The 112,280-nt window shown below is 66.2% G+C and carries 108 protein-coding genes, 1 tRNA gene and 1 riboswitch (1 of these 110 running past the window's edge); of the genes, 46 read left to right on the plus strand and 63 right to left on the minus strand.

Going from position 1 to position 112,280, the window contains the following annotated elements; all coding sequences use genetic code 11:
- The 3 genes from dnaA to gyrB all read left to right on the plus strand — a co-directional run bounded on the left by dnaA (position 1) and on the right by gyrB (position 5,212).
- Positions 1-1,557, plus strand: coding sequence for a chromosomal replication initiator protein DnaA (gene dnaA / locus CAL13_RS00005; protein WP_086071139.1), 1,557 nt, complete (start codon positions 1-3; stop codon positions 1,555-1,557).
- Between the two features lie 2 nt (positions 1,558-1,559).
- Positions 1,560-2,669: a DNA polymerase III subunit beta gene (gene dnaN / locus CAL13_RS00010; protein WP_198297690.1), complete on the plus strand. Its 1,110-nt coding sequence runs from the start codon at positions 1,560-1,562 to the stop codon at positions 2,667-2,669.
- 89 nt (positions 2,670-2,758) lie between these two features.
- On the plus strand, positions 2,759-5,212 hold the full coding sequence (gene gyrB / locus CAL13_RS00015; RefSeq protein ID WP_086055678.1) for a DNA topoisomerase (ATP-hydrolyzing) subunit B: 2,454 nt from the start codon (positions 2,759-2,761) through the stop codon (positions 5,210-5,212).
- Between the two features lie 1,090 nt (positions 5,213-6,302).
- On the opposite strand, the gene CAL13_RS00020 is transcribed toward gyrB, so the two are convergent.
- Positions 6,303-7,208, minus strand: coding sequence for a LysR family transcriptional regulator (locus CAL13_RS00020; RefSeq protein WP_086071140.1), 906 nt, complete (start codon positions 7,206-7,208; stop codon positions 6,303-6,305).
- Positions 7,209-7,326: 118 nt separating this feature from the next.
- Between CAL13_RS00020 and CAL13_RS00025 the strand changes: the two genes are divergently transcribed.
- The 7 genes from CAL13_RS00025 to CAL13_RS00055 all read left to right on the plus strand — a co-directional run bounded on the left by CAL13_RS00025 (position 7,327) and on the right by CAL13_RS00055 (position 13,911).
- Positions 7,327-8,463, plus strand: a complete 1,137-nt coding sequence (locus tag CAL13_RS00025) for an iron-containing alcohol dehydrogenase family protein (protein WP_086071141.1) — start codon at positions 7,327-7,329, stop codon at positions 8,461-8,463.
- A gap of 16 nt (positions 8,464-8,479) precedes the next feature.
- A complete protein-coding gene (locus CAL13_RS00030) occupies positions 8,480-9,355 on the plus strand; it encodes a TauD/TfdA dioxygenase family protein (RefSeq protein WP_086071142.1) in 876 nt (291 codons plus the stop codon).
- 46 nt (positions 9,356-9,401) lie between these two features.
- A complete protein-coding gene (locus CAL13_RS00035) occupies positions 9,402-10,400 on the plus strand; it encodes a Bug family tripartite tricarboxylate transporter substrate binding protein (RefSeq protein ID WP_086055682.1) in 999 nt (332 codons plus the stop codon).
- A gap of 20 nt (positions 10,401-10,420) precedes the next feature.
- A complete protein-coding gene (locus CAL13_RS00040; RefSeq protein WP_232467720.1) occupies positions 10,421-11,602 on the plus strand; it encodes an alpha-hydroxy acid oxidase in 1,182 nt (393 codons plus the stop codon).
- Positions 11,595-12,020: a nuclear transport factor 2 family protein gene (locus tag CAL13_RS00045; protein ID WP_086071143.1), complete on the plus strand. Its 426-nt coding sequence runs from the start codon at positions 11,595-11,597 to the stop codon at positions 12,018-12,020. The genes CAL13_RS00040 and CAL13_RS00045 overlap by 8 nt, the downstream gene beginning before the upstream one ends.
- A gap of 48 nt (positions 12,021-12,068) precedes the next feature.
- A complete protein-coding gene (locus CAL13_RS00050) occupies positions 12,069-12,830 on the plus strand; it encodes a fumarylacetoacetate hydrolase family protein (protein WP_086071144.1) in 762 nt (253 codons plus the stop codon).
- A gap of 94 nt (positions 12,831-12,924) precedes the next feature.
- Positions 12,925-13,911 carry an NADPH:quinone reductase gene (locus CAL13_RS00055; protein ID WP_232467721.1) on the plus strand — a complete coding sequence of 329 codons (987 nt, stop codon included), beginning with the start codon at positions 12,925-12,927 and terminating at the stop codon, positions 13,909-13,911.
- Positions 13,912-13,923: 12 nt separating this feature from the next.
- On the opposite strand, the gene CAL13_RS00060 is transcribed toward CAL13_RS00055, so the two are convergent.
- From CAL13_RS00060 to CAL13_RS00070, 3 genes are all read right to left on the minus strand, one after another.
- Positions 13,924-14,490, minus strand: a complete 567-nt coding sequence (locus CAL13_RS00060) for a PAS and helix-turn-helix domain-containing protein (protein WP_086055685.1) — start codon at positions 14,488-14,490, stop codon at positions 13,924-13,926.
- A 155-nt stretch (positions 14,491-14,645) separates the two neighbouring features.
- The gene (locus tag CAL13_RS00065; protein WP_086071146.1) at positions 14,646-14,843 is read right to left on the minus strand and encodes a hypothetical protein; all 198 of its coding nucleotides are present in this window, start codon (positions 14,841-14,843) and stop codon (positions 14,646-14,648) included.
- Positions 14,844-14,892: 49 nt separating this feature from the next.
- Positions 14,893-15,153, minus strand: coding sequence for a hypothetical protein (locus tag CAL13_RS00070; protein ID WP_086055687.1), 261 nt, complete (start codon positions 15,151-15,153; stop codon positions 14,893-14,895).
- Positions 15,154-15,391: 238 nt separating this feature from the next.
- Here CAL13_RS00070 and CAL13_RS00075 point away from each other — a divergent pair, with 238 nt between their 5' ends.
- Positions 15,392-16,102: a UdgX family uracil-DNA binding protein gene (locus tag CAL13_RS00075; RefSeq protein WP_086073440.1), complete on the plus strand. Its 711-nt coding sequence runs from the start codon at positions 15,392-15,394 to the stop codon at positions 16,100-16,102.
- Between the two features lie 148 nt (positions 16,103-16,250).
- Here CAL13_RS00075 and CAL13_RS00080 read toward each other — a convergent pair whose 3' ends face one another.
- The gene (locus tag CAL13_RS00080; protein ID WP_086055688.1) at positions 16,251-16,577 is read right to left on the minus strand and encodes a DUF4148 domain-containing protein; all 327 of its coding nucleotides are present in this window, start codon (positions 16,575-16,577) and stop codon (positions 16,251-16,253) included.
- Between the two features lie 441 nt (positions 16,578-17,018).
- Between CAL13_RS00080 and CAL13_RS00085 the strand changes: the two genes are divergently transcribed.
- Positions 17,019-18,008, plus strand: coding sequence for an XdhC family protein (locus CAL13_RS00085; RefSeq protein WP_086071147.1), 990 nt, complete (start codon positions 17,019-17,021; stop codon positions 18,006-18,008).
- 19 nt (positions 18,009-18,027) lie between these two features.
- On the opposite strand, the gene CAL13_RS00090 is transcribed toward CAL13_RS00085, so the two are convergent.
- Both CAL13_RS00090 and CAL13_RS00095 read right to left on the minus strand, forming a co-directional pair.
- Entirely contained in the window at positions 18,028-18,984 is a 957-nt protein-coding gene (locus CAL13_RS00090; RefSeq protein WP_086071148.1) for an SMP-30/gluconolactonase/LRE family protein, read from the minus strand.
- Positions 18,985-19,028: 44 nt separating this feature from the next.
- The gene (locus CAL13_RS00095; protein WP_086055691.1) at positions 19,029-19,316 is read right to left on the minus strand and encodes an acylphosphatase; all 288 of its coding nucleotides are present in this window, start codon (positions 19,314-19,316) and stop codon (positions 19,029-19,031) included.
- A gap of 193 nt (positions 19,317-19,509) precedes the next feature.
- On the opposite strand from CAL13_RS00095, the gene CAL13_RS00100 reads away from it, so the two are divergent.
- From CAL13_RS00100 to CAL13_RS00125, 6 genes are all read left to right on the plus strand, one after another.
- Entirely contained in the window at positions 19,510-20,385 is an 876-nt protein-coding gene (locus tag CAL13_RS00100) for an alpha/beta hydrolase (RefSeq protein ID WP_086059128.1), read from the plus strand.
- A gap of 181 nt (positions 20,386-20,566) precedes the next feature.
- Positions 20,567-21,469, plus strand: a complete 903-nt coding sequence (locus CAL13_RS00105; RefSeq protein WP_086071149.1) for a phytanoyl-CoA dioxygenase family protein — start codon at positions 20,567-20,569, stop codon at positions 21,467-21,469.
- A 74-nt stretch (positions 21,470-21,543) separates the two neighbouring features.
- Positions 21,544-21,834: a TFIIB-type zinc ribbon-containing protein gene (locus tag CAL13_RS00110; RefSeq protein WP_086071150.1), complete on the plus strand. Its 291-nt coding sequence runs from the start codon at positions 21,544-21,546 to the stop codon at positions 21,832-21,834.
- Positions 21,835-21,976: 142 nt separating this feature from the next.
- Positions 21,977-22,909, plus strand: coding sequence for a 2-dehydropantoate 2-reductase (gene panE, locus CAL13_RS00115; RefSeq protein ID WP_086071151.1), 933 nt, complete (start codon positions 21,977-21,979; stop codon positions 22,907-22,909).
- 81 nt (positions 22,910-22,990) lie between these two features.
- Complete coding sequence (locus tag CAL13_RS00120) at positions 22,991-23,449, plus strand: nuclear transport factor 2 family protein (RefSeq protein ID WP_086055694.1); 459 nt, start codon at positions 22,991-22,993, stop codon at positions 23,447-23,449.
- A gap of 14 nt (positions 23,450-23,463) precedes the next feature.
- Positions 23,464-23,988: a nucleoside 2-deoxyribosyltransferase gene (locus CAL13_RS00125; protein WP_086071152.1), complete on the plus strand. Its 525-nt coding sequence runs from the start codon at positions 23,464-23,466 to the stop codon at positions 23,986-23,988.
- Positions 23,989-24,004: 16 nt separating this feature from the next.
- Here the strand turns inward: CAL13_RS00125 and ribB are convergent, their stop codons facing one another.
- From ribB to CAL13_RS00140, 3 genes are all read right to left on the minus strand, one after another.
- Positions 24,005-24,736: a 3,4-dihydroxy-2-butanone-4-phosphate synthase gene (gene ribB, locus CAL13_RS00130; RefSeq protein WP_086071153.1), complete on the minus strand. Its 732-nt coding sequence runs from the start codon at positions 24,734-24,736 to the stop codon at positions 24,005-24,007.
- Positions 24,737-24,841: 105 nt separating this feature from the next.
- Positions 24,842-24,997, minus strand: a riboswitch (FMN riboswitch).
- A 117-nt stretch (positions 24,998-25,114) separates the two neighbouring features.
- Entirely contained in the window at positions 25,115-25,609 is a 495-nt protein-coding gene (locus CAL13_RS00135) for an SET domain-containing protein (protein ID WP_086055697.1), read from the minus strand.
- A 74-nt stretch (positions 25,610-25,683) separates the two neighbouring features.
- Positions 25,684-26,157 (minus strand): Lrp/AsnC family transcriptional regulator, encoded by a 474-nt coding sequence (locus CAL13_RS00140; protein WP_086055698.1) that lies wholly within the window; start codon positions 26,155-26,157, stop codon positions 25,684-25,686.
- A 94-nt stretch (positions 26,158-26,251) separates the two neighbouring features.
- Between CAL13_RS00140 and ilvB the strand changes: the two genes are divergently transcribed.
- Positions 26,252-28,069, plus strand: coding sequence for a biosynthetic-type acetolactate synthase large subunit (gene ilvB, locus CAL13_RS00145; protein ID WP_086071154.1), 1,818 nt, complete (start codon positions 26,252-26,254; stop codon positions 28,067-28,069).
- Positions 28,070-28,160: 91 nt separating this feature from the next.
- Here ilvB and CAL13_RS00150 read toward each other — a convergent pair whose 3' ends face one another.
- Positions 28,161-29,594, minus strand: a complete 1,434-nt coding sequence (locus CAL13_RS00150; protein ID WP_086071155.1) for an aldehyde dehydrogenase family protein — start codon at positions 29,592-29,594, stop codon at positions 28,161-28,163.
- 327 nt (positions 29,595-29,921) lie between these two features.
- A complete protein-coding gene (locus CAL13_RS00155) occupies positions 29,922-32,600 on the minus strand; it encodes a DNA topoisomerase III (RefSeq protein ID WP_086071156.1) in 2,679 nt (892 codons plus the stop codon).
- Between the two features lie 61 nt (positions 32,601-32,661).
- Between CAL13_RS00155 and CAL13_RS00160 the strand changes: the two genes are divergently transcribed.
- Positions 32,662-35,295: a GDYXXLXY domain-containing protein gene (locus CAL13_RS00160; protein ID WP_086071157.1), complete on the plus strand. Its 2,634-nt coding sequence runs from the start codon at positions 32,662-32,664 to the stop codon at positions 35,293-35,295.
- Here the strand turns inward: CAL13_RS00160 and gluQRS are convergent.
- Both gluQRS and CAL13_RS00170 read right to left on the minus strand, forming a co-directional pair.
- Complete coding sequence (gene gluQRS, locus CAL13_RS00165) at positions 35,283-36,176, minus strand: tRNA glutamyl-Q(34) synthetase GluQRS (protein ID WP_086071158.1); 894 nt, start codon at positions 36,174-36,176, stop codon at positions 35,283-35,285. The genes CAL13_RS00160 and gluQRS overlap by 13 nt on opposite strands.
- A 184-nt stretch (positions 36,177-36,360) precedes the next feature.
- The gene (locus CAL13_RS00170; RefSeq protein WP_066652533.1) at positions 36,361-36,822 is read right to left on the minus strand and encodes a DUF494 family protein; all 462 of its coding nucleotides are present in this window, start codon (positions 36,820-36,822) and stop codon (positions 36,361-36,363) included.
- Positions 36,823-37,183: 361 nt separating this feature from the next.
- Between CAL13_RS00170 and CAL13_RS00175 the strand changes: the two genes are divergently transcribed.
- From CAL13_RS00175 to CAL13_RS00185, 3 genes are all read left to right on the plus strand, one after another.
- Positions 37,184-38,197, plus strand: coding sequence for a DSD1 family PLP-dependent enzyme (locus CAL13_RS00175; protein WP_332459905.1), 1,014 nt, complete (start codon positions 37,184-37,186; stop codon positions 38,195-38,197).
- Between the two features lie 102 nt (positions 38,198-38,299).
- Positions 38,300-39,490, plus strand: a complete 1,191-nt coding sequence (locus CAL13_RS00180; RefSeq protein WP_086071160.1) for an acetylornithine transaminase — start codon at positions 38,300-38,302, stop codon at positions 39,488-39,490.
- 401 nt (positions 39,491-39,891) lie between these two features.
- The gene (locus tag CAL13_RS00185) at positions 39,892-40,230 is read left to right on the plus strand and encodes a DUF4148 domain-containing protein (protein WP_086055706.1); all 339 of its coding nucleotides are present in this window, start codon (positions 39,892-39,894) and stop codon (positions 40,228-40,230) included.
- Between the two features lie 252 nt (positions 40,231-40,482).
- On the opposite strand, the gene CAL13_RS00190 is transcribed toward CAL13_RS00185, so the two are convergent.
- The 5 genes from CAL13_RS00190 to CAL13_RS00210 all read right to left on the minus strand — a co-directional run bounded on the left by CAL13_RS00190 (position 40,483) and on the right by CAL13_RS00210 (position 47,166).
- Positions 40,483-42,510, minus strand: coding sequence for an acetyl/propionyl/methylcrotonyl-CoA carboxylase subunit alpha (locus CAL13_RS00190; RefSeq protein ID WP_086071161.1), 2,028 nt, complete (start codon positions 42,508-42,510; stop codon positions 40,483-40,485).
- A gap of 12 nt (positions 42,511-42,522) precedes the next feature.
- Entirely contained in the window at positions 42,523-44,130 is a 1,608-nt protein-coding gene (locus CAL13_RS00195) for a carboxyl transferase domain-containing protein (protein WP_086055708.1), read from the minus strand.
- A 14-nt stretch (positions 44,131-44,144) separates the two neighbouring features.
- Positions 44,145-45,326, minus strand: a complete 1,182-nt coding sequence (locus CAL13_RS00200; protein ID WP_086055709.1) for an acetyl-CoA C-acyltransferase — start codon at positions 45,324-45,326, stop codon at positions 44,145-44,147.
- A 73-nt stretch (positions 45,327-45,399) separates the two neighbouring features.
- On the minus strand, positions 45,400-46,578 hold the full coding sequence (locus tag CAL13_RS00205) for an isovaleryl-CoA dehydrogenase (RefSeq protein ID WP_086055710.1): 1,179 nt from the start codon (positions 46,576-46,578) through the stop codon (positions 45,400-45,402).
- Between the two features lie 207 nt (positions 46,579-46,785).
- Positions 46,786-47,166 (minus strand): MerR family transcriptional regulator, encoded by a 381-nt coding sequence (locus CAL13_RS00210; RefSeq protein ID WP_086055711.1) that lies wholly within the window; start codon positions 47,164-47,166, stop codon positions 46,786-46,788.
- Between the two features lie 68 nt (positions 47,167-47,234).
- On the opposite strand from CAL13_RS00210, the gene CAL13_RS00215 reads away from it, so the two are divergent.
- A complete protein-coding gene (locus CAL13_RS00215; RefSeq protein ID WP_086071162.1) occupies positions 47,235-48,308 on the plus strand; it encodes an MBL fold metallo-hydrolase in 1,074 nt (357 codons plus the stop codon).
- Between the two features lie 40 nt (positions 48,309-48,348).
- Here the strand turns inward: CAL13_RS00215 and CAL13_RS00220 are convergent, their stop codons facing one another.
- Entirely contained in the window at positions 48,349-48,975 is a 627-nt protein-coding gene (locus CAL13_RS00220) for a LysE family translocator (RefSeq protein WP_086071163.1), read from the minus strand.
- 96 nt (positions 48,976-49,071) lie between these two features.
- Here CAL13_RS00220 and metC point away from each other — a divergent pair, with 96 nt between their 5' ends.
- Positions 49,072-50,271: a cystathionine beta-lyase gene (metC, locus tag CAL13_RS00225; protein ID WP_086055714.1), complete on the plus strand. Its 1,200-nt coding sequence runs from the start codon at positions 49,072-49,074 to the stop codon at positions 50,269-50,271.
- A gap of 57 nt (positions 50,272-50,328) precedes the next feature.
- Here the strand turns inward: metC and CAL13_RS00230 are convergent, their stop codons facing one another.
- From CAL13_RS00230 to CAL13_RS00245, 4 genes are all read right to left on the minus strand, one after another.
- A complete protein-coding gene (locus tag CAL13_RS00230; RefSeq protein ID WP_086071164.1) occupies positions 50,329-50,973 on the minus strand; it encodes a thiol:disulfide interchange protein DsbA/DsbL in 645 nt (214 codons plus the stop codon).
- 306 nt (positions 50,974-51,279) lie between these two features.
- The gene (locus CAL13_RS00235; protein WP_086071165.1) at positions 51,280-52,023 is read right to left on the minus strand and encodes an SPOR domain-containing protein; all 744 of its coding nucleotides are present in this window, start codon (positions 52,021-52,023) and stop codon (positions 51,280-51,282) included.
- A gap of 6 nt (positions 52,024-52,029) precedes the next feature.
- Entirely contained in the window at positions 52,030-53,715 is a 1,686-nt protein-coding gene (argS, locus tag CAL13_RS00240) for an arginine--tRNA ligase (protein ID WP_086055717.1), read from the minus strand.
- A gap of 112 nt (positions 53,716-53,827) precedes the next feature.
- A complete protein-coding gene (locus CAL13_RS00245; protein WP_198297878.1) occupies positions 53,828-57,502 on the minus strand; it encodes a DUF6531 domain-containing protein in 3,675 nt (1,224 codons plus the stop codon).
- Positions 57,503-57,749: 247 nt separating this feature from the next.
- On the opposite strand from CAL13_RS00245, the gene CAL13_RS00250 reads away from it, so the two are divergent.
- Both CAL13_RS00250 and CAL13_RS00255 read left to right on the plus strand, forming a co-directional pair.
- Positions 57,750-58,094 (plus strand): DUF1840 domain-containing protein, encoded by a 345-nt coding sequence (locus CAL13_RS00250; protein WP_086059130.1) that lies wholly within the window; start codon positions 57,750-57,752, stop codon positions 58,092-58,094.
- 101 nt (positions 58,095-58,195) lie between these two features.
- The gene (locus CAL13_RS00255) at positions 58,196-58,513 is read left to right on the plus strand and encodes a hypothetical protein (protein WP_086055719.1); all 318 of its coding nucleotides are present in this window, start codon (positions 58,196-58,198) and stop codon (positions 58,511-58,513) included.
- Here the strand turns inward: CAL13_RS00255 and CAL13_RS00260 are convergent.
- Positions 58,507-59,793 carry an amidase gene (locus CAL13_RS00260; RefSeq protein WP_086071167.1) on the minus strand — a complete coding sequence of 429 codons (1,287 nt, stop codon included), beginning with the start codon at positions 59,791-59,793 and terminating at the stop codon, positions 58,507-58,509. The two genes, CAL13_RS00255 and CAL13_RS00260, sit on opposite strands and share 7 nt — an antisense overlap.
- 312 nt (positions 59,794-60,105) lie before the next feature.
- Between CAL13_RS00260 and CAL13_RS00265 the strand changes: the two genes are divergently transcribed.
- From CAL13_RS00265 to CAL13_RS00310, 10 genes are all read left to right on the plus strand, one after another.
- Positions 60,106-61,131 carry a LacI family DNA-binding transcriptional regulator gene (locus tag CAL13_RS00265; RefSeq protein ID WP_086055721.1) on the plus strand — a complete coding sequence of 342 codons (1,026 nt, stop codon included), beginning with the start codon at positions 60,106-60,108 and terminating at the stop codon, positions 61,129-61,131.
- A 56-nt stretch (positions 61,132-61,187) separates the two neighbouring features.
- Positions 61,188-62,153, plus strand: coding sequence for an ABC transporter substrate-binding protein (locus CAL13_RS00270; protein WP_420042428.1), 966 nt, complete (start codon positions 61,188-61,190; stop codon positions 62,151-62,153).
- Between the two features lies 1 nt (position 62,154).
- Positions 62,155-62,970: an ABC transporter permease gene (locus CAL13_RS00275; RefSeq protein ID WP_086071169.1), complete on the plus strand. Its 816-nt coding sequence runs from the start codon at positions 62,155-62,157 to the stop codon at positions 62,968-62,970.
- A gap of 4 nt (positions 62,971-62,974) precedes the next feature.
- Positions 62,975-63,826: an ABC transporter permease gene (locus tag CAL13_RS00280; protein WP_086071170.1), complete on the plus strand. Its 852-nt coding sequence runs from the start codon at positions 62,975-62,977 to the stop codon at positions 63,824-63,826.
- Positions 63,823-64,824 (plus strand): ABC transporter ATP-binding protein, encoded by a 1,002-nt coding sequence (locus tag CAL13_RS00285; RefSeq protein ID WP_086071171.1) that lies wholly within the window; start codon positions 63,823-63,825, stop codon positions 64,822-64,824. The genes CAL13_RS00280 and CAL13_RS00285 overlap by 4 nt, the downstream gene beginning before the upstream one ends.
- Positions 64,825-64,939: 115 nt before the next feature.
- Complete coding sequence (locus CAL13_RS00290) at positions 64,940-65,761, plus strand: phosphodiesterase (RefSeq protein ID WP_086073441.1); 822 nt, start codon at positions 64,940-64,942, stop codon at positions 65,759-65,761.
- Positions 65,762-65,862: 101 nt separating this feature from the next.
- On the plus strand, positions 65,863-66,915 hold the full coding sequence (locus CAL13_RS00295) for an ABC transporter ATP-binding protein (RefSeq protein ID WP_086071172.1): 1,053 nt from the start codon (positions 65,863-65,865) through the stop codon (positions 66,913-66,915).
- A gap of 54 nt (positions 66,916-66,969) precedes the next feature.
- On the plus strand, positions 66,970-68,262 hold the full coding sequence (locus tag CAL13_RS00300; RefSeq protein WP_086071173.1) for an ABC transporter substrate-binding protein: 1,293 nt from the start codon (positions 66,970-66,972) through the stop codon (positions 68,260-68,262).
- Positions 68,263-68,308: 46 nt separating this feature from the next.
- Positions 68,309-69,172 carry a carbohydrate ABC transporter permease gene (locus CAL13_RS00305; RefSeq protein WP_420042429.1) on the plus strand — a complete coding sequence of 288 codons (864 nt, stop codon included), beginning with the start codon at positions 68,309-68,311 and terminating at the stop codon, positions 69,170-69,172.
- Complete coding sequence (locus CAL13_RS00310; RefSeq protein ID WP_086071174.1) at positions 69,169-70,059, plus strand: carbohydrate ABC transporter permease; 891 nt, start codon at positions 69,169-69,171, stop codon at positions 70,057-70,059. Before CAL13_RS00305 ends, CAL13_RS00310 begins: the two co-directional genes overlap by 4 nt.
- Before the next feature lie 72 nt (positions 70,060-70,131).
- On the opposite strand, the gene leuA is transcribed toward CAL13_RS00310, so the two are convergent.
- The gene (leuA, locus tag CAL13_RS00315) at positions 70,132-71,841 is read right to left on the minus strand and encodes a 2-isopropylmalate synthase (protein ID WP_086055729.1); all 1,710 of its coding nucleotides are present in this window, start codon (positions 71,839-71,841) and stop codon (positions 70,132-70,134) included.
- Between the two features lie 380 nt (positions 71,842-72,221).
- On the minus strand, positions 72,222-72,953 hold the full coding sequence (locus CAL13_RS00320) for a hypothetical protein (RefSeq protein ID WP_086055730.1): 732 nt from the start codon (positions 72,951-72,953) through the stop codon (positions 72,222-72,224).
- Between the two features lie 16 nt (positions 72,954-72,969).
- Between CAL13_RS00320 and rpoN the strand changes: the two genes are divergently transcribed.
- From rpoN to bfr, 4 genes are all read left to right on the plus strand, one after another.
- The gene (gene rpoN / locus CAL13_RS00325; protein WP_442857348.1) at positions 72,970-74,391 is read left to right on the plus strand and encodes an RNA polymerase factor sigma-54; all 1,422 of its coding nucleotides are present in this window, start codon (positions 72,970-72,972) and stop codon (positions 74,389-74,391) included.
- Between the two features lie 103 nt (positions 74,392-74,494).
- Positions 74,495-74,767, plus strand: a complete 273-nt coding sequence (locus tag CAL13_RS00330; RefSeq protein ID WP_086071177.1) for a (2Fe-2S)-binding protein — start codon at positions 74,495-74,497, stop codon at positions 74,765-74,767.
- 365 nt (positions 74,768-75,132) lie between these two features.
- Positions 75,133-76,050, plus strand: a complete 918-nt coding sequence (locus CAL13_RS00335; RefSeq protein WP_086071178.1) for a DMT family transporter — start codon at positions 75,133-75,135, stop codon at positions 76,048-76,050.
- A gap of 197 nt (positions 76,051-76,247) precedes the next feature.
- Positions 76,248-76,724, plus strand: a complete 477-nt coding sequence (gene bfr / locus CAL13_RS00340; RefSeq protein WP_086055734.1) for a bacterioferritin — start codon at positions 76,248-76,250, stop codon at positions 76,722-76,724.
- Between the two features lie 118 nt (positions 76,725-76,842).
- Here the strand turns inward: bfr and CAL13_RS00345 are convergent, their stop codons facing one another.
- The 4 genes from CAL13_RS00345 to CAL13_RS00360 all read right to left on the minus strand — a co-directional run bounded on the left by CAL13_RS00345 (position 76,843) and on the right by CAL13_RS00360 (position 81,585).
- Positions 76,843-77,532, minus strand: coding sequence for a hypothetical protein (locus CAL13_RS00345; RefSeq protein WP_086055735.1), 690 nt, complete (start codon positions 77,530-77,532; stop codon positions 76,843-76,845).
- A 192-nt stretch (positions 77,533-77,724) separates the two neighbouring features.
- Positions 77,725-79,332, minus strand: coding sequence for a peptide chain release factor 3 (locus tag CAL13_RS00350; RefSeq protein WP_086071179.1), 1,608 nt, complete (start codon positions 79,330-79,332; stop codon positions 77,725-77,727).
- Between the two features lie 39 nt (positions 79,333-79,371).
- Positions 79,372-80,001 (minus strand): LysE family transporter, encoded by a 630-nt coding sequence (locus tag CAL13_RS00355; RefSeq protein ID WP_086071180.1) that lies wholly within the window; start codon positions 79,999-80,001, stop codon positions 79,372-79,374.
- Positions 80,002-80,058: 57 nt separating this feature from the next.
- Positions 80,059-81,585: a DEAD/DEAH box helicase gene (locus tag CAL13_RS00360; protein ID WP_198297880.1), complete on the minus strand. Its 1,527-nt coding sequence runs from the start codon at positions 81,583-81,585 to the stop codon at positions 80,059-80,061.
- Between the two features lie 288 nt (positions 81,586-81,873).
- Here CAL13_RS00360 and CAL13_RS00365 point away from each other — a divergent pair, with 288 nt between their 5' ends.
- Positions 81,874-83,460, plus strand: a complete 1,587-nt coding sequence (locus CAL13_RS00365) for a YdgA family protein (RefSeq protein ID WP_086071181.1) — start codon at positions 81,874-81,876, stop codon at positions 83,458-83,460.
- A 42-nt stretch (positions 83,461-83,502) separates the two neighbouring features.
- Here CAL13_RS00365 and CAL13_RS00370 read toward each other — a convergent pair whose 3' ends face one another.
- The 3 genes from CAL13_RS00370 to CAL13_RS00380 form a co-directional block, all read right to left on the minus strand.
- Positions 83,503-84,861, minus strand: coding sequence for a GTPase/DUF3482 domain-containing protein (locus CAL13_RS00370; RefSeq protein ID WP_086071182.1), 1,359 nt, complete (start codon positions 84,859-84,861; stop codon positions 83,503-83,505).
- A gap of 136 nt (positions 84,862-84,997) precedes the next feature.
- The gene (locus CAL13_RS00375; protein WP_086071183.1) at positions 84,998-86,380 is read right to left on the minus strand and encodes a DUF2868 domain-containing protein; all 1,383 of its coding nucleotides are present in this window, start codon (positions 86,378-86,380) and stop codon (positions 84,998-85,000) included.
- 1 nt (position 86,381) lies between these two features.
- Complete coding sequence (locus CAL13_RS00380) at positions 86,382-86,759, minus strand: YkvA family protein (RefSeq protein ID WP_086073443.1); 378 nt, start codon at positions 86,757-86,759, stop codon at positions 86,382-86,384.
- A gap of 943 nt (positions 86,760-87,702) precedes the next feature.
- Here CAL13_RS00380 and CAL13_RS00390 point away from each other — a divergent pair.
- Both CAL13_RS00390 and CAL13_RS21075 read left to right on the plus strand, forming a co-directional pair.
- Positions 87,703-88,002: a hypothetical protein gene (locus CAL13_RS00390; RefSeq protein WP_086055741.1), complete on the plus strand. Its 300-nt coding sequence runs from the start codon at positions 87,703-87,705 to the stop codon at positions 88,000-88,002.
- Positions 88,003-88,936: 934 nt separating this feature from the next.
- On the plus strand, positions 88,937-89,560 hold the full coding sequence (locus CAL13_RS21075) for a hypothetical protein (RefSeq protein WP_157664764.1): 624 nt from the start codon (positions 88,937-88,939) through the stop codon (positions 89,558-89,560).
- 33 nt (positions 89,561-89,593) lie between these two features.
- Here the strand turns inward: CAL13_RS21075 and CAL13_RS00400 are convergent.
- From CAL13_RS00400 to petA, 6 genes are all read right to left on the minus strand, one after another.
- Positions 89,594-89,669 (minus strand) — tRNA-Thr (locus CAL13_RS00400).
- 124 nt (positions 89,670-89,793) lie between these two features.
- A complete protein-coding gene (locus CAL13_RS00405) occupies positions 89,794-90,249 on the minus strand; it encodes a ClpXP protease specificity-enhancing factor (protein ID WP_086055743.1) in 456 nt (151 codons plus the stop codon).
- 10 nt (positions 90,250-90,259) lie between these two features.
- Entirely contained in the window at positions 90,260-90,871 is a 612-nt protein-coding gene (locus CAL13_RS00410) for a glutathione S-transferase N-terminal domain-containing protein (protein WP_066342981.1), read from the minus strand.
- Positions 90,872-90,999: 128 nt separating this feature from the next.
- Positions 91,000-91,854 (minus strand): cytochrome c1, encoded by an 855-nt coding sequence (locus CAL13_RS00415; protein ID WP_198297693.1) that lies wholly within the window; start codon positions 91,852-91,854, stop codon positions 91,000-91,002.
- Between the two features lie 19 nt (positions 91,855-91,873).
- Positions 91,874-93,262, minus strand: a complete 1,389-nt coding sequence (locus tag CAL13_RS00420) for a cytochrome b (RefSeq protein WP_086055744.1) — start codon at positions 93,260-93,262, stop codon at positions 91,874-91,876.
- A 58-nt stretch (positions 93,263-93,320) separates the two neighbouring features.
- Positions 93,321-93,941, minus strand: coding sequence for a ubiquinol-cytochrome c reductase iron-sulfur subunit (gene petA / locus CAL13_RS00425; protein WP_086055745.1), 621 nt, complete (start codon positions 93,939-93,941; stop codon positions 93,321-93,323).
- Between the two features lie 210 nt (positions 93,942-94,151).
- On the opposite strand from petA, the gene mscL reads away from it, so the two are divergent.
- A complete protein-coding gene (mscL, locus tag CAL13_RS00430; RefSeq protein WP_086055746.1) occupies positions 94,152-94,613 on the plus strand; it encodes a large conductance mechanosensitive channel protein MscL in 462 nt (153 codons plus the stop codon).
- A gap of 2 nt (positions 94,614-94,615) precedes the next feature.
- On the opposite strand, the gene CAL13_RS00435 is transcribed toward mscL, so the two are convergent.
- Entirely contained in the window at positions 94,616-95,392 is a 777-nt protein-coding gene (locus CAL13_RS00435; RefSeq protein WP_086071186.1) for a Nif3-like dinuclear metal center hexameric protein, read from the minus strand.
- Between the two features lie 18 nt (positions 95,393-95,410).
- Here CAL13_RS00435 and CAL13_RS00440 point away from each other — a divergent pair, with 18 nt between their 5' ends.
- Complete coding sequence (locus tag CAL13_RS00440; protein ID WP_086071187.1) at positions 95,411-96,586, plus strand: S1C family serine protease; 1,176 nt, start codon at positions 95,411-95,413, stop codon at positions 96,584-96,586.
- Here CAL13_RS00440 and CAL13_RS00445 read toward each other — a convergent pair.
- The 22 genes from CAL13_RS00445 to mlaE form a co-directional block, all read right to left on the minus strand.
- Positions 96,546-96,971, minus strand: a complete 426-nt coding sequence (locus tag CAL13_RS00445; RefSeq protein WP_086055749.1) for a helix-turn-helix domain-containing protein — start codon at positions 96,969-96,971, stop codon at positions 96,546-96,548. The two genes, CAL13_RS00440 and CAL13_RS00445, sit on opposite strands and share 41 nt — an antisense overlap.
- 61 nt (positions 96,972-97,032) lie before the next feature.
- Positions 97,033-97,776 carry a twin-arginine translocase subunit TatC gene (gene tatC, locus CAL13_RS00450; RefSeq protein ID WP_420042430.1) on the minus strand — a complete coding sequence of 248 codons (744 nt, stop codon included), beginning with the start codon at positions 97,774-97,776 and terminating at the stop codon, positions 97,033-97,035.
- A gap of 44 nt (positions 97,777-97,820) precedes the next feature.
- Complete coding sequence (gene tatB, locus CAL13_RS00455; protein ID WP_086071188.1) at positions 97,821-98,354, minus strand: Sec-independent protein translocase protein TatB; 534 nt, start codon at positions 98,352-98,354, stop codon at positions 97,821-97,823.
- 158 nt (positions 98,355-98,512) lie between these two features.
- Positions 98,513-98,737 carry a Sec-independent protein translocase subunit TatA gene (tatA, locus tag CAL13_RS00460; RefSeq protein WP_086055752.1) on the minus strand — a complete coding sequence of 75 codons (225 nt, stop codon included), beginning with the start codon at positions 98,735-98,737 and terminating at the stop codon, positions 98,513-98,515.
- 15 nt (positions 98,738-98,752) lie between these two features.
- Complete coding sequence (locus tag CAL13_RS00465; RefSeq protein WP_086055753.1) at positions 98,753-99,121, minus strand: histidine triad nucleotide-binding protein; 369 nt, start codon at positions 99,119-99,121, stop codon at positions 98,753-98,755.
- Between the two features lie 27 nt (positions 99,122-99,148).
- Positions 99,149-99,499: a phosphoribosyl-ATP diphosphatase gene (locus tag CAL13_RS00470; RefSeq protein WP_420042407.1), complete on the minus strand. Its 351-nt coding sequence runs from the start codon at positions 99,497-99,499 to the stop codon at positions 99,149-99,151.
- Entirely contained in the window at positions 99,496-99,900 is a 405-nt protein-coding gene (hisI, locus tag CAL13_RS00475) for a phosphoribosyl-AMP cyclohydrolase (RefSeq protein WP_086073444.1), read from the minus strand. The genes CAL13_RS00470 and hisI overlap by 4 nt, the downstream gene beginning before the upstream one ends.
- A 318-nt stretch (positions 99,901-100,218) precedes the next feature.
- Entirely contained in the window at positions 100,219-101,034 is an 816-nt protein-coding gene (gene hisF / locus CAL13_RS00480) for an imidazole glycerol phosphate synthase subunit HisF (RefSeq protein ID WP_086055754.1), read from the minus strand.
- The gene (gene hisA, locus CAL13_RS00485; protein ID WP_086059138.1) at positions 101,031-101,774 is read right to left on the minus strand and encodes a 1-(5-phosphoribosyl)-5-[(5-phosphoribosylamino)methylideneamino]imidazole-4-carboxamide isomerase; all 744 of its coding nucleotides are present in this window, start codon (positions 101,772-101,774) and stop codon (positions 101,031-101,033) included. Before hisA ends, hisF begins: the two co-directional genes overlap by 4 nt.
- Positions 101,775-101,862: 88 nt before the next feature.
- A complete protein-coding gene (gene hisH, locus CAL13_RS00490) occupies positions 101,863-102,534 on the minus strand; it encodes an imidazole glycerol phosphate synthase subunit HisH (protein WP_086071189.1) in 672 nt (223 codons plus the stop codon).
- A 46-nt stretch (positions 102,535-102,580) separates the two neighbouring features.
- Complete coding sequence (hisB, locus tag CAL13_RS00495; protein WP_086071190.1) at positions 102,581-103,168, minus strand: imidazoleglycerol-phosphate dehydratase HisB; 588 nt, start codon at positions 103,166-103,168, stop codon at positions 102,581-102,583.
- A gap of 63 nt (positions 103,169-103,231) precedes the next feature.
- A complete protein-coding gene (gene hisC, locus CAL13_RS00500; RefSeq protein WP_086055757.1) occupies positions 103,232-104,332 on the minus strand; it encodes a histidinol-phosphate transaminase in 1,101 nt (366 codons plus the stop codon).
- The gene (gene hisD, locus CAL13_RS00505) at positions 104,329-105,633 is read right to left on the minus strand and encodes a histidinol dehydrogenase (RefSeq protein WP_086055758.1); all 1,305 of its coding nucleotides are present in this window, start codon (positions 105,631-105,633) and stop codon (positions 104,329-104,331) included. The genes hisC and hisD overlap by 4 nt, the downstream gene beginning before the upstream one ends.
- 73 nt (positions 105,634-105,706) lie before the next feature.
- Positions 105,707-106,405 (minus strand): ATP phosphoribosyltransferase, encoded by a 699-nt coding sequence (gene hisG, locus CAL13_RS00510; RefSeq protein ID WP_086055759.1) that lies wholly within the window; start codon positions 106,403-106,405, stop codon positions 105,707-105,709.
- A gap of 10 nt (positions 106,406-106,415) precedes the next feature.
- Entirely contained in the window at positions 106,416-107,684 is a 1,269-nt protein-coding gene (gene murA / locus CAL13_RS00515; RefSeq protein WP_086055760.1) for a UDP-N-acetylglucosamine 1-carboxyvinyltransferase, read from the minus strand.
- Complete coding sequence (locus CAL13_RS00520; RefSeq protein ID WP_066343036.1) at positions 107,684-107,926, minus strand: BolA family protein; 243 nt, start codon at positions 107,924-107,926, stop codon at positions 107,684-107,686. Before CAL13_RS00520 ends, murA begins: the two co-directional genes overlap by 1 nt.
- Before the next feature lie 12 nt (positions 107,927-107,938).
- Positions 107,939-108,718 carry an ABC transporter permease gene (locus tag CAL13_RS00525; RefSeq protein WP_086059139.1) on the minus strand — a complete coding sequence of 260 codons (780 nt, stop codon included), beginning with the start codon at positions 108,716-108,718 and terminating at the stop codon, positions 107,939-107,941.
- Between the two features lie 74 nt (positions 108,719-108,792).
- The gene (locus CAL13_RS00530) at positions 108,793-109,590 is read right to left on the minus strand and encodes an ABC transporter ATP-binding protein (protein ID WP_086055762.1); all 798 of its coding nucleotides are present in this window, start codon (positions 109,588-109,590) and stop codon (positions 108,793-108,795) included.
- Between the two features lie 101 nt (positions 109,591-109,691).
- Positions 109,692-110,312, minus strand: coding sequence for an MlaC/ttg2D family ABC transporter substrate-binding protein (locus CAL13_RS00535; protein WP_086071191.1), 621 nt, complete (start codon positions 110,310-110,312; stop codon positions 109,692-109,694).
- A gap of 118 nt (positions 110,313-110,430) precedes the next feature.
- Positions 110,431-111,321: an MlaA family lipoprotein gene (locus CAL13_RS00540; RefSeq protein WP_086055764.1), complete on the minus strand. Its 891-nt coding sequence runs from the start codon at positions 111,319-111,321 to the stop codon at positions 110,431-110,433.
- A gap of 109 nt (positions 111,322-111,430) precedes the next feature.
- Entirely contained in the window at positions 111,431-111,931 is a 501-nt protein-coding gene (gene mlaD, locus CAL13_RS00545) for an outer membrane lipid asymmetry maintenance protein MlaD (protein ID WP_086055765.1), read from the minus strand.
- Between the two features lie 248 nt (positions 111,932-112,179).
- On the minus strand, positions 112,180-112,280 hold the 3' portion of the coding sequence (mlaE, locus tag CAL13_RS00550) for a lipid asymmetry maintenance ABC transporter permease subunit MlaE (protein ID WP_086055766.1). The gene runs 688 nt beyond the window's last position; only the last 101 of its 789 coding nucleotides appear in the window; its start codon lies off the right edge, out of view; the stop codon is at positions 112,180-112,182.

The following is a 112,280-nucleotide window of genomic DNA, read 5'->3' on the forward strand; positions in this document are numbered from 1 at the left end:
ATGAAAGAATTCTGGCAGACCTGCGTCAGTCGTCTTGAGCAGGAACTCCCCCCCCAGCAAATCAGCGCGTGGATCCGTCCGCTGGTTCCGCTTGCGTACGACGAAGCGCAGGCGGTATTGCGCATTTCCGCCCCCAACCGCTTCAAGCTGGATTGGGTGCGCAAGAACTTTGCCCACCAGATCGAAGCCCTGGCCGCGGAATGGTATCAGCGCCCCGTGCAGGTGCAGTTCGAACTGCCGGCGGGCACCGCCGCGCCTCGCATGCCGATCGCGCCCCGGGCCGGAGCGGTCAACGGCGCGGCACCCGTGGGCGCCGTGCCCTCCGCTGGCGGCGCCATGACCGGCGGGCCGATGGCCGCACCCGTGCCGGGCGCCGCGACGGCGGCCGTCCACCCTGTGAACGCCGGCCACGCGCCGTCCGCAGCCGCCAACCCAGGCGCCGGCCAGGCGCCTGCGCCGGTCCATGCCCCAGCCGTCTCGGCCAGTGCGGTGGCGGCCGCGGTGAACGCGGATGCCGCCAACGTCATCTATGAGCGATCGCGGCTGAACACGGACCTGACGTTCGACAACTTCGTCACGGGCAAGGCCAACCAACTGGCGCGCGCGGCCGCGCTTCAAGTCGCGGAAAATCCCGGCACCTCGTACAACCCCCTCTTCCTGTATGGCGGCGTGGGGCTGGGCAAGACGCACCTGATCCACGCAATCGGCAACGCCATGGTGGCGGCGGGTACGGGCGTGCGCGTGCGCTACGTGCATGCCGACCAGTACGTTTCGGATGTTGTGAAGGCCTATCAGCGCAAGGCGTTCGACGACTTCAAGCGCTATTACCACTCGCTGGACCTGCTGCTGATCGACGATATCCAGTTCTTCTCCGGCAAGAACCGGACGCAAGAGGAATTCTTCTATGCGTTCGAGGCCATGGTGGCCCAGCGCAAGCAGATCATCATCACCAGCGATACCTATCCCAAGGAGCTGGCCGGTATCGACAGCCGCCTGATTTCGCGCTTCGACTCCGGGCTGACCGTGGCGATCGAACCGCCCGAACTCGAGATGCGCGTCGCGATCCTGCTGCGCAAGGCGGAATCGGAAGGCGTGCCCATGCCTGAGGAAGTGGCCTTCTTTATCGCCAAGCACCTGCGCAGCAACGTTCGTGAACTCGAAGGCGCGCTGCGCAAAGTGCTCGCCTATGCGCGTTTCCACGGCCGCGACGTGCTCACGGTCGACGTCTGCAAGGAAGCCCTGAAGGACCTGCTGTCCGTATCGAATGGGCAGATCACGGTCGAGAATATCCAGAAGACGGTGGCCGATTTCTACAAGATCAAGGTCGCCGACATGTATTCGAAAAGGCGCCCCGCCAATATCGCACTGCCTCGCCAAGTGGCCATGTACCTGGCCAAGGAGCTTACCCAGAAAAGCCTGCCTGAAATCGGCGACCTTTTCGGTGGCCGCGACCACACCACCGTATTGCATGCCGTACGCAAGATTTCGGACGCGCGCGGCAAGCTCGCCGATCTCAACCATACCCTGCACGTGTTGGAACAAACTCTAAAAGGATGAACATGCAACTCGTACAAACCACACGCGATGCATTGCTGAAACCGCTGTCGACTGTGGCGGGCATCGTCGAAAGGCGGCATACCCTGCCTATTCTGGCGAACATCCTGATGCGCAAAGAGGCCAACAAGGTATCGTTCATCGCGACGGACCTGGAAGTGCAGATCACCACGCAGGCGGAATTCGGCGTCGGCGCCGAAAACGAATCCACCACCGTGGCCGCGCGCAAGCTGCTGGACATCCTGCGGGCGCTGCCGGACACGGGCGACGTCAAGCTTTCCCTGGCGAGCAACAAGCTGTCGGTGCAGACGGGCAAAAGCCGTTTCGCGCTGCAGACACTGGCGGCCAGCGAGTTCCCCACCGTGGCCCAGCCCGAGCAGTGGGACGTATCGCTGACGCTCACGCAGAAGAATCTGCGCCACCTGTTGAACATGGTGTATTTCGCCATGGCGCAGCAGGACATCCGTTATTACTTGAACGGCATGCTGTTGGTCTTCGAACCGGGCCGCGTGCGGGCCGTGGCGACCGACGGCCACCGTCTGGCCCATTGCGCCACCGATGCCGACGGCATCGCCGAACGTCACGAAGTGATCGTGCCGCGCAAGACCGTGCTGGAAATGCAGCGCCTGCTGGAGGACACCGACGCGCCCGTGTCGGTCGATGTCGCCCCTGGCCAGATCCGTTTCCGCTTCGGCGACGTTGAGCTCGTGTCCAAACTGGTCGAAGGCAAATTCCCCGATTTCACGCGCGTGATTCCCACCACGTACACGCGGCACTTCGTGGTCAACCGCGAGGCCCTGCAGGGCAGCCTGCAGCGCGCCGCGATCCTGACCACCGACAAATTCAAGGGCGTGCGCCTGCAGCTGGCGCAGAACCTGATGAAGATTTCTTCTTCCAACGCCGAGCAGGAAGAGGCGCAGGAAGAACTCGATATCGATTATGGGCATGAAGCGCTGGACGTCGGCTTCAACGTCGGCTACCTGCTGGACGTGCTGAGCAACGTCAAGACAGAGGAAGTGAAATGGTCGGTCATGCCGGACCAGAACGCTTCGGCCCTGATCACCCTACCCGATGACGAACACTTCAAGTACGTCGTGATGCCCATGCGCATCTGACGTTCTCTCATCGTCGTCCTCATACCGCGGCGCGAACCGCCGCGGTCGGCCGTTACCCGGCCGCTTCATTCGTGCAATCGCAGAGACTTATGTCCGACATTCCGAACACCACTCCCGAGAACTCCGGCTACGGCGCAGATTCGATCAAGATGCTCAAGGGGCTGGAGGCCGTGCGCAAGCGCCCCGGCATGTACATCGGCGACACATCCGACGGTACCGGGTTGCACCACATGGTGTTCGAGGTGGTCGATAACGCCATCGACGAGGCGCTGGCCGGCTATTGCGACGACATCGTCGTCACCATCCACACCGACAACTCGATCTCGGTGTCGGACAATGGCCGCGGCATCCCGACGGAGATCCACAAGGACGACGAATTCGGCCGCAGCGCGGCGGAAATCGTCATGACCGAGCTGCACGCCGGTGGCAAGTTCGACCAGAACTCGTACAAGGTGTCCGGGGGTCTGCACGGCGTGGGCGTGTCCTGCGTCAACGCGCTGTCCGAATGGCTGCGCCTGACCATCCGCCGCAATGGCGAAGTGCACGAAATGGAGTTCCGCCAGGGCCAGCGCGTGAACCCGCTGACCGTCACCGGCAAGACCGAGAAGCGCGGCACCGAGGTGCGCTTCCTGGCCGACCCGCTGATCTTCAACCACATCGAGTACCACTACGACATTCTGTCCAAGCGCCTGCGCGAGCTGTCGTTCCTGAACAATGGCGTGAAGATCCGCCTGATCGACCAGCGCCAGGGCAAGGAAGAAAACTTCGCGTTCTCCGGCGGCGTGAAGGGCTTCGTCGAGTACATCAACCGCAGCAAGACGGTGCTGCACCCCAACGTGTTCTCGGTCAGCACGGAATCCAGCGCCGGCGGCGTGCCGGTGACGGTGGACGTGGCCATGCAATGGAACGACAGCTATTCCGAGAGCGTGCTGTGCTTCACCAACAACATCCCGCAGCGCGACGGCGGCACGCACCTGACCGGCCTGCGCGCGGCGATGACGCGTGTGATCAACAAGTACATCGCGGATAACGAACTGGCGAAGAAGGCCAAGGTCGAGACGTCGGGCGACGATATGCGCGAGGGCCTGACCTGCGTGCTGTCCGTCAAGGTGCCGGAGCCCAAGTTCAGCAGCCAGACCAAGGACAAGCTGGTCTCCAGCGAAGTGCGTCCCGCCGTCGAAGACGCGGTGGCCCGCACGCTGGAGACCTGGCTGCTGGAGCATCCGGCCGATGCCAAGGCGCTGTGCAACAAGATCGTCGAAGCCGCCCGAGCGCGCGAAGCCGCGCGCAAGGCGCGCGAGATGACGCGCCGCAAGAGCGTGCTGGAAGGCGCCGGCCTGCCCGGCAAGCTGGCCGACTGCCAGGAAAAAGATCCGGCGCTGTGCGAGCTCTACATCGTCGAGGGCGACTCGGCCGGCGGATCGGCCAAGCAGGGCCGCGACCGCAAGTTCCAGGCGGTGCTGCCCCTGCGCGGCAAGGTACTGAACGTGGAGAAGGCGCGCTTCGACCGCCTGATCGCCAGCGAACAGATCGCCACGCTGATCACCGCGCTGGGCACCAGCATCGGTCCGGACTTCAACATCGATAAGCTGCGCTATCACCGGCTGATCATCATGACCGACGCGGACGTCGACGGCGCGCACATCCGCACGCTGCTGCTGACGCTGCTGTACCGCCAGATGCCCGAACTGGTGACGCGCGGCTACGTGTACATCGCGCAGCCGCCGCTGTTCAAGGTGAAGGTCGGCCGCGAGGAGCGCTACCTGAAGGACGAGCAGGAAGAAGCTGTCTTCATGATGCAACTGGCGCTGAAGGACGCCGAGCTGATCCCGGCCGAAGGCGCCGAGCCGATTACCGGCGATGCGCTGGCCGCGCTTGCGCGCCAGTACACGCTGGCCGACGCCGTCATCGCCCGCGCCGGCCGCATGATCGACGAAGCGGCCCTGTCCGCCATGGCCGAGGGCGTCGAGATCAACCTGGATACGCCCGAAACGGCGCAGGCCTCGGCAGAGCGCCTGCAAAAGGCGCTGTTCGATCCGCTGGCGCCGCATGCCGTCAAGGTGTTTGCCGAGGTCGATCCGGCCACGGAGAAGCAGCGCCTGGTGGTCCACCGCGTCCGCCATGGCGTGGTGCGCGTCAGCGTGATCGACGCCACCTTCATCGCCGGCGCCGATTATGGCGTTCTGTCGACCTCCGCCAAAACCTTCCTGGGTTTGATCGGCAAGGGGGCGGTCGTGGCGCGCGGCGAAGGCGACAAACGCAAGGAAGTGCCGGTCAGCGACTTCCGCGAAGCCATGCGCTGGCTGCGCGCGGAGGCCGAACGCAGCGTGTCGAAGCAGCGCTACAAGGGCCTGGGCGAAATGAACCCCGAGCAGCTGTGGGAAACCACGATGGACCCGAAGGTGCGCCGACTGCTGCGTGTGCAGATTGAGGACGCTATTGCGGCCGACGAGGTGTTCACCACGCTCATGGGAGATGAGGTGGAGCCGCGGCGCGCGTTCATCGAAACGCATGCGTTGTCGGCCAGCAATATTGATATTTGAGCGCGGTCGGGGTTTTTGGGCCGTCCGGCGGGGTTGGCGCTTGCCGCCGCCGGCCCGATCGGCCGGTCCGGCGCCCTGCGCGCCGGACACCGCTGCGCTGGCCTCGTCCGGCGGCCGCTTGGTGGCGGTTTGCTTGTGACCGGCTTCTCGGCACGCCTCCCTACGGCGTCCGCTTGCTCGGCCTCAACGTGCCGGCCGCGGCAAGCGCCAACCCCGCCGGACTCCGGGATGTCTCAACCACGGGCGTCTGGGGCGGGCTGGGTTCTTGCGCTTCGTGGCCGCGTTGGGTTGGGGGTGGAAGAGTTTGCGGTGCCCGACCGAAGCGGCCGCCCTGCGCGGCCGCTTCGGTCATACGCATGGTGTCAGGGCGAACGGGAGCAATGCCAGTGCGTGCTGCGCGGGTGCTTTGAGGTCTACGCATGGTGCCAGCGCGAACGAAGCAATGGCAGCCCGTGCTGAGGGGCGCTTGGGTCATACCGCATGGCGCTGGAACGAGCCGCTAGCATTGTCCGCCCGCCCTGCGCGGGTGCTTCGGTCGTACGCGCGGTGCACGCGAACCACGAGCGTCGCGAACATGACCGCAGCGCTCGAATGCATCAACCATATGCGCAGCCATCCGCCCGTCGTCCGCAGTCCCATACCCACACACCATCCCAACCAACACCCTTTCGCCAGGCACGGCGCGTATGACCGGCCCGGCCGCGCAGGGCGGCCGGGCCGGTCGGGCACTGTCACCTCTTCCCACCCCCATAGGCGCGCCCGACGAAGCGCAAGAACCCCCCTCGCCCCAGATGTCAGCCGTTAAGACATCCCGGAGTTCGCCGGGGTTGGCGTATGCCGGGGGCGGCACGTTGAGGCCGAGCGAGCGGACGCCGTAGGGAGGCGTGCCGAGAAGCCGGTCACAAGCAAACCACCACCAAGCGGCCGCCGGACGAGGCCAGCGTAGCGGTGTCCGGCGCGCAGGGCGCCGGACCGGCCGATCGGGCCGCCCCCGGCATACGCCAACCCCGGCGAACGCCTAAAGAACACCGGCCCACACCACACCCAAAAACCACACCCAAAAACCAAGCACAACCCCAACGAACCGCCATCACTGTTGCCACTCCGCGTCCTTGAACCACTTCCGTAAGTGATCCACGAACAACCGCACCTTGTAAGGCAAATGCCGCTTGCTCTGAACGATGGCATAGATATCCAATCCTTCGGGCCGGTACTCGGGCATCAGCACTTCCAGCACCCCCGCCCGTAGATCGTTCTCCACCATGTAGCGCGGATGCATGGAAATCCCATGGCCCAGCTTGGCCAGATGCAGAATCGACTCGCCCAGGTTCGAGTTGAACGTCCCCGACACCTGCACCACCTGCGTGTTGTTGCGCTTGTCCGTGAACACCCACATCCCGGTCGGTGCTTTCAAGCTGTGGATCAGGCAGTTGTGGTTCTCCAGGTCCTTCGGCGTCTTAGGCGCGCCGTGCGCCTTCAGATAGGCGCGCGTCGCGACGATGACCTGCGGCACCACGGTAATGCGATAGGCAATCTGGTTCGTGTCTTTCAGGCGTGGCGCAATGCGCACCGATAGATCGAGGTTCTCGGCGATCAGATCGCTGCGTCCGTCATCCAGCAGCAGCGACACGCGTATCGCGGGATAGCGGTTCAGAAAATTCTCGATGGCGGGGGCCAGATGCACCGCGCCGAACGAAGGCGGCGTGCCCATGCGTATGCGGCCGCTGGGGTTGCGCACGGGGCCCTGCACCAGCTCCTTCAGGTTGCGGGTGGCAAGCGCCAGCGCGTCCGCGTTCTCCAGCAGCAGCCGACCGCTTTCGGTCAGGCTGACGTGCTTGGTGTTCCGGTTGAACAGCTGCACCCCGAAATAGCCTTCCAGCCACGCGATCTTCTTCGTGACGGAGGAACGGCTGGATGCCCTGCTTTCGGCTGCCTTCGAAAAGCTGAGGCTTTTGCCGACCTCTTGGAACACCTCCATGCATTCGAGCAGGTCCATGCTGTCGTTTCCAATTTGGAAAAAATGATTTCGTTCCGCGGAGGCTTCTGCGCGGCGGGCGCGCTCACTACACTGGCCTTACCTTATCGACAGAACACGCCTGTGAAAGGCGGCGCGCATGATTCCCGGAGACTTCGATTACTACCTGTTCGGCACCCACGTCCGCTTCGGCGATGGCGTGGCGAACGCCCTGGGCAGCGAGCTGGCGGCGATGGAGTTGAGAAGGCCTGTCGTGCTGACCCAGGACAGGATCGCCGCGACGCCGGGCTACGCCGGCATGATGCGTTCGCTGAAAGGAATGGACATCGCCGAGCGCCGCGGCATTCCGCCGCATTCGAGTGTCAGTTTAATAGAAACAATCGCGCCGGAAGTCATCGCCTTCCGCGCGGACTGTCTGGTCGCCGTTGGCGGCGGCAGCGTTGCGGACACGGCCAAGGCGCTGGCGCTGCTCGTGGCAGAAGGCGGCCGGCTGGCGGACCACGTAACGCGGTTCGAGCCGCCGCACACCGTGCACATCCCGCGGCGGACCCGTCCCAAGCTGCCCGTCATCGCCGTGCCCACCACCGCATCGGGCGCGGAGACCACGTCATCGTTCGGCGTGCGTGACGATGGCGGCGACAAGCGGATGTTCTGGAACCGGCAGGTCTCCAGCACATCGATACTCATCGACCCGCTGATGAGCGGGGAGGTTCCGCAGGACATGCTGCGGGAGACCGCAATGAACGGGCTCGCGCACTGCGTCGAAGGTCTGTATTCCAAGGGCCGGTCGGTCGTGTCGGATGCGTTGGCGATGCAGGCGATTGCGCTGTTGAGGCAGGCATGGGAAAGCGGCCACCCCGCCGCCGAGCGCAGACTGATCCTGGCGGCCGCGCATCTGTCCGGCATGGTGCTGGCGATGGCGCGCAGCTGTCTGCATCACGCCATCTGTCATGTGATCGGCGCACGGCTGAACCTGCCGCACGGCAAGGTGAACACCATCATCCTGCCGCATGCGATCCGCTTCAACGAATCGGCCGCCGCGTCCATGCTGGCGCCAGTAGTGGCCGCGATCCCGGAGGCCGAAAGCCTGTCCGCCTGGATCGCGCGCACCGCCGAACGGCTCGCCATGCCGCGCCGCCTGCGGGACCTGGGCGTGCCCGAGGCCGCGCTGCCCGATATCGCCGGCCGCGTCATGACCGAGCGCGGGCTGGCATTCAATCCCCGGCCTGTCGCCGACGCGGGCGAGGTGCTCGCCATATTGCGGCAGGCCTTCTGACCAAGCAGGAGACGGTATGAACATCGTTGGAAGCGGCGCCACCCTGGGCGCGCGCGTCGAAGGCATCGATTTGTCCCGGCCGCTGGCGCCGGAAAACTACCGCGCCATCGAGCAGGCGCTGGGGCGTCACGGCGTGCTCTGCTTTCCGCGCCAGCAGCTGGATGCCGCGGCCTTGAAGCGTTTCGCCGAAAACTTCGGCTCGCTCGAGGTCAACGTGGCGAACCTGTACCACGAGCCTGGCATTCCGGAAGTCATGATCCTGTCGAACATCGTGGAAAACGGCAAGCCCATCGGCCTGAGCGACGCCGGCCAGGATTGGCATACCGACATGTCCTACAGCCGCACCATTGCGTTCAGCAATGTGCTGTACGGCATACGCATTCCCATGCGCGACGGCAAGCCTTTGGGCAATACCGAGTTCTGCAACATGCACGCCGCATATGACGAACTTCCGGACTCGCTGAAGCAGGAACTGGATGGCATGACCGTCACCCACGACTTCAACAAGTTCTGGGAAATGATGCGGCGGGAAAAAGGCAGCACGCGGCCGCCGCTGACGGAGGAGCAGCGCAGGCGCAAGCCTCCGGTCTCGCATCCGGTGTTTCTGACGCATCCCATCACCGGCCGCAAGGTGCTGTATGCGAATCCGGGCTATTCCGTCCGCATCAACGAGCTGCCGGAGGCGCGCAGCGAGGAGGTGCTGAACTTCCTGTTCGCGCATCAGCTGCAGGAGAAATTCCGCTATCGGCACAACTGGGCCGAAGGGGACGTGCTGATGTGGGACAACATGGGGACCATCCATAACGCGGTGGCGGACTACCGCCCTGACGAGCCGCGCCTGATCAAGCGCTGCCAGGTCATGGCCGACAAGTATTTTCCCGAACTGTACTGACGCGGCGGCGTCCCGTACGGCAAACCGACGATTAAAGGAGACAGACATGGACCTTCGATTGCTGAGCGGCCGCGCGTTCGCGGCGGCGTTCGCCCTGGCGCTGGCATGGAGCGCCGCCGCGCGTGCGGACGACTATCCGTCCCGGCCGATACGGATGGAGGTGGGATACGCCGCGGGCGGGCCCACGGATGTGGTGGCCCGCATCGTTGCCAAGCATATGTCGGAAAACCTGGGCACGTCGGTGATCGTCGAAAACAAGCCCGGGGCCAGCGCATCCATCGCCGCCAACGATGTCATGCGATCGGCGCCGGACGGCTACAAGGTGCTGGTCACGTCGCTGACGCTGAACGTCAATCCGCTGCTTTATCCCAAGCGCTACGACTACGACCCGGTCAAGGCCTTCGAGCCCATCACGAACTTCGCCAATAACCCGATGTTGCTGGTGACGAACTACGACTCGCCCTACAAGGACCTGAAAAGCCTGATCGCCGACGCCAAGGCGCACCCCGGCAAGCTCACCTTCGGATCTTCGGGCGTCGGCGGATCGGCGCATCTGGCTGCCGAAATGCTGTCGACGATGGCCGGCATCAAGATGATCCACGTGCCGTTCAAGGGGAACGGACCGGCGCTGCAGGAAATGGTGGCGGGCCGCATCAGCTTCATGTTCTATCCCAGCGTGGGCATCGCCAACTATGTCGCCGCCAAGCAGCTTCGCGTGTTGGCGGTGGGCACCGACGAACCGCAGAAGGAGTTTCCGGGCGTACCGACGCTGGACAGCCTGGGATTCAAGGGATTTCAGCAAGGCGCCCCGTGGATCGGCATGCTCGCGCCGGCCGGTACGCCCAAGCCCATCGTCGATAAGCTGAACAAGGCCGCGGTGGAAGCGCTTGCCAAACCGGAAGTGCGCGAACAGCTCGCGCAACTGGGCGCGGTGGTGGTGGCCGACAGCCCCGAGCATTTTCGCCAGTTCCTGATCGAGGACAAGGCCCGCTGGGCCGACGTTATCAAGAAGGGCAATGTCACCGTCGGCGATGACGGCAACTGAACCGGCGCAAGGATGGCGACGTGAGCAGCACGGTGCTGGAGGACTGTTATTCGATCGACCGCCTGCGCGAGGCCGCGCGGGCCCGGCTGCCCGCTCCGGTGTTCGATTTCTTCGATGGCGGGGCGGAGGACGAGATAACCCTGCGCGACAACGTGGAGGCGTTTCGGCGCGTCAGGCTGGTGCCGCGCGTTCTGCGCGACGTCTCCAATGTCGACCTGCGCGCTTCCATCCTCGGGCGTCGCGCGCAGATGCCCGTGGCGATCGGCCCGACCGGCGCGGTCGGCTTCGGATGGCGGGGCGGCGACGTCGCGCTGGCGCGCGCCGCGGCGCAACTGGACCTTCCTTACGCGCTGTCCACATCGGCGACCGCATCCATCGAGGAGATCGCGGATAAGGCGCCCGGCCGCCTCTGGTTCCAGGCGTACATCCTGCAGGACAAGGCGCGGCTGGACGCCTTGATCGGCCGCGCACAGGCGGCAGACTACGAGGCGCTTGTCATCACGGTCGACCTGCCGGTGGGCGGCAAGCGTGAGCGCGACCTGGCGCACGGATTGGGATTTCCCATGAAGATCACGCCGCGCAACTTCTGGCATTTCGCGCGCCGCCCGCGCTGGTCGTTGGACATGCTGGTTCGCCAGCCGCCGGCAATGCCAAGTCTGGCGGGAATGAAGAAGGTGGAAAGCGACCGCAAGGCCATGCAGTCGGTGGCCGGCCGCAACTACGACCCCGCCTTCGACGTGGCGGCATTGGCGCGCTTGCGCGCCCGCTGGCCGCGCAAGCTCATCGTGAAGGGCGTCGTACATCCGGCCGATGTGGACGCCATCGTGACGCTGGGCGCGGATGCGATCGTGGTGTCCAACCATGGCGGCCGCCAGCTGGATACCGGCATCGCCACGCTGGATGCCTTGCCGGCCATCGTGGCCGCCGCCCGCGGCCGCGTGCCGGTGCTGCTGGACGGCGGCATCCGGCGAGGCAGCGACATCTTCAAGGCCATCGCGCTGGGCGCGGCCGGCGTCATGACGGGACGCGCCACGCTCTTCGGTGTGCTGGCCGGCGGCCTTGACGGCGCCCAGCGCGCCTTGCACATCCTGCGCGACGAGCTGGCGCGGACCATGCAGCTGTGCGGCACGCCCGCAGTGACCGACATCGGGCCGGACGCGCTCGGCCGCCGCACCATCCCCTTGGAGGCGTTTCATGAGTGACGACACGCTGGGCCTGTGCCGCAATCAGGTACTCGGCTTTTTTCGCGACCTCGACGACAACGATTACGCGTCCCTGGTGCGCCGCATGACGCCGGACGGCGTATGGCACCGGCAAGGCAAGGTGCTGGAGGGACGCGAGGCGGTGCTGGCGGCGCTGGCAACGCGATCGCCCACCATGCGCATCCATCACCTGATCTGCAATCTGTTTGCGGACCGGGCGGACGCAGCGCACTGCGCCATGCGCGCCTACATGCTGGTGGTGCGGCACGATGCCGGCCGCACGCTGGCGGGGCCGGCCCCGCTGACCGGCATCGAGAACATCCGCACCACGCATATCGAACTGGCGCGGGCCGATGGCGGGTGGCTTATCGCGCAGATGCGCAACGACGAGCCGAGCTTCGCCGCCGTGCCCGGCTGACGCCATGGCGCGCGCCGCGCCAGCCGGCTTTTTCATGAGGACCATGCAATGAAATGGATACGCTATACCCACGCCGGCCGCACCGGCTACGGCATCCTGGAAGGCGATCGCATCGCCGCCGTGCGAGGCGACCCCTTCCAGGGTTATGAGCGGACCGGCGCCACCACACGCCTGGATGACGTCCGTATCGAAGTGCCGGTGGTGCCGCCCACGTTCTATTGCGTGGGGCTCAACTATGTGACGCACATCGGCACGGAGGGTTTGAAGATTCCGACGCAGCCGGATGTCGGGTACCGCGCCAACAACGCACTGCTGCCGCATGGACAGGACGTCATCATGCCCGCCGACGCCACGCGCGTGCACTACGAAGGCGAACTGGTGGTGGTCATCGGCAGGAAGGCGCGCAACCTCAACGAGGCGCAGGCGCGTTCCTGCGTGCTCGGCTACACCATCGGCAACGACGTCAGCGAACGCGTGTGGCAACACAACGATCGCACCTTCTGGCGCGCCAAGAACAGCGACACGTTCAAGCCCATGGGGCCATGGATCGAGACCGACGCGGACGTGAACGATATGGAAACGGTGGTGCGCGTGAACGGAGAGGAAACGACGCGGTTCCGCACCGCGGACATGCTGTTCGGCATCGACCGTTTCATCAGTACCATGAGCCGCTATCTGACCCTGCATCCGGGCGACGTCATATGGATGGGTACGGACGGACATTCGCCCGACCTGCGGGACGACGACCAAGTCGATATTTCGATCACGGGCGTCGGCACGTTGAGCAATCGTTTCGTGCGCGCAGCGTAGCGCGGCGGCGGCCGCAGCGAGCGGCATGATGCGCCGGCGCCGGCAGCCTCTAGAATGATCCGGCCCGGGACGAGCCCGGCTATCGAAGGAGACCATGATGCGTGCAGCCCTGTATTCGCGGAACGGACCGGCGCGGGAAGTGCTGGAACTGACGGAACTGCCTGCGCCCGCCCCGGGGCCCGGCGAAGTCCGCGTGAAGCTGGCGGTTTCCGGCGTCAACCCTTCCGACGTCAAATCGCGGGCGGGCAGCCGTCCGGTGACGAGCGGATACGTCGTGCCCCACAGCGATGGCGCCGGCGTGATCGACCAGGTGGGTGACGGCGTGCCGCCTGAGCGGATTGGGCAGCGCGTTTGGGTGTGGAACGGGCAATGGCAGCGGCCCATGGGTACCGCGGCGCAGTACATTGCGCTGCCCGCGGAGCAGGCGGTCGCCTTGCCCGACGCGGTAAGTTTCGAGGCGGGCGCCTGCATGGGCATCCCCGGTCTGACGGCCATGCAGGCAGTCATCCTGGCGGGCGACATGGAAGGCAAGACGGTGCTGGTCACAGGCGGCGCATCGGGCGTGGGGTACTACGCCGCGCAGATGGCCAGGCTCGCCGGCGCCAGGGTCATCGCCACCGTCGGTTCGCGCGAGAAGGCCGGCGTACTCGAGCAGGTGGGCGTCACCGATGCGGTGTTCTACAAGGACGAACCGGTGACCGAACGCTTGCTGGCATTGACGGGCGGACGGGGCGTCGATGCGATCATCGACATGGACTTCTCCACCACCGCGCCGTTGGTCACGGCAGGCGCGGTGGCGCCGCATGGAACCGTCGTGGTGTACGGATCCAATTACCGTGGCGATATTCCGGTGAACTTCGGCGCATGGCTGCCCCGGTCGATCAGCCTGCATTTCTTCCTGGTGTACGACCTGTTGCCTGCGCAGCGTCATCATGCCGTCTCGCGGCTGGGCGGCTTGCTGGCGGCGGACAAGCTGCGGCACCTGATTGCGCCGGCGTACGCGCTGGACGAAATCGCCGCCGCCCACGAAGCCGTCGAATCTGGGCGCATCCTGGGCAACGTGGTCGTGGCCATACCGTAGCGCGCAGGCGCATCAGCGCGCGCCAGGACCCGTCAGAAGCCCCGCCAGATCCGCCGACGTACCGGCCGCCAACTTTGCCAGCAGCCGTGATCGGTACATCTCGACGGTGCGAGGGCTCAGATTCAGCTCGCCCGCGATCATCTTGCTGGTCTTGCCTTGCGCGATCATCAGCGCGATGGCGCGTTCCCGCTCTGCCAGGTCCGGCGGCGCCGGGATGCGCGAGCTCAAATCCTCGAATGTCCAGATGCCGATGGCATGCGGCTCCGCGGGTGTCAGGGATCGCCCGATGAGCCGGCACCAGAACAGCTCGCCGTCCAGGCGCTGCATGATGCGCTCGCAGGCATAGACGCCGTTCGCGCTCAGCGAAGGCGGTGGGGTCCGCTGTCCGGTGCGGGACCCTTCGCGCGAATTGGGGTAAAGGGCATCGAACGATGTTCCGTTGAGCTGTCCCGGCGGATAGCGGAATATCGATTCCAGCCGCGCGTTGGCCTGGACGATCACCCGCCATCGGGATATGCACTGGCCTACCGGCGCCAGCATGAAGACCTGCCTGTAGTCGACATCCGGCTGCGAGTCCATACGGCCTCCCGGTTGCATGCCCGCCGGCACGTATGCGGAAATCTACGCCGATGGATACCGCCAGGGATATGCGCCTTCGGTATGAATTATTGGCAGGGGGGTTGCCCACCGGGTCACATGGAACGCGCGGCGGGCGGCTGTGCGATGGCGGGCGATCAGCCCTGCCCATCGTCTTCCGGTTCTTCACGGCCGATGTTTTGTTCCAGGTCGTCGCTGTCGCGCGTGCCGGACCGGCCGTCGCTTGGGTTGTACTCATCCCGTGGCGGGACATCGCGCGGGGTATTGCTGCGGTCTTCCTTGAGCAGATCGTCGGTGTGCTGGGGGATAGGGTTGCTGCCTTGCTGTGGCGCCATGTCGGTTCTCCTGTTCATCCTTCAATAGCGGTTGCGGGACCGCCCGAATTCACCCTTTCTCGTCATCGGGAGAACGGCGCAGCGTGCCGCGCTTATTGTGGCGGCCAGTTTCGGGCGGCGTGGGGTTTTGCGGACCGTTGGCCGCGCCGTCGCGCGCATCGTCTTCGGCGGCGGCCGTGGCGCGATCGAACACGGGCTGGTCCTGCGGGTCGGCGCCCGGGGGATGGTCCATGTCCGGACGCGGGTCGTCCAGATCGGCCTTTTTCGACGGACGGGGCGCGTTTCGGTTGGGATCGGGTTGGGGCAGCATGGTGAACTCCTGTATTGCGAGCGACGCGGGACGCGCCGTTTCATCAGGCGTCGTGCAAACGCTGTGCCGCCCCGCACCACGCGCAATGGGCGCACCTAGCGCTGAGTAGGGCTTACTGTCTGGCGCGTGCTGTTCGGGAGCAGTTCTTGCAGCCATGTGGCCGCCAGGGTGCTCTTTGCCCAGCTCAATCTTTCTGCTGCTTGCGCCGCCGCCGCGCCCAGCCGGCGCCTTCGAACCGATGTCCACACGTCAAGAAAAATCCGCTCCCCGCGCCGCGTCCCGCACGCCGCGGCCCTCGTCCGCCGATGGCGATGAGGCGCCGATCCAGCCGGACCAGCAGCCCCGCAAGCTTGAAGACTGCCGCCGCTGCGGTTTGTGGCGCGACGCCACGCAGCCCGTGCCGGGCCGCGGGCCGCGTCATGCGGCCATCCTCGTCGTAGGCGAACAGCCGGGCGACCAGGAGGACCAGGCCGGCGAACCCTTTGTCGGCCCGGCCGGCGGGCTGCTCGATCGCGCCCTGGCCGACGCGCATGTCCGCCGCGACATGGTGTTCGTGACCAACGCGGTCAAGCACTTCAAATGGTTCCCGCGTGGCAAGCGGCGGATGCACAAGACCCCGGCCCAACGCGAGGTGATGGCGTGCCATTACTGGCTGGAGAGGGAGCTTGCGTCGGTGCGCCCGAAGGTGGTGGTGGCGCTGGGCGCCACCGCGCTGCGCGCGCTGACACAGCGCGCCGATGCAAGGCTGACGGCGATGCTCGGTCAGCCCATTCAGGTGGGCGATATGACGGTTGTGCCCACCTATCATCCGTCGTTCGTGCTGCGGGCGCCGGACGCGCACGCCCGCGACATGGCTTATTCGGCCCTGGTGGACGCGCTTCGGCAGGCAGGCAGGATCGCCGGCGGCGAAGCGCCCCCCGACGGCGAGCAGCCGCCCGACCGTTCATGACTCCACAATAAAAAACCATCGGATCCGCGATCCGATGGTTCGGTTGCCTATCGATTCCGCGCTGCGCCGCGGTGCGAGGCTTTTCGCCGTTCGGCGTGATCGCATCACGCCGGCTTGCGATGAGCCCGCCGGCGCCGGCGGCGATAGATCAGACGCCCTGGAAGGGCTGGTTGTTCAGGTCGCCGAACGCCATGTCGTCATGGCCGATGTTCGAGACCACTTGGGCGCGGCTCACGCCGCTGTCGGCTTGCGCCAGGAAGGGCGCGTTGTCCACGTCGCCATTGCCGGTCAGACCGGCAGCGCGCGCTTGTTGCAACTCGGCAAGAACCTGAGCGCGGCTGGCGCCGTCGTCCGCCTGGCCGTAGACGCCCTGGAAGGGGGTGTTGTCGATATCGCCGCGCGGGGTCGCAGCCTGGGCAGCGCCGATGGCGGCAAACGAGAGAATCAAAGCGGAAACAATGGTCTTGGCTTTCATGGCAGTACTCCTAGTCCTGTTTGGTGAGGGGCCGGACGCCGTGCAAGGGGAATCTCCATTTCCTGGCGTCCGTTGCTGTCCCGATGAAAGTCATTCTCCGCTTCCAAGACCTACGGATAAACCCCTATTCGGGAAATCATTTTCCCGTAGGACACAGCAATCGCCGGTGATTGCGCCGTTTATTGCTATGGATGCGATAGGCCGCCTTGATCGGACGGCGGCCGGTTACCGGCGTGCGCCAGCGCGGCTGCCGCCGCATTCAGTCGCCGGATGAAGCACGGCTGGGCCCGCCTGTCGCCGGCTTCCGGACAAGCCACGACGTCGACGCCCGCACAGGGCTCTTGTAAAGTAGCCCTGCGCCCGCGCTCTTGCGGGCGCCTGTCATGCCGGCGCCGTGGTTGCCCGCCGCGGCCGCCAATCCGCTTTCGGGATGGCCACGCAATGAATTCGCTGGATTTCGATGTGCTGCAGCAGGCCCGCGAATGGGTCGCCGATGGACACCGCGTGCACCTGCTCACGGTGGTGCAGACCTGGGGCTCGGCGCCGCGGCAGGCTGGCGCATTGGCCGCCCTGCGCCAGGATGGACGACTGGTCGGATCCGTGTCGGGCGGCTGCGTCGAAGACGACCTGATTGCGCGGGCGGTGGCGGGTACGCTGCCGCGAACGGCGGACCGCCTGACCTATGGCATCACCGCGGACGAAGCGGCGCGCTTCGGCCTGCCCTGCGGCGGCACGTTGCGCCTGGTCGTGGAACCCATCGAGGACACCCGATGGCTGGATGCCGTGCTGGAAGAAGTGCGGCAGCACCGCCTGATGATGCGCACGGTCGATCTGCAGACGGGCGAATGGACGCTGTCGCCCGCCGGCCCCAACGATGGCCCCGACTTCGACGGCCGCACCTTCCGCTCGGTCTACGGACCGCACTGGCGTTTGCTGATCATCGGCGCCAACCAAACCGCCAAGGTCCTTTGCGAGATCGCCACCGCGCTGGATTTCCACGTGTTGGTCTGCGACCCGCGCGAGGAATTCTTCGCCGAGTGGAACATGCCGAATGTCACGCTGTTGACGTCCATGCCGGACGACACGGTTACGCAGATCGGGACCGACGAGCGAACCGCGATCGTGGCGCTGACGCATGATCCCAAGCTGGACGATATGGCCCTGCTCGAGGCGCTGAAGTCGCGCGCTTTCTACGTCGGCGCCCTGGGATCGGCGCCCAACCAGGCCAAGCGCCGCGAGCGCCTGCGCATGTTCGATCTGACCGAGGAAGAGATCGGCCGCCTGCATGGGCCGGTCGGGCTGCGCATCGCCAGCCGGACGCCCGCCGAAATCGCGGTGGCGATCGCGGCCGAGCTGGTGTGGGTGCGCAACACGCTGGGCGGCGCGGCCGCCTGTACGGCGAATCCTTCGGCCGCCTCCCGGGAAAACTGAATCCGGGCGGCCGTTCCCGTCAGGGCCGCTGCACGTGCCAGGGCGCCGCGCCCTGCGTGTTCACAAACAGGGAATAAAGCGATTTCCCGGCGGCCATGAAAAGCCGGTTGCGATGCACGCCGCCGAAGCACAGGTTGGCGCAACGTTCCGGCAGGTGGATATGGCCGATGCGCTTGCCGTCCGGCGCGAACACCGCGACCCCGTCCAGTTCCTCCGATCCCATGCCCCAGCCGCACCACAGGTTGCCATGGATGTCGCAACGTATGCCGTCCGACGTGCCGACGCCGCAGTCGATGAACACGCGGCTTTCGCCAAGGCTGCGGCCGTCGGCGCCGACCTCGTGCACCGTGATCAGGCGATTCGGCGTGGCGCGGGATTCGACCAGGTACAGCAGACGCTCGTCGGGGGAAAAGCACAGGCCGTTCGGGCCCTGCGCGCGATCGGTGACCATGGTCAATTCCCCCGTCTCCGGGTCGAGCCGATAGACACAGGCGGGCAGCTCCTGCGGCGCCGGCTTGCCTTCGTACCAGCCGCCCAGACCGAAAGGCGGGTCGGTGAACCAGATCGAGCCGTCCGACTTCACCACGACATCGTTGGGGGAGTTCAGGCGCTTGCCCTGGTAGCTGTCGGCCAGCACGGTGATGCTGCCGTCGTATTCCGTGCGCGTGATCCGGCGGCCTTCGTGTTCGCAGGTGATCAGCCGGCCCTGCAGATCGCGGGTATTGCCGTTGGCGTTGCGTGATGGCTGCCGGAACACGCTGAACGCGCCGGTGGCTTCGTCCCAACGCATGATGCGGTCGTTCGGGATGTCGCTGACCAGCACATAACGGCCATCGCCGAACCATACCGGGCCCTCCGCCCAGCGCATACCGTCGCCAAGTTTCTCGACCGCGGCATTGAAATGCAGATAGCGCGAAAAACGCGGGTCGATGATTTCGATGCGCGGATCCGGATAGCGTTCACTGGTCTGCCACACGTGCTTGTCTCCGAGACGTTGGGATGTTGGTGTTTCGCCGGACTTCAGAGCTGCTGGAAATTGCGGTACCGCTTATCGATGTACTCCCGATGGGAGGTGATTTCCTTCACTACAGCGCCGGGCGGCCCTTTGCCCATCCATTCGAGCATCTGGTCTACCTGGTCGGGCGTGCCTTGGACCAGGGCTTCCACGGAACCGTCCGTCCGGTTCTGTACCCAGCCGGTGGCGCCGACCATATGCGCGCGGCGCACCGTCGCCATGCGGAAACCCACGCCCTGGACTTTGCCGCGGACGTGGACCATAACGGTTTCGATCAGGGGTTCGTTAGCCATGATGCCGGCGCGTATGAACGTTGACTGAAACGGCCTATTTTTCCATACGCGGCGCGGCGCCGTGCGCGGCCATTAGTCGGGGCAGGGAAATTATGAAGTCGCGGCGGGGCGGTTTATCGCCGCGCGGGCATTTCCTATGCTTGCGTCATTGCTGATATGCCCGGCGCAATGGCCCGGGCGACGGTCGAATACCATGTCTTGCCATTCCGATACCGGCGGCGCGCGGGCGACGCGCACGGCCCGCCAGGGGCCCGCGTCCGCCGGCGCGCGGGTCGATATGCCGCCGCACCGCGTACGCTTCTACGGCCGCCGCGACGCCGGCGAGCCGAGCCCGCTGGTCGTCCATTTCCATGGGGGCGCCTTCGTCTCCGGCTCCGTCGATCACCCTTCTCTCGTTGCGCAGATGCTGGCGGATGCCGGTGCGGTGGTGATATCCGTCGATTATCCGCTTGCCCCGGGCCATCCGTTTCCGGCGGCCCTGGAGGCCGCATACGCCACGCTGGACTGGGCGCACCGCCACCGTGGGCGGCTGGCCGGCAAGGGCGCCGGGCTCTTCGTCGCCGGCGAGGAGGCCGGCGGGAATATCGCCGCGTGCACTGCCCTGATGGCGCGCGACCGGCGCGGCCCGCCGCTGGAAGGGCAGATCCTGTTTTCCCCGCTGCTCGACGCCAGCATGGGGACGGCGTCCATGCGCTGCGCGCAGGGAACGCCGGCGGGCGCCGATTGGGCCGATGGCTGGAAAAGCTACCTGTCCTGTCCCTGCGATGCCAGCCATCCCTATGCCACGCCGACGGCGGGTTCGCGTTTCGCGGGCCTGCCGCCCCTGCTGCTGTTCAGCAGTCCCGACGACCCCTTGCGCGACGAAGGCTGCGCCTACGCGCAACGTCTGAAGACGGCCGGCGTGCCGGTATGCCGCGAGGCGCTTGCCCCGGCGTCCATCTGGAATGGGGAGCGTGCGCCCGCCGCTGGCGTGGCGGCGCCGCAATTGGAAGCGGTCCGAGGCCGCCTGTTCAGTTTCCTGGTGACGCATCCGGCGGCTTCGGCCGGCGGCCAGCCGACCGCGCCATAACGGGTCGTCCGGCCGGACGGGCCGCGCGGACAGCACCGGCCGTCCGCTCATCCGTTGAATGCAGGATGCGCAGCGCTTCCGCTCTAGGCGCGAAGGGCGATAGTTGCGCGCCCGCTCAGCCGCTACCTTTAGCTCCACGCCGCTTGGCGGGAAGCGGCATCAATCCACGTGGAGCGCGAGAGTGAACCAGCCATATGTCCTTCCAGAAACGTTGACCAGCCAATACCAGTCACAGGGATACATTTCACTGGAGGCGATCTGCCCCGCAGAGGAGGTGGCGCAGATCCGACAGACGCTCATGCGGCTATTCGAGAACCGGGTTGGATACGAGGAAGGCGCGCAGTACGACTTCGCGAGCCGGGACGATCCTGACAAGCCGCAGACCTTCCCCAGCCTGCACGATCCTTCCCACTATGCGCCGGAACTGCTGAAAACCGTTTATCACCAGCGTGCGCTGGCGATCGCGAAACAGCTCCTGGGCGAGGATGCGGCGTTGTACGGCGAGCACGCCTTGCTCAAACCCGCCCGCGTCGGCCCGGAGACGCCGTGGCATCAGGACGAGGCATTCCGCTCGCCGGATTTCGAATACCGCGAGCTCAGCATCTGGCTGGCGCTGCAGCCCGTGGGCGAGGTGAACGGCTGCATGCAGTTCATCCCGGGATCGCACCGCTACGACGTGCTCAAGCACCGCTCCCCCGGCAACGACAAAACCTTGCACCCGTTGGAATGCTGCGATGAATTTCCGCGCGAACTGGCGGTTCCGGTGCCCTTGCCCGCGGGCGGGTGCACGGTGCACGACATGCGCACCCTGCATTACACCGGTCCCAACACCTCGGATGCGCCCCGGCTGGCCTACATTTTGATCTTCAATGTGCCGCCGACCTACAAGCCGGGCCTGCGTCGTTTCGACTGGCTGGAAGGACGGCGCACCGACAGCCAGATGCGCAAGCGGGAATGGCATCGGCGCGGCGGTATCGCCGTGGAAATTGCGCGCCGCCTGCCCCGGGCCAGGCTCACCAACGGCAAATGGGTGGCCTGGGCGGCGATACGGGCCATGAGCAAGGTCTGGAGCCGGCCGCGTTGATCGGCGACGGAGTACGGGAACCAACGTCATACCGGGCGGTCTACCTTTGTTCAGCGAAACGTAAGGAGACCGCCATGAAGTGCCCCGTTTGCCAAGAACCCGAGCTGGTCATGTCCGCGCGCCAGAACATCGAGATCGATTACTGCCCGCAGTGCCGTGGCGTCTGGCTGGACCGCGGAGAGCTGGACAAGCTGATAGAACGCAGCATCCAGGAAACCGGCGCCGCGCAGCCCGCACCGCCCAGGCAGGAAGCCCGTCCCTATCACGATGACGACCGCCATCCCGGCCGGCATTCGGGCGGCTATTCCGGCGGCTACGACCGCGGCTATCGCAAGAAATCCTTCTGGCACGAAATTTTCGACTGAGCGCCGGCGGTCCGCTCGCCGCGGACCCGCGCCGTGCACCGCCTGCCATGGCCGCCGCGGCGGCCCCGCCTACCCCTTCGGCTTCGGCGCATAATGCGCCCTGGTCGAGCCGCCGTTGGGCGGCGCGGGATGGGAGAAGACGATGCGGATGTTGTTTCTTGGCGCGGGCGGAACGGGCGGCTACTTCGGCGGGCGCGCCGCGCAGGCCGGCGTGGACGTGACTTTCCTGGTGCGCGATGCGCGTGCCCGCCTGCTGCGCGAGCAGGGCCTGCGGATACGCAGCCCGCGCGGCGACGCCACCGTGCGGCCCCACATCGTCACGGCCGGCGAACTGCAGGGCCGCTACGACGTGGTGGTGCTCAGCTGTAAGGCCTACGACCTGGGCAGCGCCATCGAAGCCATCCGGCCGGCGGTGGGCGCCGGATCGGCCGTCCTGCCGATCATGAATGGCATGGCGCACTACGACCTTTTGGACGAGGCCTTCGGCGCGCAGCGCGTATTGGGCGGACTGTGCCAGATCGTCGCGACGCTCGGCCCGGAGGGAGAAGTCGTCCATATGGGGCCCCATGCCGCCTTCGTGTTCGGCGAACGCGCCGGGGAGCCGCGCAGCGCGCGCTGCACGGCGCTCGAACAGGCGCTGAGCCAGGCGGACTTTTCGTCGCGCCTCAGCGAGGACATCTATCAGGACTGTTGGGAGAAATACGTTTTTCTGTGCAGCCTGGCGGCCGCAACCTGCCTGATGCGCGGCTCGGTCGGCGAAATCGCGTCCACGGGCGATGGACAGGCCGTGATGCTCGGGCTGCTGGCGGAATCGCAGGCGGTGTCGGCGGCCTTTGGCTATCCGGTGCGCCCCCAGGCCGACGCCTCCGCCCGCAAGTTGTTCACCGATACGTCGTCGCCGATTACGGCATCGATGTTCCGCGATCTGCAGCAGGGTCTGCGCGTCGAGGCCGACCATATCGTGGGCGACATGATCTCGCGGGGTGCGGCGCGCGGCGTCGCCACGCCCTACCTTCGCACGGCGTACGCGCATCTGCAGGTGTACCAGAACGCGCGCATCCCCCGATCCGCGTAAGCGGCGATTTTGTTTACACTGGCACGCCGCGGGCGTCGCTATGCGCGGCGTGCGTCGATCCCAGTCAATGTTCGGAATCCCATGAAGCTCAGACCCTTTGCCGCCACCGTATTGTTTCTTGCGGCCGCGTGCGTCTGCGGCGTGGCGCGGCCGGCGCCGCAGGCGGCAGCCGACAACAAGACGCTGGTGACGGCTTTTTTCCGCATGATGTTCCAGGACAAGAACGTCGATAAGGCGATGCAGACCTATGTCGACAAGGGGCTGATCCAGCACGATCCCTACCTGCCGGACGGCGCGGCCGCGATGGCGGACTTCTATGGCCCCTATCTGGAACAGCACCCGCAGGCCAATGCCGAGATCCGCCACGTGATCGCGGAAGGCGACATGGTGGTGGTGCATTCGCTCTGGAAGGAATCGCCGGAAGATACGGGCCAGGCCGTGATCGATATTTTTCGCGTGCAGAACGGCAAGATCGTCGAGCACTGGGACGTCAGCCAGGACATCCCCGAAAATCCCGCCAACCGCAACACCATGTTCTGATCCGGGGCGCCGCGATGCCAGCCGTGTCCAGCCGCCGGCCCTTTTCGCTCTACCTGGCCGGCTTTGACGTTTTCCGCCCCGACGCCGTGGCATATGGCGAATCGTTGCGGGCACTCTGCCAGCGCTACGGGCTTGAAGGGTTGTATCCGCTGGACAAGTCGGCGCCAGCGCAGCTGAGCGGCCGGCAGCTTGCCGCATGGATCTATCGCGCAAATGTGAGGCTGATCCAGCGGGCCGACGGCGTCATGGCGAATCTCAACGCTTTTCGCGGGAACGAACCCGACTCCGGCACGGCGTTCGAGGTGGGCTACGCGGTGGCGCTCGGCAAGCCGGTGTGGGGGTACCGCGCGGCGGGCGAGTCCATCGTCGAACAGGTTGCCGTGGGAAAGTCCGAAGACGGCATGCGGCATGTCGACGCGCAAGGCTACACGGTAGAAGACTTCGGGATGAGCCTGAACCTGATGCTGGCCTGCAGCGCCACCATCGTCATCGGCGACGCCGAAGCGTGCCTCGCGCGCATCGCGCAAGACGTCGCTTAGCGTCGCCTTTGCCGCTTCAGGCTGCCTGCGGCGCCACGTCGATGGAAACGGCAGCGGTCCCTTCGCTCGCCCCGGCCGCCAGGCTGCGGCGATAGTCGGCGAGTTCCGCGATCGTCAGCGCGACCAGACCGTGCTTGGCGGCATATCGTTCGATCGCCTCGCCGCGCGCCATGGTGCCGTCCGGGTTCATCAGTTCGCAAAGCACCGCCGCGGGCCGCAGTCCGGCCAGGACGGCCAGATCGACGGAGCCTTCGGTGTGGCCACGGCGCGTCAGCACGCCGCCCGGCTGGGCGCGCAAGGGGAAGACATGGCCAGGGCTGACGACATCGCCGGCCTTGGCCTGCGGCGCGATGGCGGCGCGGATGGTGGTGACGCGATCCTGGGCCGACACGCCGGTGGAGACGCCTTCGCGCGCTTCGATTGAAACGGTGAAGGCGGTGCCGTGGCGGCTTTCGTTGCGGCTGACCATGGGGGGCAGGGCCAGGCGTTCCAGCGTTTCATCGTTCAGGCACAGGCATACGATGCCGCTGCAGTCGCGGATCAGCTGCGCCATCACCGGCACGGTCAGTTTGTCGGCGGCGACGATCAGGTCCGCTTCGTTCTCGCGGTCGAAATCGTCCATCAGGATGACCGGCCTGCCCAGCCGCATATGGTGCAGGGCGCGCGCCAGGCGCATCGGAAACGGCTGCGCCGCAATGGCGGGATAGCGGGGATCGGGGACGGGGGAGGAATAAGTTGCTTGGGACATTGAAACGCTCTCGCAATCAAGTGGGCGAAAAACGTTCCAGGGCAATGGACAGCCAAACGCAAAACCGCGGGCACGCCGCAGCGTGCGGGGTACGGAAGTGTGCCGGCACATCTTCTCTCATCCGGACTATGACCGTCGGCTCTGGAATCTGACCAGATCTGCTGACCCCGCGTGCCGTTTCCGGTCCGCTGGCGCTCGCGGGCTTGCCACATTGCGTGGCCTACCGCCGGTGGGGAATTTCGCCCCGCCCTGAAGACGTACTGTATGCCGTCATTCGACGGCATGAAGGCATTGTAAGCGCAGCGGCCGCGCCGCTGGCGGAAAGCCCCGCGCCCTGCATGGCTTAAGGATGGGCTGGCGCCGCGCGTGGGCGCCCTGTCAGGCTTTCTTTTTCTTCTTTTTCTTTTTCTCGGGCAGGGCCAGCATCGTGCCGCGGCAGCTCGGCGTGCCGCACAGGCACTTGTAGCCTTCCTTCAGCGCCTTGGTGATCTTGCCGTCCAGCACGAGCCCATAGTCGTAGAAAAGTTCTTCGCCGCGCTTCAGGTCGCGCAAGGCGACGATATAGACACGCTTGCCGCCGCTGCCTTCCTGCGCTTCGCAATTGGGTTCGCAGCTGTGATTGATCCAGCGGGCGTCGTTGCCATGGTCGCCGCCGTCGATGACCTTGCCCGACGATAGCGAGAAAAAGAAGGTGTGGAAGGGGTCGTCCGGATTGGTGGGATGGCGCCGGTCGGCTTCCTTGGCGCTGATGCGCCGGCCGCCGTACTCCAGGATGCGCGTGCCCGCGGGAATCTTGCGGGCGGCGAACACGCCGTTTCCATGCAGCTTGGAGCGGCGCACGACGTGCCACGGTTTGGAGGTTTCTTCAGTCATGTGCAGCGTGAGTCGGCGCGTATCGCGCGGTAAGGTGAAACGCGGCAGGCGCGATCGGGCGGAATGACCGCCGATTATATCGGTGCAGGCGTATTGAGCGGCAGCATGGATTCCTTCAGCCGCCGCAGCACGAAGCTGGACTTGCTGTGGCGTATGCCGGGAATACGGTAAAGCTGTTCGCGCAGCAGGCGCTCGTAGTCGCGCGTGTCCCGCACGGCGATGCGGATGTAGTAGTCGTAATCGCCCGACACCAGAAAGGCCTCCAGCACTTCGGGAATCTGCGCGAGCGCGCGGCCGAATTCGTACAGCGTTTCCTCGCTGTGGCTTTCGAGCGTGACGTGGACGATCACGGTGTCCATGAAGCCAAGCGCCGCCGGATCAATGTTGACCGTATACCCGCGGATCACCCCGGCGTTTTCCATACGCTTGATGCGGTTCCAGCATGGCGTCGAGGACAGCCCCACGGCGGCGCCGATGTCGTTCAGGCTGGCGCGCGCATTGTCCTGGAGCACGCGCAAGATGGCCAAGTCGAATTTGTCCAGACGCATTTTCTTCAGTTACCGTGTTTTGAAGATGAATTTCCTGCATCTTCGCACAGTTCCAAGAAAATCAGGGTAAATATTCCGCGGAATCCATCCTAAGATGGTTTCCATGAATGACCGTCTCCCCACACAGGCCTTTACCGGCGCCGACGCCTGCGGCGCGCCCGCCCTGCTCAACGGCGCGCGAATTCTCCTGGACACTTTGATTGCGAATGGCGTGGACACGGTGTTCGGCTACCCCGGGGGAGCGGTGCTCCCGCTTTACGACGCGCTGTATGCGGAGCCGCGGCTGCGCCATGTGCTGGTTAGGCACGAACAGGCGGCCGTGCATGCGGCCGAGGGCTACGCCCGGACGACGGGCAAGACCGGCGTGGTCTTCGTCACATCCGGTCCCGGCATGGCGAACACCACCTCGGGTCTGCTGGACGCCATGTGCGATTCCATCCCGGTGCTGTGCATCAGCGGGCAGGTGGCGACCGGCGCCATCGGCACCGACGCCTTCCAGGAATGCGACGCCATCGGCATTTCGCGTTCGGTGACCAAGTGGAATACGCAAATCCGGACGGTGGACGCCGTGGCCGATACGGCCGCGCGTGCGCTGACCCTGACCCGGCAGGGCCGCCCGGGCCCCGTATTGGTCGACTTTCCAAAGGACGTGCAGCTGGCGCTGCCGGCCGACGTGGACGAAACGCTGCCGGCCGGCGAACGCGTCGGCGTGGCGGCGTTGCGTGCACGGCGGCAGGCCGCCAAGGCGGCGCTGAAGGTGCCGCAAAGCGCCGTCCGGCGCGCCGCGGACCTGATCGCGCAGGCCCGCCGCCCGGTGTTCTACGGCGGCGGCGGATTGATCAATGCGGGGCCGCAGGCCTGCGCCGCGTTCACGGACCTGGTGCGGCATGTGGATGCGCCCTGCACCCTTACATTGATGGGCTTGGGCGCCTTTCCCGCATCGGATCCGCGCTTTCTGGGCATGCTGGGCATGCATGGCACGCTCGAAGCCAACCTGGCGATGCACCATGCCGACCTCATCGTTTGCGTGGGCGCGCGTTTCGACGACCGCATCACCGGGCGTCTCGCCGACTTCTGTCCCCACGCCCGCAAGATCCATATCGACATCGACCCGGCCTCCATCAACAAGGTGGTGCGCGTTGACGTTGCGATGGTCGGCGATTGCCTGCCGCTGGTGGGCGCGCTGCGCGAGGCGCTGGCGGACCGCGCGCCGCCGCCGGAACAGCTGCAGGCCTGGTGGCATCGCATCGAGCGCTGGCGCGCCAAGGATTGCCTGGCGGTGCCTGAGCGGGACGACGCCATCCTGCCGCAGCATTTGATGCAGCGTCTCAACGCCGCCCTGCAGGGCCGCGACGCCATCGTGTCGACAGATGTGGGGCAGCACCAGATGTGGGCCGCGCAGTATTTGCGATTCGAACGGCCGAATCGCTGGCTGACGTCCGGCGGCGCGGGCACCATGGGCTACGGCCTGCCTGCGGCGATCGGCGCGCGCATCGCGCATCCGGACCGGACAGTGGTGTGCGTCAGCGGCGATGCCTCCGTGTTGATGAACATCCAGGAGCTGTCCACCGCCGTGCAGCACGACGCGGACGTCAAGGTCGTGCTGTGCAACAACGGCTATATGGGCATGGTGCGGCAATGGCAGGAGTTGATTCACGGGGGCCGCTACAGCCACAGCTATAACGCATCTCTGCCCGATTTCGTGGCGGTGGCCAAAGCGTTCGGATGGGGCGCTGCGCGGGTCTCCGATCCCGCGCAGCTGGATGATGCCTTGCGGCTATGCCTGGAAAGCCGCGGCCCGTACTTCCTGGACGTGTGCGTGGCGGAACAGGAAAACTGCTATCCCATGATGCCCGCGGGATACGGCCACCATCGAATGATGCTGGCTGGCGGGGTCTGGTATGAGGAATGAGGGAATCCGCAGACGGGCAGCGCGGCGAGGTGCGCGGAGCGGTGCGGGCCTGAGGGGCCCGGCACCGGAGCGTCGGCGTGCGTAGCCGCGCTTAGTCGTGCTTGATCGATATGGTCTTCAGGACGGTGAAGCCGTACAGGGCTTCGAAGCCTTTTTCGCGGCCGTGGCCGCTGGCCTTGACGCCGCCGAAGGGCAGTTCGATGCCGCCGCCGGCGCCGTAGTTGTTGATGAAGACCTGGCCGGCCCTGACCTTGCGCGCCATGCGCAGCTGGCGTCCGCCGTCGCGTGTCCAGACGCTGGCAACCAGGCCGTAGTCCGTGGCGTTGGCGATGCGAACCGCGTCCGCCTCGTCGTCGAAGGGGATGGCCGCCAATACCGGTCCGAACACTTCATCGCGGGCCAGGCGGTGGTCGATGGGCACGTCGCGCAGCAGGGTCGGGACCTGGTAGAAGCCCGTCGACGGCGCGCCGTCGGCAAGCGAGCCTTGCGCGACGGTGGGAATGCCGTCGTCGCGGGCCTGCTTCAGGAAATCCGCGACGCGCGCCTGCTGGGTCTTGCGGATCAGCGGTCCGCAGTCCAGGTCCATGTGTGCGGGTCCCGCGCGCAGGGCGGCGAAGGCCCGGCCGACTTTGTCCAGCACCTCGTCGTATGCGCTGCGCTGCACCAGCAGGCGGCTGCCGGCGGAGCAGGTCTGGCCGGCGTTCTGCACGATGGCGTTGACCACCACGGGCAGCATGGCGTCGAAGTCCGCGTCCGCGAAGACGATTTGCGGCGATTTGCCGCCCAGTTCCGTGGTAACCGGCGTATGGTTGGCGGCGGCGGTCTGCGTGACCAGAATGCCGATGGCAGGCGAGCCGGTAAAGGAAATATGGTCGATGCCCGGATGGCGGGCGAGCGCGTCGCCCGCCTCATGCCCGTAACCGGTCACCACATTGATGGCGCCCGGCGGAAAGCCCGTTTCCGCCGCGAGTTCGGCTATGCGAAGGACCGACAGGCACGCGTCTTCCGCCGGTTTGACGACGCAGGCATTGCCCGCGGCCAGCGCGCCGCCGACGCTGCGGCCGAAGATCTGCAAAGGATAGTTCCACGGCACGATGTGGCCGGTCACGCCGTGCGGCTCGCGCAGCGTCAGCACGGTGTAGCCGTTCTGATACGGCAGCGTTTCGCCATGCAGCTTGTCGGCCGCGCCGCCGTAGAACTCGAAGTAGCGTGCGATGGCCGTGACGTCGGCGCGCGCCTGCCTGGTGGGCTTGCCGCAATCGCGCGATTCGATGGCGACCAGTTCGTCGAAGTGGTCCAGCACCCGTTGCGAAAGCTTCAGCAGCAGGCGCCCCCGTTCGGCGGCCGTGAGTGCGCCCCAAGCGCCCTCGAAGGCCTTGCGCGCCGCCTGCACGCCGCGCTCGATATCCGCAGCGTTGCCGCGCGGGATGGCGTCGTATTCCTCGCCCGTGGATGGATCGATGACCGGGATGTACTCGCCGGACGAAGGCGTGACGGGACGATTGTCGATGAAGTGCTGCTGCATGCTTGGGCCTCTCGATGTCTCCCCCAGGCGACGCCGCCGGATAGGCGGCCTGCCGGGTGTCATGCGGCCGTGGCGGGCGCGGCCGTCGGTCTTGGAAGGGATGCGCGCGATGACCGCGCGCCGCGCCGCGCGCCGCCGCGGCGTTGCACAGTCTACGCCCGCACGCGCCATGCGGCCAGCATCGGCCGGCGCGCCGGCCGATGGCGGGTCGTCCAAAAGAGGGAGAGAGGCGCGGGCCGCGGACGCGGCCCGGCAAGCATGCGGCGGCTAGTCGCGCTGACCGCCCCGACCGCCCGCCACGCCACGCATGTGACGGACGTTCACGCTTCAGGCCGCCGTCTTGACGGCGGTTTTCCTGGCAGCGGTTTTTTTCGCCGGCGCCTTCTTGGCTGCTGTTTTCTTCACCGCGGGCGTACGGGCGGCCGTTTTGGCGGCGCCTGCCTCGGCGCCGCCCGCGTCTGCGGTCTTGGCGGCGCGCTTGGTTGCGGTCTTTGCGGCCGTTTTCGCCGCGGTCTTCGCCGCCGTTTTCGCGCCCGCGCGTCCGGCCGGTTTTTCACCGCGCGGTTCGAACTCGAAGCCGATCTTGCCGTCCGGCTGTCGCACCAGATACGCCTTGAATTTGCGATTGGTGCGACTGGACACAAAGCCATCCAGCAAATCGGTGCGGCCGTCGTTCAGCAGCTTTTCCATCTGCGCGCGCGAGATTTCCTGCTGCAGGATGACCTTGCCCGAGCGGAAATCGCAGGTCCTGTCGGGCCCGACGGCTTTCTCGCAGACGTAGCTCATGCCGTGCTCGAAGACGCGCGAGCTGCATTTGGGGCAAGGCCCCACCGGCGTATGGCCGGAAAAATCGACCGGCTCGTTGTCCTCTTCGTTGCTCTGGCCGAAGTCGAACTCCAGCTTGTATTCGTCGGTGATGCGCAGGATCGCCGCGAAGGGGCGCCCCATCTTGCTGATGAAGCCCTGCAGGGGGCCGATCTCGCGCCTGGCAAGCAGTTCCTCCACTTCGGGCAGTTCGAAGGTGCGACCGCCGGGATGCTTGCTGATCGAGAAATCGCAGTTGGTGCACGCGAAGCGCCGGTAGTTTTCCTTGACGACGCCGCCGCACTTCGGGCAAGGCGTCTGCAGCGTCGCGTAGTCCCCAGGCACCGTATCGCGCTCGTATTCCTTGGCGCGCTTGACGATGACCTGCGTCATTTGCGCGATCTCGCGCATGAAGGCGTCGCGGGCCAGACCGCCCTGTTCGATTTGCTTGAGCTTGTGTTCCCATTCGCCCGTCAGCTCGGGCGACGTCAGTTCGGCCACATCCAGACCCGAAAGGAGCGTCATCAGCTGCCGGGCCTTGGCCGTGGGAACCAGGTCGCGGCCCTCGCGGCGCAGATAGCCTTCGTTCAACAGGCCTTCGATGATCGCTGCGCGCGTGGCCGGCGTCCCCAGACCGCGCTCGGACATTGCTTCGCGCAGCTCCTCGTCTTCCACCAGCTTGCCCGCGCCTTCCATCGCGGACAGCAGCGTGGCTTCGTTGTAGCGGGGCGGCGGCTTGGTGGCCAAGCCGACGGCTTCGACCTCTTCCGTGCGCACCTTTTCGCCTTCGGCCACGGGCACCAGGTTGGCATCCTCGCCCTGCGCTTCCTTGCCGTACACGGCCAGCCAGCCGGGCGCCACCAGCACCTTGCCGTCGGTGCGGAAGCGATGTCCTTGCACGTCCGTCATGCGCGTGGTGACGCGATATTCTGCCGGCGGAAAGAACACGGCAAGGAATCGCTTCAGCACCAGATCGTAGAGCTTGGCTTCGGCCTCGCTGAGGTCGCGCGGCACCTGCAGGGTGGGAATGATGGCGAAGTGATCCGACACCTTCTTGTTATCGAAGATGCGGCGGTTCGGCTTCACCCAGTTTTGCGCTACGACCTGCGCTGCATGACGCGCGGAAGCGGCCGCCGGACCGGCCTGTGCGTCGGCCAGCGTACGCATGGTGTCGCGCACCGTGTTGATGTAGTCCTCCGGCAAGTAGCGCGAGTCCGTCCGCGGATACGTCAGCGCCTTGTGCCGTTCGTACAAACTTTGCGCAAGCGCCAGGGTCGTCTTGGCGGAAAAGCCGAAGCGGCCGTTCGCTTCGCGCTGCAAGGACGTCAGGTCGTAAAGCGCGGGAGACAGTTGCGTGGAGGGCTTGGATTCCTCGGTGACCGTGCCGGCCTGGCCGCGGCATGCGGCCACCACGCTTTGCGCGGCCGCCAGCGACCACAGGCGGGACTCGCGTTTCTCCGGATCGCGCTCGTCCTTCTTGAAGTCCGGGTCGATCCAGCGGCCTTCATACAGGCCCGCCGCGGCGACGAACGTGGCCCGCACTTCCCAATAGTCGCGCGGCACGAAGGCGCGGATGCGGTTTTCGCGTTCGTGCACGATCGCCAGCGTGGGGGTTTGCACGCGGCCAACCGGCGTCTTGAAAAAGCCGCCGTCCTTGCTGTTGAAGGCCGTCATGGCGCGCGTGCCGTTGATGCCCACCAGCCAGTCCGCTTCGGCGCGCGAACGCGCCGCCGCTTCCAGGGGCTTCATGACGCTGTCATCCCGCAGGTTTTCGAACGCTTCGCGTATCGCGGCCTGCGTCATCGATTGCAGCCACAGGCGCTTGATCGGCTTGTTTACACCCGCATACTGGATGATGTAACGAAAGATCAGTTCGCCTTCGCGCCCCGCGTCACAGGCATTGATGATGCTGTCCACGTCCTTGCGCTTGGCGAGGCGCACCAGCAGCTTCAGTCGTTCGCTCGAACGCTTGTCGGTCGGATCCAGTTCGAATTTGGGCGGGATGACGGGCAGGTGGGCGAAGCTCCATTTGCCTTTGACGGGATCGTTCGGTGCGACGAGGCTCAGCAGGTGACCGATGCTCGACGCCAGGACGTAACGTTCGCTTTCAAAGTATTCGCCTTCACGCGCGAAGCCTCCCAAGGCGCGTGATATATCCAGGGCGACCGAGGGCTTCTCGGCAATAATCAACGTTTTGCTCATGTGTGTCCAATGGCGGCGGCCCGCCGCAATAGCGCGGATGATAAGAGCGGAGATTCGCCACATGCAAGTCGATACCCACTCGCCGGCAGGATCGGAATTGCACGCTTGGCGCGCGTTTCTGGCGCGCGCGACACTGGCGTTGGGATTGCTGTTGCTTGCCAGCGCGGCGGTCTGCGGGGTGGCGGCGAACTGGGACGCCATGACGAAAATGCAGCGGCTGGCGGGTGCGCAAGTCGTGCTGGCCGCAAGCGCCGTGCTGGCGGCGTGGCTCTATGTCAGGCCGGCGCGCAGCAGCGTCGCGGCGCATGGCCGCGCCTGCGTGGTCGGGCTTGCAGGCGTGCTGCTCGGGGCCTTGCTGGCGCTGGTCGGACAAACCTATCAGACCGGCGCGGACACCTGGGAGCTTTTCGCGCTGTGGGCGGCCTTGATGCTGCCATGGGCCATCGCGGCCCGCAGCCAGGGCGTGTGGCTTTTCTGGATCGTGCTGGCCAACGTTGCGCTGGGGCTGCTGCTGGGCGAACGCGTGCTGTCGTGGTGGGTTGTGTTCGATGGCCCCGGCTTCGCGAGCCTGGTCGTGAGCGCCGCGAACCTGTTGTTGCTGGCGGTGTGGGAGCTCTGCGCCCGGCACTGGCGGGCCGGCACCGGTGTCGGCCCGCGCGTGCTGGTGCTGATCGCCATGGGCGTGCTGGTCCTGGCGCTGATGTTCGGAGATTCGGTGGTCCAAGGGCTGGGCACCTACACCGGCCTGGCATGGGTTGGCGCAACCCTGGCGCTCGCCTATTTCTATATACGCATCCGGCGCGATCTGGCGATCCTGGCCCTGCTTGCGGCCGGCGTGGTGTGCGTGTCGCTGCGGGTGCTGGGCGAATGGCTGTTCCGGATCGAACCGGGCGTCTGGGTTGCCCTGCCCTTGGCGGCCCTGCTCATGGGCGAGGCAGTGGTGGCGGCGCGCTGGCTGCGGCGGCTGGCGGCGGGTCCGGCCATCGCCGCCGATGCCGAGCCGGCGGTGGCGTCGGCCGGCGGCGCAGTGGAGCCGGAGGTGCCCGCCGTCGTGCAGCTTGGCCCGCGCACGGTACGCCGCACGGCGACCCCCTGGTACGTGCAGGCGCTGCTCGGTTTGAGCGCGTGGCTGGCGACCCTCCTTCTGCTGACCTTTCTGCTGGCGTCGGGGCTGGTGCAGACGCCGGCCGGCGCGCTGGTGATCGGCCTTGCGCTGTGCGCCGTCGGCGTGGCGATCGTGCGCAATGCGCCTCAGTTGTTCTGGCGGCAGTGCGCCATCGCGCTCGCATTCGCCGGCCAGATCCTGGTGACGGCGGGCCTGTCCCAGTCGGAATCCGTAACCGGCTCGGCGCTGCTTCTGCTGGCGCTTTCCACCGCCGTGTATGTGCTGGGACCGGACGCCATCCTGCGTTTCCTGAGCGGGCTGATGATGGCCCTGGCCGTTTTCATATTGGCGGCTTTCACCGCCGGCAGCCAGGCGCTGTATCAACAGATGCTTTCCTGGATGAGCTTCGACGTGCTGCGCGGGTTGACCTTGTGGCTTCCCGCGTGCGTATGCGCCGCCTGGCTTTCCGCGCTCGCCTTTCTTGCCCGCGAGCGCATGCCGGCAGCGCGCCGGGATGTCTTGCAGCCGTTGGCCTGGGCCCTGTCCCTGGCGGCCCAATTGGGCGCGCTGCAGGCGGCGGGGGTGGCGGTGTGGGAGTTGCCGGCGCTGTGGGGTTTGCATCCCCCGGCGGCCGGGTTCCTGGTGCTGGCGGCCTTGCTCCCGTTGGCGGTGTCCATCGTGCTGCTGCGGCGCCAGGCGCACGCCTTGCCCGCCCGGATGCGGATTGCCGTGCCGGCGGGATTGCTGCTGCTGGGCGCGTGCTGGATGCCCGGTCCGGGCATCGCCTTTGCCATGACGTGGGTTCTGCTGGGTTTCGGTCTCGGCCGGCCGCGGTTGCGCCGCTGGGGGCAGGCGGCATTGATCGTTTATCTGGTCCTGTATTACTACCAGCTCGATGTCCCGCTTCTGGAAAAGGCCGCGTGGCTGGCGTGCGCCGGCGTGCTGCTCCTGATCATGCGCGTGCTGGCCTGGCGTCTGGGCCGGCCGGCGAGCGGCGAGTCGCAGCCGGCGTCAAATGCCGCGTCCCGGGGGCTATCGCAGCAGCCCGCTGCATCGGACGCCGTCCGGCCGCGGCGGCCGGTATGGGCCGCCGTCATGCTCGGGGGGCTGGTATTGGCGCTCGCGGTTGTCAACGCCGGCATCTGGCAGCGGGAGCAGCTGCTTTCCAACGGAACGATCGTGCGCCTCGCATTGGCGCCGGCCGATCCACGATCCCTGATGCAGGGAGACTACATGGCGCTGCGTTTCGCGGCGGCGCGTGAGATCGGCCAGTTGCAAGAGGCCGACGCCGCGCAGCAGAACCGCTGGGGCGGTCCGTCCACCGACGGCTATCTGGTGCTGCGACCGGACGCCAGAGGCGTCGCCCAGCCCCTGCGCGTCCAGCCCGAGCCCTTGCCGCATGGCGGGGACGAGGTCGTGTTGCGCTATCGCGTGCGTGCCGGGGGCGTGCGGCTGGGGACGAACGCCTACTTCTTCCCCGAAGGTGAGGCGCGGCGCTACGCCGCCGCCCGTTACGGTGAGTTCCGGGTGGGCGACGATGGCACCGCGCTGCTCGTCCGCTTGCTTGGCCCCGATTTTCAGCCTTTGTAGCGCCGGGCCCATTGCCGCGTGGCTTCGGCCAGGAACCCCTGCGGCGTCCGGGCCTCGATGGGCGCGAAGCCGAGGGCGCGCCATGCCTGTCCCAGCGTCTCCAGCGGGCGCGACAGGTCCAGCGCCGGCGCGTGATTCTGCTTGGACAGCTTCAGTCCGGTCGCCGGGTCCAGCACCAGCGGCACGTGCATGACCCGCGGCGGCGTCGCGCCCAGCAGCCTGGCCAACACGCGCTGGCGCGCGGTAGAGCTGAGCAGGTCGGCGCCCCGCACCACATCCGTGACGCCTTGCGCGGCGTCATCGACGACCACGGCAAGCTGGTACGCCCACATGCCGTCGGCCCGCTTCAGAACAAAATCCCCGACGGCCCGCGCCACGTCCTGCTGCTGCGAGCCGAACCAGCGGTCCGTAAAGCGCTCGATGCCTTCCGGCACGCGCAGCCGCCACGCGCGCGCATGGCGTCCGGGGGGAAGACCGTTGCGGCAAGTGCCGACATAGGGGCGTTCGCCATCCAGCAGAACCTGCTGCGTGCCGCGCGCGGCCTCCATCGCCGCATGGTTTTCTATGATTTCGCGTCGCGTGCAGGCGCAGCCATATACCAGCCCGCGCGCCAGGAGCGTGTCGAATGCCTGGCGATAGACCGCATCCCGCGCCGATTGCCAAAGGACTTCGCCGTCCCATTGCAGGCCCAAGGTGCGCAACTGCTTCATGATGACGCGGTCGGCGCCCGGCACGGTGCGCGGCGCATCGATGTCCTCGATGCGCAGCAGCCATGTGCCTGCGTGGGCGCGGGCGTCCAGATAGCTCGCCAGGGCGGCAACGAGCGAGCCCGCGTGCAGCGGGCCGCTGGGGCTGGGGGCGAAGCGGCCGATGTAGTTCATGAAAGCAACCAGAAACGCCTGTCTCGATGCGAGAGCAAGAATCGCGACACCGCAGACCGTGGAAACCCCGCTGACAAAGCAAAGCCGGCCCTTGCAGGGCCGGCTGGGTATCGCGGCGTCTTGCGCCTGTCGTGTCGAAGAACCTGCGCGCGCAGCAGGTCGCGCGCGAAAGGTCTTCGGGACGTCAGTGCAGGCAGCGGACGTCGCCGTCGTCGTCCAGCAGCTCTTCCAGGACCAGGTTGTCGATATCGGCCTCCTGGCTCCACAGCACCATGAGGGCCGTGATCTTCAGCTTGGACAGGGGAACGGGGGATTCCGGCGCGGCCAGGGCGCGATCGATAACGATCTCGCGCAAAGGCGCGGGCAGCACGCCGGCGGTCTCCAGGAAGGTAATGAAGCCGATCGCTTCGCTGCCGAGCTGGCGGTACTCGCTGTCGGTGTAGATGCGCGTGCCCGTGGCGGGTTGCTGCGCAAGGTCCACGCAGCGTTCGGTGGTTTCCGCCAGGCCGTAAAGCCAGCCCAGCGCATCATCGATGTCTTCGTGCTCGAAGCCCGCGGCGGCCAGACGTTTCGCCAGTACATCCGCCGCAGGACAGGCTTGCGGCGTGTAGTAATTTTCAAAAAGATAGACGAGGATATCGAACATAGGGCGCAAACGTTTGTGCCTGTTTGCCCAGTCGGCCCGCTCATCGGCAAACCAGCAAACATGAATTCACTTTACGCTTATTCAGATTCCGGGGCAACCGCTCAGCCGTAGCTGTTACGCGACGCCGGCGCGCGGCCTCCGAAGCCTCGCTTTTAGCCGATCGTCAGAAATGTTGCGCGGTGGTCGTGCAGCCCCTTCGTCCGGAGGACCGCTTTTGGACAACACGGAAATCGATGTAACCGGCCAGGGACTTCCAGCGCCGGAACTGCCGCCACCCGCGCGCGTGGGCGACCCCCTGGACCGCGTCGACACCCCGTGTCTGGTGCTGGACCTGGACGCCTTCGATCACAACCTGCGCATCATGCAGGACTGGGCGGATCGCTGGAACGTCCATCTGCGTCCGCATGCCAAGGCGCACAAATGCCCCGAGGTGGCGTTGCGCCAGGCCGCCATCGGGGCCCGCGGCATCTGCGTGCAGAAGGTCAGCGAGGCTTTGCCGTTCGTGGCGGCCGGCGTGCGCGACATACATATCAGTAATGAGGTGGTGGGCGCGTCCAAGGTAGAGCTGCTCGCATCGCTGGCGCGGCAGGCCAGACTCAGCGTTTGCGTGGATCATGCGGACAATGTGGCCGATCTGTCGCGCGCGGCGGCCCGTCAAGGCTCGCGCATCGACGTGGTGGTGGAGCTGGACGTCGGCCAAGCCCGGTGTGGCGTGTCGTCGCCGATCGCTGCGCTGGAACTGGCGCGCCGCATCGAAAGCCTGCCCGGACTGCGCTTCGCCGGGCTGCAGGCTTATCACGGTTCGCTTCAGCATCGGCGCGGTCACGCGGAGCGCGCGGCGGCGAGCCGCGAGGCGGCCGTCCGCGCTCGTGAATGCGCCCACGTGCTGGCCAGGCACGACTACCATTGCGCGATCATCACGGGATCGGGCACGGGCACGGCGGAGTTCGATGCCCCCGGTGGCATCTATACGGAATTGCAGCCGGGCAGCTATGCCTTCATGGACGGCGACTACGGCGACAACGAATGGGCGGGGGAACTGCGCTTTCGGAACAGCCTGTTCCTGCTCAGCACGGTCATGAGCGTACCGTGCGCAGACCGCGTGGTCCTGGATGCCGGTCTGAAGTCAACGACGATCGAATGCGGCCTGCCGCGATTGCATGAGCGCCCCGGCCTGAGCTACGTCGCGGCCAACGACGAACATGGGATCGTGCGTGTGGCGGCCGGGGCGGCGGCGCCGGCGCTGGGCGCGAAGGTGCTGCTGGTGCCTTCTCACTGCGACCCCACCTTCAATCTGCACGATACCTTGGTCGCGGTGCGGGCCGGCGTGGTTGAGGGACTCTGGCCCATTGCGGCGCGCGGGCTCAGCCGTTGACCGGTTCCGGTTTCCTGCCGCGCGCCAACGGGTGATAAATTTACTCCCTTGCCCGCCAGCAGTTGCGGGCAAGTTTCCTTCTTCCTCCTTTCAGGAACCGCCATGGAATTCAGCCAGTACAACGTCAACACCCTCATGGAGATCACCTCCCGCCCGGACCTCGTGTTCGTGCGAGGACAGGGATCCTGGCTGGAGGACAACACCGGCAAGCGATATCTGGACTTCATCCAGGGCTGGGCGGTGAACTGCCTGGGCCATAGCGCTCCGGAAATGCTGCAGGCCCTGAACGAGCAGGCCGCCAAGCTGATGAACCCGTCGCCGGCTTACTACAACGAGCCGTCCCTGCAGCTTGCGCAGCGCCTGACCCGGGCGTCGGTGTTCGACCGCGTCTTTTTTGCGAACAGCGGCGCGGAAGCGAACGAAGGCGCCATCAAGCTGGCGCGCAAGTGGGGCCGCGTCAATCGCAACGGCGCGTACAAGATCATCACGATGAACCACAGCTTTCACGGCCGCACGCTCGCCACCATGTCGGCGTCCGGCAAGCCGGGCTGGGACACGATGTTCGCGCCGCAGGTGGACGGCTTCCCCAAGGCCGAGCTGAACGACCTGGAGTCGGTGCGCAAGCTCATCGATGCACAAACGGTGGCCGTCATGCTCGAGCCGGTACAGGGCGAAGGCGGCGTGATTCCCGCCACGGTGGAGTTCATGCAGGGCCTGCGCAAACTGGCCGACGAGCATGGCATTCTGCTGATCGTCGATGAAGTGCAGACGGGCATGGGCCGCACCGGCACCATGTTCGCTTACCAGCAGTTCGGCATCACGCCCGACATCATGACCCTGGGCAAGGGCATCGGCGGCGGCGTGCCGCTGGCCGCGCTGCTGGCGCGCCAGGACGTGAGCGTGTTCTCGCACGGCGAACAGGGCGGCACGTACAACGGCAACCCCCTGATGACGGCTGTTGGCACTGCTGTGTTCGATGCCTTGAACGCGCCGGGCTTTCTCGACACCGTCAAGGCGCGCGGCCGCCAGCTTTCGGAAGGATTGATCAAGCTGTCGGAAAAATGGGGCATGCGCGGCGAGCGCGGCCTCGGCCTGCTGCGCGCGCTGGTCATGGACCGCGATGATGGTCCTGCCATCGTGGAGGCCGCCCGCAAACTGAATCCGGAAGGTCTGCTGCTGAACGCCCCGCGCGGCAATCTGCTGCGCTTCATGCCGGCGCTGAACGTCACCGAAGACGAGATCGAAAGCATGCTGAAGACGCTCGACGGAATCATCACCGCGATGCGCCGTTGAACGCCGCTGCCGTTGCACGCGGTCCGCGTCCCTCAGCGGCCGCGGCGGCAGCCCTCGGGCGGTGGGGATCCGGGCGGGCATTCCGCAGAAATCGGCTTCTTCGGAAGCCGATTTTTTTGGGTAGTGATCGCGAATTGCCGCGGGACCGGCAACGGCAGCCACCACCTATGACAACCCCGGGCCGATTGAATTCTTATATCGACCATCTTGTAATCGGCCCGATATCGACAACAATTACCTATAAATTCGGAAAGATCAATTCCGTCCTAAGGGTTTATCCCTAACCCCCGAAGGCGCAGAATGCACTTCATCGGGAACGCAACGGACACAGCTGGCGGCGGATTCCTCCCACGCGAAGCGGTGCCCCTCCCGGCCATTCAACAGGGATTAGGAGAAGTGTCATGAAAGCCAAAACCATCGCTACCGCTTTGATTCTGTCGTTTGCCGCCATCGGCGCCGCGCAAGCCGGCACCCCGCGTGGCGATATCGATAACACCCCCTTCCAAGGCGTCTACGGCCAGGATGACAACGGCGTGAGCCGTGCCCAGGTCGTCGCTGAACTGCAGCAAGCCCGCGCCGCCGGCCTGACCGGCAATAGCGAGCCCGACAACACGCCCTTCACCGCGCAAGCCGACAACGGCGTGTCGCGCGCGCAGGTCGCCGCCGAAGTGCAAGCCGGCAACGGCTCGTCGCATGTTGCCTTCGGCGACCCCGACAACGCGCCGTTCGAAGGTGTCTGATCGCGGCTGCGCAAAACGCCGGCGGCGCGCCGCCGACGCGGCGAAATGCCTGACGAAAGCTCGTAAAGACAAAGGCGCCGGCCCGGTGAGCCGGGTCAGGCGCGAGGAAGTCCTGCCGTCCGCGCCAGTACGGGCGGGCGGTTCCCCGGCGAGAGGCGGGGATGCTGTGTGGCAGTCCTCTCGTGCAGTACGTCGGCCCCCTTTCGGGGGCCGATTTTTTTGCCTGGAGGCTTTGTGGCGCCGTCGTCTGCGCTATGCCTGGCCCTGATCCAGCGCAATCAGTACCGCGCCTTCCGGCACCTGGTCGCCGACGCTGAAGAAGATCTCCCGTACCGTGCCGTCGGACGCCGCGGCGATGGTGTGCTCCATCTTCATCGCCTCCATGACGAGCAGCGCCTGGCCCTTGCTCACCGCATCGCCGGCCCGCACGCCGATGGAGATGATCTTGCCCGGCATGGGCGCCGTCATGTCGCCGCCGTGTTCGCCATGGTCGTGTCCGGCGCGCGCCAGCGGGTCGTCCAGCCGCAGCACATGGACATCGCCATCCAGGAACACGTGGGCGTCATCGCCGTCCCACACCACGACGCCGCGCATTTCGCCATCTTCGGTCTTGACGGCGATATCCCAGGCGGCCCCGGCGCCCCGCGGCGTGGCGTCCCAGCGCGCGGGGGCGGCCGTCCGTTCGTCCACGCCGATGGTCCAGGCGCCGCCGTCGCGCGCGACACGTACATGGCGGAGGGCGTCGCCCTCCCGCCATGCAATCGCGCGCTCGTAGCGGCCGTCCACGCGCCAGCCGTCGCGTACGTCCCAGGGATCGGACGATACTTCCGCGCCGGCTGCCGCCGTCATGCCGTCCCGCGCAAGCAGCGCGGCGCTGGCCACGGCCAGGACCGCCGGGGTGGCGGGCCGTGAGGGCGGGAGCAGGCCGCTGCGCCGGCGTTCGATCAGGCCCGTGTCCAGGTCTGCCGACGCGAAGGCCTCATCCCGCATGAGCCGGCCCAGGAACGCCGTATTGGTATGCAGACCGACCACCCTCACCTGCCCGAGGGCCTGCGCCATGCGCGCCCGCGCCTCGTCGCGGTCTTTGCCGTGCACGATCAGCTTGGCGATCATCGGATCGTAGTAGGGCGTGATCGTGTCCCCCGCCCGTACCCCGCCGTCGACACGCACCGGGCCGTTGGCGAAAGCGATGTGCGGCGGAAGGTCCAGATGGCGCAACGTGCCGGTGGACGGCAGGAACCCGGTGTCCGGATTCTCCGCGTACAGCCGCGCCTCGATGGCGTGTCCGTGCAGCCGCAGGTCCTGCTGCCGCGCCGGCAGCGGTTCGCCGGCCGCCACGCGCAGCTGCCACTCGACCAGGTCGAGCCCCGTGATCATTTCCGTGACGGGATGCTCGACCTGCAGCCGCGTATTCATTTCCATGAAATAGAAGCGGCCGTCGGGCTCCACGATGAACTCGACGGTTCCCGCCCCAACGTATCCCACCGCGCGTGCCGCGGCCACGGCGGCCTCGCCCATCGCCTGGCGGCGCGCCGCCGTCATCCCGGGCGCGGGGGCTTCCTCGATCACTTTCTGGTGCCGGCGCTGGACGGAGCAATCGCGCTCGAACAGATAAATGCATTGGCCATGGCTGTCGGCGAAGACCTGGATCTCGATGTGACGCGGCTTCTGCAGATAGCGTTCGATCAGCACGCGGTCATCGCCGAAGCTGGCGGCAGCCTCGCGGCGGCACGAGGCCAGTGCGTCCGCGAATGCCGCGCCCTCGTGCACGATGCGCATGCCCTTGCCGCCGCCGCCGGCGCTGGCCTTGATCAGCACGGGATAGCCGATGGCATCGGCCTGGCGCCGGAGAAATTCGGCGTCCTGGTTTTCGCCGTGATAGCCGGGCACCAGCGGCACGCCGGCCTTTTCCATCAGCTGCTTGGCCGCGGATTTGCTGCCCATGGCCGCGATGGCGTCGGCTGGCGGACCGACGAAGACGACACCCGCGGCCGCGGCGGCTTGCGCGAACGCCGCGTTCTCTGACAGGAAGCCGTAGCCGGGATGGATGGCCTGCGCGCCGGCATTGCGCGCGGCTTCCAAGATGAGGTCGCTGCGCAGATAGCTGGCCCGCGGTTCGGCGGGGCCCAGGCGAACCGCCGTGTCGCATGCCGCGACGTGGGCGGCATGCGCGTCGGCGTCGGAATACACGGCCACGGTGCGGATGCCCATGCGGCGGGCCGTGGCGGCGATGCGGCAGGCGATCTCGCCGCGGTTGGCAATTAGCAGGGTCGAGAACACGGGGTCTCCTCGTTACATGCGGAAGACGCCGAAGCGGGTTTCCGGGATGGGCGCATTCATCGCGGCGGATAAACCAAGCCCGAGCACGCGTCGGGTGTCGGCGGGCGCAATGATGCCGTCGTCCCACAGGCGTGCGGTGGCATGATAGGGGTGCCCTTCGCGCTCGTACTGTTCGCGGATGGGGGCCTTGAAGGCTTCTTCTTCCTCGGCGCTCCATGTGCCGCCCTTGGCCTGGATGCCGTCGCGCCGCACGGTGGCCAGCACGCTGGCCGCCTGCTCCCCGCCCATGACCGAGATGCGCGCATTCGGCCACATGAACAGCAGGCGCGGCGAATAGGCGCGACCGCACATGCCGTAGTTGCCGGCGCCGAAGGAACCGCCGATCAGAACGGTGAACTTGGGCACCGCCGCCGTTGCCACGGCCGTCACCATCTTTGCGCCATGGCGCGCGATGCCTTCGTTTTCATACTTGCGGCCCACCATGAAGCCGGTGATGTTCTGCAGGAACACCAGCGGAATACGCCGCTGCGCGCACAGTTCGATGAAATGCGCGCCTTTCTGCGCCGACTCGGAAAACAGGATGCCGTTGTTCGCGACGATGCCCACCGGCATGCCGTGCAGATGCGCGAAGCCCGTGACCAGCGTCTGTCCGTAGCGCGCCTTGAATTCATCGAAGTCGGAATCGTCGACGATGCGGGCGATCACTTCGCGCACGTCGTAAGGCTTGCGTGTGTCGGCGGGGATGATGCCATTCAGTTCCTGCGGGTCGTAACGAGGCTCGCGCACCGGCTGCAGGGCCAGCGGGCGCGGCTTGACCCGGTTCAGGCGCGCGACGGCGTCGCGCGCCAGCCGCAAGGCGTGATGGTCGTCCGCCGCCAGATGGTCGGCCACGCCCGACAGGCGCGTATGCACGTCGCCGCCGCCCAGGTCTTCGGCGCTGACTTCCTCGCCCGTGGCGGCCTTCACCAGCGGCGGCCCGCCCAGGAAAATGGTCCCCTGGTTGCGCACGATGATGGACTCGTCGCTCATCGCGGGCACATAGGCGCCGCCGGCCGTGCATGACCCCATCACCACCGCGATCTGCGCGATGCCGTCGGCCGACATCACCGCCTGGTTGTAGAAGATGCGCCCGAAGTGGTCCCGGTCGGGAAAAACGTCTTCCTGGCGCGGCAGGTTGGCGCCGCCGGAGTCGACCAGATAGATGCACGGCAGCCGGTTCTGCGCCGCGATCTCCTGCGCGCGCAGGTGCTTCTTCACCGTCATCGGGTAGTAGGTGCCGCCCTTCACGGTGGCGTCATTGCAAACAATGACGCACTCGGTGCCCGACACCCGCCCGATGCCGGTGATCAGGCCGGCCGCTGGCGCTTCGCCGTCGTACATGCCGTGCGCCGCCAGCGGCGACAGCTCGAGAAACGGCGTGCCGGGATCGAGCAGACGCTCGACGCGTTCGCGCGGCAGCAGTTTGCCGCGCGAGACATGGCGGGCGCGCGCCGTTTCGCCGCCGCCTTGGGCGGCCTGCGCCATCTGCGCCCGCAGATCGTCCAGCAAGGCCTGCATGGCGCGGGCATTGTCCTGGAAGTCCTGCGCGCGCGGATTGATGCGGGATTCGATAATGGCCATGAGCCGCGTCCGCCTCAGATCATTTCGATGGCCATGGCGACGGCTTCGCCGCCGCCGATGCACAGGGTCGCAACGCCGCGTTTGCCGCCCTGCTTGCGCAAGGCCCCGACCAGCGTCGCCACCAGGCGCGCGCCGGAGCACCCGATGGGATGGCCCAGCGCGGTCGCGCCGCCATGCACGTTGACCTTGTCATGCGGAATGCCGAAGTCTTTCATGACGCCCATGGTGACCACGGCGAAGGCCTCATTGATCTCGTAGAGGTCGACGTCCTCGGCGCGCCAGCCGCTCTTCTGGAAAAGATTCTTCAACGCGCCGATCGGCGCGGTGGTGAACCAGTTCGGTTCCTGCGCGTGCTGCGCATGGCTGACGACGCGGGCCAGCGGTTTCACGCCCAGCTTTTCCGCCGTCGACAGGCGCATCAGCACCATGGCGGCCGCCCCGTCGGAAATGGACGCCGAGCTGGCCGCCGTGACGGTGCCGTCTTTTTTGAAGGCCGGCTTGAGCGTAGGGATCTTCTCGGGCAAAGCCTTGGTCGGCGCCTCGTCGGTATCGACGACTACGTCGCCCTTGCGTCCGGCCACCGTCACCGGCGCGATTTCCCATTTGAAGCTGCCGTCTTCGGTGGCGGCGCGCGCGCGGCGCAGCGATTCCAAGGCGAAAGCGTCCTGCTGGTCACGCGTGAATTCGAAGCGCGCCGCGCAATCCTCGGCAAACACGCCCATGGCAGTGCCGCGCTGGTAGGCATCTTCCAGTCCGTCCAGCGCCATGTGGTCGTAGACGGTGGAATGGCCGTAGCGATAGCCCTGGCGGCCCTTCAGCAGCAGATAGGGAGCGTTGCTCATGCTCTCCTGTCCGCCGGCCACGACGATCTGCGCCGAGCCTACGGCCAGCATGTCGTGACCCAGCATGGCGGCCTTCAGCCCGGAGCCGCATACCTTGTGCACCGTGGTGCATGCCACGCCGATGGGCAAGCCCGCACCCAGCGCGGCCTGGCGCGCCGGCGCCTGGCCCTGGCCGGCCTGCAGGACGTTGCCCATCAGGACTTCATCGACCTGTTCCGGCTTGATCCCGGCGCGTTCGACGGCGGCCTTGATGGCGACCGAACCGAGCTCATGCGCGGCCAGGCTGGACAGGCTGCCCAGCATGCCCCCCATCGGGGTGCGGGCGACGGAAACGATAACGACGGGATCAGACATGATGACTCCTCTTGCAGCGGTGGCGACGGCGCCGCCACGACGGGCATGACGCGGGGCCGCGCGATGGACGGGTTCAGGCGGTTTCGTTGAAGAGCTCTCGGCCGATCAGCATGCGCCGGATCTCGCTGGTGCCAGCGCCGATCTCATACAGCTTGGCGTCGCGCCACAGCCGCCCGGTCGGGAATTCGTTGATATAACCGTTGCCGCCCAGGATCTGCACGCCTTCGCCGGCCATCCAGGTCGCCTTTTCGGCGGCGTAAAGAATCAGGGCCGCGCAGTCCTTGCGCACGCGGCGCACGTGTTCGGTACCCAGTTTGTCCAGGTTGCGGCCGACGGCGTAGCAGAATGCACGGCAGGCCTGCAGGCCGGCGTACATGTCGGCGATCTTGCCCTGGATCAGCTGGAATTCGCCGATGGGCTGGCCGAACTGCCGGCGTTCATGGATGTAGGGGACCACCACATCCATCACGGCCTGCATGATGCCCAGCGGTCCGGCGGCAAGGACGGCGCGTTCGTAGTCAAGACCGCTCATCAGCACCTTTACGCCGCCGTTGATTTCGCCCAGCACGTTTTCCTCGGGCACTTCACAGTCCTGGAAAACGAGCTCGCCGGTATGGCTGCCCCGCATGCCCAGCTTGTCGAGCTTTTGCGCCACCGAAAAACCGCTGAATCCCTTCTCGACCAGGAATGCGGTGATGCCGCGCTGCTTCGCCTGCGGATCGGTCTTGGCGTAGACCACCAGCGTGTCGGCATCCGGGCCATTGGTGATCCACATCTTGCTGCCGTTCAGCACATAGCGGTCGCCCTTCTTTTCCGCGCGCAGCGTCATGCTGACCACATCGGAACCGGCGCCGGGCTCGCTCATGGCAAGCGCGCCGACGTGTTCGCCGGAGATCAGCTTGGGAAGGTAGCGGCGCTTCTGCGCCTCGGTGCCATTGCGGTGGATCTGGTTGACGCACAGGTTGGAGTGCGCGCCATAGGACAGACCTACCGACGCGCTGGCGCGCGAGATCTCCTCCATCGCGATCATGTGGGCCAGGTAGCCCATCTGCGCGCCGCCATAGGCCTCGCTGGCGGTCATCCCGAGCACACCCAGGTCGCCAAGTTTTTTCCACAGGTCCATGGGGAACTGGTCGCTGCGGTCGATCTCCGCCGCTCGGGGCGCGATCTCGGCCTGTGCGAAACGGCGCACGGTATCGCGCAACAGCTCCAGGTCTTCGCCGAGGTCGAAGCTCAAACCGGGAATGTCCATGCCTGTCTCCAGAAAAGCGGGTGCTTACATAGGCGCCTGCAAGGGCAGGCGGGCACCACGTATCGGGGGTTGCAGCCGGCGGCCGGACTATCTTGCGCCCGGCGTTGCGGCCGATGCAATGCTGCGCCGCCTATATTACGTTTACGTAAACGTTATATCAATACGCCGTCCGTGTGCCGCCCGGGCCCGCGGGCACGGCGCACCGCCTCAGGCCTGGACTTCGAGCAGGCGCCGGCATTCCGCTTCCTGGCTGGCGATTTCCGCCAGCGTGTCGTCGATATCGCGGCGCTGCTGTTCCAGGATTTGGCGGTGGCGCGTCAGGATCGCCAGATATTCCCGCAGCTGCGCTTCGGTTCCGCCCGGGCCGTCGTACATGTCGATGAGGCTGCGGATTTCCGCCAGTTGCAAGCCCAGCCGCTTACCCCGCAGCGCGAGTTTCAGCCGGGTGCGGTCGCGGCTGCTGTAGACGCGGTTGCGCCCGTCCCGCGCGGGGCTGACGATGCCCTGGTCCTCGTAGAACCGGATGGTGCGGGGCGTGATGTCGAATTCGCGCGCGAGTTCGGAAATAGTCCAGGATGTGGGCGACATGGCATTGGCAGCTTACGTAAACGTCAATTATGATGGCCTGGAGGCCACCGTCAAGCTGGAGATGCGTCATGAACCCGAATGAGCACAAGCTGGAGTATCCATGGGGCGAGAGCCAGCCCGAACCGGGCGCCGCCCGGGAGATCGCTCCGGGCGTCCGGTGGATACGCATGCCCCTGCCGTTCGCGCTGGACCATATCAATTTATGGCTGCTGCGTGACGAAATCGACGGCCGCCAGGGCTGGACCGTCGTGGATGCCGGTATCAGCCGGGACGAGGTCAAGGCGCTCTGGAACCGCATCTTCGACGAGCAACTGGACGGTCTGCCTGTCCTGCGCGTGCTGGTCACCCACATGCATCCGGACCACGTTGGCCTGGCGGACTGGATCTGCCGCCGCTGGGATGCTCCGTTGTGGATGACGATGACCGACTATGCCGTGGCCTGCCTGTTTTCCCGTGGCGGCGCCCTGGGCGGCAGCGGCGGCGCAGGCGCGGGCGGCGACAGCGCGGTGGCGCACTTCGCGCGGCATGGCTTGTCCGACCCCCAGGCGCAGGAGCAGATCCGCCAGCGCGCGGGCTATTACCCCAACCTGGTGCCCTCGGTGCCAGGGCACTTCACCCGCATCATGGACGGCGACAGCATCCGCGTGGGTGCGCATGACTGGCGCGTGATCGTCGGCTACGGCCATGCGCCCGAGCATGCGTCGCTTTATTGTCCGGCGCTCAATGTGCTGATCTCGGGCGACATGGTGCTGCCGCGCATATCGACGAATGTGAGCGTGTTCAATTACGAGCCCGATGCCAACCCCCTGCCGCTGTACCTGCGCAGCCTGGACGGGTATGGCGACGTTCCGGCAGATGCGCTGGTGCTGCCTTCGCACGGCCGGCCGTTCAAGGGCCTGCACGAACGCATCGCGCAACAGCAGGCGCACCATGCCGAACGTCTGCAGGACGTAATGTCGGCGTGCCGCCGGCCATGCAGCGCCGCCGATATCGTGCCGGTGCTGTTCAAGCGCCAGCTGGATCTGCATCAGCTGACCTTCGCGATGGGCGAGGCGCTGGCGCACTTGCACGCGCTGTACTTCGAAGGACGCCTGACACGCCGTACCGGCGAGGACGGCGTGGTGCGCTTCGTCGCGGCCTAGGCCGGCTTGCGCATCCCGCCGGGCGGGCCCAGACCTTCCGTCAGCGCACCGACGTCGCCAGCCGCACGGCCAGTCCGGCGAACACCAGTCCCGCGCAGGTATTCAACACGCGCCGGGCGCGAGCCGAGCGCTGCAGCATGGCGCCCGCGGCGCCGGAAAAGACCGCGATCCCGCCGAAAACCAGCATGGTCGCCACCATGAAAACCCCGCCGAGCGCCACGATCTGAAGGCCGACCGGGCCGGCCGCGGGGGCGGTGAACTGCGGCAGGAAAGCCAGGAAAAAGAGCAGCACCTTGGGGTTGGTCAGATTCATAACGATGCCGCGCAGGTAAAGCGCGCGGGCGCCAAGCTTCGGCGCGGCCCCGGCGCCGCCGGCGCCCGCCGGGGCCCGGAACGCCTGCCACGCCAGGTAGGCCAGATACAGCGCGCCCGCCCATTTCAAAAGCGCGAAAGCCACTGGCGATGCCGCGAAAACGGCCGCCAGGCCCACGGCCACCGCGGCGGTATGTCCCAGCAGCCCGGTGCAAAGCCCCAGCACCACCATCAAGCCGGCGGATCGGCCCCATAGCGCCGATTGCATCAGCACGAAAAGATTGTCCGGGCCCGGCGACAGCGCCAGCAGGATGGCAATGCCGAAGAAGGTGGTCAAGGTATGGAGGTCGGGCATGGCGTCACATAACCGGCCGGCATAAAGGCATGGCCGGGCACATCAGTCCAAAGATGGCATCATAGGCGACCTGGATACATCCAAACCTTTCCGCTCATGGCATCCGATTCCAAGCACATCGACACGCTCCTCCAGCACACCGGCATCGCGGATTTCGATCCCGCCAGCGGCGCGGCGCCGGTGGGCTTGCCGCCCGTACGCACGAGCACGGTGCGTTTCCAGAACCTGGATGCGCTTGAAACCGCCGAACGGCGCAAGGCGGCCGGCGAGCGCGTGGTGGCTTACGGGCGCATGGGGCTGGATACCCATGTGGCCCTGGAGGACGTGTTCAAGCACCTGGAGCAGGGCACGCATTGCTACCTGGCGCCGTCCGGCCTGTCCGCCATCACGCTTGCATTCATGTCGCTGCTGTCGGCCGGCGATCATGCCCTGGTGGCGGACAATGTGTACGGGCCCGTCCATGCGCTGGACCATGCCGTGCTCAGCCGGATGGGCATCGAACTGACCTTTTTCGCGCCCAATCACGACGACATCGATACGCTGGTGCGGCCGAATACCCGCGTGCTCTACGTCGAATCGCCCGGTTCGCTGCTGTTCGAGATGCTGGATATTCCTGCGCTGGCCGAAAAGGCGCGCCGGCACGGGCTGGTGCTGGTGAGCGACAACACGTGGGGATCGGGCTACATCTACAAGCCGCTGGCGCTGGGCGCGCAGGTATCCGTGGTGGCGGGCACCAAATACGTGGGCGGCCATTCCGACTTGATGTTGGGTGCGGTGGTGACCAACGACGCGGGCATCGCGCAACGGATCAACAAGACCCAGTATGCAATGGGCTATTCGATCAGCGCCGACGATGCCTGGCTTGCGCTGCGCGGCGTGCGCACCTTGCCGCTGCGGATGGCGCAGCACGCGCGCAATGCCTTGCGCGTTTGCGAGTTTCTGGCCGAACGCGAGGAAGTGGCCCGGCTCTACCATCCGGCCTTGCCGAGCGATCCCGGCCACGCGCTATGGCGCCGCGATTGCACCGGGTCCAACGGCATGATGGCCGCCGCGTTGCGGCTGCCCATGGCCCAGGCGCGCGTCTTCGTGGACGCGCTGAAGCTGTTCAGCATCGGCTATTCGTGGGGCGGCTTCGAAAGCCTGGTGCAGCTCGTGTCGCCGCAGTCGCTGGCGGGACACCGCTATTGGCGTGGCGACGGTCCGGCGGTGGTGCGCCTGCACATTGGCCTGGAGGCGCCGGAAGACTTGATTGAAGACCTGGCGCAGGCGTTGGACAGAGCCCGCGGCGCGGCGTAGACGCCCCCGTGGCCAGGCGGCGCACCGCCAGGGCGCCTCGCCCTTACTTACTCGCCCTTACTTACCTTCGCGCGCCATGGGGATCAGTTTGTTGACTTCATCCAGCGCGCCCTGGTAGCTGTTGCCCGCCATCACCGGCGAGGTCAGATACTTGCCGCCCACCAGGAAGGACGGTGTGCCGTCGATATTGGCCTGCTTCGTCAATTGCGTGGCGCGCTCGGTTTGCGTCTGTACCGAGAACGAATCGAACGCGGATTCGAACTTGGCGCGGTCCACCCCTTGGGAAGCGGCCCAGTCGGCCATCGCGGCCTTGGTGAACAGTTGCTTGCGTTCCTGATGGATGGCGGTGAAAAACTTGGTGTGCAGGTCGGCGCGGTTCAATGTCTGCAGCGTGTAGTACATCTGTTGCAGCGGTTTCATAGCGGCGTTGAAGGCCACCGGCACCTGGACCAGCACGACGTCGGAAGGCGCCTTCTTGGCCCAGTCTTCGACCATCGGTTCCATCGCCGCGCAGTGCGGGCAGGTGTAGGCAAAGAACTCCACCACCTCGATCTTGCCGGGATGGTCATTGGGCAGCGGCGGGTTGACGGCTTGATAGGCCTGCGTGCCGGCCTGCGGGGCCTGTGCCTGGCTGGCGGGCGCGAACAGCAGGGTGGCAGCGAAGGTGGAGACCGCCAGCAGGCGGGTAAGCAGCGTGGTCATATCGTTTCCTGTGACGGAAGGGCCGGGGAATGGCCCGCCCCCGAAGCGCTGTCGCGCCTGCCCATCATGGCGGCGACGCTGGCGGACCGGCGGAGCCGGATCCGCGGCGCCTCCGGCCTGGGAACAGCCGTTTCATGCGGACGTCGGGTTGGGGCCATGGGCGGGTGGGAGTTTAACTTGTGGTGTGCTGGGTACCGCGCGCCTTGTCTGCATGGGGCCGCATCGGGCTGCCCCATGCGCGCATTCTTGCCGCGGCGGCCTGAGCAGACAGACCGTGGCGCACGGGATGAGTTCCGCACGCCGGCGTCATTGGCGCACGACCGCCACCTCGATTTTGTTTTCGCCCAGGCGGGTGCGGGCGCGGTTCATATCGTCCAGTCGCGCGAATGGGCCGACGCGTACGCGGTTGATGGGCTTGCCGTTAACTTCCGCCCGTTGGACCGCGACGGGCAGTCCGAGCAGGAGGATGCGCGCCTTGAGCGCTTCGGCCTCGTCCACGCCGCGGTAGGCGCCCGCCTGCAGGAAATATTTGCCATTGGCGTCCTTGGCGCCGTCCCTGGCGGCCGCCGTATTGGCGCTGGCGACCGTAGCCGCCGTCTTGGACGCCGGTTTGTCCGCGGCTTTCTCCGGGCTTTTTTCCGTCCTCTCGGGCCGTGGCGTTGCCACCGGCGGCGGCTCTGGCGTGGTCGGCAGGGTGGCGATAAGCGCGCCAAGGTCGTCCGGCCCTTGCGGGCCCGAAGGCGTGGCCGGCGCGGCGGGCTGGGCGCCGGGCACTGGAGCCGGCGGCGTGGCGGTGGGGCCGCTCGGCGCGTTGCCCGCGGCGCCGTCGCGTCCATACAGTCCCACATTGGGGTCGGGGGCGTTGCTCAGGTCGGGCAACGGGTTCTGGTCGGCGTGGCGTGAAGCGCGGTCGACGAAGGGAACCGGCGCCCGGGTCACGTAGAAAGCCACGGCGGCGGCGACGATCAGGCCGATCAAGAGCCCTGTGAGCATCCCGTACAGGGTGCCGCCGCGCTCCGACGATCGTTTGGCGGGTCTGCGTTTAGCCATGGCGACCTACATGCGTTGCGGGGCCGAAACGCCCAGCAGCGACAGTCCGTTGGCGATCACCTGCCGCGTCGCGGCGGCCAGCCGCAGGCGAGCGCGCTTGAGCGCGACGTCGTCGACCAGTACCCGCTCGGCGTTGTACCAGGCGTGGAAGTCGGCGGCGCAATCGCGCAGCCAGAAGGCCACGTGGTGCGGCGCGAGTTCCTGCGCGGCCAGTTGGATCACGTTGGGAAACTCCGCCAGACGCTGCATCAGCGCGAATTCCGATGGCGCCGTCAGCAAAGCGATGTCCGCCGCGGCAATGTCCTGCTCGCCTTCGCCGGATTGTCCCACCATGGAGCAGATCCGCGCGTGCGCGTACTGGATGTAGTAAACCGGGTTCTCGTCGCTCTGGGACAGGGCCAGATCGATGTCGAACACGAATTCGGTATCGGCGCGCCGTTGAATAAGGAAGTAACGCACCGCATCGCGTCCCACCCAGTCGATCAGATCGCGCATGGTGACGTAGCTCCCGGCGCGCTTGGAGATTTTCACCTCCTCGCCGCCCCGCATCACCTTGACCATCTTGTGCAGCACGTACGCCGGATAGTCCTTGGGTATGCCCAGGTCCAGCGCCTGCAGGCCGGCGCGCACGCGCGCCACCGTGCCGTGGTGGTCGCTGCCCTGGATGTTCACCGCGCGATGGAAGCCGCGTTCCCATTTGTTGACGTGGTACGCCACGTCCGGCACGAAGTAGGTGTAGCCGCCCTCGCGCTTGCGCATGACCCGGTCCTTGTCGTCCCCGGTACCCAGTTCGGTGGTGCGCAGCCACAGCGCGCCGTCTTCCTCGTAGGTATGGCCGCTGGCCACCAGCTTCGCGACCGTCTGTTCCACCCGCCCGCTGGTGTAGAGCGAGCTTTCCAGGAAGAAGTTGTCAAAAGACAGGTCGAAGGCCTGCAGGTCGCGGTCCTGTTCGCGCCGCAGGTAGGCCACGGCGAAACGGCGGATGTCTTCCAGGTTGTCGACGTCGCCGGTCGCGACCGTTTCCTCGCCGTCGGCGGCGCGCACGGCCGCGCGCGACATGAAGTCCTTGGCGATGTCGACGATGTATTCGCCCTTGTATCCGTCTTCCGGATAGTCCGGCGAATCGGGGCCGATGCCGCGGGCGCGCGCCTGCACGCTCACGGCAAGATTGTGGATTTGGTTGCCGGCGTCGTTGTAATAGAACTCGCGCGTGACGTCGTAGCCGTTGGCGTCGAACAGGCGGCAGATGGCGTCGCCCAGCGCCGCCTGGCGGGCGTGGCCCACGTGCAGGGGGCCTGTAGGATTGGCGGACACGAACTCGACCAGCACCTTCTCGCCGTTGCGGGCGGCGCGGCCGAAGGCGGAGCCCTGTGCGGCGATCGCCGCAAGAACGGCTTGCCGGGCGGCGGGCGTGATGCGGATGTTGATGAAACCCGGTCCCGCCACTTCCGCTGCCTGCACCAGATCCCGCGCACGCGCATCGGCGGTCAGGGCGTCGACGATGGCTTGCGCCAGCTCGCGGGGATTGCGTTTGGCGGCCTTGGCGACCTGCATGGCGACGTTGGTCGCGACGTCGCCATGGGCGGCGACTTTGGGGCGCTCGAGCTGAATCGTCGGACGGGCATCGGGCAGCAGCGTGCCGACCGCGCTTTGCAAAAGGGAAACCAGCAGTTGTTGTTGCTCGGGGAGCATGAGAACTCGGAAAAAGACGGGAAAACAGGGGGCGGGACGCAATGGCCCGGATGCTGGGATGATAACGTGATTTGCCGTCCGGCCGCCCCGTCGCGGCCGCCTGCCGCGGGACTCAGGGCGCCGCTTGGAGCCCCAGCGTGTCGCGCAGCCAACCCCGGTAGCCGTCCATATCCACCGTTGCAACGTCCTCGGTTGACGACCACGTCCAGTTGTCCACGCGCCGGATGAAGGCCTCGACCTCGATCCGCGCGCGCTCGCCATAGTCGGAATGTTCGCCTTGCGCCTCGAGCAGCGTGTCGCCGTCGCCGTCGAGTACCGGGCGGTCCGTGCCGGCCAGACGGTTCACGCGGAACCGGTGGTCGTGCAGGATCGGGTTGTCCACACGCCGGTAAGGCGCGGGTGGCCCATGAAAGGGCGCGCCGGCGCGGTGCGCCTGCTTCAGCATCCACGCAAGGGCGACGTCGGACAGGTCGCCGCCGGGGCGCCCGCTTTCAATGTCCGCGGGTTCGCGCAGATAGCCGCCGCCGATGTCGCCGTGCGCGCCGATGAACGGGGCGGTGATCGTGTTCGCCGCGCCGTCCGGGATGGCGCTCAGCGGGAATAGCGTGCGCCGCTCGTGCAGGGCGACGGCATGCGCGACCCAGCGCCATTCCGCGGCCACGCCAAGGTCGTAGGCCTCGTTGTCGGCGCCAAGTATGCCGAACTGCGCCACCGCATCGAACAGTCCGATGAAACGCAGGTCGGCGCACGCCGTTACGGCGCCCAGCGCGCGGTCCCACGTCCAGAAGCGGCCGCCGCGATGCCGTCCCGCGATCAGGTTGCCGAAGTGCAGCGCCAGGGCCGCGCCGCGCGAGTAGCCCAGCAGGTCGATGGCGACCTGGCCGCCGTGACCGGCTGCCGCGATTTCGCGCAGCAGGGTCCGCCACTGCGCGTGCACGATGTCCGGGGCGGATCCCGCGGTGGCGGCGTCCAGCGAGCGCGGCGATGCAAAGCCCGGGCCGCGATGGTAGTGCGCCGGGCCGCCGGCATAGCCGCGGCTCATCACCCAGACATTGCCGCGAGCGGCCTCGTCGTGGTTGGTCCCATCGAAGGCGAACAGCAACAGGCCCAGCGGATCGATGTGGCGGCGCGGCTGCTGATCGGCATAGCCGTAGACCTGGGTATCGGGCATCGGCCCCGCCGGATCGGGCTGCAGGTAGTGCCCCGCATGCGGGTCGTAGGTCCGCAAGTAGTTGTCGTGCCAGCCGGTCGCCGCGTCGTACACATGTCCCGGTTGGCGCAACGGCATGGAAAGGTCGCCTTCAATGGCGACCTCCGCGCCCGCGGGCGACCAAAGCGCGCGCCAGCGCACGCGGCGCTGCGCATCGGTGATGGCATGCGGGACGCCGATGGCGTCGGCGTGCACGGCGTAGAAGGCAGGAACGGGCGCGCGTGCGGGCATGGGCGCGAGCGGATGAGACGCCGCATATTCGATCAGCGCCACCGGGACCCATCCGGCATACACGTAGCGCTGCGTCACGCCCATGCGGCCCTTCGATCCGGGCCGCGCCACCGCGGCCAGGCGGTTGGCCGCATACAGGTAATCCGTCGTGCCGGCGGCCGCGCCTTCTTTCCCATGGCGGCGAATCCGTTCGCCATAGGCGTTGTGCACATACTCCGCCACGATGGCGCCCGCCCGCCGCACAGTGCTCAGGCGGCGATCCGCTCCATGGGCCATTTGCGCCCCGTCGTGCGCGATTGGCAGCCCACTGGCGTCGCGCACCGGCCGCGGCCGCCATGTCCGCGCGCCGGCCTGGACCGCCATGGCGTCGCCCGCCGGATGCCAGGCGTGCCGCCATTGCGTCCCGCCAGCCCGCTGCCCCGGTCGCGTCGAGAGCGAGGTCGCCGCCATGCGGCCTTGCGCGTCATAGAGATGATCGAAACGTGCGCGCCAATCGCCGATCCGCAGACGCTCGCTGGCAATGCGCCCCGCGCCGTCGTAGCGCAGCCGCTGCGCGAACACCGGGTCCGCATCGGGCGAAGCGGGATCGTCGACTGCCAGCGCCGCGATGCCGTCGCGGGACAACGCCCCACGCGCACGCAGTCCGTTGCCGTACAGATAGCCCCCGTCCGCAGCGGATTGCAAAAGCGTTCGCTTGTGCACGCCGTTTTCCCACGCAATGCGCGAGATGCGTCCCGCCGCGTCGTAGGCATAAATCAGGCTGCCGCCTTCGGGCAGTTCATGGCGCACCAGCCGGCCCCGTTCATCCCACCGGAAGGACTCGCGATACGCATACGCCGGGTTGCGCCCCTTGATCGCCGGTCGGCGCACAATCCGCGATATGAGCTGTCCCTTGCGGTCGTGGCGGCGCGTTTCGCTTTCGTGGGGATGGTCCACGCGTACGGGCCGCGCGCCGCGCCATGCGATGACCGTGCGCAGTGCGGCGGCCGCGGACTGCGCGATGACCTCTACCAGCCGGCCCTCCCGGTCGTACGTGTAGCGCCAGACGTCCCCGTTGGCATAACGGCGCTCGGCGATGCGTCCGGCGGCATCGCGGCGGCGCGTTTCCGTTCCGGTGTGGTTGGACGTCCATCCGCTGGAGCGGCCCTGCGCATCGAAGGCCAGGGCCAGACCCGGCCATCCCGATGCCGCGGCCTGCAAAGCCTTCAAACGGCCGTGGCCGTCCCGCGCCAGGCGCAGGCCGTCGAGCCGCGTGAGCCGGCCGGCATCGTCGTAGTCCGCGCGCAGGCCCGCTGCGGGACATCCCGCGCACCCGGCGCCTTCCACGGCGATCAGGACCGCGCGCCCGTTGTGAAGACGGGTATGGAAATCTGTGGTCGAGCCGTCAGCGCCGCGCACGCGCGTGAGTCCGGCGTGGCCGCGCTCACGGGGTTCGGCGATGTAGCCGATCTCCACCCTGTCGCGCGGCGATTCCGGCGGGCCGTGCACCGACAGCACTGCACGGCCGCGCGCGTCGTAGGCCCAGCTATGGGTGCGCAGCGAAGGCCCCCCGGGACGAGGACGCCACGCGATGCCCGTCAGGCGGTAGGCGTCGCCGCCTTGCAAGGCCGTTTCGTAGACATACTCCCTGAGCCAGCCTGCGGGGTGTTGGACGGCGAGCAGGCGGAATGCGGGCCGCCCGGATTGCGAGGCGTGATGGGGAGCATCGTGCTGGTAGGCATAGCTGCCTGCCGGCGTATCGATACGGGAGATCCGGATGCCGGCCGATCCCGATGCATAGGTGAACCGAAGGCTGCGGCCATGCGTATCGGCGACTTCCAGGATGCGGCCCGCCATGGCGCCGTGTCCGCCATCGCGAGCAATGCGTACCGACTTCCCATCCGGGTCCTCGATGCGCACCAGGCGGCCGGCCGCGTCGAAGGTCAGCATGCGCCCGTTGGGCCACCGCCACTGCCATCCGTGCCCGAGCGTGCGTAGCGCACCGGCGTGCGGCGGTATCGCCACGCAGGTGTCTCCGTCGCCGCAACGGAAATCGACGCGGCTGCCGTCGGCCTGCGCGATCTGGATCCGGCCCTGCATCGCTTGCGCGTGCAGCCGCGTGTCATAGGAAAGGGTCCAACCGCGGCCCAGTACGCCGGCACGGGGATCCTGTGCGTTGTAGTGGCGCACGATTTCCAGGCCCACGCCCGCATCCATCGCGGGCAGGTCGACTTCGCGCTGGTATTTGTTTCCGGTGACCAGATGAACCGGATTGCCGGCGCCCAGGCTGAGCGCCGGGCCGGGCGCGCCCATCGCGGCGGTATCGCCAACGGGACAGGGCTGCCCCAGCCGCGATGCGGTGCACACGCCTTCGCCGGCGCGGCCGCTGGATTGGCTTCCCCAAGCGGGACCAACCCAAGCGACGATCGCCGCCGCCATGCCGCATCGCAATGTTTGCTTCAACCGAGTTTCCGCCCGCACGTGTTGCCGCTCCGCGGACGCCCGGCACACGCCCATGCGCGGCTCGCCGTCCTGGCGCTATCGTGCGATTGGCAGTATTGCGGCGTTGGGGTAGTGTATGAATCCGTCTCTAGTGGAAGACCCGGGTATCACCATGCTTATCTCGTTTCGTTCGAAAGCCGGCGCCGAAGTCCTGATGCTTTCCGATCATGCCGCCCCCTTGCTGCGCGCCGCCGGCAAGGTCCTTCCCGACAAATTTCCGGATCGCGGCGTCTTCACGCCCGAGCAGCTGCCCCAGGCCATTGCGGGTATCGAAAAAGCGGTGGCCCTGGCACCGCACCATCCCGAAGACCAGGACGCGGATCCCGACGCGCCGCCGGTGCATCCGATGGCGCGACCCGTGGGGTTGCAGCAGCGCGCCTACCCGTTGTTGGATTTGATGAAAAAGGCCCAAACGAAGGGCGTCAACGTCACCTGGGAGTCGGCGTCGTCCTGGTAAGCCAACGCGCCAGCGGCTGACGCGCCATCCGCAACGTCGACCGCACCGGAACCCGCCTTGCCCGCCGCGGCTTCGGCACGTATCGCCCACAAGGAACCCGCATGCGATCAGACGTTTCCATCCTCTACGATGCCCGCCGCGCCATCCATCTCGTGACTCAGGTGGAGCCCGGTCCCGAAGGCGCCGCGCGGGCCCGCGAATGGTTCGATGAGAAGTGGGATGCCTTCGGCTGCGAGCCCTTGCGGCCGAGCGGCAAGGTTCTGCTGCTCGACAAGATCCTGGGCGTGGCGGACGCGCTGGGCTACGACTTGCTCGCCGCCGACACGGCGCGCGCCCAGGAGTTCGCGCATCATGCCGCGCTGGCGCTGGGTACGCCACGCATCACGATAGACCTGCAGGGCTTGACGGTCGGCTACTGAGGGGACGGCCGCAAGCGGGCATGCATCCACTTGGCAATGCAGAGCAGGCGGTGGTCTTCGCCCTTGCGCGCCACGATTTGCACGCCGACCGGCAACCCGTGCGGGCCCGTGGCGAAGGGCAGATGGATGCAAGGCAGCCCGAACATGGTCCACACGCGCCCGAACAGCGGGTCGCCCGTACCCAGGTCCGCAAAAGGCGCCTCGCCCGCCGCGCTGGGCGTCAGCAGGACGTCGAAGCGTTCGAACCAGTTGGCCACGCGGGCATACATGTCCGCGGCCCGGCGCAGGTTTGCCTGATGGCGGTCGGGGGCGATCCGGTCCCCGCCTTCCAGCAAGGCAAGCAGGTCGGGGCTGAGCTGGCTGGCGTATTGATCCCGCTCTACGGCCAGCGAGCGGCTCGTTTCGAACGCCATGATGTCGGACTGCAATTGCACCAGGGAGCAGCATTCAGGAGGCAGGTCCACTTCCTGAACCACAGCGCGCGAGCGGGCCAGGGTTTCCGCGGCCTGGGTCACGGCATCGCGCGTTTCCGGAAGGGTGTGGCGCCATTGATGGGTGCGGTAGATCCCCACCCGGGGCGGGCCATCGTAGTCGAGCCGGCGCAATTCCGGTTTATCCATCAGCACCGATGCCACCAGTGCCGCGTCCTCCACCGTGCGGGTAAAGCAGCCGACTGTGTCGAGCGATGGCGCCAGCGCCTTGATGCCATCGCGCGGAATGGCGCCGAAGGTGGGCTTGAAGCCGACCACCCCGCAATACGCCGCCGGGCGGATGACCGAGGCGGCAGTCTGTGTGCCGAGCGCGAAGGGCACCATATTGTCGGCCACGGCGGCAGCCGACCCGCTGGATGAGCCGCCCGGCGTATAGGCCGGGTTGTGCGGGTTGCGCGTGAGCGGCGCCTTGAACGTGGCGAATTCCGTGGTCACCGTCTTGCCGGCCACGAGGGCGCCGGCCGCCCGGCAGCGCGCGACCGCCGTGGCGTCGGTTTGCGGCCGGTGATCCTGATAGATGGGTGAACCATAGGTGGTGGGAAAGTCGCGCGTATCGAACAGGTCCTTTACACCGAAAGGCAACCCGTGCAGCGGTCCGGCGATCGGCCCTTCATCCAGCTCCTGGGCATGGGCGAGGGCGGCATCCTTGTCCAGCGCGGCCCATGCGTGCACGGCGTCTTCGCGTTGTTCGATGCGGGCGAAGCAGGCGCGCATCAATTGCACCGCCGTCAGCTCGCGGCGCTGCAGCATGCGGACGGCATCGACGGCCGACAAACGATTCAACTCCATAACCATTCCGAAGATCCCTGCCGGACCGCCTCGTATTCAGCGCCTGTGAACAGCGCTGGACGCGGTCTCACGCGTTGTGGCGGCCCCGGCCCGCATGGCGGCGGGGCACGCAGCAACTATTGTGCCAGTCCGTGCGCGCAGGCCAATCGGTGTATTCCCCCAAAGGCCGCGGCGCGAACGCCTGCGCCCATCCCCGATTGCGCCGACTGAACGGCGCGCCGGGGCCGCGCGTACTGCAATAAGGCTGTCATGTCCGGCGCCTAAAGTGGGCCGCCTGTGAAAACGATTTCAGCCGATACCGAGACCGCAGCCGTGGCCAACAAGTCCTTGCACCGGCCTTCCATTCTGGACATCGCACGTGACGCGGGTGTGTCACCTGCCACCGTATCGCGGGCCTTCAACAGGCCGGCGCTGCTGCGTCCCGATACGTTGCGCCGCATCGAGGCCGTGGCCCGGGAGCATGGTTTCCGGCCCAATCGTGTTGGCAGCAGCCTGCGGTCGGGCAGCACCCGGACACTCGGCATGGCCTTGCCGACCCTCTGCAATCCCGTTTTCGCGGAATGCTTCGAGGGGGCGGAGGCGTGGGCGCATGCCAACGGCTACAGCATCATGGTGACCACGACGGGCTACGACCTCGCACGCGAGGCGGACGCCGTACGCAGCCTGATCGATCATCAGGTGGAGGGGCTGATGTTGACCGTCGCGAACGCCGCGCGCAGCGCAACGCTACGGCAACTGGGCGAGAGCGGCCTGCCCTACGTCCTGGTCTATAACGAGTCGCCTTCCCATCCCTTCGTATCGGTGGACAACACGGCGGCGGCACGCGACATGGTGCGTTGGCTGGCCAGCCAGGGACACAGCAGGGTCGCCTTGGTGACCGGGCCGCTATCGGGCTCGGACCGCGCGCGCCGGCGGCTGCAAGGCGCCAGGGCCTGCGCGCGTGAGCTGGGGCTGCCCGAGCCGGAGCATCTGACCATGCCGTCGCATACGGCCGCCGACGGCGCACTGCTGCGCGCCGCCGTGTCCCGGGGTTCCCCGCCCACCGCCCTGTTTTGCTCGAACGACCTGCTGGCCGCATCCGTGATTGCGCAACTGCGCGGTTTCGGCATGCGTGTGCCGGATGACGTGTCCGTGTGCGGCTTCGATGGCATGCACTTCGCGTCGCTCATGCAGCCGCCGCTGACCACGGTCGAGCAGCCCAGCCGCGAGATCGGCGCGCGCGCCTGCGCCCAGCTGCTGGCGCGCCTGGCCGGAGATGCCGCGGCGTCGCTGCGCCTGCCGCACCAATTGATCACCGGCCGCACTGTCGCGGCCCCACCTTCCCGTTCTTCCGCATAAGGAAAGCTGAAATGCCGCAATTGCTCAACAAGGCGCTGCGCGCCGCCGTCCTGGCCATGGGCCTGATGGGCGCCGCCGCTCATGCGCAGAATGCCGTCTGCTATAACTGCCCGCCGGAATGGGCCGACTGGGGCACTCAGCTCAAGGCCATCAAGGAAAAAACCGGCATCCAGGTGCCCGGCGACAACAAGAACTCGGGGCAGGCCCTGGCTTCGATGGCGGCGGAACGCGCGAATCCGGTGGCCGACGTTGTCTATCTTGGCGTGACGTTCGGCATCCAGGCCGTGAAGGACAACCTGGTGCAGCCCTACAAGCCCGCGCACTGGAACGATATCCCCGCCGGCATGAAAGACCCCGACGGCAAGTGGTTCGCCATCCATTCCGGCACGCTTGGCTTCATGGTCAATGTGGACGCCCTGCAGGGCAAGCCCGTGCCGCAATCCTGGAACGATCTGCTCAAGCCCGAGTATCGGGGCATGGTGGGATACCTGGACCCGGCGTCGGCTTTCGTCGGCTACGTCGGCGCCGTGGCGCTCAACCAGGCGCTGGGCGGCACGCTGGACGACTTCGGCCCGGCCATGGAATGGTTCAAGAAGATGCGCGCCAACGCCCCCATCGTGCCGAAACAGACCGCCTACGCGCGTGTGCTCTCCGGCGAGATTCCGATCCTGATCGATTACGACTTCAATGCCTATCGCGCGAAGTACAAGGATGGCGCCAACGTACAGTTCGTGATCCCGAAGGAAGGCACGATCGCGGTCCCCTACGTGATGAGCCTGGTGGCGAACGCGCCGCATGCCGACAACGGCCGCAAGGTGCTGGATTTCACGCTGTCCGATGAAGGCCAGGCGATTTGGGCGAACGCCTTCCTGCGGCCGGTGCGCGCCAGCGCGGTCTCGCCCGAAGCGCAGAAGAAATTCCTGCCGGCATCCGAGTACGCGCGGGCGGGCACCGTGGATTACGCGAAGATGGCCGCGGTGCAGCGCGCATTCTCCGAGCGCTATTCCAGGGAAGCCAACTGACATGGCCCGCCGCGGTTGGATGTTGTTCGCGGCGCCGGCCGCGGCGCTGTTTCTCGCTTTCTGGCTGCTGCCGATGATACGTCTTGCCGCCGCCGGGTTCACCGTGCGCGATGGCGCCAGCGCGTACTGGGCGGTGCTGACGCATGCGCAATACTGGCGCAGCCTGTTCAATACCGCGGCGCTGTCATTGGCCGCCACGTTCGCCACGCTGCTCGCGGCCTTGCCCGTGGGCCGCTTTCTGGCGGCGCATCCGCGCTTTCCGGGACGCGGCCTGTTGATGGGCATGCTGACCTTTCCGCTGGCGTTTCCCGGTGTGGTCGTCGGCTTCCTGATCATTCTTCTGGCCGGGCGCCAGGGAATCGCCAGCACGGTATCGCGTTGGCTGACGGGCGAACCGCTGGTGTTCGCGTATGGCATGGGCGGCCTCTTCCTGGGCTACCTGTATTTTTCCTTGCCGCGCACCATCGGCATGGTCGCGGCCGCGGCATCGCAGGTGGACCGGGCCATGCTGGAAGCGGCCTGCACATTGGGAGCCGGCGGTTGGCGCCGCTTCGTGGACGTGGAGCTGCCCGCCCTGCGGCCGGCGCTGTCGGCGGCGGGCGCAATGTGCTTCGCCACCAGCATGGGCGCGTTCGGCACGGTGTTCACGCTCGGCACGCAGATCGACGTCCTGCCGGTCACCATCTACAACGAGTTCACCAACTACGCGAACATTCCCGTCGCGGCCGCGCTTTCCATCGTGCTGGGCGGGGTGACATGGGCGGTTCTGTATGCGGCCCACAATCTATCCGGCGAGCGTGCCGGCGCGGCGGCCTGAGGCAATGACGATGCGTTCATCTTCCATGGAATCCCGCCTGGGGCTGCTTGCCACGCTGGTGGTCGCGGCCTTCCTGATCGGCCCGGTGATTCTGTCCGTGCTTGCGGGCCTGACGCGCAACGCCTTCGTCGGCGTGTCCAGTGGTTTGACGCTGCGTTGGGTTGAACAGGTGTGGGCGTTGTATGCCGATACGGTCTGGCGTTCGCTGGCGATCGCCGTGGCCACGCTGGCGGTGTGCCTGCTGGCCGGCGTGCCGGCCGCCTGGACTTTGACGGTGCACCGCGGCCGTGCCGCGCGCGCCTTCGAGGCCCTGCTGACGCTTCCGGTCGCCGTCCCCGGGCTGGCGACCGCGCTGGCCCTCATCGTGTCGTGGGGCTCTGTCGGGGCGCTGCGCGGCAGCACCGCGTTCATCATCATCGGCCACGTGCTGTTCACGCTGCCCTTCATGGTGCGGGCGGCGCGCGCGAGCATGGAGCTGGCCGACCTCGCCAACCTGGACGAGGCGGCGGCCACGCTGGGCGCATCGATCGCGCAGCGCTTTCTGCACATCGTGGTTCCCAATGCGGTGCCCGGCATCCTGACGGGCTCGCTGACCGTGCTGACCCTCTCGGTCGGCGAATTCAATCTCACCTGGCTGCTGCATACCCCCTTGACCAAGACCTTGCCTGTCGGCCTGGCCGATAGCTACGCGTCGATGCGGTTGGAGGTAGGTTCGGCCTACACGCTGGTATTCCTCCTGATGATCATGCCCTTGCTTCTCGGCCTGCAATGGTTCGCCAGCCGCGCCACCGACAGCCGGCGCGGCGGCCGCCTGCGCGCCCCCGCGGCGCTGCCCGACGCGGGAGCGGCGCGATGAACGTTCCCCATGCGTCCGTGAAGATTTCCCTGCATCGGTGCGCCAAAACGTGGCCGGACGGCACCCGGGCCTTGCATCCGGTGGATCTGGATGTGCAAGGCGGCGCCACGCTCGCGCTGCTGGGGCCGTCCGGCTGCGGCAAGACCACGCTGTTGCGCATGATCTGCGGATTGGAGCAGCCGGATGCCGGCGGCCGCATCTGCTTCGATGGCGAAGACGTCACCGCGCTGCCGCCGCAGGCGCGCGGCGTCGGCGTGGTGTTCCAGAACTATGCCCTGTTTCCCAACATGACGGTGGCCGGCAACGTTGGCTACGGGCTGCGCGTGCGCGGCATGCCGGCGGCGCAACGTGAAGCGCGCGTGCGACAGATGCTGGCGCTCGTGCGGCTGGAGCAGTACGCCGACCGCCGCATCGGCCAGTTGTCCGGCGGCCAGCGTCAGCGCGTGGCGCTGGCGCGCGCCCTGGCGATACAGCCGCGCGTCCTGCTGCTCGATGAACCGTTGACGGCGCTGGATGCGAAGCTGCGCGAACACCTGCGCGTAGAGCTCGCGCAGCTGCTGCGCGAGCTCGCGATCACCACGGTGATCGTCACGCATGACCAGGAAGAAGCGATGATGCTGGGCGACCGCATCGCCGTGATGTCGGCGGGCAGGCTGGAACAGATCGGCACCGCGGAGTCGTTGTACCGATCGCCGGCAACCGCCTTCGTGGCCGAGTTTCTCGGCACCTTGTGCCGGATCCGCGCGGGTCTGCGCGACGGATTGCTGTCGCCCGGCCACGCAGAGATTGCCTTTCGTCCGCACGAAGCCGAATTACGGCCGCCCGTCGGGGACGCCGCCACCGGCCGCATCGCGGGCCGCTTCTTCCTTGGGTCGGGGATCCGCTTTGAAATCCGCCTGGAGGACGGCCAGACGTTTCCGGTTCACGCCGCGGCAGACAGCCCCTATGCCGTGGGCGACCGTGTCGACGTGAGGTTGCTGCGCCCGCTCAACGCCTGATGCGCGGCCTCGCATGCGGCCGACGCCGCACGCAATATTCCCGGCCGGGAGCGCCGCGCAGGCGCACCGGCTGTTCTACCCGAACCTTCAAACGCCGTCGCGGCGATCATCCATCATGCTCATTGCCCAGCTCAGCGATCTTCATATCCGACTGCCCGGCCAGAAGGCCTACCGCGTGGTCGCCACGGACGCCTACCTGCCGCCGGCAGTGGCCGCCGTCAACGCGCAGGCGCCGCGGCCCGACGTGGTCGTGATTTCCGGCGACCTGACCGACTTCGGCCGTCCCGCCGAGTACGCACACCTCAAGCATCTGCTCGACGAACTGCGCATGCCCTACCTGCTGCTGCCGGGCAACCATGACGATCGGGCAATGCTTGCCGAGGTGTTTGCGGACCACGTCTACCTGGCCGGACATGACGGTTATGTGCAATACGCCGTCGAAGACTATCCGGTTCGCATTGTCGTGCTCGATACGGTGGTCCATGGAGAGAGCCATGGCGCGTTGTGTGAACGCCGGCTGGCCTGGCTCGCGGACCGCCTGGCCGAGCAGCCCGACCGCCCCACGGTATTGGTCATGCATCACCCGCCGTTCAACACCGGTATTGGGCACATGGACGCCATCGGCCTTCGGGAAGGCGCGGATGCGCTCGCCCGTATCGTCGCGCGGCATGGCAACGTCGAGCGCATCCTGTGCGGTCATTTGCATCGCAGCATTTTCCGGCGCTTCGGCGGCACCATCGCATCCACCTGCCCCAGTCCCGCGCACCAGGTCGCCCTGGATCTGCGCAACGATGCGCCTTCGGCCTTCGTGATGGAGCCGCCAGCCTACATGCTGCATGAATGGCGCGACGGCGCGCTCGTCAGCCATGTGGCCTACATCGGCAACTACGACGGTCCGTATCCGTTCCACGAAGGCGGTGCGCTGATCGACGTCTGAAGTGTGCCAAATGCCACAGTACCGTCATCTTCGCACTGCAAAATGAAAAGGATTTCATTTACCTTCACAATAGGCCACGCGCACAGCAATAACGAGGGGACATGGCAGCGATCGTTCTTGAACAGCTGACGAAACGATATGCGGATGCGGCGGCCATACGCGATGTCGGCGTGGTGGTGCCGGAAGGCAGTTTCACCGTGCTACTGGGTCCGTCCGGCTGCGGAAAGTCGACCACGCTGCGCATGATCGCGGGGCTGGACACGCCCACTTCCGGCCGCATCCTCATCGGCGGGCGGGACGTCACGCATCTTCCCCCCGCGCAGCGCCGCATCGCCATGGTTTTCCAGTCGTATGCGCTCTTTCCGCATCTGACCGTGCGGGAAAACATCCTGTTCGGCCTGAAAGTGCGCAAGGAGCCGTCGGCCGGATACGAGGAGCGTTTGAAGCGGGTGGCCGCCCTGTTGGGGCTTGGCCAGCTGTTGGACCGCAAGCCCGCGCAGCTTTCCGGCGGGCAGCAGCAGCGGGTTGCACTGGGCCGGGCCGTGATTTCCGAAGCGCCTGTCTGCCTGATGGATGAGCCGCTGTCGAATCTGGACGCGCAACTGCGCCACGACATGCGCCGCGAGATCCGTGCGTTGCAGCGCAAGCTTGGCATCACGATGGTGTACGTCACCCATGACCAGACCGAAGCCATGAGCATGGCCGATCAGGTCGTTTTGCTGCGCAACGGCGAAGTCGAGCAGTGCGACACGCCCGACGGCCTGTACGCGCGCCCCGCAACGGAATTCGCGGCGCGGTTCATCGGCACGCCCCCCATGAATCTGCTGACGCTGGACAAGGTGGAAGGCGCGCTGGTTGTGGCCGGGACCGGCCAGCCCCCGATCGCCGATGCGCCGGCGGCGGCCGTTCGGCTGGGTGTGCGGCCCGAGCACATCCGGTTGGGCGAGCACGGCCATGCCGCCACGGTGCAAGGCGTCGAATATTTCGGCGCGGACTCGATCGTCACGTGCAACGTCGGCGCCAACACCGGCATCGCGGTGCGTGTCACCGGCCACGCGGCCGTGACGCCGGGGCACCGGGTCTGCCTGGACTGGCTGCCGGCGAACGAACACTTTTTCGACGCGCGCGGCAAAGCGCTTTCGCCGTCCCGTTGAGCGCGGTCCCCTTCCATCCGTGTTTCTTTCTCCTCCCCCACCCAGGAAATCGCTATGCGACGCACCGTTTTGAAAAGTCTCGCCGCCCTGATCGCGGGTGCATGCTTTTCCCTTCCCGTCCACGCCGCCGAGCCGGTCGATGTGGAGTTCTACTATCCGGTCGCCGTCGGCGGTCCCATCACCAAAATCATCGACACCATGGTGGCCGATTTCCACAAGGAAAATCCGGACATCAATATCCGCCCTGTCTACGCGGGCTCGTACCAGGATTCCATCGCGAAGGTGTTGACCACGATGAAGGGCGGCAAGCCGCCGCAGCTGGCCGTGCTGTTGTCCACCGATATGTTCACGCTGATCGACGAGGACGCCATCGTGCCGATCGATGGCCTGGCCAATGACCCGGCCGGCAAGCAATGGCTGGGTGGCTTCTACGACGCCTTCATGCAGAACAGCCGCACCGGCGGCCACATCTGGGGCGTGCCGTTCCAGCGCTCGACCATCGTCATGTACTACAACAAGGACCTGTTCCGCGCTGCCGGCCTGGATCCGGAGCGTCCGCCGTCGACGTGGGACGAGCTGACCGAGGCGGCCAAAAAGCTGACCAGGAAAGACGCTGCCGGCAACGTCACGCAGTGGGGCATCGAGATTCCGTCGGGCGGCAGCTTCGCCTACTGGCTCTTCCAGGCGCTGACCACGCCGAACAACGCCATCCTGATGAACGAGGCCGGCAACCAGACGATGCTGGACAAGCCGGCCGTGGTTGAAGCCGCGCAGTTCTGGCGCGATCTTTCGGCCAAGCATGGCGTGATGCCATCGGGCACCATCGATTGGGGTACCACCCCCAAAGACTTCCTGGAGAAGAAAGCGGCCATCGTCTGGACCACCACGGGGAATCTGACCAATATCCGTGCGAATGCCAGCTTCCCCTTTGGGGTGGCGATGATGCCGAAGAAGGTGCGCGGCGGCAGCCCCACGGGCGGCGGCAATTTCTATATTTTCAAGAGCGGTACGCCAGCCCAGCAGAAGGCGGCCCTGAAGTTCGCGCAGTGGGCCACCTCGCCCGAGCGCGCGGCCGATTGGAGCATCGCCACGGGGTATGTCGCGGTCACGCCCGCCGCCTGGGAAACCGGCAAGATGAAAAAATACGCCCAGGAAGTGCCGGCCGCCACGGTCGCGCGCGACCAGCTGGCGGTCAGCGTGGCGGAATTCTCCACGCACGAGAACCAGCGCGTGACGAAGGTGCTGAATGACGCACTGCAGGCCATCCTGACGGGCGCCAAGCCCGCGCAGCAGGCGCTCAGCGATGCCCAGCGCGAGGCGGACCGCATCCTGCGGCCCTATCGGTAAGCGGAAGGCGGAGGGTGGCATGAGGACACCGGCGATTGCCAACCCCATGAAGGCGGTCTACGCCTGGCTGCTGCTCTTGCCGGCGGTGGTCCTGCTGGCCGCCTTCACCCACTATCCCGCGATCGCCACCGTCTGGCACACCTTCTTTTCGACGCCGAAAGGACGGCGGCCGGCGGTGTTCGTGGGCCTGGACAACTACCAGGCCATGCGGGACGACCCGGTGTTCTGGCAGGCGCTATGGAACAACCTGTGGTTCGCCCTGGGCACGGTGCCGACGTCGGTGGCCGTCGCGCTGGCCATGGCCTTGTGGGTGAACCGCGGCCTGGCCGGGCGCGGTTTTCTGCGCCTTTCGTATTTCACGCCCACCGTCCTGCCCATGGTCGCCGTGGCCAATATCTGGCTGTTCTTCTACACGCCTCAATACGGTCTTATCGCGCAGGTATTGCAATGGTTCGGTGTGCCCGGCGTGAACTGGCTGGGCTCGCGCGAAACCGCCCTGCCCGCGTTGATGGTGGTGTCCGTATGGAAAGAGGCGGGCTTCTTCATGATCTTCTACCTGGCGGCGCTGCAGGGCATATCGCCGTCGTTGCGCGAGGCCGCCCTGCTCGAAGGGGCGTCGCGATGGCAGTACTTCCGCCGCGTGCTGTGGCCGCTGCTCATGCCGACCACGCTGTTCGTTCTGATCAACGCACTCATCAATGCCTTCCGGCTGGTCGATCACGTGGTCGTGATGACGCGCGGCGGTCCGGATAACGCCAGCACGCTGCTGCTGTTCTACATTTTCCAGGTCGGCTTCAGCTTCTGGGATACGGCTTACGCCGCGACGTTGACAGTGGTATTGCTGGTGGTGCTGGCAGTCACGGCGCTTGTGAAGTTCCACTGGCTCGACAAGAGGACGCACTACCAATGAAACGCGCGCTGTCGCAGTCCCTGGAGCAGACCCTGCCGCGTCCGGGGCGGCGCACCGCGCGCCGCGAAGGCGTGGCGGCCTGGCAGGCGCCGGGCTGGCTGGATACCGTCGGCGCGTGGCTGCTGGGCATCCTTTGGATACTTCCCTTGCTGTATGCCGTCTGGGCGGCCTTTCACCCGCCTGCCTATGCGACGCGATTCGATCTGTTTGCGCCGCTGACGCTGGACAACTTCCTGCGCGCCTGGGACGCCGCCCCTTTCCCGCGCTACTTCCTGAATACTTTCGCGCTCGTGACCATGGTGCTCGCGGCTCAGCTGGTGCTGTGCACCATGGCCGGCTACGCCTTCGCCAGGTTCCAGTTTCGCGGCCGCGATCTAGTGTTCATGCTGGTCCTGCTGCAGCTGATGGTGATGCCCGACGTGCTGATCGTGGAAAACTACCGCACCATGAGCTGGCTGGGCCTGCGCGATACGGTGTTCGCCATCGGCCTGCCCTACTTCGCATCGGCATTCGGTATCTTCCTGCTGCGGCAGACCTTCAAAACCATTCCGCGCGAATTGGAAGAGGCGGCGCGCGTGGAAGGCGCGAACGGCTTGCAGATTTTGATGAAGGTCTATGTGCCGCTGGCGCGGCCCACCTATATCGCCTACGGCCTGGTGTCGGTGAGCTACCACTGGAACAACTTCCTGTGGCCCCTCATCATCACCAATTCGGTGGAGACGCGTCCGCTCACGGTGGGATTGCAGGTGTTCTCGTCCACCGACCAGGGGATCGACTGGTCCGTCATCACGGCGGCCACCTTGCTGTCGGCAGCGCCGCTGCTCATCGCCTTTCTCCTCTTCCAGCGGCAATTCGTGCAATCTTTCCTGCGCGCCGGCATCCGCTGAGCGGCACACACGAAAAAATGGCGGCAAGGCCGGGACGCCTTGCCGCCATTCATGCGCCGCACACGCGTGGCGTTATGCCGCAACGGCCTCCGTGCCGGCGGTAGCACTGGCGCCGGACTTCAAATGCCGGTTCAGCGCGCTCAGCACCGCGTGGAACGATGCCGTCACAATGTCGCGGTCAATGCCCACGCCGAAACCGGTGGGGGAGTCGCCAACGCGGACTTCGATATAGCAGGCGGCGCGCGTGTCGGATCCGGCGCCGATGGCGTGCTCGTGGTAATCCATCACGCGTACCGGCAGTCCGAGCGCGGCAACGAAGGCCGAGATCGCGCCGTTGCCTTCGCCGACGATGGTGCGGCGTTCGCCGTCGACTTCCACTTCGGCCTCGATGCGGAAATGCTTGGATTCGGCCGCGCTGGGATCGCCTGCGATGCGATGGCGGATCAGCTTCCACGGCGATTGCTGCGCCAGGTATTCGGACTTGAACACGTCATACACGTCGTCCGCGGTCACTTCGCGGCCCGTTTCGTCCGTCACGCGCTGGATCGCGCGGCTGAACTCGATCTGCAGGCGGCGCGGCAGCACCAGGCCATGCTCCTGTTCCAGCAGGTACGACACCCCACCCTTGCCGGACTGGCTGTTCACGCGGATGACGGCGTCGTAGCTGCGGCCCAGGTCGGCTGGATCGATGGGCAGGTAAGGCACTTCCCAAACGGCATCGGGCTGCTGCTGCGCGAATCCCTTCTTGATCGCGTCCTGGTGCGAGCCGGAGAACGCGGTGAAGACGAGGTCGCCGGCATAGGGATGGCGCGGGTGCACCGGCAGCTGGTTGCAGTACTCGGCGCAGCGGCGCACTTCGTCGATATCGGAAAAATCCAGGCCCGGGTGCACGCCCTGCGTGTACAGGTTCAGCGCCAGCGTGACCAGGTCCACGTTGCCCGTGCGTTCGCCGCTGCCGAACAGGCAGCCTTCGATGCGGTCCGCGCCGGCCATGACTGCGAACTCGGCGGCTGCCACGGCGGTGCCGCGGTCGTTATGCGGGTGTACGCTCAGCACGATGCTGTCGCGGCGCGCCAGGTTGCGGTGCATCCACTCGATCTGGTCCGCGTACAGGTTCGGCGTGGTGGCCTCGATGGTCGCCGGCAGGTTGACGATCATCTTGTCGGCGGGAGTCGGTTGCCAGATCTCCGTGACCGCATTGACGACTTCCAGCGCGAATTCCGGCTCGGTCGTACTGAAGACCTCGGGCGAGTACTCATAGCCCCATTGGGTCTCGGGATGCCTGGCGACAGCGGCCTTCACGAGCGACGTGCCGGTGGTGGCGATCTTCTTGATCTCGTCCTTCGTCATGTTGAAGACGATCTTGCGGAAGGCGGGCGCCACGGCGTTGTACAGGTGCACGATGGCGCGGCGCGCGCCCGCGGCCGCCTCGACGGTGCGGGCGATCAGGTCTTCGCGCGACTGCGTCAGCACGATGATCGTCACGTCGTCCGGAATGCGCTTTTCGTCGATCAGCTTGCGAACGAAATCGAAATCGGTTTGCGAGGCAGACGGGAAACCGACTTCGATTTCCTTGAAGCCGATCTTCACCAGCTGCTCGAAGAAACGCAGCTTGCGCTCCACGCTCATCGGCTCGATCAGGGACTGATTGCCGTCGCGCAGATCCGTGCTCATCCAGATCGGCGGCTGGGTGATGCGCCGGCTGGGCCAGGTCCGTTCTGCGTAGTCTTGCTTGAAGGGAACGAAGGGGCGATATTTCTGTGAAGGGTTGGCGAGCATCATCAGGGTTACCTCGGAGGATCGGGCGTGAATCCCGGGTGTGCGGCGCTTCGCGCGGCCGCCGATTCACCTTGCCTGCTGGCGAAGCGCCACGGATGTTCGCGGCGATGGACTCGGACAGGTCATGCCTGACCGGGCCAGCGGGGGATTCTTGGTTTTAAAGGGAAAAGACGAGGTGGCGCAATGGCTGCCGAACTGCCACGGGACGCTAGGCCCGGCAACCGATCGGTAGGTATAGCGATAGCGCGCAAAGACGCAGGCCGCCCATCGGAGCGCTGAGGCGTCCGGTGGTCATCGCGAGGAAGGTGCGGTGTGCGGCCATGGGATCGATGATGGGTAAGCCGCTAGTCAACCATAATTTGGCTGAGGATGCAACGGGAAACTTAGCGGATGGGGCCGATGCGCGGCTCGACCGGGCCCTCTTCACGTGCCGGGTCGTCCACGAGGGGCCGGGCGCGGCGGCGCTCGCCTGGCCAGTCCCGAGGGTTGCCAGGCGCCGCTTCAGAACGGTCAGCCCGGCCGTTGATGTTCATGCCGACGTTGGCGTTGGGGGCGCCGCGGACGAATCCCGCCGGGCCGCCGGAAGGGGGCAGGCCGAGCAAGACTTCCTGGTCGCGCACCATCGCGATCTTGGCCACCCGCCCATGGCGGATTTCCCACAGCGTGCGCTGCAGGTCTCCGACGGTGAAAGGCTCGTCGCGATTGCCCCAGCACCACCGCATGACGTCGATGGCGTCCTCCCCCAGGTCTCCTACGAGGTCAGAGAACGTGTCCGCCGGGACTGCCACCAGCCGCGCCGCGGCGATATGGCTGCGCAGCCAGCCTCGCACCACGAAGAACACGATCAACGACCATATGATGGCGACCGCCCACCATAGATAGGGGTTGATGCGGTTCAGCAGATCGACGGTGGATTGACCAAGGGCATGGAGACCCTGGTAATTGATGGTGGCGCCGAAGGCGAGGATGCGTTGGGCGACATAGAGCCAGATCGCCACGGCCGCCACAATGACGACCGCCCGGACAAGGAGACGGGGAGACGCCAGCTTCAAGAGCGTCTGACGGATCAGGCGGCTGTCCTGGCGTACGCGTTCGGGCGAAGTCGGGTTCATCATGCAAAATATTGTACCTATGACTCGCCACGCCTTAGAACTTCGGCCAGGACAGCACCTCGCGCTGACCCCGCAGCTGCAGCAATCCATCCGGATGCTGCAGTTGTCGACGCTCGACCTGGAGGCGGAGATTTCCCAGGCGCTGGCCGAAAACCCCTTGCTGGAGCGCGACGACAACCCCGCCCCGGACGATATCGACGCCAATCGCGAGGGGTCGGCCCACGAGGACGAGCCGCCGCCGGAAAGGGAAACCCCGGTGGACGAAATGCCCGGCGCCAAGGGCGTGTACGCGGACGAGGACGGCGACATGCCGGAAGCCGCGCGGGGCGAAACCCTGCGGGAACACCTGCTGGCGCAATTGGCGCTGACGCGCGCGGGCCGGCGCGACGCCGCTCTGGTGGCGCTGCTGATCGACGAGCTGGACGAAAACGGCTACCTGGGTTCGCCCCTGGAGGAAATCCTGGCCTGGCTGCCTGCCGAGGTGGAAGCGGACCTGGACGAGTTGCGCGCCGCCTTGCGCCTGCTGCAGTCCTTCGACCCGCCTGGTATCGGGGCGCGCGACATGGCCGAATGCCTGGCGCTGCAGCTGCGGCACCCCGACGCCGAGGCGCTGCCAGAGGCTGCGGATCCGACCGTACTGGCCTGCGCGCGCGCCATCTGCGCCGAACATCTGCCGTTGCTCGCATCGGGCAATCAGGCCCGGCTGCGGGAGGCGTTGCTTTGCGACGACGCCACCGCCCGGCGCGCTCGCGCCCTGATCCTGAAGCTGGACCCGCGCCCCGGCCGCCGATGGACCGTGCCTGCGGCCGACTATGCCATTCCGGACGTCATCGTCCGCAAGAGCCGCAAGGGGTGGCAGGTCGTGTTGAACAGCGCCGCGATGCCGCGCCTGCGCGTCAACCACATCTACGCTCAGATGCTCGGCAATCAGCGGGAAGGCGGGCATTCGGCCCTGCACGCGCAACTGCAGCAGGCGCGCTGGATGATCCGCAATGTCGAGCAGCGCTTCGATACCATCCTGCGGGTTGCCCAGGCCATCGTCGACCACCAGTCGGCTTTCTTCAGCCAGGGCCCGTCCGCCATGCGGCCCCTCATCCTCAAGGACATCGCAGGTGAGTTGGGGCTGCACGAGTCTACGATTTCGCGGGCCACCACACAGAAGTACATGCTTACACCGTTCGGCACCATGGAGCTGAAGGACTTTTTCGGCGCCGGCGTTGCCACGGAAAGCGGGGACACGGCCTCCGCGACGGCGGTCCAGGCTTTTATCAAACGGCTGGTGGCGGAAGAAAACCGTGCCAAGCCGCTATCCGACAATCAAATCATGCTCAAGCTGGCGGAGCAGGGCATCGTCATCGCTCGCCGCACCGTGGCGAAGTATCGTGAGGCGCTGCGTATTGCACCGGCCTCTGTCCGCAAGGCGCAGGCGTCCGCGCGATAGTAGGCGCTTACCACAGGTAGCGCGCGTCGGCGCCGGACCGCCCATTCGGCGTCCCCACTTTTTCTTGTTGATTGAATGCGAATAACTCTCGATAATATTTCGCATGTACGTTTGTGTCTGCAACGCCATCACCGAACGCCAGGTCCGCGCCGCCGTGGACGGCGGCGCCACGACGCTCGATGATCTGCAATTCGAGCTGGGCGTTGCCACGTGCTGCGGGACCTGCGCGGCCACTGCCGCGGAGTACCTGCCTGGCGGCCGCTGCTCGAGCGTCTGCCAGGCCACGTCGCTGACCCATCCCACTGCCGTGGCCATCGCCGACCAGACCGGTCCGGCGGCCAACAGCTTCCCCATTCCCATCGTCAAAGCCGCCTGAGGCTGCATTCGAGCCGCTTTCGAGGGGCCGCTTGCGACGGGCCGCTTTCGACAGTCCGGCCGTTGCGCGCGCGTGCGCCGCGCTCGTCCAAGACGGACCGCGCCTCGTCAGGCTCGCCCTTTGGCGCCGCCTTTCCGTCGGAGCCCAGCGCTTCCCGCATTCATCTGCAGATCGACGCGGAGTAGCAGCCGCTCATCAAGGCCCCGGCTTCTTCATGCGCGGCCAGCGCCCAGAAGTCGTCAAAAACGGCTGCTGCTGATCAGGAACGCGACCTGCTCCAGCAGGAGCCCTTCCAACGCCGCTGCGCCGGCGGTCCGCGGACCGCCGGCGTCCGCTTTCGCCAAACGCATAACGGATCCCCGCCGATGAAAAGTGCCTGCACCACCGTCTCGCCATCGCAGCCAAATGAGATGCGGGTGGCGTGGGGGCCGGTGGCGATGTTTTGCGTGCTGTGGAGTTCTTCCTTCGCCGCCGCGAAAATCGCGTTGCGCGACTGTCCGCCACTGACGCTGTTGACCGTGCGATTCTGCATCGCTGGCGTGTTGATGCTGGCAATGGCCTGGATGGCCGGCGGCATGCGGCGTCCCGGCTGGCGTCAGCTCGGTCTGCTCGCCGTGCTGGGCATCCTGAACAATGCGCTTTACCTGGGACTGAGTTGGGCCGGCATGGCCACGGTCTCGTCGGCATTCGCGGCCGTCATCACCAGCACCAACCCATTGCTCATCGGCGCGATCGCGGGCCCGGTGCTCGGCGAGCGTGTGACGTGGCGGGCCATCGCCGGGTTGATTCTCGGCCTGTTCGGGGTCGCTGTGGTGCTGCGTTCGCGACTGACCGGCATGCACGAAGACCTGCAAGGCACCTTGCTGGTCGGCGCGGGCCTGGCGGCGCTTGTGGCCGGCACATTGCTGTACAAGCGCCGGGCGCCGGCAACGAATATCTGGCTGGCGACCGGCGCCCAGTCTTTCGCCGGCGCCATCGCCGTGCTGCCGTTCGCAGTCGCCCTGGAGGGCGAAATGCCGGTCCACTACACACCTTCCCTGTTCTGGAGCCTCGCTTACATGATCGTCGCCGTATCGATAGGCGCATTCGGGCTTTGGTTCACCATTCTTGAACGGTCCAGCGCAACGGCCGCCAGCGCGCTGCATTTCCTGATGCCGCCGCTCGGGCTGTTGTTCGGTTGGGCCGTATTGGGTGAACCGGTGGCTGTCATGGACCTGACGGGTATCGTTCCGATCGCGCTTGGAATATGGCTGGTCACACGGCCAGCGCAGCCTGCGCGCTGACACACCGCTGCAAAAATTCCCAGCGAAAAAGCGCCAGGATGTCGTTGCTCGTCATCGGTGGAACGTCGACTCATTCTCATTGCGTTGCTGTTTAACTTTCCATATCGCGCTCGCAAAGCCATTTACCAAATGCATGGCAGGGGTATGCTGGCGCGCCGTGCGATGGTAGTCTCCCGGGATTCGGTAAGGAGTCCATCATGCAAGGCGACAAGAAGGTCATCGAATTCCTCAACGCACAGTTGAAAAACGAGCTGACCGCGATCAACCAATATTTCCTGCATGCGCGCATGCTGCGGCACTGGGGCTTGAACAAGCTCGGCAAGCATGAATACGAGGAGTCGATCGAGGAAATGAAGCATGCGGATCGCCTGATCGAACGCATCTTCATGCTCGATGGCCTGCCGAATCTGCAGGACCTGAACAAGCTGCTGGTCGGCGAGGACGTGCCGGAAATCCTCAGCTGCGATCTCAGGTTGGAACAGGGCTCGCAGCAGACGCTGAAGGAAGCGATTGCGTACTGCGAATCCGTGCGCGACTACGTGTCCCGCGACCTGCTGCAGGACATCCTGAACGACACCGAGGATCACATCGACTATCTCGAAACGCAGATCGGCCTGGTGGATCAGGTTGGCCTGCAAAACTATCTGCAGAGCCAGATGGAGTCGGCGGACTGAGGACCGCCGCGGGGCGGTATCACGCCGCTTCCATCATCGCGGCAGCGCCGGCTTCGTGTGACGAAGCCAGCGCTGCCGGGATACGAGACAGGGGGTGTTCGCGGTTACGGCGTCCGCATCAAGGACGATGCGGACACTCGGGGATGGTTCCCCACGCCTGGTTCGGCGCGCAGTACTTGTTGCGCGCATTCCATGCGCAGGTGGGACGCTGGAAGAAACCGGCGTCCGCGCATTGCGCGAGCTCACGACGCAGCGCTTCCTGCCAGCCTTTCTGGCCGGCCCCAGCCGACGCCTGCTGTTGCGGCGGCGGCATGTCCACCGATTGAATGAGCGGCTGCTGGCTGACGTTGCGCGACGCCTGGATCTGTGCGTACTGCTGAGCGGATTGCGCGGTCTGCGCCTGCTGCGTGGCCAAGTCGAGTGTGGTTACGTCGTTGGGCCCGGTCGGCAGCGAGGACTGGGACGCGGCGGCCAATTGCCGCGCCTGATCCATGGAAATGCTGTCGCGCGAAATCAAAACTGCCGGATCCCGGACGGTATCGAACAAGGATACCGTCGCCACTGTCCAGTCCGTATTGGCCGGCCGGTCGGGCACGCCCAGCGTACCGTCGATGCGCGGCTGCGGCGGCTGCGCGGTATAGGGGCGGCCGTCGGCATCCAGGATGGGTTCCTGATTCGTATCGGTTTCGTTGGGTGCGCGCGTGGCGGTGGGGGCATGCGCCACCAGCCAATCGCCGAACTGTATGCCGCCCCACGCGGAAGCTGCCAAAGCCACCAACAGCGTCGCGAAGATTACTCGCCAAGACATGCCTGAACCTCTTAGGGCCTGTTAATACTGGAAGGCGCCCCGCACCGGCTGGCCAGCCCGGAAAGCGAGCACGCAACCATGCGCGTGGCCGCGCCGTGAACGCGCGCGGCGGCCGCGCCACGCCGGCGCCACGCGCCTTGCCACTCGAGGGTTTGCGTACTCATCGCGAGGCTCCTTCTGGTCCCAGCAGCACTACGCCTTCTCGCTGAAGACCCGCCCACCGTGTTCGCGCATCGCGTGGAACTTCACATCCGGATACAGTTCCTCGGCCACGCGCAATTGTGCGGGCGAGCCGATCAGGAACGCGGCCGCGTCCACCACATCATAGGCGATATGCGCAGCATTGGCATCCATGAACTTCTTCAGCGCACGGGGATCATCCGACGTAATCCAACGCGCCATGGTATAGCGCGAAGGCATGAGGCGGGCGTCCACGCCATACTCGGTTTTCAGGCGGTGCTGCACGACTTCGAACTGCAATTGGCCGACCGCGCCCAGCAGCATGGCGCCGCCCGCGGCCACGGGCCGGAACACCTGGATCGCGCCCTCTTCGCCCAGCTGGGCAAGGCCGGTACGCAGTTGTTTCGTGCGCAGCGGATCTTTGACTTCCACAGCCTGGAACAGTTCCGGGGCAAAGAACGGCAGGCCGGTAAATTGCAAAATTTCGCCTTCGGTCAACACGTCGCCCAACTGCAACACACCGTGGTTCGGTATGCCGATGACGTCGCCCGCATAGGCCTCGTCCAGCAGCTCACGGCGTTGCGACAGGAAAGACACTACGTTGTTCGGACGCATTTCCTTGTTGGTGCGGCATACCTTCAGGCGCATGCCGCGCTCGAAGCGTCCGGAACACACGCGCACGAACGCGACGCGGTCGCGGTGCGCCGGGTCCATGTTGGCCTGCACCTTGAACACCACGCCGGTGAAGCGCGGCTCGTCGGGCTGGACCTGCCGTTGCAGCGCGGGGCGAGCACCGGGGCGCGGCGCCAGTTCCACCAGGGCATCGAGCACTTCCTGCACGCCGAAGTTGTTGATAGCCGAACCGAAGAATACCGGCGTCTGCCTGCCGTCCAGAAACGCTTGCGCGTCGAAGGCAGGCGCCGCTTCGTTGATCAGCGCGATTTCGCCGCGCGCCTGTTCGAAGGCCTGGCCGAAGCGTTGCGCGATCTCGGGATTGTCCAGCCCCTGGATGAATTCGTCGTCGTCGCCGCGGCGTTCCTGGCCGGCGCGGAACAGACGCATGCGATCCTGGCGGATGTCGAACACGCCGCCGAAGGACTTGCCCATGCCGACGGGCCACGAGAACGGCACGGCGTCCATGCCCAGGTGGGACTCGATCTCGGACAGCAGATCCAGCGGCTCGCGCACTTCGCGGTCGAGCTTGTTTATGAAAGTGATGATGGGCGTATTGCGCGCGCGGCAGACCTGCAGCAGGCGCTTGGTCTGCGGCTCGACGCCGTTGGCCGCATCGATCACCATCAAGGCTGCGTCCACCGCCGTCAAAACGCGGTAGGTATCTTCCGAAAAGTCCTGGTGCCCCGGGGTGTCGAGCAGGTTGATCACGCAGTCGCGGTACTCCATCTGCATGACCGACGAAGCCACGGAAATGCCGCGCTGCTTTTCGATTTCCATCCAATCTGAAGACGCGTGACGGCTCGCCTTGCGCGCCTTCACGCTGCCGGCGATCTGAATTGCGCCGGCGAACAGCAGCAGCTTTTCCGTCAGGGTGGTCTTGCCGGCGTCGGGGTGCGAGATGATGGCGAAGGTGCGTCGCCGCGCGACTTCTTGGGGAATATTCATAGACCGCGGATTTTACAGGTGGGGTGGCGCACCGCCGGATCAGTTCGTGCGCCGGAAGCACGCAAGCAGCAAGCCGGCCGCCATGAACAGCGTGCCGAACGCCCGGTTCATCCAGCGGATATGGACCGGGCTGCGCATCAGGCGCAGCACCTTTGCGGCAAGCAAGGTGTAGAACGCCATCGCCACGGTGTCCGTCATTGCCATGGTGGCGGCGATGGCGGCGTATTGCGGAACGAGCGGATGCGCGGCATCGATGAACTGCGGCACGACGGCCAGCAGGAAAACCGTCCCCTTGGGATTGCTCGCATTGATGAGGAAGCCGCGCAGGATCAGGCTGCGCCGCGATTCCAGCGCGCCGCCGCCATTTTCCAGCGTCACCGGCGCGGCGTCGGCGCGGAACTGCCGCCATCCCAGATAGACCAGATAGGCCACGCCAAGATACTTCACCACCGCGAAGGCGGTCTCGGACGTGGCCAGCAGCGTGCCCAGTCCGATGCCGACGACGGCCAGCTGGAAGAGGATGCCCAGGATCAGTCCCGCGGTGTTCCAGTAACCGCGCGCGAAACCGTGGCGCAGACCCGACGTCATTGCCGAAAGCGCGCCAGCGCCCGGCGAGAACGAGATCGCCCAGGAAGCGAGCATGAACGTCAACCAAGTGGAAAGCGTCATGAAGGTCTCCGGTGGTGGCGCGGCCCGCTCCTTTCGGGCGGGCGCGCCCGCGCCCCGTTATTTCGACAGCAGCGCCGAAGGGCGCGAGGCCCCTCGCGCACTAACGCCGGCGCCCGTGGCGGGCCGGTTGTGGCCGCCGCCGTTGCCGGTTCCCGCGCTACGGCTGCCCGATGGTGCGGCGCCGCCGGCGCGCGCGTTGCCGGACGCTTGCGGCCGCGCGTTGCCCGCGGGCTTGGCTGCAGCCCGGCCGCCACTGCCATTGGTCGAGCCGTTGGCATGGCGATTTCCATCCGGCCTGCCGGACGTGCGGCCGGCGCCGTTGGCGCCATGCCGTGCCCCTGCATTGCCGCCGCGGGCCGGCGCGCCGGCGCGTTGGCGGCCACCGCGGAAATTGCGTTCGTCGTCATCGTCCTCGCGCTCGCGCGCCACGTTGGCGGGCGGGGTCCAGCCTTGCACCGGTACGCGGTCGATCGGCTTGCGGATGAGTTTTTCAATGGCCTTCAACAGCTTGATCTCGCTGTTGTCCACCAGAGAGATGGCCGCGCCGGTGGCGCCAGCCCGGCCGGTGCGCCCGATGCGGTGCACGTAGTCCTCGGGCACGTTGGGCAGTTCGAAGTTCACCACCTGGGGCAGCTGGTCGATGTCCAGGCCGCGGGCGGCGATGTCCGTGGCAACCAGCACGGTGACGGTGCCCGCCTTGAAGCCGGCCAGCGCGCGCGTACGCGCCGCCTGGCTTTTGTTGCCGTGAATGGCCGCGGCGCTCAGACCGTCCTTTACCAGCGTCTCGGCCAGGCGGTTGGCGCCGTGTTTGGTGCGCGTGAAGACGAGTACCTGATGCCAGCCGCTTTCACGGATGATGTGGCTGATGAGGTCGCGCTTGTGATGCTGTTCCACTATATGGACGGTCTGCGTGACCAGTTCCGTGGCGGTATTGCGGGGCGTGACGGATACTTCGGCCGGATCCTTCAGGACGCCCCGTGCGAGCGTACGGATTTCATCGGAGAAGGTCGCGGAAAACAGCAGGTTCTGCCGCTGCGCGGGCAGCAGGGCCAGGACCTTGCGGATGTCGCGGATGAAACCCATGTCGAGCATGCGGTCGGCTTCGTCCAGAACGAGGATTTCGACGCCCGTCAGATCGACGGTCTTCTGCCCGGCGTGGTCCAGCAAACGGCCCGGCGTCGCGACCAGGATATCGACCGGCTTTTTCAACGCGGCGATCTGCGGATTGATGTTGACGCCGCCGAACATCACCATGGACGTCAGCGGCGTATGTTTGCCGTAGGTCTGCACCGATTCTTCGACCTGCGCGGTCAATTCCCGCGTGGGGGTCAGAATCAGGCAGCGAGGCCGGCCCGGGCGGCGTTGCGCGGGCTTGTTCTGCATCAGCCGGTGCAGGATGGGCAGGGTGAAACCGGCGGTCTTTCCCGTGCCCGTCTGCGCGGCCGCCAGCAGATCGACGCCTTTGAGGACGAGCGGAATAGCCTGGGCTTGAATCGGGGTGGGCGCGGTATAGCCGGTTTCGGCGATGGCACGCAGCAGGGAATCGGCCAACCCAAGGTCGGCGAAGTTCGAAATGGCAGTCAAGTACAACTCCAGCGGCAGCCTGTCGCTCAAGTTGAGAGACTCCAATCCAGGCGGACGATAAGGAGGAAAAGGGGATGGCCCGAGGAAAATCCAGGGCTGGACGCGACGGCGAATGCCGATTGGCGTGGTGTGCGGATTGGCACTGCACACGAAAGGATTGTAGCCCATCCCGCGCAGCCCCTCGGTATTGTCCTGTAACGCATTTGAAAGGCCGGGACGCGTTGGCGCAAAGGGCGGTGCCGACGCGCTACCTATAATGCCGCGTTTGTCCCGCGTAAGAGCGACGTCATGAGCAAAGCAATCCGGGTGGTGGTGGGCGTTATCGTAGTGGCGGGCGTTGGCTGGGTGGCCGGCGCCTGGTACACCGGCAAGCGTTTGGAAGAGGTCTTGCCGCAGCAGGTCGAGCAAGCCAACACGCGGCTACAGGAAGTCCTGCCCGGCAGCCATGCGACGGTGTCGCTGGTCCGGCAGGATCGCCACTGGTTTTCCACCGACGTGCTGTTGCGCGTGCAGTTCGAGTCCGGTGCGGTGTCGGGCCAGCCTGCCGCCCGCCAGGACGTGTTGGACGTGATCTCGCACATCGGACACGGGCCTTTTCCCTTGGATCGGCTCAAACGCGGGCAGCTCCTGCCGGTGATGGCCGCGGGCGTGTTCGCTTTGCAAGAAAACGATACGGTGCGGCCGTGGTTCGAACTGACGCACGGTGTCCCGCCGCTGTCGGGCAGGGCCGCGTTGGGCTACGGCCAGTCCGTATCGGGCACGCTGCGCACGGAACCGCTGAAGCTGACGCGCGACGACGCGTCGCTCGATTTGTCCGGCCTGGTGCTCGATTTCTCGCAGGATCGCGACCGCCGCACCCGCCTGCACGGGACCATGGACAGCGCCACCGTGGACGTGGCGGACGACGATAAAGCCGCCCGCCTGAAGGTCGACGGCGTGACGCTTTCCACCGACGTGCGACCCGGGCCCGCGGGCCTGCAGGTCGGCACCAATACGTTGACCGTGAAGCGGGTAGCCCTTACGCCCCCCGGCCGTCCGCCGATCACCCTCGCGGACTATACGCAGCGCACTGACGCCAGTGAGGACAAGGGTGCGCTATCCGTGCATGGCGAATACGCGGCGTCAATGCTCACCATCGGCAGCGCGGACATCGGTTCGGTGCAGGTGGCGTTGGGCGCAAGGAACCTGGCGCCGGAGGCAGTGAAGACATTGCTGACGTTGTACGGACGCATCTGGTCGCGCAGCGCCGAACAGGCGCAGCACGAAAGCGGGGAGCAGCAGGTCCCCGAGCCGGTCTTGACGCCCGAAGAGCAGGCGCAGGCGCTGGAGGCTCGCCACGTCCTGCTGGCCGCGAACCCGAACTTCTATATCGACCCCATTCTGCTGAAGACGCCGCGTGGCGAGGCGCGCTTCACGCTGAATCTCGACTTGAGCGACCCGGGTTCGCCGGACCAGCCGCTGGACGAACGCCTGGCCAAGGCGCTGCGCAAGCTGGATGCGCGCGCTGCCGTCGCCCAGCCCGTGCTGGCGGGCCTGCTTTCCGAGAACATGCGGCGGCAAGGTATGGACGCGGCGGCCGCCGATGCGCAGGCGCAGGCGCTGGCCGCCATCATAGGCAAGGCGGCGGCCGATTCGGGGTACGCGACCCTGCAGGGCAGCGACGTCGTATCCACCCTGCACTATGCGGATGGCACGGTCGACCTGAACGGCACGAAGATGCCGCTCGACCAGTTCGCCGGCATGGTGCTGCAAGGCGTGATCGGCATGATGGGGCCGCAGGACGGCGCCATGGACGAACCCGACGACCAGGCGCCGGACCAGGACGATCCGGAAGAGAACCAGGACCAGGCGCCTTCGCCGGATACGCCTCGCTAAGGCGCCTCCTTTTTTGCAAGCCGCGGGGGCCGGCGCAGCGCACTACGCCAGCCGTTGCGCCAATGCCTTGACAGTCGCGGCGCGCCGGGGGCCATCCTGGTATTCCGGCGACATCCCGCACCATTCAGGCCGGCTGCGCGCTTCCTTGATTTCCGGCGGCAGGCCGGCCTCGCGCCACGGATCCTTGTCGGCGGTATCCAGGCGCACCGGCTCTCGGGCCGCGTGGCCGCGGCGCTCCAGGGCCATCAACAACTCACGTTCCCGCAGGGCGAGCAACCGCAGCACGGCATCGTCCACGCTGAGTTCTCGCCGGCCCCGCAGCCTGGCAGCCAGTCTTTTGCCAAAACGTTCGATGCCCTGCCACATGCCGCCGGCCGCAGCACCGATCAGCGCGGCGGTTCCCAGGCTGATGCCCGCCAGCATCAGGTCCACCGTTGCGCCCGCCATCGCGCCGGCCGCGATGCCCATGCCGACCTCGATCCCCGCGTCCTTCAAGGCTTGCGGATGGAATAGATCCATGCCCCATCGCTCGCCGGCAAGGGGCAGCGGATCGCCCGCGTAGTCGTCGGGACGGAAGTTATACAGCCCCAGCAACGCGTTCACGCAAGCCTGTTCGCGCCGGCGCGCCTGTTCCCGCAACCGTTCGGTCGTCTCGCGCAGCGCGGCTTCATCGGCGTCGGACACCAGGCGCAAAGCCGCGACATCGACCAGCAAATCGGCGATCAGGTGCAGCCCGGCGTCGTGGCGTTCCCGGCGCTCGCGCGCCAACGCCGCACCGAGTTGCCGCAGCACGCCGGCATGCCGATCCAGGAGCACGGCGAGGCGGTCATAGAGCTGCTGTTCGCCGTCCAACGGCGGAGCCACCGTGTCGAACTCCAGCAGGGCATGAAGGCCCAGACGCGCCATGGCCTCGCGCCATTGCGCGGCGCGGTGCGATGGCGCATGAACGAAATTGAGCACGGGCAAAAGCGGCTTGCCGCATGCGGCCAGCAGGGCCAGTTCGTCCCGATGCTTGCCCAGCACCGGGTCGCGCGCGTCGATCACATAGAGGGCGGCGTCGCATTCCAGCATCTTGCCGAGCACGCGGGCCTCCTGCTCGAAACGGCGCTGCGCTTCGGGCGATTCGAGGAACAGCCGTATGCGATCGGGCCCGTCCAGGCGCCGGTCTCCTGCAAGGTGTTCCACGTATTCGAGCAGCGCGATGCTGTCTTCCATGCCAGGCGTATCGAACCAGGCGAGCACGGCGCGCCCGTCCAGGCGCAGTTTGGCTCCTTCCACCCGCCGGGTGGTTCCCGGACCGTCGGCCACTTCGCCGAATTCGGTATCGCGCGTCAGCGTCCGAAGCAGCGACGTTTTGCCGGTGTTCGTATGCCCCACGACCGCGATCTGCAGCATCTTCATTTCTCCAAGTCGCACCACCACGGCTGGGGAGCCGGGATTTCACCACGCCGCCACATTGCCCGCCGGGCGCCATACCGCTGCCATGCCGCATGAGGTCGGCGTACCATTGCAACGCGTCTGCGCTTCGGGGGCGGGCCTACTTTTCCAACCACCTCAATGGCTCGTCGGAATCCTGCAGGATCGCATCCGCCGGCATACCGGCTTCGATCAGGCGCTTGCGCCACACGTTGACGCGGCCGTCCCCGCCGCTTCCGGACAGCCACACCGCCGTGCGCGTCGCCTTGCCCGCCAGATCGGCGATGAGCGCCACCGTGCCGCGGTCCGGCGTCTGGCGGGAGTCGCAGGCGAGCAGAAGGCGGCGGGCCGGGGCGCCTGTCAAGGCGTCCAGAAGTGCGTGGCGTTGCTCCCGGCTGTCAAGATTGCCCGCCAGGCGTATCGACGGCGGCACCGGAGGCGGCCAAGGCATATCGTCCGGCAGCTCCAGCGCCGCCAATACAAGCTGATCACCCGTCGGCGGCATGCCGGCGGAGGCAAGTTGAAGGCTTTCGGGCGGCGGCGCGGCGCCTTCCTGCCCCAGCGGTTCGGCGGGCGGCGTCAATCGCGCTCGCAAGGCGGCATAGCCCGGCAGCGCCATATCGATGGTTGCCCGGCGCAGCGCGGCGCGCAGCACCAGCATGCTGATCGCCCATGCCACAAGCCGCGGCAGCGCGCCATAGACGGCGACCAGGCCGATCAGCCACCATCCCCATTGGGCCTGCGCCTCGGACGGCAGCGCATGGACGCCATCGCTCAGCCGCACCATATCGGCATCCGGCGACGGGAATCCCAGTTGGTCGGGCAGCCACCCGATTACCCGGGTCAACGTGACGAAGGCATCCGGCGCCAGCAGCGTTGTGGCCCAGGTGAAGCGATAGCTCTCGGTGGACAACACCGCCAGCAGGGTGGCGAGCGCCGCGACCAGCGCGGCCAGCCAAACCATATGGCTGATCGCGCCGAACAGCCATCGGGTTGCGCCAGCGCGCGCGGCCAGGGTCAGCAAAGCCTGCACGGGCAAAACCGCATCCGGGCCGCGCGCCAGCCGGCGTGTCGCCCACAACCATACCCGCCCCAGACCCGCGGCCGCGATACCGGTTCCCGCAGCGAAACTGAGCAGCCACAAGAAGAACGTCAAGGCATGCAGGCCCAGCAGCGCGCCGACGGCCCACACGATGTTCACGACCCGGGAGCCGTCTCCGAGCGCGGTCCATGCGGCGCCGGCGCCGGCCAGCACGCCAAGCAGCAGGAGCGCGCTCGCGGCCAGGCGCGCGCCGCCCCGCCATTCCGCCATGCGGCGAGACAGCCCCTCCCGATCGGCAATCAGGCGGGCGCGGGCAATGACGCGCGCTTCCACCGGGCCGGCGGCATGCCGGGCCTGACGCACGGCGTCCTGGTCCTCCAGCGGTCCCCAGTGTTCTTCCCGCAACCGAACGGTTTCCGCACGCCACAGGTCAAGGAAAGTGGCGGATTCAGACGCCGCCATATCACTCTTGCATGGCGCCTGGCACCCCGTGTCCGGGCCCGAACCACTGCAGGAGCTTGGCGGCCGCCTGCCGCTTGACGTCGTCGCCGATGTAAAACGCGACCGTTGCCAGGGCGGCCGCCATGACGGCCACATCGTCGGTGTATCCGGCGCCTGGGATAAGGTCAGGCAGTGCGTCCAGCGGCAAAACGAAATAGCCAAGCGCGCCGTAGATGACGCGCTTGGCCCATTTCGGCGTCTTGGGATCCTGAAGCGCGTAGTAGAGCCACAAGGCTTTTTCCACCGCCTGCCGCCCCGCGCCCTTGGCATGCCGCGCCAGTTTGCGCCAGAACCGGGGGGCGGTGTATGCGGCTTCGTACGAAGGATGCGCTTCCACCATGAAGTCCTCTGTGAAAAATGCCGCGGCGCGTGGCGCAGCGGGCAGACCGGGCCATTTTACCGGGCGGCCGGCGCGCGGGGCGCCGGGTCGCCGGCCCAAGGCGCCAACATGACGCAAAAACGTTGCTTTTTCAATGAAGATGACGCACAATGTCGAGTTGGCGGCAGATATGCGCAGGAAGCTGCGCATGGATGCGCCTGTTGTGCACAGGGGACTGCCCAAAGGTAGCAAAAGGTTACCAAAGGGCTACCAAAAGGGTGCCAAGGGGCTGCATACGGATACGGCGTGGCGCAATCGCCACCTCCGCGGTGTCAACCTGGTGGTTGACTTCAGCACCTTTTCCCTGTCCCTCCGCGCTCGCGCCTTGGGCGGCCTTTTTCAGGCTGTCCGCCCCGTAGGCGTACAAGCACCCGGCGCTCGGCCGGCCGACATCCGGGCTGGCCCTGTTTTGCGGGGCCGGCGCCTTCTTCAACCACCGTATCAACGTAGCGCTTCCGCGGGACTGCGCCGCAATTCCGTCGCGCACTGTTCGACACATCCCACTTGTCCGCGGGCGCGCTTTACTGCCTTGTCGATGCGTCCGATACGCCGGGCGGCCATGCCCGGGTTCGCGACGGCGCTGCGGCCAAGGGTGGCCGGCACAAGCGCGGAATCCGGCCAGGGCTGGCTGCCGGGACAGCGGCGAATCCGCAGCCGGCAGGGCTCAGGCCCGCTTTTTGCTACAGGCCGGGTCGGCTTGTTCTCGCCCACCTGGGCGAGGACGCCTAAGCCATACGCAGCAATGATTCGGTCATGACATTCGGCGACGATGTCATGATCGTGAGGCCCGGCGCCAAATCACAGCTGCGAATCGCACGCGTGTCCGTCAATGCGGGTTTCGGCCTGCCGGACGTCGGCGCGAGTGCGTGAATTTCATGCTTCACCGCTTTGGAAAATAACGACAATGACATACTCGACTCAACCTCCTCTCGTACCTCGTGCGGACCACGCACTGGACGGCACGCCCATCCACGTGGGCGACATCGTGCACCTGTATCCCGCCGACGGCTCCGTCATCAAGGCGCGCGTGATCTATAACGCACCGTTCAACGGCGCTACCACCTACACGACGGACCTCGTCACGCGACGCGCGGAAAACGGACGTACCCAAAAACTGCGATTCCGCTTCCGCCATGAGCACGTGCATGGGATCGAACCCGTGCGGCGTGCGGCGCAATCGCCCGCATGCCAGGCCCAGGCCTGAGCCGTTCTGCGGCGAACCTCCGGTTCGCCGCAGAACCTCGTGTCGGTTGCTCTCCCCGCGTCCTCTGATCTCCCGCCTTTGTCAGCGCCGCGATCGCGGCAGCCCTGGACAGTCATGGCGCCGCTTGCCTCGTGCGGCGCACGCTCCGCCACCTTCTGTTAGTTCGTCCGTTTCTCCCATCGCGCCGGAACCGCTGCCATAGGCCCGAGACCGAAGGGCACTCGCGGGCGGCGCAAACGCGCCATCGCGCCGGGCAACCCGAAATCCTCGGCGCGCATATACCCGCCCCTCGCGGCGTGACGCCATGCCGCGGATCAAGGAGACGCGACATATGCAGGTGGGTAAGACCCAGGACCAGAACCTTCCGTACTTGACCGTCATGACGCCGCTGCCGGGAGGCAACGGCGTCCCCTCCGCCATACGGCATGCCTTTTCGCAAAGCAATGAAAACCTGCCCGAGCAGCGCGCGGGCCGAGGCCGTCATCGTCGCCCCTTATCCCTGCGGTCCGGAGCCGGTGTGTCGGCCGGTGTATCGGCCGGTATATCGGCCGGCATATCGCCGGCCACCCGCCATGTCGGCGGCGCACAACGCGCCGCTGGACACGAATCGCACAGCGCGGCCGAGTTTTCCATGACGCCGCGGTCCGCGCCGGTTTCTTCCCGGAGCGCGATCGGATACATCCTGCCCGTCGTGCCCGACGCTGGTCTGCCATCATTCCCGCCTTTGCCGGTTTTTCCGGAAGACCTGTCAGCCACTTCTTCCCCTGGTGCGGCGCCGTCCGCCGCGGCCTCGTCAGGATGGAAAGCGCTGGCCCGGATACAACAGGCGCTGACGTCCATCGCGCAACGTGTACGGGCGTGGGCTGCGCCAAGCGAAAGCCAGCGTGCGCTGCGCGGCGAGCGTTTGCGGGAGAAAGTCACCAACGCGGCTTACGTGTTCCTCAACGCCATGCATTCTGGCGAGCCGCTCGACAAGTATTTCGCCAAGCTGCGGCGGCAAGTCAGGCGGCTGGACAAGCACGCCGGCCAGTCGCAAGGTGTCAGCTTCGAAAGCGCGCGCATCCTGAGCGAGGTTGCCCGGCGGGTGGCGCGGATTCGCGAGGGCGCGGTGGAAAAGATTCTGTCGTTCCATCGCGAGGCGCTACTGTTCGACGTTTCGGACAGCGACGATTTCCGTCACGCCGATCGCGTGCTGCTCGCGCTGGAATGCCATATGTCGCCCGCGATCTCTGTGTACGGGCACCCCATGCGGCGCATCGCGAGCCTTGACGTCAACGGTCCGGGCGCGCCGAGCGAGCTCCGTGAAGCCTTGGAACAGCTGCTTTTCAACGAAAATCAGGCATCTTTGCGCAGCCAGGACGGCTGGGAGCGGGAGGGGCCGCTCGGGACGGCGGTGGTGCGCCTTCCGTATCGGACCCTGGTGCGTCTGGATGCCGTCCTGTCCCAGGACCCGCCGCTGCGGGCGGCAGGGCCGGCCAATGGATCAGGGATGCGGGCCTATGACGACTTGCTGGATGACATCGCCCTGGCTGTCCGCAGGAGGCTCTCGCTTGCCTGAGCCTTGTGCCTGGCGGGGCAGGGGGAAGGATGATGGTGCCGGCTAGAGGAATCGAACCCCCGACCTTCGCATTACAAGTGCGCTGCTCTACCAACTGAGCTAAGCCGGCCAGTCCGCATCCCAAGGGCTGCAGGCCCTGGGATGTCGGCAAGGATGCACGAAGACGTGCATTGTATACGCGGCGGCAGGCCGCGTCGGCAAGGAAGCGCCGCGGCGACGCCTGGCTCGCTCGTTTATTTCACGATGGTCAAATGTGGACGGGGCGGCGTGGGATCTTCGTCGTTTCCGCCATTGCCCTTGTCGCTGCCTTGCCCGCTCGTCACGCCCGGTTGCGCGCCGCCCTCCCGGGGCGGGCGCTGCGCCGGCGCGTCCTCGTCGGTCTGCACCTCGAACCCCATGCCGGCCCCCGTCTCGCGGGCGTAGATGGCGCTGACCGCGCCCACGGGCACGGACACAATCTCGATCACGCCGTTGAAGCGAGCCTGGAATTCGATGTACTCGTTACCCAACAACAGTTTGTTGGTTGCCAGGTTGCCGATATTGAGCGTGATCTGACCGTCGCGTACATGGGCCGGCGGCACCATGGTGCGATCGTTGACCTGCACCACGATGTACGGCGTGTAGCCGTTGTCCGTGCACCACTCGTGCAAGGCCCGGATCAGGTACGGTTTGGTCGATGTTTCACCCATGGATGCCATCCTAGCGACGCATCACCTTTTCGGAGGGCGTCAGCGCTTCGATATAGGCCGGCCGCGAGAAGATGCGCTCGGCATACTTCTGCAACGGCGCGGCGTTTTTCGGCAGCTCGATACCGTAGTGGTCCAGGCGCCACAGCAAGGGCGCCACCGCCACATCGAGCATCGAGAACTCGTCACCCAGCATGTACTTGTTCTTAAGCAGCATCGGGGCCAGCTGGGCCAGGCGGTCGCGGATGTTCTGGCGGGCGCGATCCAGACGCTTTTCGTCCGGCTTGGCATTGCGGTCTTCCAGCACCGACACGTGCACGAACAGTTCCTTTTCGAAGTTGTACAGGAACAGCCGCGTGCGCGCACGCATGACGGGATCGGCCGGCATCAGCTGGGGATGCGGGAATCGTTCGTCGATGTACTCGTTGATGATGTTCGACTCGTACAGCACCAGGTCCCGCTCCACGAGTATGGGCACTTGGCCGTACGGGTTCATGACGGAAATGTCTTCCGGCTTGTTGTACAGGTCGATGTCCCGGATTTCGAAGTCCATGCCCTTTTCGAACAATACAAAACGGCAGCGTTGCGAAAACGGGCACGTGGTTCCGGAATAAAGCACCATCATGGCGGTAAGTCCTTGTATGAAAAGCGAAAGGCCAGCGCCGCCAATCTAGCAGGCGCTGGCCCCAATTGCCAGCGGGACCGGTATGCCGGGGGCATGCGCTACCCCGGTCCCTAATGGGTTGGGTCGTTTTACCTGACGTGTTTCCAGTAGGAAGCGTTCAGTCGCAGGGCGACGACCAGGAACAGGCCCAGGAAGAGCAGTACCCACACGCCCAGTTCCTTGCGGAACTGGGCGACCGGTTCCGCCATCCAGGCCAGGAACGCGCTCAAGTCAGCGGCGTCGTTGTCGAACTGCGCCGCTTGCGCAGGATTCGCCGGCTTGAAGGTGGCGGTGAAACTTTCACCGCCATGGTAGCCCGACACCTGGTCTTTCTTGACGGTGGCGTAGCCCTGGACGTCGTAAACCGTGGTCACGCGTTCCCAGCCGCCTTCCTCGCCTTTGCCTTCGACCCTGTGCATTGCGACCGTGGTCAGCTCCCGCGGACCCTGGCGCTCCCACAGCACGTGCGGCATGCCCACGTTGGGAAACACCAGGTTGTTCCAGCCCGTCGGCCGGCCGGTGTCCCGGTAGAACGAACGCAGGTAGGTGTAAATGTAGTCGATTCCGGGCGAACCTGCAGTCTGGGACTTGGCGCGGGCGATCACCGACAGGTCCGGCGGCACGGTGCCGAACCATTTCTTCGCATCTTTCGGCGACATTGCCACGGTCATCAAATCGCCGACTTTTTCGCCCGTGAACAGCAGGTTCTTTTTGATCTGCTCGTCCGTCAGCCCGATATCGTTGAGCTTGTTGTAGCGCATCGACGCGGCGGCGTGGCAGTTCAGGCAGTAGTTGACGAACAGCTTGGCGCCGTTCTGCAGGGCGGCGATGTCGTTGACCCGGTTGGGCGCCGGCTCAAGCGGATATCCGCCTTCCGCCGCCACGGCGGCGGCGCACGCGATCATCAACGCCACGGCACTCATCAGCTTTTTGATCATGATCATTCCGTTATCTGTGCGGGGCTCAATGGGGGTGGTAGACAACGCGCTCCGGGACGGGCTTGAAGCTGCCCAGTCGGCTCCATACCGGCATCAGAAAGAAGAAGGCCAGGTAGTAGAGCGTCCCGATCTGCGAGGTCAGGTTCAGCGCCGGATTCGGCGGCTGGGTCCCGATATAGCCAAGCACCAGGAAGTTGATGATGAACAGGCCGTACAGCACCTTGTGCCATTCCGGCCGGTAGCGGATGGATTTGACGGGGGACTGGTCCAGCCAGGGCAGGAAGAACAGGATGATCACCGTGCCGCCCATCGTGACCACGCCCCAGAACTTCGCGTCAAGCACGCGCAGCAACACTGCGATGACGACCAGCAGCACGGGCAGCGCGTAGCGGGCGAAACCGCGGGCGCGGCTCTTGAACAGCAGGGCGATGGCGCCCAATACCGCCGCGCCGGCGAGCACCCACGTGAAGTCGTCCGTGGTGGCGCGAAGCATGGAATAGAAAGGCGTGAAGTACCAGACCGGCGCGATATGCGGCGGCGTCTTCAGCGAGTCCGCCGGGATGAAGTTGTTGTACTCCAGGAAGAACCCGCCCATTTCGGGGCCGAAGAACACGATGGCCGCGAATACGATCAGGAACCCGGCCACGCCGACAAGATCGTGCACCGTGTAATACGGATGGAAGGGTACGGCGTCGATGGGGCGGCCATAACGGTCCTTGGGACCCTGCTTCACTTCGATGCCGTCCGGGTTGTTCGAGCCCACTTCATGCAAGGCGACCAGGTGCGCCACGACCAGGCCGATCAGCACCAGCGGAATCGCGATCACGTGGAACGAGAAGAAGCGGTTCAGCGTGGCGTCCGACACCACGTAATCGCCGCGGATCCAGATGGCCAGGTCCGGGCCGATGAAGGGAATCGCCGAGAACAGGTTCACAATCACCTGGGCGCCCCAGTACGACATCTGGCCCCAGGGCAGCAGATAGCCGAAGAAAGCCTCGCCCATCAGACAGAGGAAGATGGCCACGCCGAAGATCCAGACCAGCTCGCGCGGCTTGCGATACGAGCCATAGAGCAGCCCGCGCAGCATGTGCAGGTAGACCACCACGAAGAACATCGATGCGCCGGTGGAGTGCATGTACCGGATCAGCCAGCCGCCCGGCACTTCGCGCATGATGTATTCCACCGACTGGAAAGCGCGCTCCGCGTCGGGCTTGTAGTGCATGACCAGGAAAATGCCGGTCAGGATCTGGATCACCAGCACGAGCAGGGCCAGCGAGCCGAAGAAGTACCAGAAATTGAAGTTCTTGGGTGCGTAGTACTCGGAGACATGGGCTTTCCATGTCGAGGTGGCCGGGAAGCGCCGGTCCAGCCATCCCATGAAACCTGTCGATTCGACGGTCTTGTCGCCATCCATGAAGCAGCTCCTTTGCTAGTCGTGGCGTATCGGTTCTCGCGCTCGCGCGGAGGCGGCGTCAGGCCTTGTTCTCTTCGTCGACGCCCACGGTGATGCGAGTGTCGGAGTCGTATTGATACGGCGGCACTTCCAGGTTGTCTGGCGCGGGCACGTTCTTGAAGACACGGCCGGCAAGATCGAAGCGGGAGCCATGGCAGGGGCATAGGAAGCCGTCCACCCCGGGCGCGACGTCGTGCTGCAGGTTCGGGGAGCAGCCCAGGTGGGTGCAGATCCCGACGCAGACGAACAGGTCTTCTTTGCGGGAGCGGTACGCGTTTCCGGCGAATTTCGGCGTGTACCCAGGGCGCTTGGAGTCGGGATCGGCCAGCAGCGAAACGTCTTTCTTGAGCGATTCGAGCTGTTCGGGCGTGCGGCGCAAGATCCAGACGGGCTTGCCGCGCCATTCGACCGTCATCATCTGGCCGGGCTGCAGCCCGCTGATGTCGACTTCGACGGGGGCGCCGGCCGCGCGGGCCTTGGCAGAAGGGGCAAAGGTGCTTACAAAAGGTACAGCGGTTGCTACGCCGGCGACGCCGCCCAGGGCACAGGCAGTCGTTACCCAGAAACGTCGCGATGGGTCAGGAGGCAGGTTAAGAGGTGCTGCGCCTTCGTCATCGTCATACATCGTTGTCTGACTCATCATCCATCCTTTTTATGCGGCTACTGCGGGTCTTGCCTGGGCCGTAGCGTCCCCCTCCAGGGGATGTGGAATAAGCAGGGGCCCTGTACCTGGCCTTCTTATCCGTTTCGGCGCACCGGAACGGTGTACTACTTACTTGATGATACGTAACGTCTTCGCAACCGCGTATTATAACCCCAGCCCACACGGGCGCATCACAGAGGAGTATGTATGAGCAAAGCGACGGGTTTTCTCCGAGATTTCCGCAACTTCGCCGTCAAAGGCAATGCCGTGGACCTGGCGGTCGGCGTGATCATCGGCGCGGCCTTTGGAAGAATCGTCGATTCCCTGGTGAAGGACATCGTCATGCCGATCATCAACTTCATCCTGGGCGGCGCGGTCGACTTCTCCAACAAATTCATCGTGCTGTCGATGCCGGCCAACTATAACGGCCCCATGACGTACGCGGACCTGACCAAGGCCGGCGCGAACGTCTTTGCGTGGGGCAACTTCGTCACGATCGTGATCAATTTCGTGCTGCTGGCCTTCATCATTTTCTGGATGGTCAAGGCAGTGGCGCGCGCCCGTTCGCATCTGGATGCGGCGCCCGCGGCCACGCCGGCGGACGTTCAATTGCTGCAGGAAATCCGCGACCTGCTGAAGCAGCAGCAGCAGCGTGGAACCGGCGTCTGAACCTAAACGGGATTGTCGATATCCACGAAGTCCACGCGGATGTTGAACTGGTCGGCAATCGCCTGCCCCAGCGCCTTGACGCCGTAGCGCTCGGTGGCATGATGGCCGGCTCCCAGGAAGCCGACGCCCGTTTCGCGCGCCAGATGTACGGTGGGCTCCGATATTTCGCCGGTGATGTAGGCATCGGCGCCGGCGTCCACGGCGTCTGCCAGCATGCCCTGCGCCCCGCCGGTGCACCACGCGACGCGGCGCACCGGCCGCATGGGATCGCCGATGGCTTGCGGCGCGCGGTCCAGGCGTTGCCCCACGCGCGCCGCCAGCTCGCCGAACGTCGCGATGCCGGGCGCGCTGCCGAGCCATACCAGCCCATCGGGGCCGCAGGTGCGCGGCATGCCGGCCGCATCTGCGTCCGGCGTCAGCCCGAGCACCTGCGCCAGTTGCGCGTTGTTGCCCAGCTGCGGGTGCGCATCGAGCGGCAGGTGATACCCGAAGACATTCAGGTCGTGGCCCAGCGCCAGCGCAAGCCGGGTGCGCTTGGGGCCTCGCACGCGGGGATCTTCGTTCTTCCAGAACCAGCCGTGATGCACCAGCACGGCATCGGCGCCGCGGTCGATGGCCGCCCGCAGCAGCGCCTCCGAAGCTGTGACCCCGGCGATAATATGGCCGATCGACGCCTTGCCTTCCACCTGAAGTCCATTGGGACAATAGTCCCGGAATCTGCCTGGTTGCAGGGTCTGGTCCAGCCAAGCGGCCAGCTCACGGGTATCGATTCTGTTCATTGCGTTTCCTGAAGGATCATGCACCGACTCTGGCTGATATTCGCCCAGGCCGTCACGGTCAGTCTAGCCATTCTATTCGTCGTGACGACGCTTCGGCCCGATTGGCTGCGCCTGTCCGGTCCGGGGCCCGCACCCGGAAGCGCGGCGGCGCCGGTGTCCGAGGATGCCGCCGCGCCGTCCGCGGTGGCGCGGGGCAAGGCGGGTCTATCCTTCGCGCCCGCGGTGGCCAAGGCCGCCCCAGCCGTGGTGAACGTCTACACGGCCAAGCATGTCGATGTGCCGCTCATTCCGGTGCCGAACGATCCCGTCATTCGTGAGCTGCTGGGGCAGTTGCCCGGCGTGACGCGTCGTCACGAATCGACCAGCCTGGGTTCTGGAGTCATCGTGCAGGACCGCTATGTCCTGACGAATTACCACGTGGTCGAAGCCGCGGACGCCATCGAGGTGGCGCTGCCGGATGGCCGCGAAACCCGTGCGGAGGTCGTCGGCGCCGATCCCGAAACCGACCTGGCGGTGTTGCGCCTGCCGGACCAGATCGGCGAGGTGCCGGTGGCCACGCTGGGCAGCGACCGCACCTTGAAAGTGGGCGATATCGTGCTGGCGATCGGCAACCCGTTCGGTGTGGGGCAAACCACCACCCAGGGCATCGTGTCCGCGCTTGGCCGCAGCAGCCTCGGACTGAACGCCTATGAAAACTTCATCCAGACGGACGCCGCGATCAATCCGGGCAATTCTGGCGGGGCGCTGATCGATCAATCCGGCAACGTGGTCGGGATCAACACCGCGATCTACTCGCAAACGGGAGGTTCGCTCGGCATCGGCTTTGCCGTGCCGATCGATACGGCCCGCTCGGTCATGGAAGAAATCATCCGTACGGGTTCGGTGCGGCGGGGGTGGCTGGGCGTGGAGCCGCAGGACCTGACGCCAGAACTGGCGCGCGCCTTCAAGCTGAGCAGTCCGCGCGGCGTGATCATCGCCGGAGTCATGCGCGATGGTCCGGCGGGACGCGCCGGCGTGCGAGTCGGCGACATCATCTTGAGCATTGACGGCAACGACGTGCAGAACACGACGTCCATGCTGGCCATGGTTGCCCTGCTGCCGCCCGGCCAGCAAGTAACGCTGTCGGGACTGCGCGGCGGCCGCCCGCTGGAGCTCAAGGTAAAGATCGGCGTGCGTCCCCAGCGGCCCAGGTAGGGCGGTCCGCCAGCAAACGCACCAGGGCGACGATATGGCGGCGCTCGGTTTCGGACAACCGCGCCATCAGCATATGAAGTTCGGCGGCGTCGCCGCCGCACTCCGGATGGTAGTGGTATGGCGTGCCTGGCTCGCGCAAGGGCGGGGTATCCGGGGATTGCCGGACGGGGCCCAGGCCGGCTTCGCCATCGCTGAGCCACGGCACTGTCGTATCGAGGGCGCGGGCCAGGCGAATCAAGGTGCTGAGCGCCGGCATATATTCGGCGTCCCGATTCAGGATGCGGTGGATGGACGTCTGGGGTACGCCGGACAGGCGCGCCAATTGACGTTGGCTGCGGATGCCGCGCCAGCGCATAAGGGTTCGCAAACGTTCCGCCATGGTCATCCCTGCAATGTACGATTGCAGTTGTGCCCGCTCAAGCGTGAATCCGTCTGTTTTTTGCTGATTAATGGCGCTCGGTCAGCGCATTCTCGCCTTCGCGCTCGGCGTCGCCAGGTTTGCTGATTATGCGGGCGCAGATCAATCCAAGTTCAAACAGCAGGCATAGCGGAACCGCGAGCATGAACTGGCTGACGACGTCCGGCGGCGTGACGACCGCGGCGATGATGAAGGCGCCGACCACCACGTAGCCGCGCGCGGCGCTGAGCTTCTTGACGTCGACGATGCCCGCCTTCACCAGAAGGACCACGGCAACCGGAACCTCGAAGGTAATGCCAAAGGCCAGGAACATCGTCATCACGAAGCTCAGATAGGCTTCGATGTCCGGCGCTGGCGTGATGGACTGGGGCGCGAACGTCGCGATGAAGTGGAACACCGTCCGGAACACGACGAAATAGCAGAACGCCATGCCGGCCAGGAAAAGGACCGTGCTGGACACGATAAGGGGCAGCGCCAGGCGTTTTTCATGCCGATACAGGCCCGGCGCCACGAACGCCCAGGCCTGCCACAGGACCACCGGCAGCGCGAGGATGAAGGACGCCATCAGCGTCACTTTCACCGGCACCATGAATGGCGTGATGACGCCTGTGGCGATCATGCGGGTGCCTTCCGGCAGCGAGGCCAGCATGGGCCGCGCCAGTACGTCGTAGATCTTGGACGCGCCGGGATAGAAAAACAGGACGATGAAGATGACGCCGACGGCGGCCACGGCGCGCAACAGGCGCGAGCGCAGCTCGATCAGGTGCGACATGAAGCTGTCTTCCTGCAGCTCCTCGTCTCGAAGTTGATCCTGACTCACGTTGCGCTACCGGAAGTGGAAGGTTGGGAAGGAGCGGCGCGGTCCTGCGCCGCGACGTTTTCCTGTTGGCGGGCGGCGGGTACGCCGGATTCGGTTGCGGCAGCCGAATCCGGGGCGGCTGCCGTGGATGCCGCAGCTGCCGCGGGCGCCGGCGCCGCGACGGCCGGCGTGGATGCCGGATCGGGGGTCTGCATGTTCGCAGGCTTCAACGACACCGCGTCGGTGGCGGCCTTGGCCGCTTCATCCAGTTCCTGCCGCAACGCTTGCGCAGGTTCGCGCAAGGAAGATTCGGCGTCGCGCAAGGACGTATGGACGGATTGCGCGGCGTCTTCCATCTCGCTCTTGAACTTGCGCAGCTCGTCCAGTTCGATTTCGCGCCGGATGTCGGATTTCACGTCATTCACGTAACGCTGCGCCCGGCCCAGGAGGTGGCCGACGGTGCGGGCGACCTTGGGCAGGCGTTCCGGCCCGATGACGATCAGGGCGATGACCCCGATCACCAGCAGTTCTGAAAAGCTGACATCAAACATACGACGGCCATGAATGAGATAAGGCGGTCCGCGTGCCCTGCCGGCGCGGCCGGACCGCCATCAGCGCCTCGCCGCGCGTGCAAGACGCCGTGGACCCGCGATGGCGGCGCCAGGATCGCGTGGCGCCGGGGCCGGATCGCCGTGCCCGCAGGCGGGTATCAGGAGTGGGTTTTTTCCTTGGCCTGCACGTCGATGGTCTCGCCCGAGACGCGCTGCTGGGTGGCCGGTTCGGCCGGATCGCTGCTGGCTTCGCGCATGCCTTCCTTGAAGCCCTTTACCGCGCCGCCCAGATCGCTGCCGAAGTTGCGCAGTTTCTTCGTGCCGAAAATCAACGCCACGATAACCAGGACGATCAACCAATGCCAGATGCTAAAACTGCCCATGACGGTTCTCCGTGTTCATGCGTTCGGGGCTACGCGGCCTTTCCAGGGACGCGAACCGCCAATGATGTGGAAATGCAGGTGCGGGACTTCCTGCCCGCCTTCCGCGCCAGAATTGGCCAGCAGCCGGAAGCCCCCTTCAGCCCCGGGATTGCAGCCATTGTCCAAGGCCAGGCGCGGGGCCAATGCCACCATTCTACCCAACCAGCCGGCGTCATCCTGCGTGACTTCCTGCATGGAAGCGATATGGCGCCTCGGGATGAGCAGCAGGTGGACCGGGGCGGCGGGATTGATGTCATGGAAGGCGATGAACTCGTCGTCTTCATAGACTTTCTTCGCCGGGATCTCGCCGCGGGCGATCTTGCAGAAGATACAGTTGTCGCTCATGAAATCTCGCTCCGTTTGCCCGCCGGCCTAGTCCTTGGGGCGGGCGGCTTTTTCGGCCAGCCCCGACAGGCCCTCGCGCCGAGCGAGCTCCGCCAGGACGTCCTCCGGCCGCAGATTGTAATGAGTCAGCGCCACAAGACAATGGAACCACAGATCCGCGGTTTCGCTGACGATGCGCTCCGGCACACCGTCCTTGGCCGCCATGACGAGCTCGGTGGCCTCTTCGCCGATCTTCTTCAGGAAGGCGTCCGGACCCTTGTGCAAGAGTTTCGCGACGTAAGAGGTGCCCGGATCGCCGCCGCGATCCGGCCGGCGCGTGGCCAGTGTATCCGCGACGCGGGCCAGGATGGCCTCGCCTTCCATATTGCTCTGGTTCATTTGTAGATCAGCTCCGGGTCCTTCAGCACGGGGTCGGTGGTTTCCCAGCGCCGCTCGCCGCCCTGCCCATCCAGCATGCGGAAGAAGCAGCTGGCCCGGCCGGTGTGGCAGGCGATGCCGCCAAGCTGCTCGACCTTGAGCAACACCACGTCGCCATCGCAGTCCAGCCGCAGCTCGCGCACCTGCTGGACATGCCCGGATTCCTCGCCCTTGCGCCACAGACGCTGGCGCGACCGGGACCAATATACCGCGCGCCCCGTCGCCGCCGTCTCCGCCAGCGACTCTCGGTTCATCCAGGCGAACATCAGCACTTGTCCCGTCTCCGCGTCCTGCGCAATCGCCGGAACCAGCCCCTGCTCATCGAACACCACGTCCTTCAGCCAGGCAGCATCACTATCCATATCGATCATCCATGGCGCCGGAGCGCCTTCGCACTGCAAAACCCAAAACCGCAGTATCGCCCAATCAGCGCCGCCCCGCCCTCTGCCAGACGCGCCTTTGCACCCCCGTGAGGGGGAAGCGCCCAAGCGCTTAGGGGTGACCCCTCCCTCGAAGCACGACCCATCGGGGCGCCGCGATCCGGCTTTGCCGGTCCGCCAGCGCTTCGGAGGCGACCCCTCGCTCCAAGCACCGCCGATCGGGGCGCCGCGGATCCGGCTTTGCCGGTCCGCAGGCGCGCCCCCTTGAGGGGGAAGCGCGCCAGCGCTTCGGGGGTGGGTTCAATCACCCCTGACGGCGATGCCGCGTTCGGCCATGAACCGCTTGCATTCCTGCACGGTGTGCTGGCCGTAGTGGAAGATGCTGGCGGCCAGCACGGCGCTGGCGCGGCCGATGGTGACGCCGTCGGCGAGGTGCTGCAGCGTGCCGACGCCGCCCGACGCGATGACCGGGACGGGGACCGCATCCGATACCGCGCGCGTCAGCTGCAGGTCGAAACCGGATTTGGTGCCGTCCTTGTCCATGCTGGTCAACAGGATTTCGCCGGCACCGTATTCGGCCATGCGGCGCGCCCATTCCACGGCATCGAGGCCGGTCGGCTTGCGGCCGCCGTGCGTGAACACTTCCCAACGGGGCTGGCCATCGTCGCCGCCCACGCGGCGCGCATCGATGGCCACCACGATGCACTGCGAGCCGTGATAGTCGGCGGCGGCGCGCACCAGCTCGGGATTGGCGACGGCAGCACTGTTGATGCTTATCTTGTCCGCGCCCGCGTTCAGCAGGCGCTGGATGTCCGATACCTGGCGCACGCCCCCCCCGACGGTCAGCGGGATGAACACTTGGGATGCCACCTGCTCGATGATGGGCAGGATCAGGTCGCGGCCATCGCTGGTGGCGGTAATGTCGAGGAACGTGAGTTCGTCCGCGCCCTGCTCGTTATAGCGGCGCGCGATTTCCACCGGGTCGCCGGCGTCGATCAGGTTGACGAAATTGACGCCCTTGACGACCCGTCCCGCGGTGACGTCAAGGCATGGGATGATGCGGCGCGTGAGCGCGTTTGGGCCGGTGCTGGCCCCGGCCGGGGCGATATCATTCATTGCTTGGCCAATTCATCGGCGCGCGTCTGCGCTGCCTGGAAATCCAATGCGCCCTCGTAGATGCTGCGTCCGAGGATGGCGCCCTCGATGCCTTCCTCTTCGACCGCGCAAAGGGCTTCGATGTCCTGCATGCCCGCGATGCCGCCGGAGGCGTAGATGGGAATGCGGACGTGCTGCGCGAGCCGCACCGTGGCATCCACGTTGACGCCAGACAGCATGCCGTCGCGGCCGATGTCGGTGTAGATGATGGCTTCGCACCCGTAATCCTCGAACTTGCTTGCCAAGTCGAGTACGTCGTGGCGCGTGAGCTTGCTCCAGCCGTCCGTGGCAACCTTGCCGTCGCGCGCGTCCAGTCCGACGATGATGCTGCCGGGGAAAGCGCCGCAGGCATCGTGCAGAAAGCCCGGATTCTTCACCGCGGCCGTCCCGATGATGACGTACGAAATGCCGCTATCCAGATAGCGTTCGATCGTGTCCAGGTCGCGAATGCCCCCGCCGATCTGCACGGGGATTTCATCGCCCACGGCGTCCACGATCGCCTTGATGCTGGCTTCGTTGCGTGGCTTTCCCGCCACCGCGCCGTTCAGGTCCACCAGATGCAGGCGTCGTGCGCCCTGCTCCAGCCAGTGCGTGGCCATGGCGGCCGGGTCTTCGGAGAACACCGTTGCATCGCCCAGGTCGCCCTGGCGCAGGCGCACGCAGCGCCCGTCTTTGAGATCGATGGCGGGGATCAGCAGCATGATGAATAACGCGCTTTTGGAAAAATCGGTTGTTGGAACGGGATGCTGCAACGGGCGCGATCGCGATATCGAGCCAGCCGGCAAGAGGTCAGGGGCGCCAGTCTACAAAATTCCGATACAGACGCAGCCCGTGTTCGGCGCTCTTCTCGGGGTGAAACTGCACCGCGAAAATGTTAGCTGCCGCCACTGCGCAGGTAAAGGAACCGCCGTAATCGGTTTCCCCAACGGTCAGCGATGGGTCCGCGGGCACGGCGTAGTAACTATGGACGAAGTAGAAATGGGCGCCGTCCGGAATGCCTTCCCAGATTGGATGAGAGCGCGTCTGGCGCACTTTGTTCCATCCCATGTGCGGCACTTTGAAGCGTTCGCTGTCGGGATCGGCGGCGTGGTCCTCGTAGGCGCCGACGGGCGCGGCGTATTGAGGACCGCTGAATCGGTGCACGACGCCGGGGAATATGCCAAGGCATATCGTCGGCCCTTCCTCGCTGGTGTCGAACAGCATCTGTTCGCCCACGCACACACCCAGCAGCGGCTTGTTCCGCGCGGCCCGGATCACGGCATCGCGCAAGCCGGATTCGTTCAGCGTCCGCATGCAGTCCGCCATGGCGCCTTGTCCGGGAAAGACCACGCGGTCGGCCGCGTCGATATCGGCCACGGTGTTGGAGACCCGGACATCGGCATCCGGCGCGGCGGCCCTCAGGGCCCGCGCGACCGAGTGGAAGTTGCCCATGCCGTAGTCGACGATAGCAATGGAAGTCACGAGATTTCTGCCTGGAATTCGGTAGCGAGCCCCTGGGGGATGACGCCTACAATACGCCTTTGGTCGAGGGCACGACGCCCTGGCTGCGTGGATCGCGCTCGATCGCCATGCGCAGCGCCCGGCCACAGGCCTTGAACACGGTTTCGCACTGATGATGCGCGTTCCTGCCACGCAGGTTATCGATATGCATCGTGATCAAGGCATGGTTCACCAGGCCCTGGAAAAATTCACGCGTAAGGTCCACATCGAAATCGCCGATGCGCGCGCGCGTGAACGGCACATTGAACTCGAGCCCCGGGCGGCCTGAGAAGTCCACGACAACGCGCGACAGCGCTTCGTCCAGCGGCACGTAGGCATGGCCGTAACGCAGGATGCCTTTTTTGTCGCCGATCGCCGCGGCGATGGCCTGCCCGAGCGTGATGCCGACGTCCTCGACGGTGTGATGGGCGTCGATGTGGACATCGCCTTCGGCCTTTATGTCCAGATCGATGAGGCCGTGGCGCGCGATCTGATCGAGCATGTGATCCAGAAAAGGGACCCCCGTGTCGATGGATTGCTTGCCGGTGCCGTCCAGGTTCACCGCCACGCGGATGCGGGTTTCGTTGGTGTTGCGGGTAATGTCTGCGGTACGCATGGTGGTCGGTGAGTCGCTCGGTGGGCCTTCAGCCCGGCGCGGTGGTGGTAAGTATCGAAAAATTCAGGCGAGGATGTCGCGCAGGGCCGCGAGCAGCGCGGCGTGTTCGTCCGGCGTTCCCAGCGAGATGCGCAGGCAGTCGGCCAGCGCAGGATCCCCGCCAGGGAAGCCGCGTACCCATATTTTGCGCGTTTTCAGGGCACGATGCACGGCGTTGGCGCCCATCTTGCCGGAAAAGCGCACAAGAAGGAAGTTCGCGGAGGATGGAAACACCGTCAGGCCCGGCAATTTCGCCAGGGCGGCGGCCAGCTCAGCCCGCGAGGCCCGCAGCCGCGCGGCCTGCTCGTCCAGCACGGGCTTGTGCTTGAGCACCGCCAGCATGACCGCTTCGGTTAGCACGTCCACATTGTAGGGCGGGCGCAATTTGTCGATTTCGGCGATCCACGGCGTTGGGCCGGCGAGGTAGCCGAAACGCAGGCCTGCCAGGCCGATCTTGGAGACGGTGCGCAGGACGACTGTATTGGGCAGTTGCGCCGCCCGGGGCATCCAGGTGCCGTCCGAGAAAGGCTGGTACGCCTCGTCGATGACGAGCAATCCGGGGGTGGCGGCGCGGACGGCTTCGATCGCTTCGTCCGGCCAGCGGCCCCCCGTGGGGTTGTTCGGCACGGCCAGGAATACGACCTTGGGGCGGTGAGCGTGGATGGCGGCCAGGGTGGCGGGCAGGTCCAGCTCGAAACCGGCGGTAAGCGGCACGCCGACGAAATGCGCGTGATGGAAGCGCGCCGCCATCTCGAAGATAACGAAGGACGGCACGGGCGCCAGCACGACGTCGCCGGGTGCGCAACAAGCCTGCACGATCAGATGGATGAGCTCGTCCGAACCGTTGCCATACAGCAGCGCGGCATCGGCCGGAACCCCGAAGGCGCCGCGTATGGCGGCATCCAGCGCGTCGTGGCGGGCGGCGGGGTAGCGGTTGAGCGCCGCATCGCGAGCGGCGGCCGCGATATCGTCGCGTACGTCCGCCGGCAGGCTGTATGGGTTCTCCATGGCGTCAAGCTTGATGCCATCTTGCGCATCGCCGACGGGATAGGCGGCCAGCGCCTGTATGTCGGGCCGGATGGTGGCGGCCACGCGCGCCGCGGCCGGCCCGCCTGCGCCGCTCATGGCTTGTCCAACCGGTACTCCGCGCTGGCGGCGTGGGCCTGCAGGCCTTCGCCATAAGCCAGTTCGGCGGCGATGCGGCCCAGCGTCTGCGCGCCCTGGCGCGATACCTGGATCAGGCTGGAACGCTTCTGGAAGTCGTAGACGCCGAGCGGCGAGGAAAACCGCGCGGTGCGGGCCGTGGGCAGCACGTGATTGGGACCGGCGCAGTAATCCCCAAGGGATTCGGAGGCGTAGCGGCCCATGAAAATGGCGCCTGCGTGGCGGATGCGGTCAACCCATTGCTCCGGGTTTTCCGTGGAAATCTCCAGGTGCTCCGGCGCAATCTGGTTGGCGATGTCGCACGCTTCTTCCAGGTTGCGCACCTGGATGAGCGCGCCGCGCTTGCCCAGGCTTTCGCGCAGGATCGCCGCGCGCGGCATGCCGGGCAGCTGGCGGTCGATGGAAGCGGCGACTTCGTCCAGATAGGCCGCGTCCGGGCAGAGCAGGATGGCCTGCGCTAGTTCGTCGTGCTCGGCCTGCGAAAACAGGTCCATGGCGATCCAGTCCGCGGGCGTGTTGCCGTCGCAGATGATCAGGATTTCGCTGGGCCCGGCGATCATATCGATGCCCACGGTGCCGAAGACGCGCCGCTTGGCGGCGGCCACGTAGGCATTGCCCGGGCCCACGATTTTGTCGACGGCCGGGATGGTCTCCGTACCGTAGGCCAGCGCGCCGACCGCCTGCGCGCCGCCGATGGCGAAGGCGCGATCCACGCCGGCGATGGCCGCCGCAGCCAGCACCATGGGGTTGCGCACGCCGTCCGGCGTCGGCGTGACCATGACGAGTTCCGGCACGCCGGCCACCTTGGCGGGAATGGCGTTCATCAGCACGGACGAGGGATAGGCCGCCTTGCCGCCGGGCACGTAAAGGCCCACGCGGTCCAGGGGCGTAACCTTCTGGCCGAGCATCGTGCCGTCGGCTTCCGTGTAGGTCCAGGTCTGGCCGCGCTGGCGTTCGTGATACGCCCGCACGCGTTCGGCGGCAGACTCCAGGGCCTGCCGTTGTGCGGCGGGCAGCGAATCGAGCGCCTGCCGCCAGCTGTCGCGAGGAATCTCCAAGGCCGGGACCGTGTCGGCCTGCACGCGGTCGAAGCGGCGCGTGTAGTCCAGCAGCGCGGCGTCGCCCCGGTGTCGCACGTCCGCCAGGATATCGGCCGCGGCGCGGTCGATGGATTCGTCCTGCTCGGCTTCGAAAGCCAGCAGGGAGGACAGGGCGGATGCGAAACCGGGATCGCGGGAGTCGAGACGGTTGATGGTAGCCATGGCGTTACCCCTTGGGGGCATAAGTGGAGCGTGGGCGTGATGCGCGCGGGGCGAGGCGGGATTCAGACGGCCATCATGCCACATGGGCCGCGCTGGCCCGTTCGAAAGCGTCCAGCAGCGGTTGCAGCCGTGCCCGGCGCGTTTTCAGCGCCGCCTGGTTGACGACCAGGCGCGAGGAAATCGGCATGATTTCCTCCACCGCGACGAGGTTGTTGGCCCGCAGGGTGCCGCCGGATGACACCAGATCGACGATGGCATCAGCCAGTCCTACCAGCGGGGCCAGTTCCATGGACCCGTACAGCTTGATCAGGTCCACGTACACACCCTTGGCTGCGAAATGCTCGCGCGCCGCCTGTACGTACTTGGTCGCCACGCGCAGGCGGGCGCCCTGGTGCACGGCCTTCTGGTAGTCGAAGCCCGCGGGCACGGCGACGCACAGCCGGCACTTGGCGATGTTCAGGTCGATGGGCTGGTAGAGGCCGCCGGGATGCTGGGCGGCGTGCTCGATGAGCACGTCCTTGCCGGCAATGCCGAAATCCGCGGCGCCGTACTGCACGTAAGTCGGCACATCGGACGCACGCACGATGATCAGCCGCAGGCCGGGATCGCTGGTGGGGATGATGAGTTTGCGGGAATGCTCGGGATTCTCGGCGACCTCGATGCCGGCTTCGGCCAGCAGGGGCAGCGTTTCCTCGAAGATGCGGCCCTTGGATAGCGCCAGCGTCAGCGGCGCGGCGTCCGCTGCGGGTTTCTGGCTGTCCTGCGTCGTCATCGCGTGCTCCTCATGTCTGCTCGCGGCCGGAAATCCGTACGATCTTCGCGCCGAGCTCGCGCAGCTTCGCTTCCATCTGCTGGTAGCCGCGATCCAGGTGGTAGATGCGGTCGACCACGGTTTCGCCGTCCGCCGTCAGTCCGCCGATGACCAGGCTGGCGGAAGCGCGCAGGTCGGTCGCCATGACGGTGGCGCCGGACAGGCGTTTCACGCCGCGCACCACGGCGGTGTGGCCGTCGATGTCGATGTCCGCGCCCAGGCGGATGAGTTCCTGGACGTGCATGTAGCGGTTTTCGAAGATGTTTTCGACAATGACGCCGGTGCCTTCGGCGACCGTGTCCAGCGCCATGAACTGCGCCTGCATGTCGGTGGGAAAGCCGGGGTATTCGTGCGTGCGCACGCTGACGGCCTTGGGCCGCGATTGCATGGAAGCGCGGATCCAGTCGGCGCCGGTTTCGATGGACAGGCCCGCTTCGGCCAGTTTGTCGAGCGTGGCGCCCATGATGGCGGGGTCGGCGTCGCGCAGCACGATGTCGCCGCCGGCGGCCCCGACGGCGCACAGGAAGGTGCCGGCCTCGATGCGATCCGGAATGACGCGGTGGGTGGCGCCATGCAGCCGCTCCACGCCATCGATGACGATGCGGTCGGTGCCGTGCCCCTCGATGCGCGCGCCCATCTTGATGAGCAGCTCGGCCAGGTCGACGACCTCCGGCTCGCGGGCGGCGTTCTCCAGCACCGTGCGGCCTTCGGCCAGGGTCGCGGCCATCATGAGATTTTCGGTGCCCGTCACGGTGACCATGTCGGTGCGGATGGACGCGCCCTTCAGCCGCTTTGCGCGGGCGACGACAAAGCCGTGCTCCAGCGTGATGTCGGCGCCCAGCGCGGCCAGTCCCTTGATGTGCTGATCGACCGGCCGCTGGCCGATGGCGCAGCCGCCCGGCAAACTGACGCGGGCTTCGCCGAAGCGGGCGACCAGCGGCCCCAGCACCAGGATGGAGGCGCGCATGGTCTTGACGAGCTCGTATGGCGCTTCCAGTTTGCCGACCTGGTCGGCCTGGATCGCCACCGTGCCGTCGCCTTCGCGCGTGGCGCGCGCGCCCACGTGTCCCAGCAACCGCAACATGGTCGAGATGTCGTTCAGCTCGGGGACGTTATGCAGCGCAATCGGGTCGGCCGTGAGCAGCCCGGCGCAAAGGATGGGCAGGGCCGCGTTCTTGGCCCCCGATACGGCGATTTCGCCGCGCAGGCGGGCGCCGCCGGTGATGCGTAGTTTGTCCATCAGCGTCCTGCCTTGTATTCGTCGGGGGTCAGTGTGCGCATGGAAAGCGCATGGATTTCGGCCTTCATGCGGTCGCCCAGCGCCGCGTAGACAAGCTGATGCCTGGCGATCGGCCGCTTGCCCTCGAAGGCGCTGCTGACGATCACGGCGTCGAAGTGCGATCCATCGCCCTGCACGTCGATATGCTCACAGGGAAGTCCGTCGGCGATGTATTGGCGAACCTGCTCGGGCGTGGGCAACATGGTCATCTGCGATCAGTTTCGGAGTTTATAGCCGCTGGCGAGGAGCCGCATGGCATATGCGGCCAGCGCCAGGAACACACAGGTCACCACCGCCAGGCTGCGCCACGGCGACACGTCGGAAACCGAGAAGAAGCCGTAGCGAAAGCCGTCGATGGTGTAGAAGATCGGGTTCCAGTGCGATACCCCGCGCCAGAAGGGCGGCAAGGTATGGATGGAGTAGAAGACGCCGGACAGGAAGGTGGCCGGCATGATCAGGAAATTCTGGAAGGCCGCCAGCTGGTCGAACTTCTCGGAAAACAATCCCGCAATGATGCCGAGCGTGCCCATGATGCCGCAGCCCAGCACCGCGAAGGCCAGGATCCAAAGCGGATTCGCGGGCGGCAGGGGCACGAAGAACAGCGCGACCACCCAGACGCACAGGCCCACGGCGATCCCGCGCACGACAGCCGCAATCGTATAGGCCAGGTAGATGTCGCGGTACGACAGCGGCGGCAGCAGGATGAACACCAGGTTGCCGGTGATGCGGCTCTGGATGAGCGAGGAGGACGGATTCGCGAACCCGTTCTGCAGCATGCTCATCATCATCAGGCCGGGGATCAGGAAGGACGTATAGGGCACGGTGCCATATACGTGCAGGCGGTCCTGCAGCACTTGCGCGAACACTAGCAGGTACAGCAGGGCGGTGATGACCGGCGCCGCGATGGTCTGAAAGCTCACCTTCCAGAAACGCATCAATTCCTTGCGTAGCAGCGTGGGGAAGCCCGAACCGGGCGCGGGAACGGCGTCAAGCATCGGCGCGCCGGCGGGCCCGGACGCCGCCAGCAATGCGGCGGCTTCCTTGCGCGCGGCGGAACTTTCAGGCGCGTTCACGACACGACCTCCGTCAGTTGCGTGTCGTCCTCGCGATGCATGATGCGCACGAAGGCGTCTTCCAGATCGACGCCGCCCACCCGGGCGAGCAGCGCCTGCGTGGTGTCCAGCGCGACGATGCGGCCCGCCTTCAGCATGGCGATGCGTCCGCACAGGGCTTCCGCTTCTTCCAGGTAATGCGTGGTCAGCATGATGGTGTGGCCGGCCTTGTTCAGGCGCGAGATGAATTCCCAGAGCGTGCGGCGCAGATCCACGTCCACGCCCGCGGTGGGCTCGTCGAGCACGATCACGGGCGGCCGGTGCACCAGGGCCTGCGCCACCAGGACGCGCCGCTTCATGCCGCCGGACAGCGCACGCATATTGGCGTCTGCCTTGTCGGCGAGCCCCAGGTTGAACAGAACTTCGTCGATCCAGTCGTCGTTCTTGCGCAGCCCGAAATAGCCGGACTGGATGCGCAGGGTCTCGCGCACGGTGAAGAACGGGTCGTACACGAGCTCTTGCGGGACCACGCCCAACGCGCGGCGCGCCAACTGGTAGTCCTGCTGGACATCATGTCCGCAGACGCTGGCGCGGCCCGAGGTGGGGCGAGCCAGGCCCGCCAGGACGGAAATCAGGGTGGTCTTGCCCGCGCCGTTGGGACCCAGCAGGCCGAAGAATTCGCCCGGCTGGATGTCGAGACTGACGTTCTTCAGCGCCTGGAACCCCGGCTGGGCCGTATGGCCCAGCCATTTCTTCCAGCCGGGACGGCGCGGCGCATAGATTTTGGAGACGTTCTCGAGGCGGACGGCGGACATGATACGAAAGAACAGCCCGAAAAGAGCCAATCCGCCATTATAAGGCGCGGTCCGGGTTTCCCCTGGGGATGGCCCCGGGCCGCAAGTGGTTTGTCAGAAATTTACTGGTTGCGCTGGTTCAAAGCCTTGATCAGGCCATCGATGCCGTTCTGGTTGATTTCCTGCGCAAACTGGTTGCGGTAGTTCTGGATCAGCCAGATTCCCTCGACGTTCAGGTCATAGATTTTCCAGCCCCCCGCGGTCTTTTCCAGGCGGTAATCCACGCCGACCGATTGGCCGTTGGACTGGTTGATCGTGCTGCGCACCACGGCGTCGTTGCCGTCGATGTTGGACGACGTCACCTTGATGCTGGTGTTGTTATCGACCCGCGTCAGCGCGCCGCTGTAGGTCCGGATCAGCGTGCCGCGGAAGGCATCGGCCAGCGCCGTGCGCTGCTCCGGCGTCGCCTGGCGCCAGTAGCGGCCGGCCGCCAGCTGCGTCGTCTTTTTGAAATCGACGTAGGGAAGGATGTACTGGTCCACGACCTGGTTCACGCGGCCCAGGTCGCCGTTCTTGACGCCGCCGTCGGTCTTCAGGACCTGCAGGGCCTCGTTGGCCGCTTCCTGCACCAGTTTTTCGGGCGGATCCTGAGGGTTGGCCGCGTGCGCGGACCAAGCCACGGCCAGGCCGATCAGGCCGGCAAAGGCGAGGCGTTGCAAAAGAGAAATCGGGTGAAACTGCATGGTGGCTCCTTCTGAGCGAGGAAACGCGGCCGCGAGTCGAGGCCGCGCCTGGTTGCCAAAATTGTTTGCAAACACGCCGCCGGATCACGCCCGGCGGCCGCGCCGCGTTGCCGCGAAATTACTTGCCCTGAGCGGGGGCCGGTTGTTTGCCGGAGGGCACGCTGCCCGTCGCGCCAGCGCCCGCACCGCCCATACCCGGGCCGGCGGGCGTGGCCGAATTGGTTGAGCCGGCCGGAACGGTGGCTGCGCCGCCGTTGCCGTCTACGCCCTCGTCTTCGTCCTCATAGTTGGGCAGGTTGTTTTCGTCGCCTGCCTTGCGGCCCAGCACCATGGCGGCGCGCCGTTGCAGATAGGCATCGCGGACGAAGCTATACGGATCCAGCGCAACGCGGTCCACCGTGTCGGTGGCGTCAAGCAGGCTGGCGCGGCGGTCCACCACCCACACCCCATACAGGGAGTTGCGGATCGGCACGTTCTCGATGGCACCGATGCTGGTCCATTGGTTGCCGGTGAAGTCGCCCGCCAGCCCGGCGGTATCGCGGACCGTGCTGGATCCCCAGAACGGCAGGACGAGGTACGGGCCCTGCCCCACGCCCCACACGCCGAGCGTCGTGCCGAAGTCGTTGGGGATGCGCTTCGCGCCGTTGGCCGTCGCCACGTCGAAGCAGCCGCCCACGCCCATGGTCGTGTTGAAGAGGAAGCGGCCGAAGGTGTTGATGGCATCCACGCCGCGGCCCTGCAGCATGCTGTTGGCCGCCGACCAGATGTCCCCGACGTTGTTGAAGATATTGTGGATGCAGCTTTGCACCGGTTGCGGCGTGACCTTGGTATAGCCAACCGCGATGGGCCGCAGGACGGCGCGGTCCACCTTGTCGTTGAAGGTATAGACGCCGCGGTTGAAGCCTTCCCATGGGTCGCGCGGGTCCGGATTCTTCACGGTGGCGCAGCCGCCCAGTGCGATGCCGGCCGCCGCCAGCGTCAAAAGTCGAGTCAGGGTGTTGTTCTTCATATGTAAGTCTTGCTGGTGACAGCCAGTCGGCCGGCAGCAATCGCCTTTGGCCGCGCCCCCTCTTCCCCAAGCGGCACGGGCGCGAGCGCGCCGGGATAAAAAATCGCGGTCAGTGCGGTTGCGTCGCCGGCGGGGCGGCCGCGGGCGCCGAGCCCTGCTTTTCCGCCGTGCCGTAAAGGAACTGACTGATGAGGTTCTCCAGAACGACAGCGCTCTGGGTATAACGGATTTTGTCGCCGTCCGCAAAATCGGCGTCATCGCCGCCAGCCGTCAGGCCGATGTACTGCTCGCCGAGCAGGCCGGCCGTCAGGATCGACGCGGAGGAATCCTTGGGAAACTTGAAGTCGGCATCGATGCTGAGGGTGACGACGGCGCGGAAGTTCTTGTCGTCGAAGCGGATGCGGCTGACCCGTCCCACCACCACCCCGGCGCTTTTGACCGCGGCGCGCTCCTTCAAGCCGCCGATGTTGTCGAAATCCGCGGTCAGTTCGTAGGTGGGCGCGAACGAGAACGCGCTCAGATTCCCCGCCCGCAGCGCGAGGAACGCCAGAGCCGCGATGCCCAGCAGCACGAAAAGCCCAACCCAGAAATCGGTTTTTTGACGAGACATAAGTAATCCGTATCAGTTATCCAACGCTACCCGCCGGCCCCCAACCTGCGCGCTCCGCCGCACGGCAGGAAGCGCCCCCGGCCTTCGTGTCCGGCTGGCCTCAACCCAACGTACCCACACCGCTCTTGATGGCATGCACCGGCGTCCCAAGCCCGGGACGCCGCGGATCCGGCTCCGCCGGTCCGCCAGCGTCGCCCCCTTGAGGGGGAGGCGCGCCAGCGCCTCGGGGGTGGGCCTTCCTTCCCACTCTAGCTGAACATCAGCGCGGTCAGCAGGAAGTCCAGCGCCAGCACCGCCAGCGAGCCCACCACCACGGTGCGCGTGGTGGCCCGGGCGACGCCTTCCGGCG

Origin of the sequence: Bordetella genomosp. 9, assembly GCF_002119725.1 — a bacterium.
Lineage (GTDB): Bacteria > Pseudomonadota > Gammaproteobacteria > Burkholderiales > Burkholderiaceae_B > Bordetella_C.

Bases quoted from the DNA above. Each gene is read 5' to 3' on its own strand.
- dnaA (WP_086071139.1), top strand. From the start codon at position 1: ATGAAAGAATTCTGGCAGACCTGCGTCAGTCGTCTTGAGCAGGAACTC.
- dnaN (WP_198297690.1), top strand. From the start codon at position 1,560: ATGCAACTCGTACAAACCACACGCGATGCATTGCTGAAACCGCTGTCG.
- gyrB (WP_086055678.1), top strand. From the start codon at position 2,759: ATGTCCGACATTCCGAACACCACTCCCGAGAACTCCGGCTACGGCGCA.
- CAL13_RS00020 (WP_086071140.1), bottom strand. From the start codon at position 7,208: ATGGACCTGCTCGAATGCATGGAGGTGTTCCAAGAGGTCGGCAAAAGC.
- CAL13_RS00025 (WP_086071141.1), top strand. From the start codon at position 7,327: ATGATTCCCGGAGACTTCGATTACTACCTGTTCGGCACCCACGTCCGC.
- CAL13_RS00030 (WP_086071142.1), top strand. From the start codon at position 8,480: ATGAACATCGTTGGAAGCGGCGCCACCCTGGGCGCGCGCGTCGAAGGC.
- CAL13_RS00035 (WP_086055682.1), top strand. From the start codon at position 9,402: ATGGACCTTCGATTGCTGAGCGGCCGCGCGTTCGCGGCGGCGTTCGCC.
- CAL13_RS00045 (WP_086071143.1), top strand. From the start codon at position 11,595: ATGAGTGACGACACGCTGGGCCTGTGCCGCAATCAGGTACTCGGCTTT.
- CAL13_RS00050 (WP_086071144.1), top strand. From the start codon at position 12,069: ATGAAATGGATACGCTATACCCACGCCGGCCGCACCGGCTACGGCATC.
- CAL13_RS00055 (WP_232467721.1), top strand. From the start codon at position 12,925: ATGATGCGTGCAGCCCTGTATTCGCGGAACGGACCGGCGCGGGAAGTG.
- CAL13_RS00060 (WP_086055685.1), bottom strand. From the start codon at position 14,490: ATGGACTCGCAGCCGGATGTCGACTACAGGCAGGTCTTCATGCTGGCG.
- CAL13_RS00065 (WP_086071146.1), bottom strand. From the start codon at position 14,843: ATGGCGCCACAGCAAGGCAGCAACCCTATCCCCCAGCACACCGACGAT.
- CAL13_RS00070 (WP_086055687.1), bottom strand. From the start codon at position 15,153: ATGCTGCCCCAACCCGATCCCAACCGAAACGCGCCCCGTCCGTCGAAA.
- CAL13_RS00075 (WP_086073440.1), top strand. From the start codon at position 15,392: ATGTCCACACGTCAAGAAAAATCCGCTCCCCGCGCCGCGTCCCGCACG.
- CAL13_RS00080 (WP_086055688.1), bottom strand. From the start codon at position 16,577: ATGAAAGCCAAGACCATTGTTTCCGCTTTGATTCTCTCGTTTGCCGCC.
- CAL13_RS00085 (WP_086071147.1), top strand. From the start codon at position 17,019: ATGAATTCGCTGGATTTCGATGTGCTGCAGCAGGCCCGCGAATGGGTC.
- CAL13_RS00095 (WP_086055691.1), bottom strand. From the start codon at position 19,316: ATGGCTAACGAACCCCTGATCGAAACCGTTATGGTCCACGTCCGCGGC.
- CAL13_RS00100 (WP_086059128.1), top strand. From the start codon at position 19,510: ATGTCTTGCCATTCCGATACCGGCGGCGCGCGGGCGACGCGCACGGCC.
- CAL13_RS00110 (WP_086071150.1), top strand. From the start codon at position 21,544: ATGAAGTGCCCCGTTTGCCAAGAACCCGAGCTGGTCATGTCCGCGCGC.
- panE (WP_086071151.1), top strand. From the start codon at position 21,977: ATGCGGATGTTGTTTCTTGGCGCGGGCGGAACGGGCGGCTACTTCGGC.
- CAL13_RS00120 (WP_086055694.1), top strand. From the start codon at position 22,991: ATGAAGCTCAGACCCTTTGCCGCCACCGTATTGTTTCTTGCGGCCGCG.
- CAL13_RS00125 (WP_086071152.1), top strand. From the start codon at position 23,464: ATGCCAGCCGTGTCCAGCCGCCGGCCCTTTTCGCTCTACCTGGCCGGC.
- ribB (WP_086071153.1), bottom strand. From the start codon at position 24,736: ATGTCCCAAGCAACTTATTCCTCCCCCGTCCCCGATCCCCGCTATCCC.
- CAL13_RS00135 (WP_086055697.1), bottom strand. From the start codon at position 25,609: ATGACTGAAGAAACCTCCAAACCGTGGCACGTCGTGCGCCGCTCCAAG.
- CAL13_RS00140 (WP_086055698.1), bottom strand. From the start codon at position 26,157: ATGCGTCTGGACAAATTCGACTTGGCCATCTTGCGCGTGCTCCAGGAC.
- ilvB (WP_086071154.1), top strand. From the start codon at position 26,252: ATGGTTTCCATGAATGACCGTCTCCCCACACAGGCCTTTACCGGCGCC.
- CAL13_RS00150 (WP_086071155.1), bottom strand. From the start codon at position 29,594: ATGCAGCAGCACTTCATCGACAATCGTCCCGTCACGCCTTCGTCCGGC.
- CAL13_RS00155 (WP_086071156.1), bottom strand. From the start codon at position 32,600: ATGAGCAAAACGTTGATTATTGCCGAGAAGCCCTCGGTCGCCCTGGAT.
- CAL13_RS00160 (WP_086071157.1), top strand. From the start codon at position 32,662: ATGCAAGTCGATACCCACTCGCCGGCAGGATCGGAATTGCACGCTTGG.
- gluQRS (WP_086071158.1), bottom strand. From the start codon at position 36,176: ATGAACTACATCGGCCGCTTCGCCCCCAGCCCCAGCGGCCCGCTGCAC.
- CAL13_RS00170 (WP_066652533.1), bottom strand. From the start codon at position 36,822: ATGTTCGATATCCTCGTCTATCTTTTTGAAAATTACTACACGCCGCAA.
- CAL13_RS00175 (WP_332459905.1), top strand. From the start codon at position 37,184: ATGCAGGACTGGGCGGATCGCTGGAACGTCCATCTGCGTCCGCATGCC.
- CAL13_RS00180 (WP_086071160.1), top strand. From the start codon at position 38,300: ATGGAATTCAGCCAGTACAACGTCAACACCCTCATGGAGATCACCTCC.
- CAL13_RS00185 (WP_086055706.1), top strand. From the start codon at position 39,892: ATGAAAGCCAAAACCATCGCTACCGCTTTGATTCTGTCGTTTGCCGCC.
- CAL13_RS00195 (WP_086055708.1), bottom strand. From the start codon at position 44,130: ATGGCCATTATCGAATCCCGCATCAATCCGCGCGCGCAGGACTTCCAG.
- CAL13_RS00200 (WP_086055709.1), bottom strand. From the start codon at position 45,326: ATGTCTGATCCCGTCGTTATCGTTTCCGTCGCCCGCACCCCGATGGGG.
- CAL13_RS00205 (WP_086055710.1), bottom strand. From the start codon at position 46,578: ATGGACATTCCCGGTTTGAGCTTCGACCTCGGCGAAGACCTGGAGCTG.
- CAL13_RS00210 (WP_086055711.1), bottom strand. From the start codon at position 47,166: ATGTCGCCCACATCCTGGACTATTTCCGAACTCGCGCGCGAATTCGAC.
- CAL13_RS00215 (WP_086071162.1), top strand. From the start codon at position 47,235: ATGAACCCGAATGAGCACAAGCTGGAGTATCCATGGGGCGAGAGCCAG.
- CAL13_RS00220 (WP_086071163.1), bottom strand. From the start codon at position 48,975: ATGCCCGACCTCCATACCTTGACCACCTTCTTCGGCATTGCCATCCTG.
- metC (WP_086055714.1), top strand. From the start codon at position 49,072: ATGGCATCCGATTCCAAGCACATCGACACGCTCCTCCAGCACACCGGC.
- CAL13_RS00230 (WP_086071164.1), bottom strand. From the start codon at position 50,973: ATGACCACGCTGCTTACCCGCCTGCTGGCGGTCTCCACCTTCGCTGCC.
- CAL13_RS00235 (WP_086071165.1), bottom strand. From the start codon at position 52,023: ATGGCTAAACGCAGACCCGCCAAACGATCGTCGGAGCGCGGCGGCACC.
- argS (WP_086055717.1), bottom strand. From the start codon at position 53,715: ATGCTCCCCGAGCAACAACAACTGCTGGTTTCCCTTTTGCAAAGCGCG.
- CAL13_RS00250 (WP_086059130.1), top strand. From the start codon at position 57,750: ATGCTTATCTCGTTTCGTTCGAAAGCCGGCGCCGAAGTCCTGATGCTT.
- CAL13_RS00255 (WP_086055719.1), top strand. From the start codon at position 58,196: ATGCGATCAGACGTTTCCATCCTCTACGATGCCCGCCGCGCCATCCAT.
- CAL13_RS00260 (WP_086071167.1), bottom strand. From the start codon at position 59,793: ATGGAGTTGAATCGTTTGTCGGCCGTCGATGCCGTCCGCATGCTGCAG.
- CAL13_RS00270 (WP_420042428.1), top strand. From the start codon at position 61,188: ATGGGCCTGATGGGCGCCGCCGCTCATGCGCAGAATGCCGTCTGCTAT.
- CAL13_RS00275 (WP_086071169.1), top strand. From the start codon at position 62,155: ATGGCCCGCCGCGGTTGGATGTTGTTCGCGGCGCCGGCCGCGGCGCTG.
- CAL13_RS00280 (WP_086071170.1), top strand. From the start codon at position 62,975: ATGACGATGCGTTCATCTTCCATGGAATCCCGCCTGGGGCTGCTTGCC.
- CAL13_RS00285 (WP_086071171.1), top strand. From the start codon at position 63,823: ATGAACGTTCCCCATGCGTCCGTGAAGATTTCCCTGCATCGGTGCGCC.
- CAL13_RS00290 (WP_086073441.1), top strand. From the start codon at position 64,940: ATGCTCATTGCCCAGCTCAGCGATCTTCATATCCGACTGCCCGGCCAG.
- CAL13_RS00295 (WP_086071172.1), top strand. From the start codon at position 65,863: ATGGCAGCGATCGTTCTTGAACAGCTGACGAAACGATATGCGGATGCG.
- CAL13_RS00300 (WP_086071173.1), top strand. From the start codon at position 66,970: ATGCGACGCACCGTTTTGAAAAGTCTCGCCGCCCTGATCGCGGGTGCA.
- CAL13_RS00305 (WP_420042429.1), top strand. From the start codon at position 68,309: ATGAAGGCGGTCTACGCCTGGCTGCTGCTCTTGCCGGCGGTGGTCCTG.
- CAL13_RS00310 (WP_086071174.1), top strand. From the start codon at position 69,169: ATGAAACGCGCGCTGTCGCAGTCCCTGGAGCAGACCCTGCCGCGTCCG.
- leuA (WP_086055729.1), bottom strand. From the start codon at position 71,841: ATGATGCTCGCCAACCCTTCACAGAAATATCGCCCCTTCGTTCCCTTC.
- CAL13_RS00320 (WP_086055730.1), bottom strand. From the start codon at position 72,953: ATGATGAACCCGACTTCGCCCGAACGCGTACGCCAGGACAGCCGCCTG.
- rpoN (WP_442857348.1), top strand. From the start codon at position 72,970: ATGACTCGCCACGCCTTAGAACTTCGGCCAGGACAGCACCTCGCGCTG.
- CAL13_RS00330 (WP_086071177.1), top strand. From the start codon at position 74,495: ATGTACGTTTGTGTCTGCAACGCCATCACCGAACGCCAGGTCCGCGCC.
- CAL13_RS00335 (WP_086071178.1), top strand. From the start codon at position 75,133: ATGAAAAGTGCCTGCACCACCGTCTCGCCATCGCAGCCAAATGAGATG.
- bfr (WP_086055734.1), top strand. From the start codon at position 76,248: ATGCAAGGCGACAAGAAGGTCATCGAATTCCTCAACGCACAGTTGAAA.
- CAL13_RS00345 (WP_086055735.1), bottom strand. From the start codon at position 77,532: ATGTCTTGGCGAGTAATCTTCGCGACGCTGTTGGTGGCTTTGGCAGCT.
- CAL13_RS00350 (WP_086071179.1), bottom strand. From the start codon at position 79,332: ATGAATATTCCCCAAGAAGTCGCGCGGCGACGCACCTTCGCCATCATC.
- CAL13_RS00355 (WP_086071180.1), bottom strand. From the start codon at position 80,001: ATGACGCTTTCCACTTGGTTGACGTTCATGCTCGCTTCCTGGGCGATC.
- CAL13_RS00365 (WP_086071181.1), top strand. From the start codon at position 81,874: ATGAGCAAAGCAATCCGGGTGGTGGTGGGCGTTATCGTAGTGGCGGGC.
- CAL13_RS00370 (WP_086071182.1), bottom strand. From the start codon at position 84,861: ATGAAGATGCTGCAGATCGCGGTCGTGGGGCATACGAACACCGGCAAA.
- CAL13_RS00375 (WP_086071183.1), bottom strand. From the start codon at position 86,380: ATGGCGGCGTCTGAATCCGCCACTTTCCTTGACCTGTGGCGTGCGGAA.
- CAL13_RS00380 (WP_086073443.1), bottom strand. From the start codon at position 86,759: ATGGTGGAAGCGCATCCTTCGTACGAAGCCGCATACACCGCCCCCCGG.
- CAL13_RS00390 (WP_086055741.1), top strand. From the start codon at position 87,703: ATGACATACTCGACTCAACCTCCTCTCGTACCTCGTGCGGACCACGCA.
- CAL13_RS00405 (WP_086055743.1), bottom strand. From the start codon at position 90,249: ATGGGTGAAACATCGACCAAACCGTACCTGATCCGGGCCTTGCACGAG.
- CAL13_RS00410 (WP_066342981.1), bottom strand. From the start codon at position 90,871: ATGATGGTGCTTTATTCCGGAACCACGTGCCCGTTTTCGCAACGCTGC.
- CAL13_RS00415 (WP_198297693.1), bottom strand. From the start codon at position 91,854: ATGATCATGATCAAAAAGCTGATGAGTGCCGTGGCGTTGATGATCGCG.
- CAL13_RS00420 (WP_086055744.1), bottom strand. From the start codon at position 93,262: ATGGATGGCGACAAGACCGTCGAATCGACAGGTTTCATGGGATGGCTG.
- petA (WP_086055745.1), bottom strand. From the start codon at position 93,941: ATGAGTCAGACAACGATGTATGACGATGACGAAGGCGCAGCACCTCTT.
- mscL (WP_086055746.1), top strand. From the start codon at position 94,152: ATGAGCAAAGCGACGGGTTTTCTCCGAGATTTCCGCAACTTCGCCGTC.
- CAL13_RS00435 (WP_086071186.1), bottom strand. From the start codon at position 95,392: ATGAACAGAATCGATACCCGTGAGCTGGCCGCTTGGCTGGACCAGACC.
- CAL13_RS00440 (WP_086071187.1), top strand. From the start codon at position 95,411: ATGCACCGACTCTGGCTGATATTCGCCCAGGCCGTCACGGTCAGTCTA.
- CAL13_RS00445 (WP_086055749.1), bottom strand. From the start codon at position 96,971: ATGACCATGGCGGAACGTTTGCGAACCCTTATGCGCTGGCGCGGCATC.
- tatC (WP_420042430.1), bottom strand. From the start codon at position 97,776: ATGTCGCACCTGATCGAGCTGCGCTCGCGCCTGTTGCGCGCCGTGGCC.
- tatB (WP_086071188.1), bottom strand. From the start codon at position 98,354: ATGTTTGATGTCAGCTTTTCAGAACTGCTGGTGATCGGGGTCATCGCC.
- tatA (WP_086055752.1), bottom strand. From the start codon at position 98,737: ATGGGCAGTTTTAGCATCTGGCATTGGTTGATCGTCCTGGTTATCGTG.
- CAL13_RS00465 (WP_086055753.1), bottom strand. From the start codon at position 99,121: ATGAGCGACAACTGTATCTTCTGCAAGATCGCCCGCGGCGAGATCCCG.
- CAL13_RS00470 (WP_420042407.1), bottom strand. From the start codon at position 99,499: ATGAACCAGAGCAATATGGAAGGCGAGGCCATCCTGGCCCGCGTCGCG.
- hisI (WP_086073444.1), bottom strand. From the start codon at position 99,900: ATGGATAGTGATGCTGCCTGGCTGAAGGACGTGGTGTTCGATGAGCAG.
- hisF (WP_086055754.1), bottom strand. From the start codon at position 101,034: ATGAATGATATCGCCCCGGCCGGGGCCAGCACCGGCCCAAACGCGCTC.
- hisA (WP_086059138.1), bottom strand. From the start codon at position 101,774: ATGCTGCTGATCCCCGCCATCGATCTCAAAGACGGGCGCTGCGTGCGC.
- hisB (WP_086071190.1), bottom strand. From the start codon at position 103,168: ATGCGTACCGCAGACATTACCCGCAACACCAACGAAACCCGCATCCGC.
- hisC (WP_086055757.1), bottom strand. From the start codon at position 104,332: ATGAGCGGCGCAGGCGGGCCGGCCGCGGCGCGCGTGGCCGCCACCATC.
- hisD (WP_086055758.1), bottom strand. From the start codon at position 105,633: ATGGCTACCATCAACCGTCTCGACTCCCGCGATCCCGGTTTCGCATCC.
- hisG (WP_086055759.1), bottom strand. From the start codon at position 106,405: ATGACGACGCAGGACAGCCAGAAACCCGCAGCGGACGCCGCGCCGCTG.
- murA (WP_086055760.1), bottom strand. From the start codon at position 107,684: ATGGACAAACTACGCATCACCGGCGGCGCCCGCCTGCGCGGCGAAATC.
- CAL13_RS00520 (WP_066343036.1), bottom strand. From the start codon at position 107,926: ATGTTGCCCACGCCCGAGCAGGTTCGCCAATACATCGCCGACGGACTT.
- CAL13_RS00525 (WP_086059139.1), bottom strand. From the start codon at position 108,718: ATGCTTGACGCCGTTCCCGCGCCCGGTTCGGGCTTCCCCACGCTGCTA.
- CAL13_RS00530 (WP_086055762.1), bottom strand. From the start codon at position 109,590: ATGTCCGCCGTCCGCCTCGAGAACGTCTCCAAAATCTATGCGCCGCGC.
- CAL13_RS00535 (WP_086071191.1), bottom strand. From the start codon at position 110,312: ATGCAGTTTCACCCGATTTCTCTTTTGCAACGCCTCGCCTTTGCCGGC.
- CAL13_RS00540 (WP_086055764.1), bottom strand. From the start codon at position 111,321: ATGAAGAACAACACCCTGACTCGACTTTTGACGCTGGCGGCGGCCGGC.
- mlaD (WP_086055765.1), bottom strand. From the start codon at position 111,931: ATGTCTCGTCAAAAAACCGATTTCTGGGTTGGGCTTTTCGTGCTGCTG.